The 106,666-nt window shown below is 64.6% G+C and carries 105 protein-coding genes, 3 tRNA genes and 2 riboswitches (1 of these 110 only partly in view); of the genes, 46 read left to right on the top strand and 62 right to left on the bottom strand.

What is annotated here, in order from left to right:
- Positions 1-150: 150 nt before the first annotated feature.
- Positions 151-909: a class II aldolase/adducin family protein gene (locus DV027_RS05445; protein ID WP_242621739.1), complete on the bottom strand. Its 759-nt coding sequence runs from the start codon at positions 907-909 to the stop codon at positions 151-153.
- A 542-nt stretch (positions 910-1,451) separates the two neighbouring features.
- Between DV027_RS05445 and DV027_RS05440 the strand changes: the two genes are divergently transcribed.
- The 3 genes from DV027_RS05440 to DV027_RS05430 are packed head-to-tail and all read left to right on the top strand — an operon-like array spanning position 1,452 to position 4,785.
- Positions 1,452-2,432: a LysR family transcriptional regulator gene (locus tag DV027_RS05440; RefSeq protein WP_130730885.1), complete on the top strand. Its 981-nt coding sequence runs from the start codon at positions 1,452-1,454 to the stop codon at positions 2,430-2,432.
- 36 nt (positions 2,433-2,468) lie between these two features.
- Positions 2,469-4,052, top strand: a complete 1,584-nt coding sequence (locus tag DV027_RS05435; RefSeq protein ID WP_130730884.1) for an ABC transporter substrate-binding protein/permease — start codon at positions 2,469-2,471, stop codon at positions 4,050-4,052.
- On the top strand, positions 4,042-4,785 hold the full coding sequence (locus DV027_RS05430) for an amino acid ABC transporter ATP-binding protein (protein WP_207303420.1): 744 nt from the start codon (positions 4,042-4,044) through the stop codon (positions 4,783-4,785). Before DV027_RS05435 ends, DV027_RS05430 begins: the two co-directional genes overlap by 11 nt.
- 175 nt (positions 4,786-4,960) lie before the next feature.
- On the opposite strand, the gene DV027_RS05425 is transcribed toward DV027_RS05430, so the two are convergent.
- The 9 genes from DV027_RS05425 to hpnA form a co-directional block, all read right to left on the bottom strand.
- Positions 4,961-7,330 carry a phosphoketolase family protein gene (locus DV027_RS05425; protein ID WP_130730882.1) on the bottom strand — a complete coding sequence of 790 codons (2,370 nt, stop codon included), beginning with the start codon at positions 7,328-7,330 and terminating at the stop codon, positions 4,961-4,963.
- Between the two features lie 38 nt (positions 7,331-7,368).
- Positions 7,369-8,583, bottom strand: a complete 1,215-nt coding sequence (locus DV027_RS05420) for an acetate/propionate family kinase (protein WP_130730881.1) — start codon at positions 8,581-8,583, stop codon at positions 7,369-7,371.
- Between the two features lie 92 nt (positions 8,584-8,675).
- Entirely contained in the window at positions 8,676-8,882 is a 207-nt protein-coding gene (locus DV027_RS05415) for a hypothetical protein (RefSeq protein ID WP_130730880.1), read from the bottom strand.
- A gap of 26 nt (positions 8,883-8,908) precedes the next feature.
- The gene (locus tag DV027_RS05410) at positions 8,909-9,589 is read right to left on the bottom strand and encodes a phosphorylase family protein (protein ID WP_130730879.1); all 681 of its coding nucleotides are present in this window, start codon (positions 9,587-9,589) and stop codon (positions 8,909-8,911) included.
- A 278-nt stretch (positions 9,590-9,867) separates the two neighbouring features.
- Positions 9,868-11,181, bottom strand: a complete 1,314-nt coding sequence (gene hpnE / locus DV027_RS05405; RefSeq protein ID WP_130730878.1) for a hydroxysqualene dehydroxylase HpnE — start codon at positions 11,179-11,181, stop codon at positions 9,868-9,870.
- A 4-nt stretch (positions 11,182-11,185) separates the two neighbouring features.
- Positions 11,186-12,067 carry a presqualene diphosphate synthase HpnD gene (gene hpnD / locus DV027_RS05400; RefSeq protein WP_130730877.1) on the bottom strand — a complete coding sequence of 294 codons (882 nt, stop codon included), beginning with the start codon at positions 12,065-12,067 and terminating at the stop codon, positions 11,186-11,188.
- 84 nt (positions 12,068-12,151) lie between these two features.
- Entirely contained in the window at positions 12,152-13,015 is an 864-nt protein-coding gene (gene hpnC / locus DV027_RS05395; RefSeq protein WP_130730876.1) for a squalene synthase HpnC, read from the bottom strand.
- On the bottom strand, positions 13,012-14,244 hold the full coding sequence (locus DV027_RS05390; RefSeq protein WP_130730875.1) for a glycosyltransferase: 1,233 nt from the start codon (positions 14,242-14,244) through the stop codon (positions 13,012-13,014). Before DV027_RS05390 ends, hpnC begins: the two co-directional genes overlap by 4 nt.
- Before the next feature lie 10 nt (positions 14,245-14,254).
- The gene (gene hpnA / locus DV027_RS05385; RefSeq protein ID WP_061273926.1) at positions 14,255-15,250 is read right to left on the bottom strand and encodes a hopanoid-associated sugar epimerase; all 996 of its coding nucleotides are present in this window, start codon (positions 15,248-15,250) and stop codon (positions 14,255-14,257) included.
- A gap of 193 nt (positions 15,251-15,443) precedes the next feature.
- On the opposite strand from hpnA, the gene DV027_RS05380 reads away from it, so the two are divergent.
- Entirely contained in the window at positions 15,444-16,511 is a 1,068-nt protein-coding gene (locus DV027_RS05380; protein ID WP_130730874.1) for a lysylphosphatidylglycerol synthase domain-containing protein, read from the top strand.
- 47 nt (positions 16,512-16,558) lie between these two features.
- Entirely contained in the window at positions 16,559-17,461 is a 903-nt protein-coding gene (locus DV027_RS05375; protein WP_130730873.1) for a prephenate dehydrogenase/arogenate dehydrogenase family protein, read from the top strand.
- A 119-nt stretch (positions 17,462-17,580) separates the two neighbouring features.
- Here the strand turns inward: DV027_RS05375 and pyk are convergent, their stop codons facing one another.
- From pyk to DV027_RS05355, 4 genes are read right to left on the bottom strand one after another with little or no spacing between them, the layout of a single operon-like run.
- Positions 17,581-19,020: a pyruvate kinase gene (gene pyk, locus DV027_RS05370; protein WP_130730872.1), complete on the bottom strand. Its 1,440-nt coding sequence runs from the start codon at positions 19,018-19,020 to the stop codon at positions 17,581-17,583.
- A gap of 27 nt (positions 19,021-19,047) precedes the next feature.
- A complete protein-coding gene (locus tag DV027_RS05365; protein WP_130730871.1) occupies positions 19,048-20,046 on the bottom strand; it encodes an SH3 domain-containing protein in 999 nt (332 codons plus the stop codon).
- Positions 20,047-20,061: 15 nt separating this feature from the next.
- The gene (locus DV027_RS05360; RefSeq protein WP_130730870.1) at positions 20,062-20,448 is read right to left on the bottom strand and encodes a DsrE family protein; all 387 of its coding nucleotides are present in this window, start codon (positions 20,446-20,448) and stop codon (positions 20,062-20,064) included.
- A complete protein-coding gene (locus tag DV027_RS05355; RefSeq protein WP_130730869.1) occupies positions 20,445-21,269 on the bottom strand; it encodes a HesA/MoeB/ThiF family protein in 825 nt (274 codons plus the stop codon). The genes DV027_RS05360 and DV027_RS05355 overlap by 4 nt, the downstream gene beginning before the upstream one ends.
- 197 nt (positions 21,270-21,466) lie before the next feature.
- Here DV027_RS05355 and DV027_RS05350 point away from each other — a divergent pair, with 197 nt between their 5' ends.
- On the top strand, positions 21,467-22,093 hold the full coding sequence (locus tag DV027_RS05350; RefSeq protein WP_130730868.1) for a DUF2939 domain-containing protein: 627 nt from the start codon (positions 21,467-21,469) through the stop codon (positions 22,091-22,093).
- Positions 22,094-22,190: 97 nt separating this feature from the next.
- Here the strand turns inward: DV027_RS05350 and DV027_RS05345 are convergent, their stop codons facing one another.
- Entirely contained in the window at positions 22,191-22,418 is a 228-nt protein-coding gene (locus DV027_RS05345) for a DUF3126 family protein (protein ID WP_110568538.1), read from the bottom strand.
- A 268-nt stretch (positions 22,419-22,686) separates the two neighbouring features.
- On the opposite strand from DV027_RS05345, the gene DV027_RS05340 reads away from it, so the two are divergent.
- On the top strand, positions 22,687-23,244 hold the full coding sequence (locus DV027_RS05340) for a hypothetical protein (RefSeq protein ID WP_242621738.1): 558 nt from the start codon (positions 22,687-22,689) through the stop codon (positions 23,242-23,244).
- On the opposite strand, the gene DV027_RS05335 is transcribed toward DV027_RS05340, so the two are convergent.
- Positions 23,216-25,003 (bottom strand): hypothetical protein, encoded by a 1,788-nt coding sequence (locus DV027_RS05335; RefSeq protein ID WP_242621737.1) that lies wholly within the window; start codon positions 25,001-25,003, stop codon positions 23,216-23,218. The two genes, DV027_RS05340 and DV027_RS05335, sit on opposite strands and share 29 nt — an antisense overlap.
- A gap of 346 nt (positions 25,004-25,349) precedes the next feature.
- Between DV027_RS05335 and DV027_RS05330 the strand changes: the two genes are divergently transcribed.
- From DV027_RS05330 to DV027_RS05300, 7 genes are all read left to right on the top strand, one after another.
- Positions 25,350-26,246, top strand: coding sequence for an MIP/aquaporin family protein (locus DV027_RS05330; RefSeq protein WP_130730866.1), 897 nt, complete (start codon positions 25,350-25,352; stop codon positions 26,244-26,246).
- A gap of 90 nt (positions 26,247-26,336) precedes the next feature.
- Positions 26,337-26,496: riboswitch (FMN riboswitch) on the top strand.
- A 135-nt stretch (positions 26,497-26,631) separates the two neighbouring features.
- Positions 26,632-27,630, top strand: coding sequence for a bifunctional diaminohydroxyphosphoribosylaminopyrimidine deaminase/5-amino-6-(5-phosphoribosylamino)uracil reductase RibD (gene ribD, locus DV027_RS05325; protein WP_130730899.1), 999 nt, complete (start codon positions 26,632-26,634; stop codon positions 27,628-27,630).
- 9 nt (positions 27,631-27,639) lie between these two features.
- Positions 27,640-28,257: a riboflavin synthase gene (locus tag DV027_RS05320; protein WP_130730865.1), complete on the top strand. Its 618-nt coding sequence runs from the start codon at positions 27,640-27,642 to the stop codon at positions 28,255-28,257.
- Positions 28,257-29,507: a 3,4-dihydroxy-2-butanone-4-phosphate synthase gene (ribB, locus tag DV027_RS05315; RefSeq protein ID WP_130730898.1), complete on the top strand. Its 1,251-nt coding sequence runs from the start codon at positions 28,257-28,259 to the stop codon at positions 29,505-29,507. Before DV027_RS05320 ends, ribB begins: the two co-directional genes overlap by 1 nt.
- A gap of 99 nt (positions 29,508-29,606) precedes the next feature.
- Positions 29,607-30,092: a 6,7-dimethyl-8-ribityllumazine synthase gene (ribH, locus tag DV027_RS05310; RefSeq protein WP_061275522.1), complete on the top strand. Its 486-nt coding sequence runs from the start codon at positions 29,607-29,609 to the stop codon at positions 30,090-30,092.
- A 72-nt stretch (positions 30,093-30,164) separates the two neighbouring features.
- Positions 30,165-31,169, top strand: coding sequence for a lysylphosphatidylglycerol synthase domain-containing protein (locus tag DV027_RS05305; protein ID WP_130730864.1), 1,005 nt, complete (start codon positions 30,165-30,167; stop codon positions 31,167-31,169).
- Positions 31,170-31,509: 340 nt separating this feature from the next.
- Positions 31,510-34,104 (top strand): MMPL family transporter, encoded by a 2,595-nt coding sequence (locus DV027_RS05300; protein ID WP_130730863.1) that lies wholly within the window; start codon positions 31,510-31,512, stop codon positions 34,102-34,104.
- A 143-nt stretch (positions 34,105-34,247) separates the two neighbouring features.
- On the opposite strand, the gene DV027_RS05295 is transcribed toward DV027_RS05300, so the two are convergent.
- The 7 genes from DV027_RS05295 to gmk all read right to left on the bottom strand — a co-directional run bounded on the left by DV027_RS05295 (position 34,248) and on the right by gmk (position 40,563).
- Entirely contained in the window at positions 34,248-34,484 is a 237-nt protein-coding gene (locus DV027_RS05295) for a DUF3297 family protein (protein WP_061275528.1), read from the bottom strand.
- Between the two features lie 59 nt (positions 34,485-34,543).
- Positions 34,544-35,170, bottom strand: coding sequence for an IMPACT family protein (locus DV027_RS05290; protein WP_130730862.1), 627 nt, complete (start codon positions 35,168-35,170; stop codon positions 34,544-34,546).
- Entirely contained in the window at positions 35,167-36,573 is a 1,407-nt protein-coding gene (gene radA, locus DV027_RS05285; RefSeq protein ID WP_130730861.1) for a DNA repair protein RadA, read from the bottom strand. Before radA ends, DV027_RS05290 begins: the two co-directional genes overlap by 4 nt.
- A 162-nt stretch (positions 36,574-36,735) precedes the next feature.
- On the bottom strand, positions 36,736-37,530 hold the full coding sequence (locus DV027_RS05280; protein WP_130730860.1) for an ABC transporter ATP-binding protein: 795 nt from the start codon (positions 37,528-37,530) through the stop codon (positions 36,736-36,738).
- The gene (locus DV027_RS05275) at positions 37,527-38,312 is read right to left on the bottom strand and encodes an MlaE family ABC transporter permease (protein WP_061275567.1); all 786 of its coding nucleotides are present in this window, start codon (positions 38,310-38,312) and stop codon (positions 37,527-37,529) included. Before DV027_RS05275 ends, DV027_RS05280 begins: the two co-directional genes overlap by 4 nt.
- Positions 38,313-38,433: 121 nt before the next feature.
- Complete coding sequence (locus DV027_RS05270; RefSeq protein ID WP_130730859.1) at positions 38,434-39,672, bottom strand: multidrug effflux MFS transporter; 1,239 nt, start codon at positions 39,670-39,672, stop codon at positions 38,434-38,436.
- A 228-nt stretch (positions 39,673-39,900) separates the two neighbouring features.
- The gene (gene gmk, locus DV027_RS05265) at positions 39,901-40,563 is read right to left on the bottom strand and encodes a guanylate kinase (protein ID WP_130730858.1); all 663 of its coding nucleotides are present in this window, start codon (positions 40,561-40,563) and stop codon (positions 39,901-39,903) included.
- A gap of 93 nt (positions 40,564-40,656) precedes the next feature.
- On the opposite strand from gmk, the gene DV027_RS05260 reads away from it, so the two are divergent.
- From DV027_RS05260 to DV027_RS05235, 6 genes are all read left to right on the top strand, one after another.
- Positions 40,657-41,487 (top strand): SDR family NAD(P)-dependent oxidoreductase, encoded by an 831-nt coding sequence (locus DV027_RS05260; RefSeq protein WP_165399111.1) that lies wholly within the window; start codon positions 40,657-40,659, stop codon positions 41,485-41,487.
- A 58-nt stretch (positions 41,488-41,545) separates the two neighbouring features.
- Positions 41,546-44,839: an efflux RND transporter permease subunit gene (locus tag DV027_RS05255; RefSeq protein WP_130730856.1), complete on the top strand. Its 3,294-nt coding sequence runs from the start codon at positions 41,546-41,548 to the stop codon at positions 44,837-44,839.
- A gap of 153 nt (positions 44,840-44,992) precedes the next feature.
- Positions 44,993-45,069, top strand: a tRNA-Arg gene (locus DV027_RS05250).
- A 184-nt stretch (positions 45,070-45,253) separates the two neighbouring features.
- Positions 45,254-45,640: a hypothetical protein gene (locus tag DV027_RS05245; RefSeq protein WP_242621736.1), complete on the top strand. Its 387-nt coding sequence runs from the start codon at positions 45,254-45,256 to the stop codon at positions 45,638-45,640.
- A gap of 124 nt (positions 45,641-45,764) precedes the next feature.
- Positions 45,765-46,976: a cytochrome b gene (locus tag DV027_RS05240; RefSeq protein WP_130730854.1), complete on the top strand. Its 1,212-nt coding sequence runs from the start codon at positions 45,765-45,767 to the stop codon at positions 46,974-46,976.
- 59 nt (positions 46,977-47,035) lie between these two features.
- Positions 47,036-47,133: riboswitch (TPP riboswitch) on the top strand.
- Between the two features lie 74 nt (positions 47,134-47,207).
- Positions 47,208-48,173, top strand: coding sequence for an ABC transporter substrate-binding protein (locus DV027_RS05235; RefSeq protein ID WP_207303419.1), 966 nt, complete (start codon positions 47,208-47,210; stop codon positions 48,171-48,173).
- A gap of 62 nt (positions 48,174-48,235) precedes the next feature.
- Here the strand turns inward: DV027_RS05235 and DV027_RS05230 are convergent, their stop codons facing one another.
- Complete coding sequence (locus DV027_RS05230) at positions 48,236-48,745, bottom strand: DUF2721 domain-containing protein (protein ID WP_165399110.1); 510 nt, start codon at positions 48,743-48,745, stop codon at positions 48,236-48,238.
- Positions 48,746-48,915: 170 nt separating this feature from the next.
- Here DV027_RS05230 and DV027_RS05225 point away from each other — a divergent pair, with 170 nt between their 5' ends.
- A complete protein-coding gene (locus tag DV027_RS05225; protein ID WP_130730852.1) occupies positions 48,916-49,155 on the top strand; it encodes a hypothetical protein in 240 nt (79 codons plus the stop codon).
- Positions 49,156-49,635: 480 nt separating this feature from the next.
- On the top strand, positions 49,636-51,405 hold the full coding sequence (locus DV027_RS05220) for a porin family protein (protein ID WP_207303418.1): 1,770 nt from the start codon (positions 49,636-49,638) through the stop codon (positions 51,403-51,405).
- A 150-nt stretch (positions 51,406-51,555) separates the two neighbouring features.
- Here the strand turns inward: DV027_RS05220 and DV027_RS05215 are convergent, their stop codons facing one another.
- The 17 genes from DV027_RS05215 to DV027_RS05140 form a co-directional block, all read right to left on the bottom strand.
- Positions 51,556-53,226: an ArnT family glycosyltransferase gene (locus DV027_RS05215; RefSeq protein WP_130730851.1), complete on the bottom strand. Its 1,671-nt coding sequence runs from the start codon at positions 53,224-53,226 to the stop codon at positions 51,556-51,558.
- 12 nt (positions 53,227-53,238) lie between these two features.
- Positions 53,239-53,994, bottom strand: a complete 756-nt coding sequence (locus DV027_RS05210; protein WP_130730895.1) for a glycosyltransferase family 2 protein — start codon at positions 53,992-53,994, stop codon at positions 53,239-53,241.
- Between the two features lie 21 nt (positions 53,995-54,015).
- A complete protein-coding gene (locus DV027_RS05205; protein WP_130730850.1) occupies positions 54,016-54,510 on the bottom strand; it encodes a F0F1 ATP synthase subunit B family protein in 495 nt (164 codons plus the stop codon).
- Positions 54,511-54,540: 30 nt separating this feature from the next.
- Entirely contained in the window at positions 54,541-55,155 is a 615-nt protein-coding gene (locus DV027_RS05200; RefSeq protein ID WP_061275558.1) for a F0F1 ATP synthase subunit B family protein, read from the bottom strand.
- 16 nt (positions 55,156-55,171) lie between these two features.
- Positions 55,172-55,396, bottom strand: a complete 225-nt coding sequence (locus tag DV027_RS05195; protein ID WP_003616715.1) for an ATP synthase subunit C family protein — start codon at positions 55,394-55,396, stop codon at positions 55,172-55,174.
- Positions 55,397-55,456: 60 nt separating this feature from the next.
- On the bottom strand, positions 55,457-56,206 hold the full coding sequence (locus tag DV027_RS05190) for a F0F1 ATP synthase subunit A (protein WP_130730849.1): 750 nt from the start codon (positions 56,204-56,206) through the stop codon (positions 55,457-55,459).
- A gap of 12 nt (positions 56,207-56,218) precedes the next feature.
- Complete coding sequence (locus tag DV027_RS05185) at positions 56,219-56,560, bottom strand: AtpZ/AtpI family protein (RefSeq protein ID WP_130730848.1); 342 nt, start codon at positions 56,558-56,560, stop codon at positions 56,219-56,221.
- 123 nt (positions 56,561-56,683) lie between these two features.
- Positions 56,684-57,454 carry a hypothetical protein gene (locus tag DV027_RS05180; RefSeq protein WP_130730847.1) on the bottom strand — a complete coding sequence of 257 codons (771 nt, stop codon included), beginning with the start codon at positions 57,452-57,454 and terminating at the stop codon, positions 56,684-56,686.
- 96 nt (positions 57,455-57,550) lie between these two features.
- Complete coding sequence (purH, locus tag DV027_RS05175; protein ID WP_130730846.1) at positions 57,551-59,131, bottom strand: bifunctional phosphoribosylaminoimidazolecarboxamide formyltransferase/IMP cyclohydrolase; 1,581 nt, start codon at positions 59,129-59,131, stop codon at positions 57,551-57,553.
- 14 nt (positions 59,132-59,145) lie between these two features.
- Complete coding sequence (locus tag DV027_RS17405) at positions 59,146-59,316, bottom strand: hypothetical protein (protein WP_165399109.1); 171 nt, start codon at positions 59,314-59,316, stop codon at positions 59,146-59,148.
- Between the two features lie 64 nt (positions 59,317-59,380).
- Positions 59,381-60,190 carry an aminotransferase class IV gene (locus DV027_RS05170; RefSeq protein ID WP_130730845.1) on the bottom strand — a complete coding sequence of 270 codons (810 nt, stop codon included), beginning with the start codon at positions 60,188-60,190 and terminating at the stop codon, positions 59,381-59,383.
- Complete coding sequence (locus DV027_RS05165) at positions 60,187-61,563, bottom strand: anthranilate synthase component I family protein (protein WP_130730844.1); 1,377 nt, start codon at positions 61,561-61,563, stop codon at positions 60,187-60,189. Before DV027_RS05165 ends, DV027_RS05170 begins: the two co-directional genes overlap by 4 nt.
- On the bottom strand, positions 61,556-63,394 hold the full coding sequence (gene ptsP / locus DV027_RS05160) for a phosphoenolpyruvate--protein phosphotransferase (RefSeq protein WP_130730843.1): 1,839 nt from the start codon (positions 63,392-63,394) through the stop codon (positions 61,556-61,558). Before ptsP ends, DV027_RS05165 begins: the two co-directional genes overlap by 8 nt.
- Positions 63,381-63,680, bottom strand: a complete 300-nt coding sequence (locus tag DV027_RS05155) for an HPr family phosphocarrier protein (RefSeq protein ID WP_130730842.1) — start codon at positions 63,678-63,680, stop codon at positions 63,381-63,383. The genes ptsP and DV027_RS05155 overlap by 14 nt, the downstream gene beginning before the upstream one ends.
- The gene (locus tag DV027_RS05150; RefSeq protein ID WP_130730841.1) at positions 63,670-64,131 is read right to left on the bottom strand and encodes a PTS sugar transporter subunit IIA; all 462 of its coding nucleotides are present in this window, start codon (positions 64,129-64,131) and stop codon (positions 63,670-63,672) included. Before DV027_RS05150 ends, DV027_RS05155 begins: the two co-directional genes overlap by 11 nt.
- Complete coding sequence (gene rapZ / locus DV027_RS05145) at positions 64,128-65,099, bottom strand: RNase adapter RapZ (RefSeq protein WP_130730894.1); 972 nt, start codon at positions 65,097-65,099, stop codon at positions 64,128-64,130. The genes DV027_RS05150 and rapZ overlap by 4 nt, the downstream gene beginning before the upstream one ends.
- A gap of 134 nt (positions 65,100-65,233) precedes the next feature.
- Positions 65,234-65,677, bottom strand: coding sequence for an HPr kinase/phosphorylase (locus DV027_RS05140; protein ID WP_130730840.1), 444 nt, complete (start codon positions 65,675-65,677; stop codon positions 65,234-65,236).
- A 98-nt stretch (positions 65,678-65,775) separates the two neighbouring features.
- On the opposite strand from DV027_RS05140, the gene DV027_RS05135 reads away from it, so the two are divergent.
- Positions 65,776-66,120, top strand: a complete 345-nt coding sequence (locus DV027_RS05135; RefSeq protein ID WP_242621735.1) for a RidA family protein — start codon at positions 65,776-65,778, stop codon at positions 66,118-66,120.
- Between the two features lie 51 nt (positions 66,121-66,171).
- Here DV027_RS05135 and DV027_RS05130 read toward each other — a convergent pair.
- Positions 66,172-66,247: transfer RNA gene (locus DV027_RS05130), tRNA-Ala, on the bottom strand.
- 155 nt (positions 66,248-66,402) lie between these two features.
- Here DV027_RS05130 and DV027_RS05125 point away from each other — a divergent pair.
- Entirely contained in the window at positions 66,403-66,732 is a 330-nt protein-coding gene (locus DV027_RS05125) for a YggT family protein (protein WP_061276723.1), read from the top strand.
- A gap of 90 nt (positions 66,733-66,822) precedes the next feature.
- Positions 66,823-67,260, top strand: coding sequence for a YjjA family protein (locus DV027_RS05120; RefSeq protein WP_130730838.1), 438 nt, complete (start codon positions 66,823-66,825; stop codon positions 67,258-67,260).
- 30 nt (positions 67,261-67,290) lie between these two features.
- Here the strand turns inward: DV027_RS05120 and hemJ are convergent, their stop codons facing one another.
- Genes hemJ through hemE form a run of 3 tightly spaced genes read right to left on the bottom strand, consistent with a single transcriptional unit; the run spans position 67,291 to position 69,511 of the window.
- Complete coding sequence (gene hemJ / locus DV027_RS05115; protein ID WP_130730837.1) at positions 67,291-67,740, bottom strand: protoporphyrinogen oxidase HemJ; 450 nt, start codon at positions 67,738-67,740, stop codon at positions 67,291-67,293.
- Positions 67,733-68,446, bottom strand: a complete 714-nt coding sequence (locus tag DV027_RS05110; protein ID WP_130730836.1) for an HAD family hydrolase — start codon at positions 68,444-68,446, stop codon at positions 67,733-67,735. The genes hemJ and DV027_RS05110 overlap by 8 nt, the downstream gene beginning before the upstream one ends.
- A 3-nt stretch (positions 68,447-68,449) precedes the next feature.
- On the bottom strand, positions 68,450-69,511 hold the full coding sequence (hemE, locus tag DV027_RS05105) for a uroporphyrinogen decarboxylase (protein WP_130730835.1): 1,062 nt from the start codon (positions 69,509-69,511) through the stop codon (positions 68,450-68,452).
- A 407-nt stretch (positions 69,512-69,918) separates the two neighbouring features.
- On the opposite strand from hemE, the gene DV027_RS05100 reads away from it, so the two are divergent.
- Both DV027_RS05100 and DV027_RS05095 read left to right on the top strand, forming a co-directional pair.
- Complete coding sequence (locus DV027_RS05100) at positions 69,919-70,563, top strand: Maf family protein (protein WP_242621734.1); 645 nt, start codon at positions 69,919-69,921, stop codon at positions 70,561-70,563.
- Positions 70,564-70,660: 97 nt separating this feature from the next.
- A tRNA-Ala gene (locus DV027_RS05095) sits at positions 70,661-70,736 on the top strand.
- A gap of 214 nt (positions 70,737-70,950) precedes the next feature.
- Here the strand turns inward: DV027_RS05095 and DV027_RS05090 are convergent.
- Positions 70,951-72,384, bottom strand: coding sequence for an MATE family efflux transporter (locus tag DV027_RS05090; protein ID WP_130730833.1), 1,434 nt, complete (start codon positions 72,382-72,384; stop codon positions 70,951-70,953).
- Positions 72,385-72,948: 564 nt separating this feature from the next.
- Here DV027_RS05090 and DV027_RS05085 point away from each other — a divergent pair.
- Together DV027_RS05085 and DV027_RS05080 are read left to right on the top strand one after the other, a co-directional pair.
- The gene (locus tag DV027_RS05085) at positions 72,949-73,584 is read left to right on the top strand and encodes a hypothetical protein (protein ID WP_130730832.1); all 636 of its coding nucleotides are present in this window, start codon (positions 72,949-72,951) and stop codon (positions 73,582-73,584) included.
- A gap of 210 nt (positions 73,585-73,794) precedes the next feature.
- Positions 73,795-73,998, top strand: a complete 204-nt coding sequence (locus DV027_RS05080; protein WP_061275262.1) for a hypothetical protein — start codon at positions 73,795-73,797, stop codon at positions 73,996-73,998.
- 73 nt (positions 73,999-74,071) lie between these two features.
- Here the strand turns inward: DV027_RS05080 and DV027_RS05075 are convergent, their stop codons facing one another.
- The 7 genes from DV027_RS05075 to DV027_RS05045 form a co-directional block, all read right to left on the bottom strand.
- Positions 74,072-75,010: an electron transfer flavoprotein subunit alpha/FixB family protein gene (locus DV027_RS05075; protein WP_130730831.1), complete on the bottom strand. Its 939-nt coding sequence runs from the start codon at positions 75,008-75,010 to the stop codon at positions 74,072-74,074.
- A gap of 2 nt (positions 75,011-75,012) precedes the next feature.
- Positions 75,013-75,762 carry an electron transfer flavoprotein subunit beta/FixA family protein gene (locus tag DV027_RS05070; RefSeq protein ID WP_130730830.1) on the bottom strand — a complete coding sequence of 250 codons (750 nt, stop codon included), beginning with the start codon at positions 75,760-75,762 and terminating at the stop codon, positions 75,013-75,015.
- A gap of 72 nt (positions 75,763-75,834) precedes the next feature.
- Entirely contained in the window at positions 75,835-77,475 is a 1,641-nt protein-coding gene (locus tag DV027_RS05065) for an electron transfer flavoprotein-ubiquinone oxidoreductase (protein ID WP_130730829.1), read from the bottom strand.
- Positions 77,476-77,622: 147 nt separating this feature from the next.
- The gene (locus DV027_RS05060) at positions 77,623-78,264 is read right to left on the bottom strand and encodes a 2OG-Fe(II) oxygenase family protein (RefSeq protein ID WP_130730828.1); all 642 of its coding nucleotides are present in this window, start codon (positions 78,262-78,264) and stop codon (positions 77,623-77,625) included.
- 67 nt (positions 78,265-78,331) lie between these two features.
- Entirely contained in the window at positions 78,332-79,696 is a 1,365-nt protein-coding gene (hemN, locus tag DV027_RS05055; protein ID WP_130730827.1) for an oxygen-independent coproporphyrinogen III oxidase, read from the bottom strand.
- Between the two features lie 4 nt (positions 79,697-79,700).
- Complete coding sequence (locus DV027_RS05050) at positions 79,701-80,501, bottom strand: OmpW/AlkL family protein (protein ID WP_130730826.1); 801 nt, start codon at positions 80,499-80,501, stop codon at positions 79,701-79,703.
- A gap of 121 nt (positions 80,502-80,622) precedes the next feature.
- Positions 80,623-81,108, bottom strand: a complete 486-nt coding sequence (locus DV027_RS05045) for a hypothetical protein (RefSeq protein WP_242621733.1) — start codon at positions 81,106-81,108, stop codon at positions 80,623-80,625.
- A gap of 209 nt (positions 81,109-81,317) precedes the next feature.
- On the opposite strand from DV027_RS05045, the gene DV027_RS05040 reads away from it, so the two are divergent.
- A complete protein-coding gene (locus DV027_RS05040) occupies positions 81,318-82,088 on the top strand; it encodes a Crp/Fnr family transcriptional regulator (RefSeq protein WP_130730825.1) in 771 nt (256 codons plus the stop codon).
- Here the strand turns inward: DV027_RS05040 and DV027_RS05035 are convergent.
- A complete protein-coding gene (locus DV027_RS05035; protein WP_130730892.1) occupies positions 82,085-83,287 on the bottom strand; it encodes an AI-2E family transporter in 1,203 nt (400 codons plus the stop codon). The genes DV027_RS05040 and DV027_RS05035 overlap by 4 nt on opposite strands.
- Positions 83,288-83,644: 357 nt before the next feature.
- On the opposite strand from DV027_RS05035, the gene pqqA reads away from it, so the two are divergent.
- From pqqA to pqqE, 5 genes are read left to right on the top strand one after another with little or no spacing between them, the layout of a single operon-like run.
- Positions 83,645-83,725 (top strand): pyrroloquinoline quinone precursor peptide PqqA, encoded by an 81-nt coding sequence (gene pqqA / locus DV027_RS05030; RefSeq protein ID WP_010508617.1) that lies wholly within the window; start codon positions 83,645-83,647, stop codon positions 83,723-83,725.
- 59 nt (positions 83,726-83,784) lie between these two features.
- A complete protein-coding gene (gene pqqB / locus DV027_RS05025) occupies positions 83,785-84,708 on the top strand; it encodes a pyrroloquinoline quinone biosynthesis protein PqqB (protein ID WP_130730824.1) in 924 nt (307 codons plus the stop codon).
- Positions 84,705-85,442: a pyrroloquinoline-quinone synthase PqqC gene (pqqC, locus tag DV027_RS05020; protein WP_130730823.1), complete on the top strand. Its 738-nt coding sequence runs from the start codon at positions 84,705-84,707 to the stop codon at positions 85,440-85,442. The genes pqqB and pqqC overlap by 4 nt, the downstream gene beginning before the upstream one ends.
- On the top strand, positions 85,439-85,720 hold the full coding sequence (gene pqqD / locus DV027_RS05015; RefSeq protein ID WP_130730822.1) for a pyrroloquinoline quinone biosynthesis peptide chaperone PqqD: 282 nt from the start codon (positions 85,439-85,441) through the stop codon (positions 85,718-85,720). Before pqqC ends, pqqD begins: the two co-directional genes overlap by 4 nt.
- Positions 85,717-86,823 carry a pyrroloquinoline quinone biosynthesis protein PqqE gene (gene pqqE, locus DV027_RS05010; protein ID WP_130730821.1) on the top strand — a complete coding sequence of 369 codons (1,107 nt, stop codon included), beginning with the start codon at positions 85,717-85,719 and terminating at the stop codon, positions 86,821-86,823. The genes pqqD and pqqE overlap by 4 nt, the downstream gene beginning before the upstream one ends.
- Here the strand turns inward: pqqE and DV027_RS05005 are convergent.
- Both DV027_RS05005 and DV027_RS05000 read right to left on the bottom strand, forming a co-directional pair.
- A complete protein-coding gene (locus DV027_RS05005; RefSeq protein ID WP_242621741.1) occupies positions 86,804-88,474 on the bottom strand; it encodes a stimulus-sensing domain-containing protein in 1,671 nt (556 codons plus the stop codon). The genes pqqE and DV027_RS05005 overlap by 20 nt on opposite strands.
- A 110-nt stretch (positions 88,475-88,584) precedes the next feature.
- Entirely contained in the window at positions 88,585-89,295 is a 711-nt protein-coding gene (locus tag DV027_RS05000; protein WP_061275238.1) for a response regulator transcription factor, read from the bottom strand.
- Positions 89,296-89,539: 244 nt separating this feature from the next.
- Between DV027_RS05000 and DV027_RS04995 the strand changes: the two genes are divergently transcribed.
- From DV027_RS04995 to metK, 5 genes are all read left to right on the top strand, one after another.
- Positions 89,540-90,160 (top strand): nucleotide exchange factor GrpE, encoded by a 621-nt coding sequence (locus DV027_RS04995; protein ID WP_130730819.1) that lies wholly within the window; start codon positions 89,540-89,542, stop codon positions 90,158-90,160.
- A gap of 186 nt (positions 90,161-90,346) precedes the next feature.
- Complete coding sequence (gene dnaK, locus DV027_RS04990) at positions 90,347-92,251, top strand: molecular chaperone DnaK (RefSeq protein WP_130730818.1); 1,905 nt, start codon at positions 90,347-90,349, stop codon at positions 92,249-92,251.
- Positions 92,252-92,440: 189 nt separating this feature from the next.
- Complete coding sequence (gene dnaJ / locus DV027_RS04985) at positions 92,441-93,565, top strand: molecular chaperone DnaJ (protein WP_130730817.1); 1,125 nt, start codon at positions 92,441-92,443, stop codon at positions 93,563-93,565.
- Positions 93,566-93,749: 184 nt separating this feature from the next.
- On the top strand, positions 93,750-94,538 hold the full coding sequence (gene dapB, locus DV027_RS04980; RefSeq protein ID WP_130730816.1) for a 4-hydroxy-tetrahydrodipicolinate reductase: 789 nt from the start codon (positions 93,750-93,752) through the stop codon (positions 94,536-94,538).
- A gap of 265 nt (positions 94,539-94,803) precedes the next feature.
- Entirely contained in the window at positions 94,804-95,991 is a 1,188-nt protein-coding gene (metK, locus tag DV027_RS04975) for a methionine adenosyltransferase (protein ID WP_130730815.1), read from the top strand.
- Here the strand turns inward: metK and DV027_RS17400 are convergent.
- On the bottom strand, positions 95,981-96,121 hold the full coding sequence (locus DV027_RS17400; protein WP_165399108.1) for a hypothetical protein: 141 nt from the start codon (positions 96,119-96,121) through the stop codon (positions 95,981-95,983). The two genes, metK and DV027_RS17400, sit on opposite strands and share 11 nt — an antisense overlap.
- Positions 96,122-96,160: 39 nt before the next feature.
- Between DV027_RS17400 and trmB the strand changes: the two genes are divergently transcribed.
- Positions 96,161-96,865, top strand: a complete 705-nt coding sequence (trmB, locus tag DV027_RS04970) for a tRNA (guanine(46)-N(7))-methyltransferase TrmB (protein ID WP_130730814.1) — start codon at positions 96,161-96,163, stop codon at positions 96,863-96,865.
- Here the strand turns inward: trmB and DV027_RS04965 are convergent, their stop codons facing one another.
- Together DV027_RS04965 and DV027_RS04960 are read right to left on the bottom strand one after the other, a co-directional pair.
- Positions 96,866-97,807 carry an SDR family oxidoreductase gene (locus DV027_RS04965; protein WP_130730813.1) on the bottom strand — a complete coding sequence of 314 codons (942 nt, stop codon included), beginning with the start codon at positions 97,805-97,807 and terminating at the stop codon, positions 96,866-96,868.
- A complete protein-coding gene (locus tag DV027_RS04960; protein WP_242621732.1) occupies positions 97,804-98,472 on the bottom strand; it encodes a DedA family protein in 669 nt (222 codons plus the stop codon). Before DV027_RS04960 ends, DV027_RS04965 begins: the two co-directional genes overlap by 4 nt.
- Before the next feature lie 96 nt (positions 98,473-98,568).
- Here DV027_RS04960 and DV027_RS04955 point away from each other — a divergent pair, with 96 nt between their 5' ends.
- Positions 98,569-100,545: a S9 family peptidase gene (locus DV027_RS04955; RefSeq protein WP_130730812.1), complete on the top strand. Its 1,977-nt coding sequence runs from the start codon at positions 98,569-98,571 to the stop codon at positions 100,543-100,545.
- Positions 100,546-100,593: 48 nt separating this feature from the next.
- On the opposite strand, the gene DV027_RS04950 is transcribed toward DV027_RS04955, so the two are convergent.
- From DV027_RS04950 to DV027_RS04940, 3 genes are all read right to left on the bottom strand, one after another.
- On the bottom strand, positions 100,594-102,072 hold the full coding sequence (locus DV027_RS04950) for a sugar porter family MFS transporter (RefSeq protein WP_130730811.1): 1,479 nt from the start codon (positions 102,070-102,072) through the stop codon (positions 100,594-100,596).
- A 64-nt stretch (positions 102,073-102,136) separates the two neighbouring features.
- The gene (locus tag DV027_RS04945; RefSeq protein WP_130730891.1) at positions 102,137-103,570 is read right to left on the bottom strand and encodes a protein adenylyltransferase SelO family protein; all 1,434 of its coding nucleotides are present in this window, start codon (positions 103,568-103,570) and stop codon (positions 102,137-102,139) included.
- A gap of 25 nt (positions 103,571-103,595) precedes the next feature.
- A complete protein-coding gene (locus DV027_RS04940; protein ID WP_130730810.1) occupies positions 103,596-104,657 on the bottom strand; it encodes an enoyl-CoA hydratase/isomerase family protein in 1,062 nt (353 codons plus the stop codon).
- A gap of 126 nt (positions 104,658-104,783) precedes the next feature.
- Here DV027_RS04940 and DV027_RS04935 point away from each other — a divergent pair, with 126 nt between their 5' ends.
- The 4 genes from DV027_RS04935 to DV027_RS04925 form a co-directional block, all read left to right on the top strand.
- On the top strand, positions 104,784-105,278 hold the full coding sequence (locus DV027_RS04935) for a flavin reductase (RefSeq protein ID WP_130730809.1): 495 nt from the start codon (positions 104,784-104,786) through the stop codon (positions 105,276-105,278).
- 195 nt (positions 105,279-105,473) lie between these two features.
- Positions 105,474-105,605 carry a hypothetical protein gene (locus DV027_RS18040; protein ID WP_275100972.1) on the top strand — a complete coding sequence of 44 codons (132 nt, stop codon included), beginning with the start codon at positions 105,474-105,476 and terminating at the stop codon, positions 105,603-105,605.
- Positions 105,606-105,680: 75 nt separating this feature from the next.
- Complete coding sequence (locus DV027_RS04930; RefSeq protein WP_130730808.1) at positions 105,681-106,169, top strand: transcriptional repressor; 489 nt, start codon at positions 105,681-105,683, stop codon at positions 106,167-106,169.
- Between the two features lie 88 nt (positions 106,170-106,257).
- Positions 106,258-106,666: the 5' portion of a hypothetical protein gene (locus DV027_RS04925; RefSeq protein ID WP_242621731.1), read on the top strand. The gene runs 113 nt beyond the window's last position; only the first 409 of its 522 coding nucleotides appear in the window; the start codon lies at positions 106,258-106,260; the stop codon falls past the right edge of the window.

Raw genomic sequence — 106,666 nt, 5'->3', positions numbered from 1 at the left:
TGTCGTCCCGCCATCGTTCTGCTCCCGTCAGTGCGACAGGAATATCATATAATGATGCTTATTTCAGTTCCAGGTGAATAGAGAGGTTTGGGTGAAGCTTTTTTCAGAAAACTTCAGATAAACGCCATCCCATGCCTGCCCTTACGGGGTTCAGTCGCGGTAATCAGGCTGTTCGCGATCAAGCTTGCGCCGCAGCGCCTGCCAGATCAGGCGGCCTTCATCGGGGTCATCCTCAAACTGCCCGCGCGCGCGCAGGATCTGCGCCTCGGAGGGGATATGCAAAGGCACGCCCGTGGACTGCGCCGCAATCTGGATGCGGCAGGACTGCTCAAGGTAATACATGCGATAGAAGGCCTGCGCGATGGTGGCGCCCACGGTGAGCAATCCATGATTTTGCAGGATCAGCGCGTTATGCGTGCCAAGATCGCGCACGAGGCGCTCGCGTTCGCTCAGATTGTCATCAGCCGCAATCCCCTCATAGGGGTGGAAGCCAACGCGGCCATAAAATTCCATGTTGATCTGGTTCAGCGGCAGGATGCCATGCTCCTGCGACGCCACCACCATGCCCGCGAGCGTGTGCGTGTGCATGACGCAGGCGGCATCGGGCCTGCTGCGGTGAATGGCGGAATGGATGACAAACCCCGCCGGGTTGATCGGCCATGATGTTTCCTGCCGGGGCAGGCCATCGGCATCGACCACCACCAGGGAGCTTGCGGTAACCTCCTCGAACAGGAAGCCGAAGGGATTGACCAGATAGGCATGCTCGCGCCCCGGCAGCCTGACCGAAAGGTGGGTATAGACCAGGTCGGTCATGCCAAAAAGCGCCATGAGCCGGTAAGCGGCGGCGAGATCCTCACGCACGGCCTTTTCGGTCGGGGCCATTGCGGGCGCAGGCGAAAGGGAAGACATGATTCGTGAATATTCCTTCCTGTGGCAGGCCTGTCGCTCCTTTGTGGAGCATGGTCAGCCCCCTGACATACGACACGGCGCGACGATTACCCACCACGTGCCGCGCGTAAACAGGAATTTTTCAAAAAGGTGATGTCTTCTGAAGCGTTTTGAAAAAAGCTTCACCAAAACTTTTATGAGTTCAGGGTATTTTATTGGAGCCAACTTTTCAGCCAGGCTCCAGCCAGACGCCCGAAAACATGTTTTGAAATAATACGCCACCGGGAAACAATGAAATTTCCCGGGCATCCTTCTTTTGAAAAACCTGGCGTTTTTATGAATATTACTGAAATATATATTAAAAACTTTCTTATTGTTTCCAGTATTATATAGATATACTACTTTATTCACATCACCCCCATGGCAGGCGGAAACGCTTTCCTCCCCTATCATTACGGTTTATGGATAATGGCGACAACGAACCAGACAGGACCGACAGAGCAGTAACGCCCCCCACGGGAAAGCAGTGCATTCATGCCCTATATTTGGTGGATCGGTTTTGCATGACACGACAACCTGCCCCATCACCCCGCAAGGCCGCTGCCCCGCGCGGCACAGCCACGCGCCGCAAGGCGGATGGTTTTTACGGACAGGTTGCCGAAGTGGACCTGCGGCAGCTGCGCGTGTTCAGCACCGTGGCCGAACATGGCGGTTTTGCCGCAGCCGAAGTGGCGCTGGGCAAGAGCAAGTCCTCCATCAGCATCGACATCGCGGCCCTTGAAAACCGGCTTGGCCTGCGGTTGTGCACACGCGGGCGCAGCGGTTTTGCCCTGACGGCGGAAGGGCGCCTGGTGCTGGAGGCAACCGAGGCCCTGTTTTCGGATATCGCGCACTTCCAGCAGCGCATCAACGAGGCCAGCGGCACGTTGGCGGGGCGCTTCTGCCTGTACGTGCCCGACAATATCCAGATTCATGGTGACACCGTGCTGGTGCGCGCCATTGAAACCTTTACCACCCGCTACCCGGCGGTGTTCATGGATATCCGCTCCACCTCCGCGCGTGAGGTGGAGTTTGCCGTACTTAACGGGCAGGCCTGCGCGGGCATTACCCTGAACCCGCGCCATGCGGGCGATATACAGGCCACGGCCCTGTTTCATGAGGAACTGCACCTGTTCTGTGGCAGGCGCCACCCCCTGTTCAGCCTGCCCGAAAGCGAGATCACGCCCGCCATCCTGGCCGAGCAGCGCATGATTACGGTCTCCGGTGCCGCCACCTCGCCCATGTGGGACAGGCTGCGCCCGCACCTGAACTTCGCCGCGGCGGCGGAAAATGTCGATTCACGCGCCCTGCTGATCCTGTCAGGCAATTACCTGGGCTTTCTGCCCGAACCCTTTGCAGCCCCCCTGGTGCATGACGGGCTGCTGCGCCGCATCGTGCTCGACGGCCTGCAACTTGAAACCAGCTTTTATTTCCTCGCCCGCCCCAACCCCGAGACGGGCCTCATGCATGATACGTTTCGCGCCATCCTGGAGGCAGCCTGCTGAATCCGCTCCCCCATGCGCGCCCGTAAAGACCACCGCATGACCTCTGTGATGGCCCGGCTCAGATGCCTGTGCGCCGCCCCCTTTGTGGTGGCCACCCTTGTCATCGTACTGGCCGCCGTGCTGGCAGACAGTTGCATGGCACGGGCGGACATGCCCCCGCCGCTGCCCGGCTTCATCCATGATGGCACGCTGAGGGTCTGCACCAACCCCACCCTGCCCCCCATGACATTCATAAACGGCACCGACATGAAGGCGGTGGACGGCATCGACATGGACATCGCCCATGCGCTGGCGGCCTACTGGCATGTCACGCTGGATGTCACGACCATGGATTTTACCGGCCTGTTCCCAAGCCTTGCGGCAGGGCACTGCGGGCTGGTGGCGAGTGGCCTCGTCAGGCTGCCGCAGCGTGAACGCAACTTTGATGCCGTGGCCTATCAGGATACGGCCCTGGTCATCGTGGCACGCGCGGGCACGCAGTCCCTCGGCAGCATGGCGGACCTGTCGGGCCGCAAGGTGGCCGTGCAGGCCGGCACCAGCTACAGCACGCGCCTGACGCAGGAAAACGCGGCGCTGGTGGCGGCAGGCCACGCGCCGATGATCATCGCGCAATACCCCACCGAGGAACAGGTGGTGCAGCAGGTGCTGATCGGGCGCGCCTTTGCACTGGCCAGCCAGGATGTGGAACTGGCCTACCGGCGCGAACAGCTGCACGGCAGGCTGGGCGTGATCTTTACGCCCCCGTACCCGGAATACCGGAATTTCGCGCTCTATATCCGCAAGGATACCCCTGACAGGGCGCTGCTCGAACACGCCATTGCCACCCTGCGCGATAACGGGCAGATGGCCGCGATTGCGCAGAAATGGGCCATAACGCCCGAAGCCACGCAGGCGCCGGGCGCGCACGCACCGGCGCCAGCCTTTCGCTGGGGTACTTTTTTTGGCGCCCTGACCTCCGCCGCCTTCCTGCGCGGGGCCTTCATCACGCTGGCCGTGGCCGTTGTGTCGCATCTGACCGCCATCGTCATCTCGATCCCCATGGCGCTGGTGCTGAATGGGCGGGACTCCATGCTCAGGGCAGGGATCAAGGCCTATGTCGCCCTCTTCCGTGGCGCGCCGACCCTGCTGCAGCTCCTGTTCATCTGGAACGCGCTGCCCCAGTTCCTGCCATTTTTCCGCGAGGCATGGTTCACCCCCTTCCTGGCCACGTGGCTGGCGCTTTCGATCAATGAATCCGCCTATCAGGTCGAGATCAACCGCGCGGCCCTGAGCGCAATCGACCCCGGCCAGGCGGTGGCGGGCCATGCGCTGGGCCTGTCGCGCGGGCAGGTCTACCGCCATGTCATCTTTCCGCAGGCGCTGCGCATCGCCCTGCCGCCCACCATCAACGCGTTCATCAGCCTGCTCAAGACCACCTCGCTGGCCTCGGTCATCTCCGTGCAGGAACTGCTGGCGGTCACCCAGATCCAGGTCGCGCGCACATTTGAGTTTACCGAGTATTATGCCGCGGCGCTGGTTTACTACCTGGCCATGGTCTTCTTTTTCCTGCTGGTGCAAAAGCGCGTCGAACGCCGTTTTGCATGGGCCGGGCATGACACGGCGGGCGCGCATGCAGCCTGACCCCGGCGCCGTGCTGTCGATACGCAACCTGAGCAGGCTGTACAAGGGGTTCGTAGCCCTTGACCGCATCAGCCTTGACGTGCGGCGCGGCGAAAAGGTCGTGGTGCTCGGGCCATCTGGCGCGGGCAAGTCAACGCTGATCCGCTGCCTCAACCGTATCGAACCCCATGACAGAGGCTCGCTGCACATCAATGGCCAGCCCATTACCGCACGGACCGACCTGATCCGGCTGCACGCGCTCGTGGGGCTGGTGTTTCAGAACTACAATCTGTTCCCGCATCTCAGCGTGCTCGACAACTGCACGCTGGCGCCGCGCATGGTGCGCAAGATGCCGCGCGCGCAGGCCGAGGCACTGGCCATGCGCCTTTTGCAGCAGGTCAATATTGCCGGGCAGGCGCGCAAATACCCCATCCAGCTTTCTGGCGGCCAGCAGCAGCGCGTGGCCATTGCGCGCGCGCTGTGCATGCAGCCCGAGATCATGCTGTTTGATGAACCCACCGCCGCCCTCGACCCCGAGGCCGTGTCCGGCGTAGCCACGATCATGAACGACCTTGCGGCCCAAGGCATCACCATGCTGTGCGTCACGCATGAAATGCGCTTTGCGCGCCATATTGCCGATCGCATCGTGTTCATGGACCAGGGGCGCATCATGGAAATCACGCCCTCCGAGCAGTTCTTCACCAACCCACAGACCAAGCGGGCACGGGAGTTCCTGAACCAGATGATTGGCTAGGATCATAAACGTTTCCGGGTGCCGCCTTTTTTCAAAAAGGCGGTGTTCCTTGAAGCTTTTTGAAAAAAGCTTCACCAAAAACTTTGATCGTTAACGGGTTTTTTAAAACGCGCTTTTGATACCCCATGAAAAAAGGAGCCTTGCGGCTCCCTTTCCCATAACGATTGGACAGGTCTTATGACCAGCGCCAGTTCCTGATTTCGGGCAGGTCCTGACCGTACTGCGCCACATAGCGCGTGTGCTCGACCAGCTTGTCGCTGATCGCCTCGTTGGCATAGGCCGCCTTTTCGGCCAGGCCCGGCACGCGACGGATCACGTTCTGCACCAGATGGAAGCGGTCGAGGCTGTTGCGCACCGTCATGTCGAACGGCGTGGTGGTGGACCCTTCCTCGCGGTAGCCATGCACATGGAAGTTGCGGCAGTTGGTACGCTTGTAGATCAGCTTGTGGATCAGCGCCGGATAACCGTGGAAGGCGAAGATGACCGGCTTGTCGGTGGTGAACAGGCTGTCAAATACATAATCCTCCAGCCCATCCGGGTGCTGGCTGCGTGATTCAAGCGTGAGCAGGTCCACCACGTTGATGACGCGTATCTTGAGGTCCGGCAGGTGCTTGTTGAGCAACTGCACGGCCGCCAGCGTCTCGATGGTGGGCACGTCACCCGCACAGGCCATGACCACATCAGGCTCGCCGCCCTTGTCGTTGCTCGCCCATTCCCAGATGCCGATGCCCTTGGCGCAGTGGGCGATGGCGGAGTCCATGTCCAGCCATTGCGGCTCGGGCTGCTTGCCCGCCACGATCACGTTCACCCGGTCGCGGCTTTCAAGGCAGGTTTTGGCCGTGCACAGCAGGGTGTTGGCATCGGGCGGCAGGAACACCCGCACCGTCTTGGCCTTCTTGTTGAGCACATGGTCAATGAAGCCGGGGTCCTGGTGGCTGAAGCCGTTATGGTCCTGCCGCCACACATGCGAGGTGAGCAGGTAGTTCAGCGATGCGATCGGCGCGCGCCACGACACCTCATCCGCCTGCTTGATCCACTTGGCATGCTGGTTGACCATCGAGTCCACAATGTGGATGAACGCCTCATAACACGACAGGAAGCCGTGCCGCCCGGTCAGCAGGTAGCCTTCCAGCCAGCCCTGGCAGGTATGCTCGCTCAGGATTTCCATCACGTGGCCATCAACGGCCAGATGGTCATCGTAATCGAAGGTCTCGGCGTTCCAGGCGCGGTTGGTCACGTCCAGCACGGCGTTGAGGCGGTTGGAGTTGTTTTCATCCGGCGCCAGCACGCGGAAGTTACGCGCGGGCAGGTTTTCCTTCATCACATCGCGCAGCCACGTGCCCAGCACGCGCGTGCCCTCGCCAAGTGCGTGGCCAGGTGATTCCACGCTCACGGCATAATCCGTCACATCCGGCAGGCGCAGGTCACGGCGCAGCAGGCCGCCATTGGCATGCGGGTTTGCACTCATGCGGCGGTCGCCTTTGGGGGCAAGGGCCGCGATTTCGGGCATCAGGGTGCCGTTTTCGTCAAACAGTTCCTCGGGCCTGTAGCTGTGCAGCCATTCATCAAGCAGCTTGAGGTGGGCGGGGTTGGTCATGTCGGTAATGGGCACCTGGTGGGCGCGCCAGTACCCTTCCGTGCGCAGGCCGTCCACCGTCTTGGGGCAGGTCCAGCCCTTGGGCGTGCGCATGATGATCATGGGCCAGGCCGGGCGCGTGGTGTCGTTCTTCTCACGCGCGGCTTTCTGGATCTGGGCAATCTTCGCAAAGGCCGTGTCCATCGCCACGGCCATCTTCTGGTGCATGATGTCCGGGTCATGGCCTTCCACCACGATCGGGTCATAGCCGTAGCCCTTGAACAGGCTCACCAGTTCATCGGGCGAGATGCGGGCCAGCACCGTGGGGTTGGCGATCTTGTAGCCATTGAGGTGCAGGATCGGCAGCACCGCGCCATCGGTCCTGGGGTCGAGGAACTTGTTGCTGTGCCATGACGTGGCCATCGGCCCGGTCTCGGCCTCGCCATCGCCCACAACGCAGGCCACGACCAGGTCGGGGTTGTCGAACGCCGCACCATAGGCGTGCGAGAGCGAGTAGCCCAGTTCACCGCCTTCGTTGATCGAACCCGGCGTGGTGGGGGCAGCATGGCTGGGAATGCCACCGGGGAAGGAGAACTGCTTGACCAGCCTGGCCAGCCCGTCCGCATCCTGCGTCACTTCGGGGAAGTATTCGGTGTACGTGCCTTCAAGGTAGGTGCTGGCCACCACGCCCGGCGCCCCGTGGCCGGGGCCTGCCACGAACAGGATGCTGCGATCCTGTTCGCGGATGATGCGGTTGAGGTGCAGGTACAGGAAGTTCAGCCCCGGCGTGGTGCCCCAGTGCCCCAGCAGGCGCGGCTTGGTGTGTTCGAGCTTGAGCGGCTCGCGCAGCAGCGGATTGGCCAGCAGGTAGATCTGGGCAATCGACAGGTAGTTGGCTGCGTGCCACCATTTGTTGAACAGCGCGACATCCGCTGTGGACAGCGGTGTTGCGGATGCGGTTTCACTCATTTCCGTTCCTTCCAGAATGGTCCATTCCTGCCCGGCGCTCAGCCCAGACATATCAGCACGTGGCGGCGGATTGTCGTTTCCTCGTCGGTGGGGATCACCCGCACCTCCACGGCGCTATCGGCCGTGCTGATGATTTCGTGGTGCGCGGCATTCGCCGCCGCATCGAGGCGGATGCCCGCCCAGCCCATCCGCGCGCACACGGCGGCGCGGATGATGGCGTCATGCTCGCCAATGCCTGCGGTAAACACCAGCCCGTCCAGCCCCTGCAGGGCCGCCATCATGCCCCCCGCCTGCTGGGCGAAGCGGTAGACAAACAGGTCCAGCGCCTGTGTCACCTCGGCGCTGGTGCCTGCCTTGGCGTGCAGGTCGCGCATATCGGCCGAAACGCCGGACACGCCCAGCAGGCCGGAGCGGTGATAGAGGATGTTCTCGATCTCGGCCGCCCCCAGCCCCTCTTCCTTGAGCATGTACAGGATCACGCCGGGGTCGAGATGCCCGCACCTTGTGCCCATGACCAGCCCGTCCAGCACCGAAAAACCCATGGTGGTGTCAATGCTGCGCCCGGCCTGAAGCGCGCACAGGCTGCCACCGCTGCCGATATGGGCGACAAGCGTGCGCCCATTGGCCAGGTGCGGTGCGCGCTCGCGCAGGGCGGAGGCGATGTATTCATATGACAGGCCATGAAACCCGTAGCGCCGCACGCCACGCGCCGCATAGTCACGCGGCAGGGCCTGCGCCTGCGCCACGGCAGGCAGGGTGTGATGAAAGCCGGTATCGAAACACGCCACCTGCGGCAGGTCGGGATATTGCGCCAGTAGCGCGCGGATGGGGGCAAGGCTGCCAGGCTGGTGCAGGGGCGCAAACGGCGTCAGCGCCGCAAGCCGCGCCAGCACATCGGGCGTAATGCGCACGGGGGCGATGAACTCAGGCCCGCCATGCACCACCCGGTGCCCCACGGCCATGAGGTCCACGCTACCAAGCTGTTTGCCCACCCATTCCATGAGGGTGGCCATGGGGCCGAGATGCGCCTTGTCGAGATTCGCGCCATCGGCGGTGGGGGCCCATGTCTCGTCCACCAGCACGCGGCCACCCGCGTCATGGGCGACAAAATGGGGGTGGCTGCCGATTCCCTCAAGCTCGCCCGAGGCGATGCGATGGCTCGGGGAGGCCGCCGTCTCGCCTTTTTCAATGGCGAAGAGGGCAAATTTCAGGCTGGATGAACCTGCGTTGAGTGCGAGCACCGCCCGTGTCATGCCTCTCTCCCTGCTGCGTGCCTAGAACCGGCAGCATGTCACGCCCATCTGCCGGACCTGACATTGATGCGAATCAATTGGCCGCACCCAGCCTAACCCAAAGCGGGCAGGAGAACAGCCATCACGCCACATGGCGCCTCCGCACCACGCAGGTGGCCCAATGGCCGGGAAGGAGAAAAGTTTTTTCTAACCGACGCAGAATCAGGGAAAGACGCCGGATAAAAGGCCATAAAAGTTTCCGGATGCAGCCTGTTTTCAAAAAGGCTGCATTCTTCAAAGCTTTTTGAAAAAAGCTTCACCAAAAACTTTTTCCTGATGCGGCATGTCAGCCAAAACGCCGGGCCAGAACGGCCCTGGCCGCCGTGCGCGCATGCCCCGCATCACGCCCCACCTGGATCAGGGCGGGAATCTGGAACGGATTGCACACGATGCTACGGGCCAGTGCACCCACCGCAAGGCTGCCATCAGGCCGCAGCGCCACCACTGCGGCAGGCGGCAGGGTGCGGTCCGCGGGGTCGCACACCACGCGCAGCACGGCGAAGGGCACCTTGCGGGCAGCGGCCATTTCCGCCACCACGCCGCTTTCCATGTCCAGCGCCACGCATCCCGTCTCGCGGTACAGCGCCATCTTGCGGCTGGCGGCGGTTACGATCACATCGCTATGCAGCAGGTCGCCGCCTACCACATCCGCCCGGTCAGCTCCCAGCCATGACAGCAGCGTGGGGGCAGCGGGCAGGCGCTCGCCATTGACCAGCACATTATGCGGCACGACCACGGCACCGGGCTGCAGCGCCGGGTCAAGCCCTGCCGCCAGCCCGAAGGAGAGCAGCGCATCCACCCCGCCTTCAAGCAGGTCAAGCACCGCCTGCCGCGCGCCAGACAGGGTCGCGCCACTCAGGCCAAAGCGGGCATGGGGCAGGAAGGGGCGGATAAGGGCGGCTTCCGCCTCCATGCCCACCACGATGCCCAACCGGGAAAACGGAGAGACTGCTGTGCTACCGGACATATTGATGAATCCCCCTGCCATTATCACAAGCCATGACCGAGGTGGCCGGACAGTGCGCAACACGGCCATCAGCCCTGATCTCACCCGCCCGACACCCGGCTAAAGCCAGTTGTGCCATACGGTGGCCGCCGCCCTTTCCCGCGCTCCGTGCGGGCGGAAGGGACAGCGCCACCCTGTCGGCGCGACACATACGCAACGCGGCGCCTGCCCCGGTCGCCATGGCCATCATATATTATCGCCCGCGTGCAGGCGCAGGCCGACAGCCCGCCTGTCGTGCCTCATCCCGGTCGGCCCGGCGCGCCCTTGCGGTCATGCACCGCGCGCGCGGCCGCAGCCCCGGAGCGGATCGCGCCCTCGATGGTGGCGGGCAGGCCCGTGGCCGTCCAGTCGCCTGCCAGCAAAAGGTTGGGCACCATGGTGTGCGTGCCGGGGCGCAGGCGGTCCTGCGCGGGCGTTGCGGCAAAGGTGGCGCGCTTTTCACGCACGATGCGCAGCGGCGGCATGGCCACCGGCAGCGGTGTCGTGGCCGCAGGGTCGATGGCGGCGCGCACCTCGTTCCAGATCAGGGGGGCCAGTTCATCCAGGTCACGGCCGGCATAGCGGTTGGCGGCGCTGACCGTGACCGACAGGATGCGGTCCTTGGCGAACACCCATTCACTGATGCCACCCACAACCCCGATAAAATGCGCCTGCGCCAGCCCGCCGGTCAGCACCGGGGCCTGCGGCAGCAGGAAATGCACGTTCAGGATCGCCTCGAACGCATCAGGCGCGCCAAACCCGGGCAGGTCCGCCAGCAGGCCGGAGGCCACCGGGGCGGGCACGGCCATGATGACCGTATCATCGGGGCTGATTTCAATGCGTTCCGCACCCAGCAGCAACGCCGTGACCGGGCCGCCACGGGTGAACTCCACCGCGCTGACCCGGCTGCCCGTGCGCACCCGCGCCCTGAGCACGGCCAGATGGGCAAGGGCAGGGTCCACAAAACTTTCCGAAAGGCCAATGGCGGGGAAGCGCGGCAGGCAGTTGCGCCCGCCACGGGCCAGGCTTTCCTTCACCACGGCGCCCAGCAGGGCGGCGCTGCCGGTATCGGGCATGGTGTTGAGCACCGATATGGCGAATGGCTCGAGCAGGCGGCGCGAGAGGCTGCCCGCAGGCAGGCAGTCCGCCACCACCATGTCGGGCGTGGCCTCCATCAGCGCCAGCAGGCCACGCAGCTCGGCCAGCCGCATGCCCGGCACACGCCTGCGCTTTGAAAGCACCCATAGCGGCACCCGCCCGCGCGAGAGGTCGAGCGTCCAGCGCAGCCGGTCGGCCAGGTCAATGAACGGAAAGACCGGGCGCTTCGGCCCCACCAGCGTATCCTGCGCCCCGATCAGGCCCAGATAGCGGTACACCGCCGGGTTGCCCGACAGCAGCAGGTGGTTGCCATTGTCGATGCGGCAGTCAAGATGCCGGTCATGATAGGAGCGCGCGCGGCCACCACAGGCGGGCCCGGCCTCGTACACCGTAACCTGCTCGCTGCCACCCGCCAGCTCGACCGCGGCGGACAGGCCCGCAAGCCCACCGCCAATGATATGGACATGACCCGCCATGGCCTCAGCCCGCCAGCGCGCGCAGCGCGATCAGCACCTTGCGCGGGCGTGAGAGCGACACGCGCTTTTCTGGCGTGCCCCAGCCCTGCCGCTCCTGCGCGCCGAGAATGGCGGCATAGGTTGCCCCCATCAGGCGCGCGGGCCGCATGGCCGTGCGGTCGCACCGCGCCATGGCAGCGGCCGCCGCGCGGAAATGGTCATGCGCGCGGGCCGCCAGGATGCGCCCCACCTGCTCCAGCCGCCCGGCATGCACCACCGCCGACGGCTTTGGGGTGATGTCAAAGCGCTCGAGCAGGTCGCGCGGCAGGTAGAGGCGGCCAAGGCGGGCATCCTCGGCCACGTCGCGCAGGATGTTGGTGATCTGCAGCGCACGGCCCAGATGGTAGGCCACCTGGTCGGCCGCAGGCGAGGAATCGCCAAACACCCGCACCGAAAGCCGCCCCACGGCGGAGGCCACGCGGTCGCAATACAGGTCGAACGTCGCCTCGTCGGGGGCGACGATGGGGCCGCGCGCATCCATCTCCATGCCGTCGATCACGTCATTGAAATCCTGCTGGCGCAGGTCGAAGCGGCGGATGGTGGCCATGAGCACGCGGTCAATGCCATCACGCGCCTCACCGCCGTAGAGCCGGGCTATGCGGGCGCGCCATTCCTCGAGCCTGCGGCTCTTGTCCTCCGCCTCGCCCTCGTCATCAGCCACGTCATCGACAAGGCGGCAGAAGGCATAGACGGCATACATGCCATATCGCCGGTCAGGCGGCAGGATACGCATGCCCTTGCCAAAGGACGTGCCCGACCGCACCACGACCTGCTCGACCTCGGCGAGGTCGGCAGCATCACAGCCCAGTACCGGCGCCTCATCATGCCGCGCGCGCAAAAAACCCATTCCCGCGTGTTCCGTTCACTTTACGAATTAACAGTTGCGCCTGTTCTTAGCGGCAATCACCCCCAAGGACAAAATCACGCCTGATCAGACCAGCGTGCGCACCGCCCCCGCAAGGGCTGCGAGCACATCCCCGCGTGACAGCTTGACCCGGCCCGCCACCGGGTCTTCCCCGCGCAGCCGGGCCGCCAGCCGCTTTGACAGCCCCACGATCACGGCCGCCTCCATGCGCATGCGCCTGTCACGGATCAGGCCGGGCAGCAGGGAGGCGCGGCGGTTGAGTTCATCAACCCGGTCAAGCATCTGGTTGAACACCCGGCGCAGGCCGGGGCTGGCATGGCGGCCACGCAGGTCATCAATGCTGGCCCCCGCCTGCGCAAGCCACGGGCGCGGCAGGTAGCAGCGGTCAAGATTGCGCAGGTCATCGGCGCAGTCCTGCAGGTGGTTGAGCACCTGCAATGCCGTGCACAGCGCATCCGACGGGCCGAACGTGCCGGGATCCTCATCATGCAGCTCAAGCAGGAAGCGGCCCACGGGGTTGGCGGAATAGCGGCAGTATTCCTCCAGTTCCTCCCACGAATCGTAGCGGTTCTTCACCGCATCCTGCCGGAACGCCACGATCAGGTCGGTGGCCGTGGTGGCGGGCACGCCTGTCTCGCGCAGCGTCTGGCCCATGCGCACCGCCGTCTGGGCATCAGCGCGGTGGGGGGCGAGGCGCGTGCCGAGCACCACCTCCTCCATCGCGTCGAGGCGGGCGATCTTGGCAGGTGGATCAAGCTGGTCGGTATCGACGATATCATCGATCACGCGGGCGAAATCATAATAGGCATGCACATGCGGGCGCAGCCTGCGGCTGATCAGCAGGGAGCCTACGGGAAAGTTTTCATCCCCGGCATCCTTGCCCGACGAGACATCCGCGCTGCCCCATACATCCTGCTCATCCGTGTTCACCCTACGTCATCCCCCATGGTGCGGTTCATTACCGTTGCAGTACCCTCGCCGCGCATATGTGTCGAGATCGCGCCATCGGGTTCGGTATAGGCGCGGCTTTTCCAGACCACGCCCCGCCCACGATGGTGGTCGAGCGCCGAGCCGATGGTGGCCAGCGTATAGAACCCCGCAATGACCGGCAGCAACACCGCCCAGGCGGGCGACTGGCCAAACCGGCGCAGCGTGGGCGTGTAGGATGCCATGGACAGCACCCATGCCCCCGCGCCAAGCCCGCAGGGCAGCCCGTGGGTGAACAGCGCAAGCTGCATCGGCAGCATCCATACCAGCACCATGCCGATCACCGTGCCCGCCAGCAGGAGCGGTGAATAGCCAAGCTGCACATAGGCCGTGCGCGCCACCATGCGCCAGATGTCGGACGGGTGCGGATAGGGCCGGATGGAGCGCGCCAGGCAGCTATGACCCAGATAGATCCGCCCCCCGCTATGCTTGACGTGGGCCGCCAGCGTGCAGTCATCGATCAGCGCGCCGCGCAGGCTCTCGATGCCGCCAATGCGCGCCAGCGCACTCCAGCGCACCAGCACCGTGCCGCCAGCCGCCCCCGCCACCCTGCTGCGCGGGTTGTTCACGCTGGCAAACGGGTAGAGCAGCGCGAAAAAGAAAACGAAAGCCGGCACCAGCATGCGCTCGGCAGGGCTGGCGCAGTTCAGCTCCACCATCTCCGATACCTGGTCGAGCCCGTCTGCCTGCGCCTTGGCCACCAGGGTCGAGACATGGCGCGGGTCGTGGGTGATGTCGGCATCGGTCAGCAGCACGAAACCGCTGGAATCGGGGGCGAGTTCACGTGCGCGCGCCACACCCTGCGCCACGGCCCACAGCTTGCCGCTCCACCCCGCAGGCCGCGCCTTTCCGGTCACCACGGTCAGCCGCCGGTACGGGTCGGGCACGGCGCGCGCCAGCCGCCCGGTGCCATCGGTGCTGTTGTCATCAACCAGCACGACATGCAGCGCACCGGGATAATCCTGTGCCAGCAGCGAGCCGATGCACGCCGCGACCGACGGCGCCTCATCGCGCGCGGGCACCACTACGCACACATCGGGGCAGGTGGCCGCATCAAGCTGCGGGCCTGAAACGGGGGCCAGCACCGGCCCCGCCTGCCAGAAGCGGCCATGACAGAAAATAAGCCCGAGCCAGATGACCGCTGTCAGAATGGAAAGGGGAAGCACAAGCATGGCAGATGGCTCAATCCAGCATGCCGTGCTGGCGGAACCAGTCGATCGCGTCCGTCACCGCCTCACGCGCGGGGCGCGGGGCGTAGCCGAGTTCACGGATCGCCTTGTCTGACGAGAAGAACATCTTCTTGTGCGACATGGCCAGCATCTCGCGCGTGACGCGGGGCGCAATGCCAAAAGCGCGGGACAGCCATTCGCTCGCCACCGCCACCGGCCAGATCACCGCCTGCGGCAGGCTGATGCGCGGCGGCGCCACCCCCGCGATCTCGGCAGTCATGGCGAACAGGTCGCGCAGCAGGTAGTTCTGCCCGCCCAGGATGTATTTCTCGCCAATGCGCCCGCGTTCCAGCGCCAGGGCATGGCCCTCGGCCACGTCATCCACATGCACGATGTTCACGCCGGTATCGACATAGGCGGGCATGCGGCCCGCCGCGCAGTCGAGAATCATCTGGCCGGTAGGTGTGGGCTTGATGTCGCGCGGGCCTACGGGCGTGGAAGGGTTCACGATCACGGCAGGCAGCGCGCGCTCATGCACCAGGCGCAGCACTTCCTGCTCGGCGCGGTATTTGGAGCGCTTGTAGATGCCGATCACGCCATGTTCATGCACCGGCGTTTCCTCATCGGAGATGGTGCCATCGCCAATCAGCCCCAGCGCCGCGACCGAGGAGCAGTACACGATCCGCTCGACCCCCGCCTTCTGCGCCGCCAGCATCAGGCCACGCGTGCCCTCCACGTTGGCCACCATCATCGGCACCGGGTCGGGCACCCACAGCCGGTAATCCGCCGCGACATGGAACACGTAGCGGCAGCCCTTCACGGCCGCATCAAAGCTTTCGGGGGTGGAGAGATCGCCTTCCACCAGCTCGGCGGGCAGATCGCGCAGGTTGGTCAGGTCGCTGCCTTTGCGCACCATGAGCCTGAGCGTATGGCCACGCTCCACCAGATTGCGGGCAACGGCCGAGCCGACAAAACCGGTCGCACCGGTTACAAGGGTTGGGGCAGTCATGGTCTGAACGATCACTCCGTCAGGGGACAGAATTCACGATTGCGATACGGACTCGCAACCGGCGGGCGTTCCATTTATCCCGACACCTCCCGGTGGCGCCAGACCCTGCTGTAGTGTAAGTCAGGCAAAACCAGCCACGGCGGCATCAATTTTCCCCGGTGTCCTGACGCCAACAGACCAAGACGGATCTTTTTTGAGAAAGCTCACAATCCTGCTGGCCCTCCTCGGCCTGGCCCTGCTGACTGGCTGCACCGCCTGGTTCGGGGCCGGATCGGTGATGAAGGCCATCGTCTCCATCGGGGCAGTCGGGTTCATGGCGACCGTGGTGGCACAGCTTGCAGTCGACGCAATACTGGGTCTTGCCTGGCACGCGGCTTGCCGGGACATTCCCTTCGTGCAACTGGTGGTGTCGCGCATGATCCGTGATGCCGCCGCGTCGTGCCTGCCCTTCTCGCAGCTTGGCGGCATGGTGCTGGGCATCCGCGCCACCTGCTCGAGCGACCTGTTCGCCCCGCGCGGCAAGGGCCGCCCGGTCGATGGCAGCGAGGCGGCCTGCGCCAACCTTGTCGACATCACCACCGAGGTGATGGGCCAGATCCTGTTCATCCTGACCGCCGTGCTGTGCCTCGTGGCCCACCAGCAGTCCAGCCCGTTCGCGCGCCCGGTCATCATCGGCCTCGTGCTGCTGACCATGGGCATTGCGGGCTTTGTCTATACCCAGCGCCGGGGCGGCGACCTGCTCAAGCGCGCGGGCAAAATGCTCGGCCACAACATGGCCGCCCAGTGGCAGGACGCGATGCTGAGCAGCGCTGACAGCATACAGGAGCGTTTCGACGCCATCTGGTCGCATCCGCGCCGCATCATGGAGGGCGCGCTGCTGCACTACGTGGGCTGGCTGGGCAGTGCCGCCACGATCTGGGTGGCCTACTACTTCCTCGGCGCGCATCTGAGCTTTGGCGGGGCGGTTGCGATCGAGGGCGTTGCATGTGGCATCATGTCCGTCTCGTTCCTCGTGCCCGCGGGCCTTGGCGTGCAGGAGGCGGCCTACATCACCCTTGGCTCGGCCTTTGGCATCGCACCTTCCATCTCGCTGGGGCTGTCGCTGCTGCGGCGCGGGCGGGAACTGGTCATCGGCATTCCCATGCTGCTGTTGTGGCAGGCGATGGAAATGCGCGCCCTGCGCCACAAGAGCCCCGCGCAGCCGGAAGAGGCGCCCGCCCCCATGCCGGCAGCCGAGCCCGCCAAGCCGCCGCAGGACTGAGCGCGCAGCCCTTTCGTGTCACACCCAACAGCCAGACAAACCGCCCCATGACGGACACGCCCGCCCCCCTGTTCGAGACGCTGGTCATTATCGGCCCCGGCCTGATCGGCTCCTCCATCCTGCGCCGCGCGCATGAGGACCGGCGCATCGCGCGCAGGCTGGTCGCGTGCGACATCAGCCCCGAAGTGCGCGCCCGCGTGGTGGAGCTGGGCATTGCCGATGACGTCGAGGCCGACCCGGCAGCAGCCGTGCGCGATGCGGATTGCGTCATCATCTGCGTGCCGGTGGGGGCCATTGCCATGGTGGCGGCCCAGGTGCTGCCCGCCATGAAACAGGGCGCGATCCTGAGCGAGGTCGGCTCGGTCAAGGTGACGGTGATGGAGGCCATGGCCCCGCTGCTGGCGGCCTACCCCGATATTGCCTTCGTGCCCGCGCACCCCATGGCGGGCACCGAGTTCTCCGGCCCCGATGCAGGTTTCGCCACCCTGTTCGAGGACCGGTGGTGCCTGCTCACGCCGCCTGCGGGCACGCCCGCCCCGGCCCTCAGGCGCATAACGACCCTGTGGGAGATGATGGGCGCGCGCGTGCGCGACATGACGGTGGAGCACCATGACCGGGTCTGCGCCATTGTCAGCCACCTGCCGCACCTGCTGGCCTTTACCATATGCGGCACGGCGGATGACCTGGCGGATGAAACACGCTCGGAAGTGCTGGATTTCGCGGCCTCGGGCTTCCGTGACTTCACGCGCATCGCGGCGTCCGACCCCACGATGTGGCGCGACATCTTCCTGAACAACCGCGAGGCGCTGCTCGACATGCTCGACCGCTTCATTGCCGATGCGCAGGCCATGGGCCACGCCATCCGCACCGGCAACGAGGATGTGATTGTCAGCCGCATCCAGCGCGGGCGCGCCATCCGCCGCAGCCTGATCGAGAACCGGCAGGCCTGAAAGACGCTTTGATAATAAAAAGATAAAAGTTTTTGGTGAAGCTTTTTCCCAAAAAGCTTCTAAAGAACGCCGCCTTTTTTTGAAAAAAGGCGGCACCCAAAAACTTTCACCATTTTTCTTCAGGTCAGCGTGGCGACCCGCAACGTATTGGTACTGCCCGCCACCCCGAAAGGCAGCCCCGCCACGATCACCACCGCATCGCCCGCAACGCCATAGCCATCGCCCTTGGCCACGGCCAGCGCCTGGTCCACCACGCTCTCCACGGTATGGACCGGGGTTTCCTGCCCGACCGAGATCGCCTGCACCCCCCAGGCCACCGCCAGCCTGCGGGCGATCTCGTCAGTCGGGGTCAGGCCAAGAATGGGGCAGGAAGGCCGCTCGCGCGCAATGCGCAGCGCGGTCCGCCCCGACAGGGTAAAGGCCACGATGGCGGCGGCATCGACCGTGGCCGCCACCTGCCGGGTGGCGGCGGCAATCGCGCCCGCAATGGCGTGGTCCGGCTCAGGGCTGGAGGTTTCCATCTGGCGGCGCCAGACTTCATCCTCCTCAACACGGCGCACGATGCGGTCCATGATCGACACCGCCTCGCGCGGGTATGACCCCACCGCCGTCTCGGCCGAGAGCATGACCGCATCCGCGCCGTCGAACACCGCCGTCGCCACGTCGGAGGCCTCGGCGCGGGTGGGGGTGGGCGCGTTGATCATGCTCTCGAGCATCTGGGTCGCCACCACCACCGGGCGGCCAAGCTGGCGGGCGATGCGGATGATGCGCTTTTGCGCCAGCGGCACGCGCTCGGGTGGCAGTTCCACGCCCAGATCGCCCCGCGCCACCATGACCGCATCCGACAGGGCGATGATCTCGTGCAGGTTGTCCATCGCCTGCGGTTTCTCGAGCTTGGTCATGATCCAGGCCCGGTCACCAGCCAGCGCGCGGGCCTCGCGCACATCCTCGGGCCGCTGCACAAACGACAGGCCGACATATTCAATGCCCAGGTCAAGCGCAAAGGCCATGTCCACCCGGTCCTTGTCGGTCAGGGCGGGAATGGGCAGCACCACATCGGGCACGTTCACGCCCTTGTGGTCCGATAGCGGCCCACCCACCACCACCTCGGTCAGCAGGAAGTCGGGGCCGCGCTCGCACACGCGCAGGGCCAGCTTGCCATCATCAAGCAGCAGCGTGCTGCCCACCTGCGCTGCCGCGATGATTTCGGGATGGGGCAGGTTCACGCGCTTTTCATTGCCGGGTTCGGCGTCAAGATCGAGCCGGAAGGGCGCGCCCGGTGTCAGCTGCACCCTTGCATTGGCAAAATTGCCCACCCGCAGCTTGGGACCCTGCACATCGGCCAGGATGCCGATGGGGCGGCCAAGCTCGGCCTCCACATCCCGAATGACCGCGTGGCGGGCGGCGTGGTCTTCATGGGCGCCGTGGGAGAAATTGAGCCGGAAAACATCCACCCCCGCCACGGCCAGGGCGCGGATGGTGGCATGGTCGGTCGTGGCCGGGCCGAGGGTCGAGACGATCTTGGTCCGGCGCATGGCACGGTAGGGTGTATCCGGCATTTCTTTCTCCGCCTGTTCACGTCATTTTCAGGAGGGCGCTATGACCTCCTGCGGCAACAGCCCCCACATGGCGCTGCGCTCGATCCAGCCACTGTACTGCTTGACCGAGACCTTGCACCACGGCGTGCCCGCCTGGCACTGGCGCAGCGTACCCACCACGCCGGGGCGCAGCACGGCCACCACGGCGGATGAGGTGTTGGCATCCGCATGCAGCATGACCGCGCCCTTGATGTCCGCCGCATCGGCCACATCCGCCACATGGCCCACGATGCGGGTATCGGCCCGGCCAATCACGTCGGTCTCCTTGGCGGTGGGCTGGCCCGCCTGCCGGGCATCACCCTGGGGGGGCAGGCCCGGTATGACAAACGTGCGGGTTCCCACCAGGGTTGCCTGATGGACCCAGCCCTTCTGCCCGTCCGAATCCTCGACAAGGCGCCACACATCGAACTCGCGCTCGATTTTTACCGGCAGGCCCCGGCGGTGGTACACCCAGTCAATGGGGTAGCGCTGGCCCGGCCCGGTGCGCAGGTTGACCTCATCGGCGCGGAAGGAGGCAAAGCGCGGCAGGGGCAGGCCGGTCACGCTGCCCTTGGTGTTATCGACGGGCGCGAGTGCTGCGGCATCGGGCGGGGCGGCGGGCGGCGTGGCGGGGGCCGGGTGGGCAGCGCTGGCCGCAACCCCCGCGCCTGCCACGGCACCTGCGCCCACACCGGCGGCCACGGCTGCCGCATGGTGATGGTGACCCGCCGCATGCGCGGTTTTCCCGGCTTTTTTTTCCGCCTCTTTTTCCGCCTTTTTTGCAGCCTTGCCAGCCCCATGCACATGGGCATGGCCAAGGCTGGTGGCCGCCTTGTCCGCAGCCGCATGGGCGTGATGGTGGGCCGTGGCCGTTGCGGCCCGCACCGGCCCCGCCTCCATGCCCAGCACCGCCACGCAGGCCGCCAGATACCCCCACCGCCGGGTGCCACGCACCAGCGGCCTGCTGGCCACCCGCGCAAGGAATTCATGCCGCACGCACTGCGCCATCGTGTTCTTCAATCCTTAAAGGGTTATGATCTGCCGCCCCCGGGCGGCTTCGAGAAAGGTGGGAATACCAGCCACCTGCACGCCATCGAGCATCTGCCCGGGCGCAAGGTCGCACAGCTTCAGCGCGGCCTCGCACACCATGAGCGTTGCATCAAGTTCAATCACGGCTTCGCGCAGCGTATCCATGCCCGCAACACCGCGCGCACGCACGCCCGCGTCATCCGCCGCATCATGCAGGCCACGCCAGTCGCGCGCCAGCGCATGCACGCCCCGCCCCGCCGCGAACACGATGACCGGGCGGCCAATGGCCAGCGCGCCCGCCGCCACCACAAAGGCATAATGCGCGCGGGCATAGGCGCCATCATACAACAGGATGGCCAGCGCCCCGTCATCGCGCATCATGGCGCAGCCCCCTCGGGCACGCCGCACTGGACGGGTGCGGGGTTGTGATGGGCCGAGAGGTCATGGATGGCGGGGTGCGCGCCACACAGGGCGCAGTCAGGGTCGGGCGGCAGGGTAATGGTGTGAAAGCGCATGGCCAGCGCATCCCATACCAGCAGGCGACCGGACAGGCTCTCGCCAATACCGAGGATTTCCTTCAGCGCCTCGGTGGCCTGGAGCGTGCCCATGACCCCGGTCACGGCGCCAAACACACCCGCCTCCGCGCAGGACGGCACGGTGCCCGCGGGCGGGGCCTCGGGGTAGAGGCAGCGATAGCACGGCCCGCCGGGGCGGAAGGTGGAAAGCTGGCCCTCAAAACGCAGCACGGCGGCGGAGATGAGGGTGCGCCCCTCCAGCGCGCAGGCATCGGCCACGAGGTAGCGGGTGGCGAAATTGTCGCTGCCATCGCATACGAGGTCATATTCCCGCACCAGCGCGCGGGCATTGTCAGCCGCAAGCCGCACGTTATGACAATCGACCCGTGTTCCCGGATTGATCGCGCGCATGGCGGTTGCTGCCGACTCGACCTTGGGCTGGCCGACCCGGTCGGTTACATGCGCGATCTGGCGTTGCAGGTTCGACAGGTCCACCACGTCATCATCAACCAGCCCGATGCGGCCCACGCCTGCGGCGGCCAGGTAAAGGGCCACGGGCGAGCCCAGCCCACCCGCGCCAATGACCAGAACACTGGCATTTTTCAACGCTTCCTGCCCTGTGCCACCCACCTCGGGCAGGAGAATGTGGCGCGCGTAGCGCTGGATCTCTTCGTCGGAAAAATTCATTCCTCTCTCCTGCCCCGCCCGTTGCCGCACCCATGGCGGATACACCCTGCCCCACCCCGGCGCAGCCGGGAGAGACAGGCTTTCGATCACGATTACGTGAAAATTATGTCACGCAATCATGAAACCAATGCATGCCCGATATGTTTGCAGTATAAGCTCAAGGGCAAGGTGAAACCATTTTGGGGGAGTATAAATCAATGTCTTATCTTTCCCGCATGGAAATTCCCGCCAACCTGTCCACCCTGCGCCGCCAGCAGGCGCGGTGGGTATGCGCGGGCACGCTGGCTGCCGCTACCACGCTGTACGCGGCGTCACCCTTTTTTACATTATGGTCCATCACGTCGGCCATCCGCAGCCATGACATGGGCAGCCTCAACACCTGCCTCAAATGGGAATCGGTGCGCAACGGGCTCAAGACGCAGGTGGTCGATGACCTGATCGGGCCGCCCGTGGCCGATGATGAGCTGCCTGCCTTCGGGTCATCCTTCGCTTCATCCGCTGCATCCAACGCGATTGACGAGGAAGTGCGCCCCGACAAGCTGGGCATGCTGGTCGATCACCTGATGCCACATGAACAGCAGCCCGCCACGGCGGGCACGATGCTGGGCATGCTGTGGCGGCTGCATGCGCATTTCACCCACCCCGGCGTGTTCGAGGCGAGCGTGCTCATGCCCGGCCATGAAAACGAGACCCCGCTGCGGCTGCAGATGCGCATTCATGCCTTCCAGTGGAAGATCCACCGAATCGACCTGCCCGCGCGCCCTCCGCAGCCTCTTGTCGAGGCATCGGCAGGCCCCGTGCCCCAGCCGCTGACGCAGCCCTAGGCTGGCCAGGCCGCTCGACGGGGCCGGAACGCCGGGCCACGGTTCCTGAAGCTTCCTGAAAAAAGCTTCACCAAAAACTTCTTCCTGTTTCCGGGCCTTACTTCGCGGGGGGGAGGTCTTCTTCCAGCACGGTCATGTGGATGGCGTAGGACACTTCGCCCTCGTCTTCATCACGATGGACAGTGCCCACCACTTCACCATTGACCGCGAGTTCAACCGACAGCCCGGCGCGCGGCGGCGCATTGACGGTAAGCCCCGGCGAGCCCAGCAGACGGCGCAGGCAGACCTGAAGACGCGAAAGTTCGGAAGAGGACATGGCACCCATGAAACGTCTGTTCTCCACAATGGCGAGACCCGCCAGAAACAACAATTCAGGGCCTTGTCCGCCCCTTTGGTCAACGCGCGTGGCAGGTCCGGTCAGGATCGCGCGGCTGCCCCGTGACACAGGCGGGCATGGCCGCAGGCTATAAGCACATGTGCCCACCCCTGCAACCGGCGTGCCCATGATTTTCCCCATCCATGCCCCGCCCGCGCCACGATTGCGGTGTTTCCTCACCATAACGCAACACCAGTAAGAAGGGAGAACAAAGACAATGCGCCCCAGCACTTTTCCCCGGCTGATGCTGTTTGCTGCCCTGCTTGCCCCCACCATCGGGCTGACAGCACTTGCCGCCAGCCTGCCTCCCGCGGGCGCCCCCACCGAGGCCGGAATGGGCCTGAGCGCACGCGCCCTTGCCCGCCAGCTGCATGAAGACGGGGCGGACGCGACCATCAAGGCGCTTGACGAGCACAAGGCCTGGCCGCAGCTGCGCCGCGCCGTGGCGGCTGGCTGGTCGGGCTGGATCGAGCTGGTGCCCGAGCTGATCACCCATACCGATGACCAGACGACGGCACGCCTGCGCACGGCCCTGCGCCTGGCCCTGCCACGCAACCCGCGTGCCGTGCTGGCGGTGGTTGATCCGGGTAACGGGCCGCTGCTCGGCGCGGGCGCGCTGTGCACGCCCCACGGCATGACCGCGCATTGGCGCACGACCACCATCCGCGCCGTAAGCGAGGTGCATGACATTCACCTCGCCCATCAGGCCGCCGATTGCCAGGCCGCCCTGGCAGCCAGCAGCGCGGCTACTGGAACGGCAAATAGCGGAACGTGACGTAGATGGTGTTACCCCCCGTGGTGGGGCTGGCGCCATCGCCGCCCCTGTAGGCGAATTTGCGCAGGTAGGTGTACTGCACGCCCGTCATCACCGCGCCATAGCCGCCCTGCAGCACATGCCACCAGCCGCCCACGGTCAGGTCGGCAATGGTGTGGGTCTGGGCATCACAGCTGCCGCCGGTAATCAGCTCCACGTTGCAGCTGCTTAGCGACAGGTCATTCACGCCATAGCCATATTCAAAGCCATCGCTGCCGGTATAGGTCCGCCTGCCCGCGCTCTCCACGCCGCCATACAGATAGACCAGCAGGTTTGAGGTCGGGTGGCCGATCAGCCCCATGCTGCCGATGATCTCGGGGATGGGGGCGGGCGAGCCATTGGCCTTGAAGGTGGCGTCGGGCAGCATGGCGGGGCCATAACGGCCAATCCCCTCGCCTGCCAGCACGTTGCCGGTAAACTGCAGGTAGCGCGGGATGACATGCACCGTCACGTCGCCGCCCACGCCACCGGCGAAGGAAACATGCTCGCGGATCGGGCCGCCCGGGGCCTGCCCCATCGCCTTGAACCAGCGCGCGAGGCCATAGACCTCGTAATGGGCGGGCTTGGTGTCGAGCGCGCCCTTGAGCACGATGTCAGGCGCCACGTCCATGCTGTATTTGGCATTGGGGTTGAGCATGCCCGAACCGGCGTTGTTGTAGAGCAGCGTGGTGCCCGATGAGGCGAGGGTGTCATCATCCGTGCCGGTCATCATCGGGTGGTCGCCCGCGCTGCCCGAGGCCGCATAGGCCACCTGCGGCGCCTCGAGCGAAAGCCCGAGCCACCACTTGCGCCCGAAATCCTTGATGAAGCGGATCTGCGGCACGCGGGTGAACACGATGCCGGGGATCTGGTTGTTATCCACGACCGGCGGCAGCTGCTCATGGCGCGACAGCAGGCCCTGCGTATAGCCCGTGGTCAGGCTCCATGCCTGCCCAGCCAGCACATGGAAGCCCCATTTGGTGTTGCTGTAGGTCATGTACGCCTGGCGGATGCGCGGCGTGTAGCTGTTGGTCTGGTAACTGTTGGCGGTGCCGGCCGCGCCGCCAAAATCGGTCTCGATATAGCCTGACAGCGTCTCGTCCTTGGTGGGCGAGCCCTGCAGCAGCACGCTCAGGCGGGTGAGCTGGGCGGAGGGGCGGTACTCGCCGGTATGGGCGTTGGGGCTGTTGGCGTAGGGAAACGCGCCCCAGCTTGTGGCGGGGCCGCTGGTCAGGTTCTTGCTGCGATAGATGTTCGAGAAATCGATAAAGCCACCCAGCCTGACCGAAACCCCGCCAATGCGGAAGATGGGCGGCAGGCTGTCCACCCCGGTCTGGGTAATGGCCAGCGGGCTGGAGGAATCAAGGTCGAGCTTGGGCTGGGTGGGCACGATGGATTCGGTCATGGTGTTCTCGGCCGCCGCCGCCGCCTGCGCGTCATCCGACAGGGCGGGGCCGCCGATGGTCAGCCGTGACAGGTCGGGCATGGCCGTGATCTGGCCCGACGGGTTGGTGACCGACGTGCTGCTGGCACCCGGGCGCGGACCCGAGCGCAGCGTGCGCCCCGCCAGCACATGCGCGTTGCCCGCTGCCATGCCATGACGGGCCTCGAGCTGCTGCACCTTGGCCTCCAGCCGCTGCATCTCGGCATGGAGGGCGCGGATCTCGGCCATGTCATCGGCCCAGGCCGCCACAGGCGCCGCCATGCCCCCCAGCACGACCATCAGCCCGCCCAGCACCATGCGGGGCCTGCCCGCCCTGTCGGCCCGACATGAACAGCGGCCTTCTTTCCAACAGCAATCCATCAGCCTGGCGCGTCTGCCCCTGAATACATGATTGATAAAAACCCCGCCCGCCAGCCTGCCTGCAGCAACAGGCACCGACGGGGGGAAGAAACCTGCCACTACCCGCACCCCATGCCTGACGGGATACAGGATGGGTGGCGCATCCTATTATAGAAAAAACATTCAGCTGCTATGCATTAACTATTCTCATGCACGGCTTATATTCGCATGATTTCCTTTATTCCACACCATTCCCTGCTTTAATTCAAGGCCTCTACATGTGCCACGAAGGGAGTAACACGACATGACCGCACCCCGGCAGACCGGCTCCCCACCCCAGGAGGACCGGCCCCTTGCCGGCGCACCCCACCCCGACCATCCGCTGCACTGGAAGCTGTATGCATGCGAGATGGTGGCGACAACGGTGCTCATGCTCTGCGGGATCGTGTCGGTTACGGTGCTGACCACGCCCTATACCCCCATTGGCCGTGCGCTCGCCCCCCACCCGCTGGTGCAGACCGCGCTGTGCGGGCTGTTCTTTGGCCTGTCGGGCACGGTGGCGGCGTTCACGCCGTTCGGGCGGGTCAGCGGGGCACATGTCAGCCCCTCGGTCTCGCTGGCGTTCAGCCTTGCGGGCAGGCTGGGGGTGATCGACCTGTGCGGCTACATCGCAGCCCAGATGACCGGCGCCTGCCTGGCCACGGCACTGCTCGCGGGGCTGGGCCATGTCCTGCCGGTATGGGGGCAGATGGCGCAGGCCTCGGCCTATGCCGCCACCATCCCGTTCCCGCATGTATCGGTGCTGTGGCCACTGGTGACGGAACTGGTGCTGACCGTGCTGCTGGTGCTGATGATCTGTGCCCTTGCCGCCCATCCCACGCTGAAATGGCTTACGCCGTGGGCGGGCGGGCTGTTTTTCCTGGCGTGCAACCCCATCTCGGCCTGGCTGTCGGGCAACAGTTCCAACCTTGCGCGCAGCTTTGGCCCGGCGCTGGTTGCAGGGCAGTGGCAGTCTTTCTGGATCTATGCGCTCGGGCCCTTCATGGGGGCGGCGCTGGCCATCGCCATCATCCGCTCGCGCCTGCTCGGCCGCATCGAGGTGGAGGAGGCACGGCTGGTCAATTTCGGCCATCATGGCCGCATCCCCTCGCTGCTCCATCCCGGCCGCCACAGCCAGGCGCGCGAACGGGACACATTATAGTTCCCCGCATGGGGGGTGGGTTGCAATCGGCGCGAATTGTTCCCACTATCAGTGTCATTGAACACGAATCGGGGTTCTTTCCCGGTTTACAGACGTTCTCAGGGCGGGGCGAAATTCCCCACCGGCGGTAATTGGTCCTGCATGCGGGGCCATAAGTCCGCGAGCGCCCGGCCGCGAAAGCGGACGGGGTCAAGCAGATCCGGTGAGATTCCGGAACCGACGGTTACAGTCCGGATGAGAGAGAACGGAAACTATGGCCCTGCTTTCCCGCGTGGAAGGCAGGCATGTGGTTTTACGCGCCCTGGGTCCGTCCAGATGGATGGAGTACTGTGTTTTGGACGCGTTGCCACAGGGTTCCCACGCCAGCACCGCGCAGGCCGCCGCCCTGCCACGCGCCATCGCCCACGCCTTTCGCGCGGCGGTGGACGAGGCGGCGCGCCATGTGGGCGCGACCGCGCCCAACCCGCCCGTGGGCTGCACCATCCTTGACAGCGAAGGCACCATCCTCGCCACGGGCGGCCACCACCGCGCGGGCACGCCCCATGCCGAGATCCAGGCCATAAACCAGTGCCGCGAACGCGGCCTGCTGGCACGCGCGCATACGGCGGTGGTTACCCTCGAGCCATGCAACCACACCGGGCGCACCGGCCCGTGCTCGCTCGCCATCCTCGCAACGCCCATCCGCACCGTATGGATTGGCGTGCGCGACCCCAACCCGCATGTGCAAGGCGGCGGGGCCGACACGCTGCGCCAGCGCGGCTGCACGGTGCATGTGCTCCAGCCAACCGGCGCGCAGGCCGCCATGCAGGCCCTGTGCCGCAGCCTGCTGGCCCCCTTCACGCATTTCACGCGCACCGGCCAGCCATGGATCACGGTCAAGCAGGCGCTTGATGTCAATAGTGCCATGGTGCCACCCGCGGGCCGGACCACCTTCACCACCACGGCCTCGCTCGATCTTGCGCACCGCCTGCGCCGGGCGACCGATGCCGTGATTACCGCCACCGGCACCATCCGTGCCGACCGCCCCGGCCTGGACGTGCGCCGCGTGCCCGACCACCCGGATCGTGCGCCGCGCATCCTCGCCATCTGCACCCGCGCGGGCGAGGTGGATGAAGCCTACCTCACCGCCGCGCGCAACCGGGGCTTTGAAATACGGGTCTGCACCGACATCGCCGCCCTGCCCGACATGCTCGGCCAGGCGGGTGTTACGTGGGCGATGGTGGAGGCGGGCCCAAAACTGCTGGCCGAAATCGAGGCCCGCGGGCTGTGGCATGACTGGCTGAGCATAACCCACGGCCCCGATGGCACGGACCGGTACGCCGTGCGGGTGCGCGAGGGCTGTGTAACCCCGCTGCGCCTCTTCCCCGAACTTGCCGCCGCATAAGGAGTAAGCATGTTTTCTGGCATTATCGAGCACCAGGGACAGGTCAGCGCCGCGCGGCGGCTTGACCGGGATCTGGACATCACGGTGGAAACGGGCATCACCGACCTTGCCCTTGGCGAGAGCATCGCCGTCAATGGTGTGTGCCTGACCGTGACTTCCTTTGATGCGAAGGGCACGGCCACCTTCTTCATCAGTTCCGAGACGCTGGACCGCACGGCGCTTGGCCGCATCGAGGCCGGGCACACCGTCAACCTCGAACGCGCGGTCACGCCCGCCACGCGGCTTTCGGGCCATATCGTGCAGGGCCATGTCGATGGCACGGGCCGCCTGCTCGCCGTGCGCGCGGAAGGCGAGGGGCGGCACATCACCTTCATTATTCCCGCCCGGCTGCGCCGCTACCTGGTCGAGAAAGGCTCCATCACCATCGATGGCATCAGCCTCACCCTGAACGAAGTGGGCGCACCGGGCGAGGATGGCTGCGATGCGGATTCATTCCGCATCGCCCTGATGATCATCCCCCACACATGGGAACACACCACCCTTGGCAGCCTGAAGCCAGGCGACGCCGTGAACATCGAAGTCGATGTCATTGCTAAATATGTGGAGAGCGTATGTCAGTATCGTTGATGCCCCCGGCACTGGCGCAGGCCGTGGAAACCATCCGCCGGGGCGGGATGATCATCCTTGTGGATGACGAGGACCGCGAGAACGAGGGCGACCTGGTCATGGCCGCCGAACTCATGACGCCAGAAGCCATGAACTTCATGGTCACCCACGCGCGCGGGCTGGTGTGCATGCCCATGTCGCCCGAGCGGATCACGCAGCTCAACCTGCCCATGATGACACAGGTGAACACCTGCCCGCGTGGCACGGCGTTCACCGTCTCCATCGAGGCGCGCGAGGGGGTGACCACCGGCATTTCCGCCGCCGACCGCGCCGAGACCGTGCTGGTGGCGGCAGCGCCGGATGCGAAGCCCGCGGATCTGGTCTCCCCGGGCCACATCTTCCCGCTGCGCGCGGTGCCCGGCGGCACGGTGGCACGCCCCGGCCACACCGAGGCCTCGGTGGACCTTGCCCGCATGGCGGGGCTGATCCCGGCTGCCGTGATCTGCGAGATCATGAACGAGGACGGCACCATGGCCCGCATGGACGACCTGCGCCCCTACGCAAAGCGCCACGGGTTGCAGATCCTGTCCATCGCCGAACTGGCGAAATGGCTGAAAGACAACCCGATCGCGGCAGAAACGGAAGAAAAGCCCGCCATCGAGCAGGTCGCCCGCGCCCGCCTGCCCAGCCGCTTTGGCGGGCCTGACATGATGATCCATGCCTTTCGCGCGCCCGATGGCACGGAGCATGTGGCCATGGTCAAGGGCGAACCCGGCAGGCCGGGCAGCGTGCCGCTGGTGCGCCTGCATTCGGAATGCGTGACGGGCGATGCGCTGGGCTCGCTGCGCTGCGATTGCGGCGCGCAGCTACAGGGCGCGCTCGAGCAGATTGGCGCAGCCGAGTCCGGCGTGCTGGTCTATGTGCGCGGGCATGAGGGGCGCGGCATTGGCCTGGCCAACAAGATCCGTGCCTATGCGCTGCAGGATGACGGGCTGGACACGGTGGACGCCAACCACCGCCTTGGCTTCGAGACCGACGCGCGCGACTGGCAGGCCGCCTCGGACATCCTGCGCGCGCTGGGTGTTGACCGGCTCGACCTGCTGACCAACAACCCCGACAAGGTCCATGCCCTGCAACGCCACGGCTTTGACGTGCGCAGGCGCATTGCGCTGGCCATTGCGCCCAACCCCTTCAACCGCGCCTATCTGGAAGCCAAGCGCACCCGGATGGGCCACGCCCTGTGCGAACCCGCCACGGCGGATGCCGACTGACAAAAATTTCTGGGCGTCGCCTTTTTTCAAAAAGGCGGCGTTCTTCAAAGCTTTTTGAAAAAAGCTTCACCTCACCATAAAAACGGACAACGCCGGATAATGAGCACCAACATCCCCTCCACCACGGTCGAACTCAGCTTCGCCCACCCGCCGCGCCTTGCCATCGTGGTCAGCCGCTTCAATGAAGAGGTGACCCATGGCCTGCGTGACGGCGCGCTGGCGTGGCTGAAGGAACACGCCATTTCCATGCGTGATGAAGATGTGATGTATGCACCCGGCGCATATGAACTGCCGCTCATCGCGCAGACGCTGGCAAAGACCGGCCGCTATGATGGCGTGGTGTGCCTTGGCTGCGTGGTGAAGGGGGATACCGCCCATTTCGAGTTCATCAGCCTCGGGGCGGCGGTTGGCCTGCAACAGGCGGCGCTGAACACGGATGTGCCGATCGCCTTTGGCGTGCTGACCACCTACACCGATGAGCAGGCCATCGTCCGCTCGCGCGATGACGTGCACAACAAGGGCCGCGAAGCCGTGGCGGCCTGTGTTGAAAGTCTCGCATTGCTTCAGAAAATCAGAGGCTGTTAAAGTAAGGCCGGGCCACATGAATGGCTAAAAACAGCCTTTCTGCGGTCCTGTTTTGGGTGACAGGGATGGCGGATGCGGCTGCTTACCTTCCTCGCCGGGGCATTCGGTGTCGGTCTTACGATCTGGATGCTGGGGCGTTTCGGCCTGCATGACATCCTCGGGCTGATCGCAGCCGGGGGGTGGAGCATTCCTGCCATCATCATTTTCCATGCAACCCAGGTCTGCGCCTCGGCGCAGGCATGGCGCCTTCTGGCCCAGACCGGGCGGCCAAAGCTGGCCTTTGCCGATTTCTTTGCCCTGCGCTGCGCGCGCGAGGGCATCAACAACCTGCTGCCCGTAGCCCAGGTGGGCGGCGAGGTCATCACCACCCGCCTGCTGGCCCGGCGTGATGACACGGGCATAAAGCAGGCCGCCGCCGCGACCATATGCGACCTGACCATCGAACTGCTCAGCCAGGTCACCTTCACCCTCATCGGGCTCGGGGTGCTGTTCTGCCTCGTCAACCGCTCGCCCGTGACCGATGAACTGATGGAAAGCGCGGGTGCGGCCCTGCTGCTGGGTGCTGTGTTCTTTGGCAGCCAGTACCTGGGCGCCATTGCACTGGTGGAAAAGCTGCTGGTGCGCATCGCCGCCCATCTGGGGTGGGACGGGGTGGACGACATCCGTGGCCTGCATGCGCAGATCCTGACCCTGTACCGCACCCGCGAGAACTCACTGCGCGCGGGTGCGCTGCAACTGCTGGGGTGGTCGCTTGGCACGTTCGAGGTTTTTGTGGTGCTCGCGGCGATGGGGCACCCGCTTTCGCTTGCTGACAGTTTCGTGATCGAAAGCGTGGGGCAGGCCGCGAAATCGGCCGGGTTTGCCGTGCCGGGGGCGCTTGGCGTCTCGGAGGGCGGTTATATCCTGATTGGCGGGCTGTTTGGCCTTTCCCCGCAGGAGGGGATCGCGCTGTCGCTCATCAAGCGCCTGCGCGAGATTGCCTGGGGCCTGCCCTCGCTTGTGGCGTGGCAGGTGATGGAAATGCGCTGGGTCCGCCCCGATCCCGCCAAGGACATGCGCCTGCCCCACCAGTCCTGACCGGAGCGGATCGGCTTTTTGTAAAAGAGTGTTACCCATCAAATAACTGGCAAGAAAAAATAACAGTTTCCGAGTATCGCCTTTTTTCAGCAAGACAGCATTTTTCAAAGCTTTTTGAAAAATGCTGTCCCAAAAACTTCTTTATGATTTGCCAGTTTTTCCCTGGGCAGGCTTTTCAGGCACGATGAGCCGCGCGGGCCCGCGCAACACAGGGGCCGTGCCCGCAGCGGTAAAGAACCACCTTGCATCGGCACCGCATCATGGGCCAAACCGTACCTCTTCACCGGATGCCGCGTTCATGCGGCACGGGATCAGGTTTCTGAAGGGCTGAATACTCGTCATGCTATCGGTACCGCTTGGGCGTCTTGTCGCTTTGTGTTCCCGCCATGCCATTGCTGTCGTGCTGGCGTTTGCCGTGCTGATTGCTGGGGCGACCTATGCCAGCTACGCGCTGCTTGGCGTCACCACCGATACGGACCAGATGTTCTCGTCCTCGCTGGACTGGAAGAAGCGCTCGGACGAAATGGGCCGCCTGTTCCCGCAAAAGCAGGACCAGCTCGTGGCCGTGATCGACGCGGCCCTGCCCGAGGAGGCTCAGCAGACAGCGCTCGGCCTTGCAGCCAGGCTGCGCGGCGACCATGAGCACTTCAATTACGTCACCACCCCCCAGACCGATCCGTACCTGGTGCGCAACGGGCTGATGTTCCTTGACCCCAAGGCACTCGAGCGCGTGCTCAACACCACCATCACCGCCCAGCCCTTCCTCAGCGAGCTTGCGGCTGATCCTTCGGGGCGCGGGCTGTTCAGCGCGCTCAACCTGATCGCGCTCGGCGTGGCGCAGGGGCAGGCCAACCTTGGCAACTTCCATGCTGCCCTCGATGGCTTCGCCACCACGTTGCAGCATTCGGTCGATGGCACGCCCGAGCCCCTTTCATGGGAGCGGCTGCTGGCGGGTGACCTGGCCGACCTTGGCGGCAAGTTCCAGTTTGTCGTGACCCAGCCCAAGCTGGATTATGATTCCTTCCAGCCCGGCGGCGCGGCATCGGACGCCATCCGCGCTGCCGCCAATGACCTGCCTTTCGTTAAAAGCGGGCGGGCGCATGTGCATATCACGGGCGATACCCAGATCGCGGATGAGGAATTCGCCACCGTGGCCGAAGGCATGGTGGCGGGCCTGCTCGGCTCGCTGGTGCTGGTTACGCTGTGGCTGATTCTGGCGGTGCATACGTGGCGCATCATCGTGCCCATCATCATCACGCTGGTGTCGGGGCTGCTGCTGACCACCGGGTTTGCCGCCATCGTGGTGGGCAAGCTCAACCTGATCTCGGTGGCGTTCGCCATCCTGTTCGTGGGCATCGCGGTGGATTTCGCCATCCAGTTCTCGGTCCGCTTCCGCGCGCAGGCCAACCCTGATGGCACGGCACTCAGCCTGCCCGCAGCCCTCGAGCAGACCGGCAACGAGACCGGCCACCAGATCCTTGTTGCCGCCATGGCCACCTCGGCAGGGTTCCTGGCCTTTACGCCCACCGCCTTCGTGGGGGTTGCGCAGTTGGGGCTGATTGCCGGTTTCGGCATGGTGTTCGCCTTTGTCTGCACGCTCACGCTGCTGCCCGCGCTGCTGCGGCTGTTCCGCCCCACGGCGGGGCATGGCACGATCGGCTTTGCCTTCGCGCGGCCCATCGACACCGCCATCCGCCACCATCGCAAGCCCATCCTTGCGGGCTTCGTGGTGGTGGCGCTGGTGGGGCTGGCGCTGGTGCCGCGCCTGACCTTCGATGCCGACCCGCTGCATACCAAGAACCCCAAATCCGAGGGCATGGTCACGCTGGGCATGCTCATGTCCGAGCCGCAATATTCGCCCTATACGGTCGATGTGCTGATGCCTGACCTCAAGCTGGCCGCCGCCATGTCGGACCGGCTCTCGGGCCTGCCGCTGGTGCATGACGCGCTGTGGCTCGGCTCGATGGTGCCTGCCGACCAGAAGACCAAGCTGCCGCTGATTCAGGATGCGGCCAACATCCTGCTGCCCACCCTGATCGTGCCCGACCCCAAGCCCGCGCCCGATGCCGATGCCCTGCGTGCTGCCGCCGCCAAGACGGCGGGCGACCTGGGTGGCGTGCTGGACAAGCTGCCCGCCAACGACCCGCTGCGCCGCATCCAGTCAGCACTGGCCCAACTGGCGAAGGCTGATGATGCCCGCGTGCTGGCCACCAACGAGGCGCTGGTGCGCTTTTTGCCCATGCAGTTGAACATGCTGCGCGACATGCTGCAGGTGAAGGAAGTGGGCATCAGCGACGTGCCGCAGCAGCTTGCGCGTGACTACCTGCTGCCTGATGGCCGTGCGCTGGTCGAGGTACACCCCAGCCATGACATGCAGGGCAACCGCGCGCTGCACCAGTATGTGGGCGAGATACAGAAGATCGCCCCCACGGCGGCGGGTTCGGCCATCGACATCGTGCAGAGTGCCGCGACCATGGTGCATGCCTTTGTGACCGCGGCCGGGGCGGCCATTGTCATGATCGCGATCATCCTGGCCGTAGCCCTGCGCAAGCTGCTTGATACGGCGCTGGTGCTGGCCCCGCTGCTACTCTCCGCACTGATGACGGTCATCCTGATCATCGTGGTGCCCGAGCAGCTCAACTTCGCCAACATCATTGCCCTCCCCCTGTTGCTTGGCGTGGGCGTGTCGTTCAACATCTATTTCGTCATGAACTGGCGGGCGGGCATCAAATCGCCGCTGTCCAGCCCCACGGCGCGCGCGGTGCTGTTCTCGGCGCTGACCACGGGCACGGCGTTCGGCTCGCTTGCGGCCTCGCACCATCCGGGCACGGCCAGCATGGGCCGGCTGCTGCTGCTCTCGCTGGCCTGCACGCTGGTTGCGACCCTGATCTTCGTGCCCGCCCTGCTGCCCAAGCGCGCGATTGACAAGGAATGACCCTGTAGGGGAAACAGCAAAAAGGCCGCATCCCTCGGGGTGCAGCCTTTTTTAGTTATAAAAGTTTTTGGGTGCCGCCTTTTTTCAAAAAGGCGGCGTCTTTTGAAGCTTTTTGAAAAAAGCTTCACCAAAAACTTTTATCTTCAGGACTTGAACCAGACCTCGACCGGCCCCGTCACCTTCATGGTCATGGGGTTGCCAAAACGGTCGGTGCCACGCCCCACAGCCAGGCGCACCCAGCCTTCGCTGATGCAGTATTCCTCGACATTGTTCTTCTCGATGCCCTTGAAGCGCACGCCAATGCCGCGCTCGAGCAGGGCTTCGTCATAAAAAGGGCTGGTCGGATTGACGGACAGGCGATCGGGAGGGGTATCGGTCATGGCTGGTCTTTTTTCCGTATGCTGAACGTGAAACGCTGTCTGACATAGCGCCAATGCCGTTACGCTCCAACACCCTCCGCTTCATCTTCCTCCACCACACGGATGGTGGCCTGCCCGCGGGTTATGTCGGTAATGCGCGTGCGCACCTCCGCCTCATGCACCACGGGCACGGTTATGTGCAGGCCCACGCCCTCGGCGTCAAATTCCTCGGCCACGATCTGGCAGTCCATCGCCTCAAGCCGCGCGCGCAGCAACGCGTGCTCGGAAAAGCCGCAGCCAAAGGTCAGATCCACCATCTCCACAATCGGCACGCGGGGGGCCGTGCGCAGGCATTCCGCCGCCGTGCCGCCATAGGCGCGCACAAGCCCGCCCGCACCCAGCTTGGTGCCGCCAAACCAGCGCGTGACCACGACTACCGTGCGGTCAAAGCCCTGCCCCTCGATCACCTGCAATATGGGGCGCCCCGCCGTGCCGCCCGGCTCGCCCGCGTCATCGCTGCGATAGGTCTGGCCAATCAGGTAGGCCCAGCAGTTATGCGTGGCATCGGGGTCGCTGACGGACGCGATGAACTCCATGGCCTCGGCCGGGGTGGCGACGGGGGCCGCCTGCGCCAGGAAGATGCTTTTTTTCACCTCCCGCTCCAGCATGGCGGGGGCGCTGAGCATGAAGCGTTCCGGCGTGCTCACGCCTCCGCCTCCTCCATCGCCCCCGTAAACAGGCTGACCAGATCGCCCAGATGCCCGATTTCATGCAGGCCCAGCCCATCGGGCGCGGAAGGCTTGCGGTTGCCGCGTGCGATCCGGCGCGGCAGGAACGCCTGCTCAAAGCCCAGCTTGTGCGCCTCCTTGAGCCGTGTATCGGGCTGCGAGACCTGACGCACCTCGCCTGAAAGCCCGACCTCGCCAAAATAGACCGAGCCCGCGCTGGTGGGCTGGCCGGTCGCGGCAGAAACCAGGGCGGCGGCCACCGCCATGTCGGCCGCAGGCTCGCCCACGCGCAGCCCGCCCGCGATGTTGAGATGCACGTCCATGGCGTTGAGCTTGATGCCGCAACGCGCTTCGAGCACGGCCAGCAGCATGTTCAGCCGCCCCGTCTCCCACCCCACCACGGCACGGCGCGCGCCGCCATCGCCCGCCTTGGGGGAAAGCAGGGCCTGCACCTCGAGCAGCACGGGGCGCGTGCCCTCCATGCCCGCGAATACGGCGGAACCCGCAATGTGGCCCCGCCGCTCGGCCAGGAACAGGGCGGAGGGGTTGGGCACTTCCTCCAGCCCCTGATCGGTCATGGCGAATACGCCAATCTCGTCAGTCGCGCCAAAGCGGTTCTTGGCGGCACGCAGGATGCGGAACTGGTGGCCGCGATCGCCCTCGAAATACATCACCGCATCGACCATGTGCTCGAGCACGCGCGGGCCGGCCAGCGCCCCTTCCTTGGTCACATGCCCCACGAGGATGAGGCTGAAGCCGCGCTGCTTGGCCAGCCGGATGAGCTCAAACGCACATGCCCGCACCTGGCTGACGGTGCCCGGCGCGCTCTCCACCGTTTCCATCCACATGGTCTGGATCGAGTCGATCACGACCAGCGCCAGATCCTTCTCCGCCTCGAGCGTTGCCACGATGTCGGCCACGTTGATGGCGGCGGCAAGTTCCAGCGTGGGTGCTTCCAGCCCCAGCCTGCGCGCGCGCATGCGGATCTGGTCCACCGCTTCCTCGCCCGAGATGTACATTACCTTGCGCCCGGCCCGCGCCAGCGCGCACGCGCCCTGCAGCAGGAGCGTGGACTTGCCGATGCCGGGATCACCGCCCACCAGCACCACCGAGGCCGGCACCAGCCCGCCGCCGAGCACGCGGTCAAGCTCGCCGATATGCGTTTCAATGCGTGGGGGTGGCGGCGTATCGCCCGCAAGGCCGACCAGATTGATGCGCGCGCCGGTGCGCCTGCGCGCATTGGTGCCGCCGGTGGCGGTAGGCTCGACCGTCTCCTCGACAATGCTGTTCCACGCGCCACAGGCATCGCACCGGCCTGACCATTTGGGAAAGACCGCCCCGCAGGACTGGCAGACAAAACGGTTAGCGGGCCGACGCGCCATGATGGCTCCTTGGGCAAGAACAGATCGTGTATATCATATATGGAACGACCGGCCGCCTAGCCAAACGGGGAAAAGTTTTTGGTGAAGCTTTTTTCAAAAAGCTTCAAAAAGAACGCTGCCTTTTTGAAAAAAGGCGGCACCAAAAAACTTCTGTCTTTTCAATTATTTCCCTACATCCACCTTGATCGGCCCCTCGCGGCGGCCGTGGGTGAACTGGTCCACCACCGGGTTGCCGCTGTCGAACAGGGTGGAAGGCAGGCCCTGCCAGATCAGCCTGCCTTCGTAGAGCATGCCCACCCTGTCGCCGATACGCTGGGCGGAGGCCATGTCGTGCGTGATGGCGATGGCGGTGGAGCCGAGCTTGCGCACGCAATCGGCAATCAGCCCGTCAATTACCGCCCCCATGATGGGGTCAAGGCCGGTGGTGGGTTCATCAAAGAACAGGATCTCGGGCCGTGCGGCAATGGCGCGGGCCAGCCCCACGCGCTTTTGCATGCCGCCTGACAGTTCGGCGGGCGAAAGCGCGCCCACGGCAGGGTCCATGCCCACCTGCTCGAGCAGTTCGCCCGCCCGCGCGCGCGACTGCGCGCGGGTCAGGCGCGGGCCGTGGCCCATGCGGGCGGCGGCGGTCAGGCCGAAGGTCACGTTCTCCCACACGCTCAGGCTGTCGAACAGCGCGCCATTCTGGAACAGCATGCCGATCCGCGCCATGTAGGGCTCGCGCTGGCGGGGCGTAAGCGTGGTCACGTCCACGCCATCAATCTCGATGGAACCGGCATCGGGCGTGATCAGGCCGAGGATGCAGCGCAGCAGCACCGACTTGCCGGTGCCCGAGCCGCCAATGACCACGAACGACGTGCCACCCATCACATCAAGGTCCACCCCATCGAGCACCACCTTGGGGCCAAACGCCTTTTTCAGGCCGCGAATGCGGATCTTGGGGGTCGGGTCGGTCATTGCGAGAAGAACACATCCGTCAGCAGGTAATCGAAGGTCAGCAGCAGGATCGACGCCGCCACCACGGCCGCCGTGGTCGCCGCTCCCACGCCCTCGGCCCCGCCACGGCTATGATAGCCGTGGTAGCAGCCCATGAGCGTGATCAGGAAGCCGAAGATGGCTGCCTTGACCAGCCCCACCGTCACATCCATCACCTTGAGCGAGGCGATGGTGGCCGCGATATAGGCGGATGCCGAGAAATCCAGCTTCATCACGCATACGGTAAACCCGCCCAGCACGCCCAGTATGTCGGCGATCAGCACCAGGAAGGGCAGCGCCAGCGTGCCGGCCACCAGCCTTGGCGTGACAAGGTATTTCATGGGGTTGGTGGAAAGCGTGGTCAGCGCGTCGATCTGGTCGGTCACGCGCATGGTGCCGATCTCGGCTGACATGGCCGCCCCCACGCGGCCTGCCACCATCAGCCCCGCCAGCACCGGCCCGAGTTCACGCGTGACCGCAAGGATCACGATGCCCGCAATGGCGTTCTGGGCATGGTACTGGGCAAAGCCGGTATAGGATTGCAGCGCGATCACCCCGCCCGAGAACAGGGCGGTCAACGCCACCACGGGCAGCGAGAAATACCCGATCTCGACCAGCGACCCCCACAGCGTGCGCCAGTAAAACGGCGGGCGGACAACATGCGACAGCGCCACGGCCCCGAACAGCGCCACCTTGCCGGCCATGCGCACCATGTCCAGAACGGCCCTACCCAGCCCGGCAACAAAATCGAGAATGCCGTTCACCCTGCCTCCCGCGCATAAGGATAACGGCCCGACCACGCAGCAGGCGCGGCCAAGCCTGTCCCTGCCGTAGCGCGGCAGGCCACCCACGTCAAAGCGAAAGCGCATGACCCTGATAGCCGCCTCAGGCCGCGGGAGTTTCCTTCGCCCGGCGCGCGCTGGCATGGCGCCAGATATTGCACGCCACCGTGCAGCACACGCCCGCCATCACCACTACCGCCAGCGGCGTGGGGCTGCGAAAGGTGACATGGCCCAGAATGAAGCCGCTGCCCGCGGCGAGCGAGAACTGGATCGTGCCCATCAGCGCCGAGGCGCTGCCCGCCTGATGCCCGTGGTGGGTAAAGGCCAGCACCGTGGCGTTCGGCCCGATAAAGCCGAGGCTGCCGGTAATGCAGCCCACCAGCACGCACACCAGCAGCGGGTGCGCTGGCCCCGCAACGCCTGCCAGCGACAGGGCAAGGCAGGCGGAAGCCGCGATGACGATGGCCAGAATGCCATAATCAAGCAGGCGGGAAAGCGCGACATGATGCACCAGCCGCCCATTGACCTGCGCACAGGCGATGAACACCCCCGCATTGAGCCCGAAGAACAGACCAAACTGCCCCGGCGTAAAACCCAGCAGGTGCTCGAACACCATGGGGGCCGAGGTGATGTAGGCGAACATGACAAAGGAGGAGAAACTGTTGATCAGCGCGCTCGACATGAACACCGGCTCGCGCACCAGCCCTGCGTAGCGGCTGATCATGCCGGTGGGCGAGAACGCGATGCGCCGCTCGGGCGGCATGGTGTCGGGCAGGCTTGCAATGACCGTGACCAGACCCAGCACGCCATAGCCCACCGCAATCCAGAAAATCCAGCGCCAGTGCCCGAACGAGAGCACGAGGCTGCCCAGCGAGGGCGCCAGGATGGGCATGACGCCAAACACCAGCATGAGCTGCGACATGATACGCGCGCCTGCAGCCCCCGTAGCCACGTCGCGCACGATGGCGCGCGGAATGACCGCGCAGGCCGCCCCGCCCAGGGCTGCGATGAACCGGCACAGGCAGAACAGCCCGAAGCCCCCGGCCAGCGCACACCCCACCGAGCCGATGATGAAGAACGCAAGCCCGCCCAGCAGCGGCGCCCTGCGGCCCAGCCGGTCGGAGATGGGGCCCATGCTGAACTGCCCCACCGCCAGCCCCGCAAACCACGCGGCCAGCGTGACCTGGCTGCTGCCCGCATGCCCGCCCACGAGTTCACGATCCATGACAGGGAAGGCAGGCAGGTACATATCCGTGGCCAGCGGCCCGATGGCCGTAAGCAGCCCGAGCAGGGCAATCATCCAGAACGGCATGACGGGGGCGGGGCGGCTACGGGCAGGCATGGGAATCCACGGTGGAAGAAACACAACGGCGCGCGACGGCGGCGCCGGTGCATATCCCCGTATTTCAGGCGGGTTGTCCATGCGGTGCGGCTGCATGCAACACATGCATTGCGGGCTGAAAAAGTTTTTGGTGAAGTTTTTTTCAAAAAAGCTTCGATAACGCCGCCTTCCCTGAAAAAGACGGCGCACCGAAACTTTATCCCTTACGCCCCGCGATGAAGCGCGTGCTCACACGCCAAAACTGGCCACGAGGTCGATCAGCCCCACCTGGCGGTGGCGCTCGAGGCGGGCGGCGACCAGCACGGCGCGGGCCTCGGCAATGGCCTGATCGAGGTCGGAATTGATGATAACGTGATCGAATTCGTTCCAGTGCGAAATCTCGTCCCGCGCGGCCTGCATGCGGCGCGCGATCTCATCGGCCTCATCTGAAGCGCGGCCGTTGAGCCGGCGCTCGAGTTCCTCGATCGAGGGCGGCAGCACGAACAGGCTGATCACGTCATCGGGCAGCGCTTCACGGATCTGGCGGTGGCCCTGCCAGTCAATGTCGAACACCATGTCGCGCCCATCGGCCAGCGCCTGCTCGACCGGCGCGCGCGGCGTGCCGTAGCCACGGCCGAACACGGTGGCCCATTCCAGCATCTCGCCTGCGGCAGCCATGCGGTTGAATTCGTCCATGCTGCGAAAATGGTAATGCACGCCATCACTCTCGCCGGGGCGGGGCTGGCGCGTGGTGACCGAGACCGAGTGCAGCAGTTGCGGCTCGGAGGCGCGCAGGGCATTGGCAATGGTGGACTTGCCAGCACCCGACGGGGCGGAAATGACCAGGCAGACCCCCCTGCGCCTGACCGGCGCCACGGGGGTTGGGCGGGAGGGGGTGGCGGGCTGGCTCATGCGGCTCTCCTTGGTCGGCGGTCCTGTGCAAATGCAGGCCGGGTAGGCAAACGGGGTAGCGCAGTTCTAACAGGGTGTATGTATTCTGCGAATATGAAACAGGATTCGATACTCATCACAGGCGCCTCGTCCGGAATCGGGCGCGGTCTTGCCCTTGCCCTCGCACGCCCTGGCCGCACGCTGCACCTTGGCGGGCGCAATGCCCGCAACCTCGAGGCCGTGGCCACCGCCTGCATCGCGCGCGGGGCGGATGCCCGCATGAAGGTGCAGGACGTGCGCGACGCGGGCGGCATGGAAGAGTGGATCACGAAGGCAGGCACGCTCGACCTCGTGTTCGCGGGTGCCGGCATTACCGCCTCGACCCGGGGCAGGGCGGATGCGCCCCATGAGCCCGATGCCCAGATCCGCCGCATGTTCGACACCAATGTCGATGGCGTGCTGAACACCGTGCTGCCCGCGCTGCACGTCATGCGCGGCCAGCCACGCGGGGTGGACGGGGTGCGCGGGCGCATCTGCGCCATGGCCTCGGTAGCGGGGCTGGTGTCATTTCCGGGCACGCCGTCATATTGTGCCTCCAAGGCGGCGGTGGACCGCTTCATGGTGGCGACGGGGGCGAACATGAAGCGCGCGGGCATTGTCATGACCAGTGTGAGCTGCGGGTTTGTTGCCACCCCCATGACCGCTCAGAACAATTTCCACATGCCCGGCCTGACCCAGACAAATGATGCCGTGCGCGCCATCCTGTCCGGCATCGCACGGGGCAAGCGGCGCATCGCCTTCCCGTGGTGGCTGGCGGCGGGCTCGCGCTTCATGGACCTGCTGCCCATCTCGATTGCCGAGCATTACTACTTCCGCCAGCCCGCGGGTCAGGCAGGCACCATGCCCGAAACCGGGCTGACCCCGGACGCCGCCCCTTCTTCATGACCATCAATACCCGCGAGACAGGAACCGGCAGCATGGCCACGGGCACCGGGCGGCAGAAGTGAACCTGTGCCGCGTTTTCATCCTGCGCCCGGTGGCGACCACGCTCATGGCGCTGGCCATCCTGCTTTCAGGCATGTTTGCCTACAGGCTGCTGCCGGTGGGCGACCTGCCCAACATCGCGGTGCCGGTCATCTATGTCATGGCAACGCAGCCCGGCGCCTCGCCGCAGCAGATGGCCACATCCGTCACCACCCCGCTCGAGCGCAGGCTGGGGCAGGTGGCGGGGGTGAGTTCGATTGAATCGGATTCAAGCCAGGACAGCGCCTTCATCCTGCTCATATTCGATGAATCGACCAATATCGATGCCGCCGCCAATGACGTGGAGGCCGCCCTGCGCGCCGCCCGCGCCGACATGCCCGCCACCCTGCAGTCCCAGCCGCAATACTGGAAGGCCAACCCCTCCGACAACCCGATCCTGATCCTGGCCCTCACATCGGACACGCAGCCGGTATCGGAGCTGTACGACATTGCCAAGACCCGCCTGCAACCCCTGCTTGCGCAGGTGCAGGGCGTGGGGTGGGTCGAGATCGCGGGCAGTTCCGCGCCCGCCGTGCGGGTGGACATCAACCCCTGGCCCCTGTTCAAATACGGGCTGGGGTTCGAGGATATCCGCTCGGCGCTGGCCTCGGCCAATGCCAACACGCCCAAGGGCATCATCGAAAACGACACGACGCGCGCCATGCTGGCCACCAATGACCAGGCCCGCACCGCCGCCCAGTACCGCGAGCTCGTGATCGGCTACCGCGACACCCGCCCCGTGCGGCTGAGCGATGTCGCCACCGTGCGCAACGGCGTGGAGAACGAACGCCAGATCGGCTACCTCAACGGGCACCAGGCGGTCATGGCCATCATCCGCCCGCGCGCGGGTGCGAATGTCATCCGCGTGACCGATGACATCAAGGCCCGCATTCCCGCCCTGCGCACGGCGCTGCCGCGCGGGGTGACACTGAGCCCGGTGATGGACCGCTCGATCACCATCCGCGCCTCCCTTGCCGATACCAAATGGACGCTGCTGGCCTCGGTCGTACTGGTGGTGGGCGTGGTGCTGGCCTTCCTGCGCACGCCGCGCTCGACGCTGATCCCGGCCATTACCGTGCCCATCTCGCTGGCGGGCACGCTGGCGCTGATGGCGGTGTTCGGCTTCTCGCTCGATATTCTCTCGCTCATGGCGCTGACCATCGCCACGGGCTTTGTCGTAGATGACGCCATCGTGGTGCTGGAAAACATCGCCCGCCACATGGAGGCCGGGCTGAACCGGCGCGAGGCGGCGCTGAAGGGCTCGCGCGAGATCGGGTTCACGGTGCTCTCCATCACCATCTCGCTCGTGGCCGTGTTCCTGCCGCTGCTTTTGCTGGCGGGCACGCCGGGCAAGGTGTTCTTCGAGTTTTCGATGACGCTGGCCATCACGGTCACGGTGTCGCTGCTGCTGGCGCTGAGCCTCACCCCCATGATGTGCAGCCTGTTCCTTGAAGTGGGCGAGATCGCCCCCCTGCCCCCCACCGCCCCGTGGTGGCGCCGGTGGCCGCGCCAGGCAGGCGACTGGCTGGAGGCGGGATACCAGCACCTGCTGCGTGCCTACGAACGCACGCTTGACGTGGCACTGCGCCACCATGTGCTCACCGCCCTGACCCTGCCCGCAAGCCTTGCGGTGATGATCGGCGTGATCGTGCTCATGCCCAAGGGCATCTTGCCCAAGGAGGACGTGGCCATGGTCATGAGCTTCTTCCGCGCCGACCAAACCACCTCGTTCCCCGCCATGAAGGAAAAGATACGCGCCATCAGCAACGCGCTCTCGACCGACCCGGACACGGAGGAGGTCGTGGCCTTTTCAGGCGATACCAACATCGAGGGGCAGGCCTTCGCGCAGTTGCACGACCGCACGCGCCGCCGCGACAGCATCGATGACATGATCGCGCGCGTGCATGAGCGCCTCGCCGCGATACCGGGGCTGGACATATCGCTGTTCTCGGCCGGTGACATCAGCGGCGGCGGCGGGCGGCAGAAGGAGGGCGCCTACCGCTACCAGCTCACCAGCGACAATGCCGATGACCTGTACAAATGGGCCCCGATCCTGACGGCTGCGCTGCGCACGAACCCGGTGATGCGCGATGTCACGACCGATGTCATGAACAATGGCGCCGCCATCCATGCCGACATCATACGCGACCTCGCCGCGCGTTACCTGATCACGCCGCAACTGGTCAGCAACACGCTGTATGATGCCTTTGGCCAGCGCACGGCGTCCAACATCTCCACCCCGCTCACCACCTATCATGTGGTGATGGAGGTGGCGGATGCGTACCGCACCAGCCCCGAGATCCTCAATTCCATGCGCATTTCCACCTCCGGCGGGAGTGCGGGCGGTGGCACGGTGTCGAACACGGTGCGCGCGCGCACGACCACCACCACGCAGGCCAGCCGCAGCACGCAGCTCAGCCAGCAATCCTTTCGCAACCAGATCGCCAACCGGCTGGCAGGCGGGGCCGGGGCCTCGAACGGGTCGGCTGTCTCGTCAAGCACCGAGACCATGATCCCGCTCTCCGATGTGGCGCGCCTTGAGCCGCGTGTCACGCCCATCACCGTCTCGCACCAGGACGGGTTTGTCTCGGCGGCCATTTCCTTTGACCTCGCACCCGGCATGGCGCTGAGCGATGCCTCCGCCGCCATTGCGGACACCATGATCCGGCTGCATGTGCCGCCCTCCATCCATGGCGGCTTCAGCGGGCAGGCGGCGCAGTTCAAATCCGCCATCATCAACGAGGTGCTGATCTTCATCGCGGCCCTTGTCACGATCTACGTGACCCTGGGCATATTGTATGAAAGCTACATCCACCCGCTGACCATCATGTCCACCCTGCCCTCGGCGGGGGTGGGGGCGGTGCTTGCCCTGTGGGCGCTGGGGCAGGAGTTCTCGCTCATCACCATGATCGGGATGATCCTGCTCGTCGGCATCGTGAAGAAAAACGCCATCCTGATCGTGGATTTCGCGCTGCATGCCGAGCGTGACCGGGGCATGGACCCCGCTCCCGCCATACGCGAGGCGTGCATCCAGCGCTTCCGCCCCATTCTCATGACCTCGCTTGCGGCAGCCCTTGGCGCCGTGCCGCTGATTACCAATAGCGGCTACGGCATGGAAATGCGCCGCCCGCTGGGCATTACGGTGGTGGGCGGGCTGATGATGAGCCAGTTGCTGACACTCTACACCACGCCGGTCATCTATCTGTACATGGAGTGCATCCGTGTCGGCACGCGACGGCTGGGCCAGCGCCTGCGCGCGCGGATGCGGCGATAAGCATTTATTTAAACATTAAAAGCTTCACCAGAAACTCTTTCCTGATTGCAGGTCATTCCTGGGATGGCATTTCAGGCCGCCAAAAAAATTTTCCCAAAGCGAAAAAAGGGGCTTGCGGGGTGCAAGCACCTCGGCTAGAAACCGCCTCACAGCGCACCCGTAGCTCAACTGGATAGAGCACCAGACTACGAATCTGGGGGTTAGAGGTTCGAGTCCTTTCGGGTGCGCCACTTTCCTTAAAAAATCTGGTCAGGCTGAACGTGGCATCTCAGGCAGATGCCTGTTGCGTTTTCGCGGTCGTGACCGGATGCGCCACCATCCATCCTCCCCTATGCAACTTCACCCGCCACGCGCGGTTCTACGGCGTGGCGCAGGGCGGGTCATGCCTGCGTTCTGGCATGAAGGATGAAGGCAATGGGCTACCGTTCACTCATGATGGGCGCACTCGCCGGCTTTGGCCTGATGGGGGGCCTGCCCCTGGCCATGGCGCAGACCCCCGCAGCACCCAACCCGCAGGCGATCCTGGCGGCGGCACCCGGCGCGCGGCTGGCGGGGTACCTCAATTTCTGCATCGGCAACGGGCTTGCCCGGCATGATGAGGCAACGCCGCTGCTGGTCGCGCTGATTGAAAAGACCCATGCCGTGCCGCCCGATGAAAAAGGCAACATGGATTACGCCTACGGCACGGCAGGCGTGCTGCACCCCGGCACGCCCGAGCGGGCACGACTGACGGATCTCGACATACCCCAGCGCCGCGACCTGTGCGCGCAGGCCGTGCAAAAAGCCGGTATGGGCGCGTAATGACCTGCGGGCCGTAAAATCATGCGCCCCGCCCGCCACCTGATGAAAAAGAGAGCGTGCCCAGCCCCCGCCGGGCTGCTACACTACGGGCTGATTTTTCCGTCGTCTGATTCAGGAACCGAGAATGAGCGGGCCCAGCCTCCCCGAACATAGCACCACGCCTGCGCAGCCTGCCTCGGGTGGCGTCCTTTCATGGATTGACCGCAGGCTTCCCGTCATCAGCGGGTTTCGCAAGGAATATATCGATTTCCTCATGCCCGCGAACCTCAACGCGCTGTGGAATTTCGGGGCGATCCTGACCGCGGTGCTGGTGCTCATGCTGGCCACCGGCATCTTCCTGGCCATGAACTACACGCCCACGGCCAGCGGGGCGTTCGCCTCGGTCGAGATGATCGAGCGCCAGCTGCCCGGCGGGTGGATGCTGCGCGCGCTGCATGTAACAGGCGCCAGCCTGTTCATGGCGGCCCTTTATATCCATCTCTTCCGGGGGCTGTATTACGGCTCGTACAAGCAGCCGCGCGAGATCCTGTGGCTCAGCGGGCTGGGCCTGCTGCTCATGGTCATGGTCACGGCGTTTGCGGGCTACGTGCTGCCGTGGGGGCAGATGTCGTACTGGGGCGCCGACGTGGCGGGCAAGGCCGTAGGCGCCGTGCCGGGCATCGGCCCCATGCTTGAACACATCATGGAAGGCAGCGACACGCTGGGCGATATCTTCATCCACCGCTTCTTCGTGCTGCACTTCCTCATGGCGTTCGCGATCGTGGCGGTGGTGGGGCTGCATGTGGCGGCACTGCATGTGAGCGGGCCGAACAACCCCAGCGGCAGGCCGGTGCCCGCAAAGGAGAGCGTGCCCTTTCACCCCTATTACACCACCAAGGACCTGACCGGGCTCGTGCTGTTCGCGCTGGTGTTCGCAGCCCTTGCCTTCCTGTGGCCCGACCTGTTGAGCGAGCCGGAAAACTACCGCCCCGCCAACCCCATGCACACGCCTGCCGATATCGAGCCGGAATGGTATTTCCTGCCGTTTTACGGGCTGCTGCAATCCGTGCCTTCCAAATTCGGCGGGCTGGTGGCGGCTGCGGGTTCCATCCTCATCCTGTTCGTGGTGCCGTGGCTTGACCGCTCGCCCATCCGCTCGGCACGCGAGCGCCCGGCCTGCCGCCTTGGCATGGCGGGGCTGGTCATCGCCTTCGTGATGATGGGGCTGGTCGGCCGCCACCATGCCGAAGGGGGCTGGATGATCGCGGGACGGATCGCAGCGCTTTACTACTTCAGCTACTTCCTCGTGCTGCTGCCGCTCTGTGCGCGGCGTGAAATGAACCGGGCTGCCACATAAGTCCTGCCCGCGCGGTCCTGCATCCGTGACTTGACGCAGCTTGCGCCTGCCCACACTGTGCCGCCTGACCGGGGTGCCCCTCCATTGATGGGCTGAGATCATACCCGTTGAACCTGATCTGGGTCATGCCAGCGAAGGGAGACAGCACGGCCCCGCCACGGGGGCCATGATACCGCTCCCTGCCTGCCGCGCATGCCCCATGTCCATGCTGGCCAGGGGGCCTTTGATACCATGCACATCTTCAGGCACGCGCTGGGCATGATGGCCATTGTGGCCTGCACGCTCATGGCCCGGCCCGCCATGGCAGCAGGGCAGCCGGTCACGGTCGTGCTGGACTGGTTCCTCAATGCCGACCATGCCAGCCTGCTGGCCGCGCAGTACAGCGGGGCGTTTGCCCGCCACGGGCTGGATGTCAAACTCATCGCCCCCGCCGATCCCGGCTCACCGCCGCGCCTGGTGGCCGCCGGGCAGGCCGATCTTGCCGTGTCCTATCAGGCGCAGCTTGGCATGCTGGCCGACCAGAACATTCCGCTGGTGCGCGTGGGCACGCTGATCGATACGCCGCTGAACGTGCTCATCACCGGCGCGGATATTCACGACCTTGCGGCACTCAAGGGCAGGACCATCGGCATTTCCATGCCCGGCGTGGATGATGCCTCTCTTGACGCCATGCTGCATTCGGTGGGGCTGGGCCTGGGCGATGTCAGGCAGGTGAATGTCAATTTCCAGCTTGAGCAGGCCCTGATCAGCCATGCGGTGGATGGCGTGATCGGCGCGGTGCGCACCTATGAACTGCTCGACCTGCAGCAGAAGGGCATCAAGGTTTCCGCCTTCTACCCCGAGGAACATGGCGTGCCGATCGCCGATGAACTGATTTTCCTCGCCGCCCGCTCTCATGGGCATGATGCGTGGGTGAAAGCCTTCATGGAGGCGCTGGCCGAGGGCACGAACACGCTGATCAACCACCCCGACGCCATTCTGGCCCAGGCCATTCATGACCACCCGGAACTCGATACGCCACTCAACCGCGCGGCCTGGCAGGCCACGCTGCCGCGCCTGTGCAAGCAGCCCGCCCTGCTCAACCGGCCGCGCTATGAGGCCTTTGCCGCCTTCCTGCACGCGCACGGGCTGATGACGCATGACATTGCGCTGGAACAGTACGCGCTGGATCCCTTCAGCAGTCCCGCATCACCCTGAATGGTAAAGCTTCAAGGAACACCGCCTTTTTGAAAAAAGGCGGCATCCAAAAACTTTTATTTTCAATCGACCTGGTTCTCGAGCATTTCCTGCTTGTGCGGCAGGAAGGTGGTCACGCGCAGGCCATGCCACGCGACGATGCTGTCACCCAGGAACATGGCCAGCGCAATGACCGTGCACACCAGCGCATTGCCAAACATGAGCACCAGCCACCAGGCAATGGCGGAATCACGCACGCTGCCCAGAAAGAGCGCGAAGGCCGACCCGCAGGCCGAAGCCCCGCCCACGCCGCCAAACAGGATGGCGGCATCAAGCAGCAGGGTGCGATAATGCAGGTGGGTCAGGCGGCGCAGCAGCACGGCGCTGCTTTCACTGCCCTTCTTGTCATCGGCATTTTCCAGCTTGTCGCGCACGGTCTCGATATGGTCGCTGACGCGCGCAAGCCGCGTGTTGAACATGTTGAGCAGCGTGCCGATGCCTGACAGCATGAATACCGGCGTCAACGCCGTCTGGATCAGGTGGGCAACGCCATCAACAGATTCATCAGGCACAAGGCCGGGAAAAGGGGACACGGGCAGGCATATCCTTGGCTGCGGGCAACCGTGCGTTTTTTGGGGTTATCCGCCGCCCCGTCAAGGGGCAGACTTGCGCCCTGAAGGTGGTTGAAAAGCGCGTTCCCCAAACATCAAGCACTCATAAGGACGTTTGTGGGGAACGCTTTTTGGAAAAAACGGAGGCACCCATGTCCCATAACTACGCAACGCCGCTTACACCCGAGAAAAGGCAGGCCCGCGTGCTGGCGCGCATTCCCGCCCCCTGGGGCATCACTATCGAACGCCTGCCCGAAGCGCCTGATGCCGCATGCTGGCGCGCGCGCCTCGACGTGCCCGGACACCCCCCGCAGGACTGGACCGCGCCCGCGCCCACCATGGTCGATGCGCTGGAGCAGGCCTGGCGGCAGGCCCGCACCCTGCTGGCCTGAACCGGCGGGCACGGAAGATACGGTCAAGAATTAAGTTAATAAAATACAAACACAGCTTTGTGAGGATATGCTGTGTATTTCTATGGCGGCAACCGACCTGCCCATGCCGTTTTATTGAACAGAAACCATGAACGGGACCGAACACGATTGTTTGATGGATCTTTGCACTCCTTGCGAAACCGGACTGTTCCAGTCCACCTGGCACCCTGACGTACTGCTCAGTCGCACACCACAAGACCGAAAACGCACATGTGTTCCGTTATGACCATTTTTTGAACATTGCATAAAAAAAAAGGAAGATTAACCAACGAATCCATAACAGAACCGGCCCTGAGCACCCTGTTCCTCCCACCATTGGGGGAGGAGTCCCTGCACGCTCCCGCGCCCTGCGGCCCCTGCGCTACCCCCTTTCATGGCTGGCGGGGGCCATTGACCCGCCGGGTTTTATACAACAGGAATGCGCATAGGGAGTTTAATACTATGTCGGCAGGAAAATTGGCGCGTATTGGCGCGGTGGTTGTTATGGCAAGCGGGGGGGCGTCGCTTGCCTATGTCGATGAGGCATGGGCTGACGATTATAGTGAACTTCTCGATATCCTGAAGGCCAAGGGCAGCCTGACGCAGGGTGAATATCGCGGCCTGCTCGCCCATCACCTGCAACATGTGCATGAGGCTGCGGCCAGCGCGGCCCGCACGCAGCAATACGTGCCTGCCGCCCGCCACATGGGCACGACAGCCGGCCATGCCCCCATGCGCACCGCCATGGGGCAGGCGGTCCAGCCCCCCGGCCAGATCGAGATTGGCGGCAACGGCATGGACCCCGACTATGTGCTGGCCCAGGCGCAGCAGGCAGCGGCCAACGCGCAGGCCAGCGCGGCCTCGGCTGAGTCCACCTGGCTTGCCGCCCAGCATTCCATGGGGCTTGGCGGCGGCAACTCGCTGGTGCGGATGGAGAAATACGTACCCGGCAAGGGCCTGACCTTCAAGGCCGGGCCGATCGACATCAACCTCTCGGGCTTCATCAACGGGTTCTATACCTATAACAGCCCCGCTGGCGGCATGCCGGTGGCGGGCGGCGTCTCGTCAGGATCGAGCGGGTTCGATTCCTCGGCGCTGCGTAACGGCCTGCTGCCCGCGGGCCTGATCCTCAAGCTTTCAACCACGCAGAACGGCATCGACCTTGCGGCCGTGATGGGCATGTATCCCGGTATCGACAATGCCAAGAACGGCGCCTTCAACGCCAATACCGGCGGCAGCCCGGTGGGCCTTGGCACCGCCGGCATCGATTTTCGTCAGGTTTACGTGACGGCGGGCAACAAGAAATGGGGCACGTTCAAGATCGGTCGTGACCTTGGCATCTTTGGTGGCGACGCCATCCTTGATGACGCGACGCTGCTCAGCGTGGGCTCGACCGGCAGCAACTCGGCGCCGGGCAATACCTCGCTTGGCCGTATTGGCGTCGGTTACGTGTATGCCGACTGGATTCCGCAGATTTCCTACCAGTCGCCCACCATCAAGGGCTTCCAGGGCACGATCGGCATCCTGCAGCCGCTTGATGAGTTCGATTTCTCGGGCACGGATGGCAGCGGCAACGACTACTCGGCCTCCTCCACGCAGCACAGTTCGCCCATGATCCAGGGCAAGGTGACGTACGACTTCAAGGTCGGTGGCCTTACGGCGCGCATCTGGGCCAGTTTCCTGACACAGCACCAGCAGGATCTGACCCGCAACGAGATGACAATGGGGGCGGCTTCCTCCGTCCTGATCGATGGGGCTGCCCATACGCTGTCTACCGAGGCCAGCACGGCAGTGCCGGTTGTTCCCGGCCAGAAGCGTGGCGTTACGGCGGAAGCGGGCGAAATCGGCACCAAGCTGACCTACGGCCCGGCGCAGTTCGTGGGCTACTACTATCGCGGCAGCGGCCTTGGCACGACCGGCCTGTTCTTCGATGGCGTGGCCAGCAATGGCCGCAAGCGCGCATCGGAAGGCTACTATGTCCAGATGATGTATAACTTCACCAAGAAGTTCAAACTCGTGGGCAGCTATGGTGTCAGTAACCTGTATCTGGCACCGGGCGAGAAAGACCCCGACCTCGTGCGCCGCAATGAATCCGAAGTGGGTGCCGCCTACTACAAGATGACCGACTGGCTGAACCTTGTGGCCGAATACGCCCATACCAGTTCCGCAGCCCACGGCCCCTACAAGGAAAGCGACAACAGTGCCTCGGGCGGTATGATCCTGCTGTTCTGAGCCCCTCCCCCAAAAAACAAAAAAGGCGCTGCCGGGCAGAACCCGCGCAGCGCCTTTTGTTTAAGAAGTTCTTGGTAAAGCCTTTTTCAAAAAGCTTTACCAAGAACGCCACCTTCTTGAAGAAAGGGGGCACCCGAAAACTTTTATCCTTTACGGCGCCACGGGCGGCATCACCACATACAGCCCGATTTCCAGATGCTTGCCGGTTGAATAGTTCAGCCCCGTCTGCTGACCGAGTTCATGCAGGTCCAGGCCATCTTGCAGCGCGCGGGTGCTGAACGCCGCAAGCTCGCGCGCGCCCACCAGCACCATGCCGCATTTCTGGTTCTGCTGCAGGAAATCAGCCGCCGCCGTGGGCGTGATCAACCGGGTGTTTTCGCCAAGCAGAAAGACAAGGCTGGGTTCGGAATCCGATGTCGAGGCCACAATGCTCCCGCTTCCGCAGCGGCGATGGTCATCCACCATGGCGGCCAGCCGCGGGCTGAGCCATATGGTCTGCAGGCGCGGGATGACGGTTGTAAACAGCCCGACATGGATGATGACCGCTGCAGCAACCGCCGCCATGACCGCCCGCAACACCTCGCGGTGCAAAATGAGATAGGCCGACAGCCCCAGCACCGGCAGCGCCCCCACCGGGATCAGCATGGCAGCGGGCGACACCGTGCCTTCCATGCGCCACAGCAGCACAGGCCCTGCAAAGGCCAACACGGAACCGACCGTAAACCAGATCAGCGCATAGGCCGCGAGCAGGCCGCGTGCCCACAAGGCGCGGGGCCATGCCCACTCCGTGGGAAAAGAGACCACGGCCGCAGCCGTGAGGATGGCAATGGCCGGATAGGTCGGCAGCACATAATGCGGCAGTTTGGTCGCGATGGCCTCGAACACCAGCCAGTGCGGCACGATCCAGCACAGCAGGTAGCGCACATGCGGCTGAAAACGCTGCGCCCACACAAAGGGCAGGCTCATGGCGGCAAAAAGCGAGCCGGGCCAGAAGGCAAGCGCAAACACGGCCAGATGATAGCCCGGCGGCAGGCCATGCGTTTCCTGCCCGCTCGCCACCTTGCCCAGAAAATTGCGCCCCACCGCGCGCGAGAAGAAATCACCATGGCTGATGACCCCGATGGCAATGCACCACGGCAGCACGATGGCCAGCATGAGCAGCCAGCCCCAGGCCGGGCGCAGGCGGCGCCACCAGTAAATGCGCCGCTCCACCAGCGCCAGCGCCAGCGGCGTGCCAAAGCCAGGAATCAGCACCACCGGCCCCTTGAGCATGAGGCCACAGCCCAGCGCGATCCAGTATAACAGGGCTGCAGCCAGCGGCGTGGCTAGATCGCGCTCGCGGTCAAGATAGGCACGCAGCAGCCCGCATTGCGCCAGCAGCACGAACAACAGCAGGGTGGTGTCAATCGTGGCCATGCGGCCTTCGGCGGTCATCAGCACCGACACCGCCAGCAGGGCTGCCGCCAGCAGGCCACATTGCGGGCCGAACAGGGCCGCGCCAATCCATGCCGTGAGCACGGCAGCGGCCGTTACGGCCAGCAGCGACGGAATCCGGTAGGGCCACGTGGCGTGGCGGTCCTGCATGCCGGTCAGGCTTACGGCAGCCGCCTCCAGCCAGTAAATGCCAGCGGGCTGAAGGTAGCGAGGCTGATCAAGAAACCGCACATCGACATAATTGCCGCTGTGCAGCATCTGGGCCGTGGCTTCCATGTAGCGGGGTTCATCCCGGTCCAGCGGCGGCAGCGAGGCCCGCCCGGGCAGGAACAGGACAAACACGGACAGCGCCACAAAAACATAGTGGCGCAGTGTCAGGCGCGTCATGGCACGGTCCCTTCAGCGTTCGGTAACGCGTTTCGGTATCCTGGCGCGGTTATTGAGCCACATGACACCCAGTATATCGCGGATGCCAACAATCGCCCGGTTGAGATTGGTGTATTTGGAGGAACCATGCAGCCGGTTACGGTGATGAACCGGCATGCACACCAGCGGCACGCCGCGCTGCCCCATCAGGGCAGGCAGGAAACGGTGCAGTCCCTCGAATTGTGGCAGCGGCAGGAAATCTTCCCGCCGGAACGCCTTGAGCGAGGCCCCCGTATCGGGGCAGCCATCATCAAGCAGGCGGCGGCGCAGGCCATTGGCAAAACGCGAGGCCAGCCTGCGCGACAGGGTATCGCGCCGCTTGGTGCGCACACCCACCACCAGGGGCGCGCGCCCGCTGGCCTCCTGGCACAGCGCCATCATGTTGATGAAGTCGATGGGGTTATCCTGCCCATCGCCATCAAGCAGAATGACCCATTCCCCCCGCGCGGCTTCAACACCCGTACGCAGCCCGGCGGATTTGCCGTAGGCGGCCTCATGGCCGAGAATGCGCAGATGCGGCAGGATGCCATCACGCCTGACCGCTTCAAGCTCCGCCCCCGTACCATCCGTGCTGCCATCATCCACAAAGATGATTTCAGCAGGGGGCAGGCGGTCGAGCACGGCCGCGATTTCCTCGCAGAGCGGGCGGATGTTGCCGCTCTCGTTCAGTACGGCGGCGATAATGGACAAAACGGGGCGTGAAGACGCCCCGTTATTGCTGTCCTGCATGGCGGGCGGCTGCAAAGGCAATCAGGCAGCGCGCTGGGAAAGGGCTGACGGCAGGTCGCCGATCGCCTTGTCGATGATCTTGGCATCAGCATCTGCGGGCAGGCTTGCAGCCAGCGTCTCGCGGGCAGCCTGGATGGCGATGTCAACAGCCGTCTCACGCACTTCGCGCAGGGCGGAACGCTCGGCCGATGTAATCCGGTCCTTGGCCATCTGCTCACGCCGCGCGGCAATATCCTCGGCGTCCTTGCGGGCTTTTTCCGCAATGTTCGCAGCTTCGCGCAGGGAGTGCTCGACCAGTTCCTTGGCTTCGGCGAGTGCCGCCTCGCGGTCGCGCGTTGCGTCCTCCAGCATCTGCTCGGCCTCGCGGCGCAGGCGGGCTGCCTCATCAAGCTCGGCACGGATGCGCTCTGCCCGCCCGTCGAGCGCGCTCACCAGGGGTTTCCACAGTGAACGCCCGAACAGGACGAAAAACAGGACAAAGGCAACAGCCGACCAGAAACGGGGATCATGAAACATGATTATGACCTGTCTGTCTTGGGCAGCGGGTCAGAGACCACGTGCTGCCGCAGCAGAACCGACCTTTGCCGTCACGAAATCGGCCGGGGCGGCAATGCCAGATAACTGATTGATCAGCGTTTCCGCCGTGTTTGTGGAAATCTCGCGAACGGATGCCAGTGCCTGTGTCCGGGCCTGCGCGATGCGGGTCTCGGCATCACTGATCTCGGCGGCAAGGCGTGCGTTCATTTCCTCGGTCTGCCGGGCGGCGGCCAGGCGGGCCTCCTCGACAACCTTGTCCACATTGGCCTGTGCGTCGGCCAGCGCCTTGCGGCGTGCGGCATGCAGGTCGGCCACGGCTTCATCAGCGCGGGTCTTGGCCTTGTGCGCGATGCCAAGGTCGGTCTCGATGGTCTGACGACGCAGCGAGAGAACCTTCTCCACCTTGGGCAGGGCCGAACGGCTCAGCAGCAGGTAGAGAACCAGAAAAATGCCAGCGCCCCATATCACCTGACCGATGACATAAGGATTGCCAAAATCAAGCTGGGGCATGCCCTCGGCGCGCGCGCCAGGGGCTGCCATGGCCATCAGCGGCAGAGCCAGCGCGGACGAAGCCAGGAAAGACTTCGCCCTTCGGATGTTGTTATACATCACGGCGCGCGCCATGTTCGCCTCCAGCGTATCAGACGAACAGGATCAGGAACGCGATCAGCAGCGCATACAGGGCCACGGCTTCCGTCAGGGCGAAGCCCAGCATGCCAAGGCCGAACACGTGCGGGCGTGCGGACGGGTTGCGCGCGATGCTGCTGACCAGCGTAGAGAAGATGTTACCCAGGCCAATGCCAACGCCAGCGAGGGCGATAACGGCGATACCGGCACCAATTTCACGGGCTGCTGCGATATCCATGTCTTGTTTTCCTTGTTTCAGACGTTCTGGATTGAAATAGATGGAAGCGGGTGCGGCCTGTTAGTGGGCCACCGCCTCCCTCAGATAGATGCAGGTCAGGATTGCAAACACATAGGCCTGCAAGGCACCAACCAGCAATTCGAGTGCCATCAGCGCGATATTGATGACCACGGGACCAACGGCGATGATATCACCGAAGAAGCCCAGGCCGGCCAGCATGATCGTGAAGGCGGCAAACATATCGAACATCACGTGACCCGCCACCATGTTGGCGAACAGACGGATCGACAGGCTCACGGGACGCGAAAGAAAAGAAAGGATCTCGATCGGGATCAGCAGCGGGGCCAGCGCCTTGGGCGCGCCCGCGGGCATGAAGTGGGCAAAGAACTTCGCCCCCTGCACCTTGAGCGATACGATGATCGAGAGACAGAACACCATCAGCGCCAGCGCCAGGGTCACGGCGATATGGCTGGTGAAGGCGAAGGAGAAAGGCAGCAGGCCAAGGTAGTTACCGGCCAGGATGAAGAAGAACAGCGTGAACACGAACGGGAAGAAGGCCTTGCCCTCCACGCCGATGGTGTCGACCGCCATGTTGTAGATGAAGTCGTAGCACATCTCGGCTGCGGCCTGAAGGCGACCCGGCACCACTGCAGCAGGGCGCATGCCCATGTACAGGAACGCCAGAACCAGCAAGGCGGCCACAATCATCATCATGGGGGACTGGCTGAACCGCAGGGATTCGCCCAATGCACCCAGAACTGGATGGAGCTCGAACTGACCGAGCGCGTCGATAGATGATCCGGCCGCCAACTTCGTTCTTCCCTATAACCGTCCGGGGCCGCCATCCGGCCCGTCTGCCTTAGTGCTTATGGCATCGGGCCTGACAAGACGCCAGACATTAAGTACACCTGCCACACCGCCAAGAAGCGAGAAGACGATGAGGAACCAGGGCTTTGTGCCCAGCCAGTGGTCAAGACCCCAGCCAATGCCAACCCCGACCACAAGAGCCGACACCAGTTCCGTTCCCGACCTGATGACCAGGCCCAGATCGGACATTGTCCCCCCCGTGTCGCGTTCAGCGGCCTTGCGGGGCTTCATGCGCTCGCGGGCCGCTTCCAGTCGCCGGTTGAAGGACTCGCCGGAAGGATCGTTATCCTTATCCACTTCTCGCACCTCCTTGAGGGTGCAGGCGGTAGCTAACGGGGCTGCAATAACCTGTCAAGCAAAGGGGGGCAAACAAAGCGGTTCCCCCGCATCTTTTTTACCGGTCGTGCGTTTGGCGCACCTTTATTGCGCCGTGGCACTGCCCGGAATCACGTCATAACCCGCGCTGCCGGGAAAGGCGCCCGGCGGCGGCGCATCGGCGGGCTCGATGTGAATGGCCTGGTTCACGTCCGGCCCGATTTCACGCGCGTTGATGGCGGTGCCACGCTCGCCGCTCACGCCAATGCCGATGGCATGCAGGTTCGCACCCGGCCTGAGCCAGGCGGCAAGACGGGCGGCGTTGGCCTCACCCACATACACCACGCTGTGGTCGCGCATGATCGCACCCTGCACCTTGCCCTGCATGTCATAGAGCGGGGCGAGCACGGTGCCATCAACCGGCACGTCGGGGCCGATGGAGGGCGAATCATAGGGTGCAGGGGCCGTTGCGGGGCGCACATCGGCAATCCGCTGCCCGCGCGGGCCGGTTACGGCATAGGCCCGCACGATGGGGTGGCCAATGCCCTTGAGCCCGCTGATCGAGACCTGCTCACCGGGGCGGGCGATGGCGGGCATGTTCTCGCCCAGGTCCTGCGGGCAGAAAACCTGCGTGCCATCGGCCAGCAGCAGCCCTGCCACCTGCCCTGCCGGGCTGAGGATGTACTGCACGAGCTGCCCGCTGGTTACGGGCAGCGGGGCGAGGTCGAACACGGGGGCTATCTGCGTTGCGGCAGGGGGGGCGGCAGCAGGCTGCGCGCCCGTCTTGCCAGCCGCATGGGCACTACCCGCCGCCAGGCTGCCAGCAACAAGCACGCCCGCGAGCAGGCGGCAGGAGGAACGTCGATGAATGTCCATGCGGGTACCCGTCTTTCGTCTGTCTTGACCGGCACGCTGCCGGGCGTGCCATCTCATTCCATCCCCGCCCCGCAGACAAGGGGGCTTGACGACGGATCAGTGCCGGAAATGGCGCATACCTGTGAAGACCATGGCGATGCCTGCCCTGTCGGCGGCGGCGATCACCTCGTCATCACGGATCGAGCCGCCGGGCTGGATCACGGCGGTGGCCCCTGCTGCAATCGCGGCCTCAAGCCCGTCGGCAAACGGGAAGAACGCATCGGATGCCACGACGCTGCCCTGGGTCAGCGGGTGGTCGATCCCAGCTTCCTTCGCCGCATCGGCGCTCTTGGTGGCGGCGATGCGTGCGGAATCAACCCGGCTCATCTGCCCCGCGCCAATGCCCACCGTGCTCTGGTCCTTCACGTACACGATGGCGTTCGACTTGACGTGCTTGGCCACGCGGAAGGCGAAGATGAGGTCCGCCATCTCGGCGGGAGTGGGCGCGCGTTTGGTCACCACCTTCAGCGCATCAGGCGTGATGCGGCCGCTGTCACGCGTCTGGGCCAGGAAGCCGCCAGCTACCGAGCGCACCACCACGCCCCCGGCTGCGGGGTCCGGCAGGGCGCCGGTCAGCAGCAGGCGCAGGTTCTTCTTGCGCGACAGGATCTCGCGCGCTTCGGCCGTGGCGTCGGGGGCCACAATCACCTCGGTAAAGATGCCAGCGATGCGCGCCGCCGCTTCGGCTTCCAGCGTGCGGTTGAGTGCGACGATGCCGCCAAAGGCCGAGACCGGGTCGCAGCGCAGGGCGCGGTCCCAGGCTTCGGCCTGGGTGGGGGCGACAGCCACACCACACGGGTTGGCATGCTTGACGATGACAACGGCGGGCGCGTCAAATTCCGCCACCGCCTCAAACGCCGCATCGGTGTCGTTGATGTTGTTGTAGGACAGCGCCTTGCCCTGAATCTGCGTGGCCGTGGCCACACCGGGGCGGGTCGAGCCATCGGTGTAGAAGGCCGCCTTCTGGTGCGGGTTCTCGCCATAGCGCAGGCTTTCACGCTTTTCGCCCGCGATGACCATGCGCGGGGGCAGCACCTCGCCTTCCTGGCCTGCAAACCATGCGGCGATGGCGGCATCGTAAGCGGCGGTGCGGGCATAGGCTGCCCCTGCCAGCTTCGTGCGCTGGGCCAAATCCGTGCCGCCATTTTCCAGCGCGGTGATGATCTCGCCATACTGGGCGGGGTCGGTCACGATGGCCACGTGGGCATGGTTCTTGGCGGCCGCGCGGATCAGGGCGGGACCGCCGATATCGATGTTCTCGATGCAGTCCTCCGGCCCCGCGCCAGAGGCCACGGTGGCCTCGAACGGGTAGAGGTTGACGGCCACGAGATCGATCGGGGCGATCTTGTGCTCTTCCATCTGCTGCACATGGGCAGGCAGGTCGCGCCGGCCAAGGATGCCCCCATGTACCTGCGGCACCAGCGTCTTGACGCGGCCATCAAGAATTTCCGGGAAGCCGGTATGCTCGGACACGTCGCGCACGGCAATGCCGGCCTCGCGCAGGACGCGGGCGGAGCCGCCGGTGGAAAGGATCTCGGCCCCGTGGGCGACAAGCGCGCGGGCCAGATCAAGCAGCCCCTTCTTGTCAGACACGGAAATCAGGGCACGCCGGACCGGCACGGTGGTGGGGGGGGTCATCTGCAAGTGACCTTTCACGCAAGCTGGAAATGAGCCAATGCGGGTTGGATTAGTCCAACCGCGCCGGAATGGGCAATAAGTGAAATGTTATGGCTGGCTTTCCCCGGCGCGGTTTGAAAAGCCCGCTTTTGAAACACCAGAAAGTTTTTGGTGACGCTTTTTTCAAAAAGCTTCGTAACGAACATCGCCTTTTTGAAAGTAAGGCGACACCTGGAAACTTTTATCACTTTCCTTCAGACGGGCGCAAAATCAGTCCTCAAGATGCGCCGCCAGCCCGGCCAGCATGGCAGGCTGGCGCGGCAGTTCGTGGCCGTCAATTGCCACCACTTCCCGCGCGGAGAGGCTGTTCAGGGCAAAAACCGCCCCGGCGCCGCGCAGCATGGCAGGGCTGAGGCGACCTTCGCGCAGCAGGCCTGCCGCCAGCAGCACGCCACGGGCAATGCCGGGCAAGGCGCCATCATGCACCGGGGGCGTCAGCGCTTCCCCCTCAATGATGGCGACAAGGGTGCTGGCGCTCGTCTCGGCCACATGCCCCGCCCGGTTGAGCAGCAGCGCATCATCCGCCCCCCGGCCTGCCGCCTCCATCCGTGCCAGGATGGAGGGCAGATAGTTCAGGCTCTTGATGCGCGAAAGCACGCTCTCCTCATCGCGCCGGTGGCTGGCTGTCACCAGCCGCACGGGGGTTGCGGATGGCAGGCTGGCGGTTGCAGTCAGCAGCACGGTGGGGCGCACCTCGGGCGGCGGCAGCAGCCCGCGCGGGCCGGGGCCACGGGTAAGCGTGAGCCGCAGCGCGCCATTCTGCACCCCGCAGGCGGCCAGCAGGTCGGCCGCCGCCTGCGCAATCAGGCCCCTGTCGGGTGGCGGCAGCATGAGCACGCCAGCCCCATGCGCCAAGCGGTCCATATGAAGCGGGAAATGCCGGACCACGCCACCCGCCACGCGCATGGTCTCGAACAGGCCATCACCCAGCAGCAGCCCCCGGTCCGCGGGGTCGATGCGGGCCTCGGCCTGATCGATGATGCGGCCATTGAGCCAGACGGGCAGGCCAGCAGGGGTCATGGCGTGTTTCCTTCACTTGGCTGCGGCCCGAACAGGGCCAGCAGGGCCGCGATTTTCAGCTGCATCTCACGGTATTCGCGCGCCGGGTCGGACTCCACGGTAATTCCGCCCCCTGCCGCCGCCGTAACGTGGTCGCGCGTGAACACCAGCGTGCGAATGATGACGGCGCTGTCCATCGCGCCATCGCAGCCGATCCGCACCACCGCGCCGCAATACGCCCCACGGGGCGAGGCCTCGAGCGCATCGATCACCTGCATGGCGCGGTGCTTGGGCGCGCCGGTTACCGAGCCGGGCGGCACGGTGGCGGCCAGCAGGTCACAGGCATCGCGCCCCGGCTCCAGCCGCCCGGTTATTTCGGATACCAGATGGTGCACATGCGCAAACTGCTCGACCGTAAAAAGTTCCGGCACCGCAATGCTGCCAAGCTGCGCCACGCGCCCGATATCGTTGCGCATGAGGTCAACGATCATCAGGTTCTCGGCCTGCTCCTTGGGGTCACGCCGCAGGGCATGGGCCAGGCGGGCGTCATCCTGCGCGGTGGCGCCACGCGGGGCCGTGCCCTTTATGGGCCGGGTGCTGACCCTGCCCGCGCCATCAAGGCTTAAAAAACGCTCGGGCGAGGCGCCGAGCAGCGCAAACCCGCCCTCACCCACCACAAACGCCCCGAACGGCGCGGGCGATGTGGCGCGCAGCGTGCGATAGGCATCAACCGCCGAAAGCCCGGGCGGGCGGCTAGCCTGCATGCGCCCGGTAATGTTGACCTGAAACACTTCCCCCGCCGCGATCCGGGCCACGGCCTGCGCCACGGCGGCGCGATACGCCTCCTCCTCCTGGTCGGGCCGGAAACACAGCACGGGCAGGGGGGTGGGTTTGGCAGCCGGACCAATCGCCGCCCACTGCGCAGCCAGATGCGCCGCGCGCGCGGCATCAAGCCCCGTGCCCGCCAGCCAGGCGCGGCCCGTCTCGCGATCAAGCACGAAGGCATGGTCATACAGGCCGAAAGCGGCCTCGGGCCCATCATCCCCTGCCTCATGGCGCGTGCCGATGCCTTCCATGCGCTGGCCCGCGCCATAGCCGATAAAGCCGACAGCCCCCCCGGCAAAAGGCACCTCGGGCGGGCAGCCGCCACCCGGCACGCACTGCCGCAGCAGGTGGGGCAGGTCATGCGCCACCTGCGTGCCATCCAGCCAGCACGCGCCATCGCGCTGCTCGATCCAGTGGGTGGGATCGCGGCAGATGATGGTCCAGCGCGCACGGGGGCCGACGGGGCCGCCACTGTCAAGGCAGGCAAAACCCGGGCGCTCGCCCCATGCGGCCAGCACGTCATCCACATGCCGCCAGGCCACGGGCAGGCAGGGGGTGGGGCTAGCCATCTCCGGGGTGTCGCAGGGTGGCGGCATAGGCCATCAGCATGGCGCTGACTTCCGGCCCGTCGGCCGCTTCAAGCGCGCGGCAGGCCATGCGGCGGCAGTCATCCATCGCTGCCGCCCGCACCGCGCGCTTGACGCGTGGCACGGCGGAAGCATGCATGGAAAACGACCGCACCCCGAGCCCCACCAGCAGCGGCACGGCCAGCGGGTCGGATGCCATCTCGCCACACAGCGAGACCGGCCTGCGCTGGCGCAGCCCCGCATCGGCGGCAAGGCGCACAAGCCGCAGCACGGCGGGGTGCAGCGGGTCATACAGCCCTGCCGCATCCGTTGCTGCCCGGTCCGCCGCCAGGGTGTACATGGTCAGGTCATTGGTGCCGATGGCGAGGAACTCGGCCTCCTGCGCCAGCACATCGGCCATGAGGGCGGCGGCTGGCGTTTCGATCATGATGCCAAGCGGCGGCAGCGGGTCGGGTATGTCCACCCCCCTGCGCCGCAGCCTGCGCCCCACGCGGATATAGGTTTCACGTGCCTCATGCAGTTCCGCCAGGCTCGACACCATGGGCAGCAGCACCCGCACTGGACCCGCGGTGGCCGCGCGCAAAATGGCGGCGAACTGCGTTTCAAGCAAGGCGCGGTGGCGCAAAAGCAGCCTGATACCGCGCAGGCCCAAAGCCGGATTGACATCGCTGCCCGCGCCAATGCCCGCCTGCGTCAGGGCATCGCTGTTCTTCTCGCTGCCCCAGTCCACCACGCGGATCGTGACCGGATCGCCCGCCATGGCCTCGACAAGGGGGCGGTAAAGCGCTTCCTGCCGGGCTTCATCGGGCAGGGTCTCGGCATTCATGAACAGGAACTCGCTGCGCAGCAGCCCGATGCCGGCGGCACCTGACTGTGCGATCATGGGCAGTTCGGCCGGAATTTCCAGATTGGCCTGCAATGTCAGCACCTCCCCGCTCGACAGGCGGGCAGGCAGGCGGCGCAGGCGGCCAAGCGCCTGGCGTTCACGCGCATAGGCCGCCACCTCCACCCGGGCTGCCGCCGCCGTGCGGGTGGAAGGTCGGATGATGACATGCCCGGTCGTGCCATCCACCACCAGCCGCGTGCGCCGCCCTATCTGCGCCAGCAGGCCGTGGGTGGCCAGCACGGCGGGGATGCCAAGGGCACGCAGCAGGATGGCGGTATGCCCGGTGCTGCCGCCTTCCTCCGTTACCACGGCGGCAATGCGCGAGGGGTCGATCAGGGCGGCATCGGCAGGGCGCAACTGCTCGGCCACAAGGATCGCGCCATCGGGAATGGTGGAAAACGACCGGTAGGGCGTGCCGCTGAGGTTGCGCACCAGCCTACGCCCGATCTCACGGAACTCGCCCGCCCGCCGCCTTGCCGCCACCGCATCCTCGCCCTCGGGCGCGGGGCGGCCGGGCGGGTTGAGCATGAAGGCGGCCAGGGCCTCGGTCTCGAGCTGCACCGCGGCCTCGGCCAGCATGCCATGGCCAAGCCGCGCCTCGATGCCGCGCCGCAGGCGCGAGGGGCCGAGCATGCGGCGATAGACTTCAAGCAGGGAGCCGATTTCCACCTGCCCATCCTCAGGCAGCAGGGCCAGGCGATCATGCAGCCGGCGCAGCTGGGCGGTGGAGCGGGTGATGGCCTCATGCAGGCGGGCGCGCTCATGGGCGGGATCACAGTCGCGCCGCGTGGTGTCGATGGGCGGCAGAGCGGGATCATGCGCGATGGCGGCATAACCAATGGCCACGCCTGATGAAACGGGCTGACCTTCAAGCCGCACCTCACCGGGGCGGGGGCGACGGGAGGTGCTGCGTTCAGTCGTCTTCATCAAAACCGGCCCCGACCAGCCGCACGAGGGCCGCGAGTGCCGGTTCCGCCTGCGGGCCGTGGGCCGTGATGTCGATTGTCTCGCCTTTTCCGGCCCCCAGCATCATGAGCCCCATGATGGAGTGGCCTGAAACCGTCATGCCCGCATGGGTCACGTCGATGGTGGCATCGAATTTTTCCGCCATCGTGACGAATTTGGCCGCCGCCCGCGCATGCAGCCCGCGCTGGTTGACAATGCCCACATCCGCCCGCCGGGGTGGCTCCTGCGCCACGGGTTCAGCCCCCATGGCCCGCAACGCTGTCCGTCGCCTCGCCCACGCAGGTCCCCACGCCCGACAGGCAGGCAGGCGGCAGGTGCGAGGCAACCGAAATATAGCGCCTGCCCGCCTCTTCCGCGCCACGCAGGCAGTCCTGCAGGCTCACCTGGCCGCGCATTTGCGCCAGCTTGACCAGCATGGGCATGTTGACGCCGGCCAGCACCTCCACGCGGTTGTTCTCCAGCACGGAAATCGCGACATTGGACGGCGTGCTGCCGAACATGTCGGTCAGCAGGATCACGCCCTGCCCGCTATCGACCGAGTCGATGGCCTGGCGCAGCGCCGCGTGGCAGGTGCCGGGCAGCGAGGCCGCCGTGACATTGAACACCGTGGCCTGCGCCTGCGGGCCCACCACATGTTCGAGTTCCGCCTTCAGGGTCTCGCCCAGAACGCCATGCATCACGAATACAAGACCGATCATTGCGGGTCCGTGTGCTCCGTTGGTTCAGCCAGCCCGCGCGGGCGGTTGGCCCAGCGCCAGCTGCTGCGACCCTGGCGGGCCAGTTCACGGTGCATGATCACGACGGGCCATGCATCCTGGGGGTGGGCACTGTCGGCACGCTGCGCCAGCCGCCGCGCAAGTGCCTCGACAAGGGTAACCGAGCGGTGCCGACCGCCCGAGCAGCCAATGGCGATGGTGGCGTATTTCTTGCCCTCGCGCACGAAGCGCGGCAGCACGAGCTCGAGCAGGCTGGCCATGCGGTCGAGGAATTCGGCGTAATCGGGGTCATTGGCCACGTAATCCGCCACGGCCGCATCAAGCCCGGTCATGGCCGACAGGGCGGGATCGTAATACGGATTGGTGAGGAAGCGGGCATCGAACACCATATCCGCCTCGCGCGGGAGGCCGGCGGGAAAGGCAAACGACATCAGTGCAACGGTCAGCCCGTCGAGGCCGCCTGCCGACCATTCGCCAAACCGGGCCTCGACAAGCTGCCGCAGCTCGGGCGGGGGCAGGTCGGAGGTGTCGATCACCACATCGGCAGCCTCGCGCAGGGGGGAGGTGAGGCGGATCTCGGCCTCGATCCCTTCCTTGACCGTGCCGTGCACGGCCTGCGGGTGGCGCCTGCGGGTGGCGGTATAGCGGCGGAGCAGCACGCTTTCCTCCGCCGTGGCATAGATCAGTTCGGCATTGAGGGCGGGGTTGACGCGCAGGCGGGCCAGGGCCGCCAGCACGGCGGAGGCATCGAAGCCGCGCGTGCGCGAATCCACGCCAATGGCCACCGGGCGCTCGGCACGGGCCACGATTTCATCGAGCATGCCCAGCGGCGGATTGTCGATCACCTCATGCCCCAGATCCTCCAGAATGCGCAGAATCGAGGATTTGCCTGCCCCGGACAGGCCGGTCACAAGCAGGATGCGACGGGGGAGAGGTGTGTCTTCATGCATGGTGTCAGTCACGCAAAACCCTGACTTCTCTCAGCCATTTGCCGGATGACAGATCGCTGTATCATGGCGGGATCGAAACCTTTTCCTGAACCCATTCTCCCCCGAAAGGGCAATCATGGAAAGTGGCAGCCGCATCACATCTGTCTTTCATCCAGCAATTGGCTGCGTCCGGCAACACAGTCAAGGATCAGCCCCACGCGCGCCACGGCCGAGGGCCGGGCCGGGTCGAGGCGGAACGCGGGCACGCCGGTCAGCGCATCGGGTTCGGGGGCCGGTGGCAGGCGGGGGGCATGATCGGGCGGCGTCACCAGCCTTGCAAGGGCTGCCACCCGCACCCGCTCCTGCCACGCCATGCGGATGATGCCGATGCCGCGTACCTCAAGCAACCCCGCAAGGGCAGCGGGCGGGCTGGCCCACCCGGCGCGCAGGCAGACCTGGTCATCGGCCACGAGGGCATAGCCCGCATCGATCAGGCGCAGCAGCAGGTCCGACTTGCCCGCCCCCGATGGCCCCATGAGCAGAATGCCCTGCGCACCGCGCGCGGCACAGGAGGCATGGATGTGGAGCGGCGCATTCATGACCGTGCTTTACCGGACAGGGCGTTGTTTCGGGAAAGGAAAAATTTTTATGGACAAAACATGGCGACTTCATGATTCTTTTACAGATGGAAGAAAACATGTCGTTGCGCCCGCAGCCTGAACTTCACCTCCGGCACCTGACCGGGATCAACGCACAGACCGGTGACTTCTCCCCTGAACTGTTCGGCCAGATCCGACAGGCGCTCATGACAGGCATGGACCAGCTGGCCAGCCAGGGCCTGGGGGCGGAGAACGTCACGCGCATCATCTTCATGCTGCACGACACGGCAGGATTTGCCGCCTGTTTCCCGCTCCTCAATGACCTGTTTGGCCGCACCTGCCCGGCCACCACGCTGCGGCTGGTCAAGGCGTTTGAACAGCCGGGCCAGCTTGCCGAGATCGAACTGGTGGCCGCAACCGCGCCGGGCGACACGGAAGGCTGAAAGGCACCGGCCCGAAGGGCGTGCCGTCATTTTCATGAAAGAGGGGGATCGTGGTGGAGCTGAGGGGAATCGAACCCCTGACCTCCTCATTGCGAACGAGGCGCTCTCCCATCTGAGCTACAGCCCCACAATCCTCGCGCGATAGATAACCTGCAACCGGCGCAAGTCAAGACTCTTTTTTCTGATTGTCCCCCCTTTTTAGCCGTAACCGGCAGTTGAGGGTGGTTGTATACGTTAACAGCTAACATTAGATTCTGCGCCACGCTCTCTGTTAAAGCTCCTGTGAAAGTTGGCACGTTGATCCACGTTGTTTTCAAGCTGTTTGAACTGTTGGCTGAACTGATACAGCTTTACACCTATGTGGTGCTGGTCTCCTGCCTGTTCAGCTTCCTGCTGGCATTCGGCATTCTCGACCAGCGCAACCCGATCGTATGGAAAATCGGCAATTTCCTGTATCGCATGACCGAACCGGTGCTGCGCCCCATCCGCAGCGTGCTGCCTAATTTTGGCAACATGGATTTCAGCCCGCTCGTGTTAATCTTGCTGATCCAGTATTTAGGCATGCCTATTCTGGGTCTTATCGAGAACATGATTATAACAACATTAAGGTAAAGTGGTCTATTCCCGGCCTATCCCACGGGGATATAACAGCCTTACGGGCCTGATTTTCCCCGTACTGCATTTTTAGGAGTTGTTCTTCACATGAAAAAATCAAACCGTTTCCTGGCACTTCTTGCCGCCCTGCCCGTAGCAGCTGCTCTTTACACCGCGCCTGCGCATGCAGAAGGCTTTGGCGGGCTTGGTGGCCTGGGCGGCGACGCATCGAGCCTGCTGTCGGGCAGTGGCATGAGCGTGCCTTCCGTGTCCTCGCTGGCCCCTTCCAATGTCACGGGCCTGCTGGGCTACTGCGTGCAGAACAACTACCTGCAGGGCAACAGCCCCTCCACCCTGTTGTCCTCGCTCAAGCAGAAGGCCGGGCTTGATACCTCGGGCAGCCAGTATTCCAACGGCCAGAACGGCATTCTGGATACCGGCAACGGCAACACCTTCTCGCTGGCCTCGCTGAAGGGCAACCTCAAGCAGAAAGTGACCACCAAGGTCTGCAACGCCGTGCTCAAGCAGGGCAAGTCGCTGCTCTGATCCACGACTGACAGGGTCCGCCCGACCGGTTCAGAACGGGCGGACCACCACCATGATGACGATGACCATCATCAGCACGGTCGGCACTTCATTGGCCATGCGATAGAAGCGTTCGGGCCGCGTATTGCGGTCATGGGCGAAGTCACGCCGCCACCGCCCGCACGCCCCCTGAAAGCCCGCCATGGCGAGCACGCAGGCCAGCTTGACCACCCACCACCCGGAATGCCAGTCGATCAGCCCCGGTATGGCGGCCAGCAGCCCGCCAAACACGAACGTGCTGATCATGGCAGGCGCCATGATGAAGCGCAGCAGTTTGTATTCCATCACCTTGAAGCGCGCTGATTCCGGTGAGCCGGCCACCACCTGGCAGTGATAGACAAACAGGCGCGGCAGGTAGAACAGCCCCGCCATCCACGCAATGAATGACATGATGTGGAACGCCTTGAGCCACAGCATGAAGGGAATGAGGAAGCTACCCATTCACGCGGCCCGCCTGCTTCTGGCTGGCCAGGATGCGGCCGAGCAGCGGCACGAATTCATCCAGATGCGCGATCCGCAGCAGTCCCGGCCATGCGGGCGCAGGCAGGTCGGGCGCGCGCAGCAGCACGCAGCCCATGCCGGCAGCCTGGGCCGCACGGGCGCCGGTATCGGTATCTTCCAGAACGATGCAGCATTCCGGCGGCACGCCCTGCGCCTTTGCCGCCGCCAGATAGACCGCCGGGTCCGGCTTGGGCTGGCCCATGTCGCGCGCGGAATGGATGTTGGCCGGCGCAATCAGTGCATCGAGCCCGGTGCGGCCGAATTTGGCCTCCATTTCCTCTACCGATGAGTTGGAGCCAATACGGTAGGGCAGCCCCAGCTTTGTCACGCCACGCAGCATGGCGGGCGCGCCCTCGATGGTTTCCGCCTCATCGCGCATGAGGGTGACGAGGTTGCGCTGCATCCGGGCGGGCCAGTCAGCAGGCAGGCTGATGCCCTCCGCATCCTCGATCTCGTGCTTGAGCGCGGTCAGGGCGTGGCCTGCAAAGCGGTGCACGGCCTCTTCATCGCTGATCTCGGGGCCATAATCGCGCAGGGTGCGGGCGATCATGCGGCATGACGGGCCTTCGCTATCGATCAGCACGCCATCACAATCAAAAATGACCAGCCTGAGCGCGCCATCAGGACGCAGGGCGGAGGGCAGCATGGCTCAGACCTCCCTGATGGTCTTGATCAGGTCGCCCACATGCTCGGGTGGCGTGGTGGGAATAACACCGTGGCCAAGGTTGAACACATGCGGGCGGCCCTTCATGGCATCGCGGATGGCCCGCGCCTCGGTGCGCATGCCTTCGCCGCCAGCGAGGACGCGGATCGGGTCGAGATTGCCCTGCAGCACCAGTGTGCCGGGCACCCTGTCGGCCACGGCCTTCATGTCCGCCCCGGTATCGAGCGCCATCGCGTTCACGCCGGTTTCACGGCCATATTCAATCGCCATCAGCCCCGCCAGGCGGGGGAAGCCAATGACCGGCACGCCAGGGTGGCGGGCATTGATGATGGCGGTGATGCGCTTTGCCGGTTCAATCACATGCTTGCGGAACTGCGAGGGCGGCAGCAGGCCCGACCAGCTGTCGAACAGCATGACCGCTTCGGCCCCGGCCTCGATCTGGGCGCACAGCATATCCGCCGTTGAGGTGGTGAGCAGGTCGATCAGCCGGTCAAAGAACGCGGGATCGGTATAGGCAAGCTTGCGGGTTTCCTCGAACTCACGCGAGCCATGGCCTTCCACCATGTAGCACGCCACCGTAAACGGTGCGCCCGCGAAGCCGATCAGTGTCACCTGCCCCGGTCGTGCAGGGCCAATCGCCTCCGGACCATCGACAATGGCCCGCAGCCTGCGCAGTGCCTGCATGACCGGTTCGACCGCCTGCGCCACCCTGCCCGGGTCAAGCCGGTCGAGATCGGCCTGCGAGCGCACGGCACCCAGGACGGGGCCACGGCCTTGCACAAATTCCAGCGACTGCCCCATGGCCCAGGGCAGGATCAGGATATCGGAAAACAGGATGGCCCCATCCATGCCGAAACGGCGGATGGGCTGGAGTGTGATCTCGACCGCCATGTCGGGGGTCATGCAGCGTGTTATGAAATCAGCCTTTTCACGCAGGGCCCGGAATTCCGGCAGGAACCGGCCCGCCTGCCGCATCAGCCATACCGGAGGGGGCCAGGTCGCCTCTCCCATCAGGGTGGCGAGCAGGGGTTTGCGTGTATCTGTCATCGATCCGTCGTTCTGTTTCGTTGTGGCCGGACTATCTCGTACTTTCGAGCCGACGGATAGCGGGCAGGACGCACCGCGCGCGCCCCTTTCAAAACAATAAAAGAAAAGAGAAAGAAATTTGTTGATGTGCTTTTAGTGCTGTGGATCACGGGGTACCCATGTTTCCGAAAATGTACCCCGTTTTCCCCACAGTGTGTACCGTTTCCGACTCCAAGGATTCCCACGGAGTCGGAAAGTTATCCCGGATGTACCGACATAAGGCTGTGTACAACTCACCGAAATGGGGCGGGTACACGTTGTCCACGGTACTCGGTACGGCACAGAATTGTTTGGAGTACTGTCCCCATGTACCCCAGTACTCCAGAGCCCCGAATTAAATGTTTCACTTCCGCAGTACGGAGAGCGCGATGCCAGACGACTCCAGTTTAGTACTAAAGCCCGCCCCATTACAGGTGGAGTCGCCACCGATAGTACTGGCCAGCGGCTCCAGCGCGCGGCGCGCATTGGTGGAATCGGCGGGGCTTGCGGCCGGGTTCATGGCGGCGGATGTGGATGAACACGCCATTCGCGCGGCCATGCGTACTGCTGGGCACGACGCCAGCGCGGCAGCCCTTGCGCTGGCGCGCGCCAAGGCCCGCGCGGTCAAGGTTGCACCCGGCACGGTGGTGATCGGCGCGGACCAGATCCTGTCGTGCGGGGAGGAATGGTTCGACAAGCCTGCTGACCGCGGCACGGCCCGCGCGCAGTTGCGGCACCTGCGCGGCCGCGCGCATGTGCTGCATACGGCGGTGAGCCTGCTGCACGATGGCCGCGAGCTCTGGCACCATGTCAGCTGCCCGGTGCTGCATATGCGTGCCTTCAGCGAGTCCTTTCTTGAATGGTATCTGGCCACCGAGGGCGAGGCGATTCTGTCCTGCGTGGGGTGCTATCGGCTTGAAGGGCGTGGAATCCAGCTTTTCTCCCGCATCGAGGGGGAACAGTCGGCCATCATGGGCCTGCCGTTGCTGCCCCTTCTCGCCGCCCTGCGCACGCATGGCATTATCTTGCCCTGAATCGGTTCAAGGGGGGTTGCATCGGTCTGCGCTTGCGGTTATACCCCCGTCACCGGACCACGGTGGCCATGAAGATGGCCTGCACCGTCGGAACAGTGGGGCCATAGCTCAGTTGGGAGAGCGCCTGAATGGCATTCAGGAGGTCAGGGGTTCGACTCCCCTTGGCTCCACCAGATTCCTTGATCTGGTACCCCCACCCTTTCTCGTTAAGGCCTTCATGTGCTGCATGAGGGCATTATGCGTTCTGGAATCCAGAAAAAGTTTTGGGTGAAGCTTTTCTCAAAAAGCTTCCAAGAATGCCGCCTTTTGGAAAAAAAGGCAGCGCTAAAAAATTTTATCATTTTATATCAAATGGTTATTTTCATGCCATGCGGCATCGCGCTTTGATCAGGCCGAGTGGTCGAGTTCGTCGAGTTCGATCAGGCCCGCTTCGCCGGTCTGGGGCGGGGGAATGACCGGCATGGCCTGCTGCGTGGCCTGGTCGCCCGGGTGCAGGCGCCGCACCACGGAAAAGGCGGTAAGCACCGCGCAGGAGCCAAACAGCACGCTGCCCAGCACCTGCCCCACCTGCACGCCGCCCGGCCCGTAACGCATGCCAATCCACACGAACGGAATGGTGCCCAGTGTCGCCCGCCCCCAGTTGAACAGCGTGGAATACAGCGGGTGGCCCAGATTGTTGAAGGCGGAATTCGCCACGAACAGCATGCCGATGAACACGTAGCCCGCAATGGTCCAGTTACAGAACAGGTGGATCAGCATCGCCGCCGTGCCCTGCGCTGAAAACACCCGCACCACCAGGTCCTGGGTCAGGAACAGGATGACCCATGTGAGCGCCACGCAGCCTGCCACCAGCCACAGCGAGGCCACGAGTGTTGCCCGCACGCGCTCGAGTTTACCTGCGCCAAGGTTCTGCGACATGATCGGTCCTACCGATCCCGTCAGGGCAAACACAAAGGCGAAGGCCACCGGCACGATCCGCTCGATGGTCGCCTGCCCTGCCACTGCCGCCAGCCCGAACCCCGCCATGGCATGCGTTACGAACACGCTGCCCACCGGCGTTGCCAGGTTGGTCAGGATGGCGGGCATGGCCACCTGACCAACCAGCCTTGTGTCCGCCACGACATGGGTGCGCACGGGCCAGGCCAGCAGGCCATGACGGCGCGCGCAGCGAAAGCCCATCAGCGCCACGATCCCGCGCGAGAGAATGGTGCTGATCGCCGCCCCCTTCAGCCCCAGCCCGAGGATCAAGATCAGCACGGGGTCGGCGATGGCCGAGATCATGGCGCCGATCAGTGTCACGTTCATGGAAATGCGTGCGGCCCCGATGGCGCGCAGCAGGCCCGAGCACCCCATGCCCGCTGCGATCAGCGGCAGGCCGGGCGAGATGATGCGCAGGAACGTGGCCGCCTGCCGTGCCGCATTCCCCTGTGCCCCGAGCAGGGCCAGCAGCAGCGGTGCGAGCCATGCGGTGAACACCCCGATGAGCAGGCAGAAGGCGAGCATGACAATGCCGAACGATGACGCGACCCGCTGCGCCTGCTCCATCTTGCCCGCGCCGATCAGCCTGCCGGTAATGGCGCCGATGCCAATCGACAGCCCGATGGAAACCGCGATCTGCACGAAGCTGATCACGCCGGAAAAGCCGATGGCCGCCGTCAGCGCGGGGTCACCAAGCCATGAAATGTAGAAAAGGTTCAGCAGGTCAACCAGGAACACCGCCATCAGGCCAATGGCACCCGTACCGGCCATGACCACCACATGGCGGACAATGCTGCCTGTGCAGAATGCGGCTTTGGGTCGGGTCGCGGGTTGTCCCCCCATTCGGGTGTCCTGTCTGCTGCAGTGGGGGCGGCCTGGCCGGTGCCGCCATGGTCACGCCCCATGATGCGGGGCATTGAAACCGGGCACAAGACCCCCCGCCCGGCCTGTCCTGGCTGCCGGGGAGAAAATGACCGTGTTATTGCTGTATATAATAAAATTTGATTGTGCAGTGCAAAATAACCATATCGATTGTGCAGTGCAAAAAAAGTAAAATCGAATTTTTATTTATATTTATTGTTGACGTTTAAATAGGAGAATGGCATAAGGGGTTACACGAAGCCGCTGGCTTCCATAAAAACCAATAAAATCCGGTCATGATACCGGGCTGGACGTGTTACCCTCCGGTATCGACGTTCCACTGACAGGGTCGCCCTATGGGAGGCCCTGTCTTTTTTTGTTCCCTGCCCTTCTCGTATAATGTCCTGCAGGCCGCAATGGTTGCAGGCTGCGCTGGTGCCACGATGGGAGGCGTCAAGCCGGGTTACAAATTGGACTGTACCAGTCTATTTAAAAAATCGCAGCCTTGGCTGCCGTGTAACCCGATCTGTCAGAGTGCCGCCCCCCATGAACAGACTGTCCTTGCTGCAAAAACACCCCTACCTGCTGGCTGGCGGCATGGGCATGCTGTCTGGCGCGGTGGATGTGCTGCTTGAGCCGGAAAACCCCTTTATCAAAGCCTTCGGCAGCCCGCAGATGCAGCATACCCTGCACCACCTGTCGGGCATCCTTGGGGCCGAGGGGTTCATGGTCCTTGTGTTGCTTATAGGGATTATCGCCGTGGTGCTGGTCAATCTTGTGGGCAATGCCGCATGCATGAGCCTGCCGTACTGGCTGATCGGGCGCCTGTCCCGGCTGCAGGCATGGCAGAAAAATGGGGTGTTTTTCATCGTTGCCATGGGCCTGCAGGGGGTGTTGACCTACTGGCAATGGGGTTACAGCAATGCGACCCATCTTGGCCTCGAGGTGCTGGAAATGCTGTGCATGACAGCCGCCTATCTCATGCCCGTCAGGCACAGGCTGCTGCTGAGCGTGTATTGTGGCATGATGTCCTGCGTTGTGCTTTTTGGTTTTTATTGCATCGAAGCCATGCCGACCCTGCGCGCGCAGATGCACCCCGTGGAGACCGCGCAGCCCCTGCCCGGTGGCCTTGCGCCTGACGGGCGGCATCACGTGGCCCATGAGGTCGAGCAGGATCTGTAAGTTTTCTGCTACAAGAAGTTTCTGGTGCAGCTTTTTTCAAAAAGGCGGCACGCAGAAACTTTTATCATTTTTCATCAATGATCGGGGCAAGGGGTGATGGCAGCACGGGAGACCAGCGCTTTTACCGCTGGTCGCGAATGGGGCGCCTCCATTACGCTAAAGCCGGTTCCCGCCCGTGGCAGGAACCCCTGCATTAAGGGAGGAATACCGATGTCCAGACTGACGGCGGCCGAACGCGATGCCCTGCCCGATTCAGCCTTTGCCCTGCCGGGCCGACGCTACCCCATACCTGACGTGACCCATGCGCGTGATGCGCTGGCCCGGGCAAGCGAGATGCTGCACCGGGGCGACCTGAGCCAGCAGGAATATGACACGGTGGTCGCCCGCGCCCATGCCGTGCTGGAAAATGAATAGGCCTGCATGACAAAAAAGGGGTGCCGGACAACCGCCCGGCACCCCTTTTGTGTTGTGATTTACCCGCAGGGGATCAGCCTGCCTTGTCGAGTTCCGCCTCAAGCTGCGGCAGGATGGTGAACAGGTCGCCCACGATCCCGTAATCCGCCACCTGGAAGATCGGGGCCTCCGGGTCCTTGTTGATGGCAACAATGACCTTGCTGTCCTTCATGCCGGCCAGATGCTGGATCTGCCCGGAAATGCCCATGGCGATATACAGTTCCGGCGCCACGATCTTGCCGGTCTGGCCCACCTGGTACTCGTTCGAGACAAAGCCCTTGTCCACTGCCGCGCGGGAGGCGCCAATGGCGGCGCCCAGCCGGTCGGCCAGCGGCTCGAGCAGCTTGAAGTTCTCTTCATTGAGCATGCCGTTACCACCCGAAACCACCACGCGGGCGGATTCCAGTTCCGGCCGCTCGGATTTCGAGAGCTCGGTGGCGACAAAGGTGGAGCCACCCGGGCCTGCGGGCAGGGCGATCTCCTCGATGGTGGCGCTGCCACCTTCCGCCGGGGCGGGATCGAAGGCGGATGCGCGCACCGTGATCACCTTTTTCGCATCAGCCGACTTCACGGTCGCCAGCGCGCTGCCCGCATAGATGGGGCGCACGAAGGTTTCGGCATCGTTGATGGCGACGATATCGGGGATCGGCTGCACATCGAGCAGGGCCGCCGCACGCGGCAGCACGTTCTTGGCCGTGGCGGAAGACGCAGCCAGGATGTGCGTGTAACCGCCCGCAAGCTGTGCCAGCAGGGCGGCTACCGGCTCGGCCAGTTCGCTGTTGCCCGTGGTGTCGGTTACGGCAAACACCTTCTTCACGCCGGGAATGGCGGCAGCCGACTTGGCTGCTGCTGCGGCATCGGGGCCGGTGACCAGCACATCGACATCACCGAGCCTTGTGGCAGCCGTGATGGCGGAGCGCGAAGCCTGGCGGATCACGCCGCCTTCATGATCGAGGTAAACGAGAACGGTCATGATCAGATCACCTTTGCTTCGTTACGCAGGCGCGAAACCAGTTCGGCTGCCGAGTCGAGCTTTACGCCCGCCTTGCGCTCGGCCGGTTCTGACACCGAGATCACGCTCAGGCGCGGGGTCATGTCCACGCCCAGGTCGGCGGGCGTGATCTTTTCCATCGGCTTCTTGCGTGCCTTCATGATGTTGGGCAGCGAGGCGTAGCGCGGCTCGTTGAGGCGCAGGTCGGCGGTGATGATGGCGGGCAGCGCCAGCTTCACGGTCTGCGATCCCCCATCGATCTCGCGTGTCACCGTCACCGCGCCGTCAGCCACTTCCACCTTCGAGGCGAAGGTGGCCTGCGGGCGGTCGAGCAGGCCGGCCAGCATCTGGCCGGTGGCGTTCATGTCATCATCAATGGCCTGCTTGCCCAGGATGATGAGCTCCGGCTTTTCCTTTTCCACCAGCGCCTTGAGCACCTTGGCCACGGCCAGCGGCTCGGTCACCACATCGGTCTCGACCAGGATGGAGCGGTCAGCGCCCATGGCCATGGCGGTGCGCAGCGTGTCCTGCGCCTTGGCCTCGCCAATGGAGACGGCGATGATCTCGCTCACCACGCCTTTTTCCTTCAGGCGCACGGCTTCCTCGACCGCGATCTCGTCAAACGGATTCATGGACATCTTGACGCCAGCGGTCTCCACGCCGGAACCGTCGGCCTTCACGCGGGGTTTGATATTGTAGTCAATCACGCGCTTAACGGGTACAAGAACCTTCATTGCATATTTGCCTGTCTGTCTTCGGATAAGGGCAATCGGTGTGGCGGATACATTACCGTACCCGCCGGGCAATTACATCCCGCCCGGATAGTTCGGGCCGCCCGCCCCCTCCGGCGTGGCCCAGTCGATGTTCTGCGCCGGGTCCTTGATGTCGCATGTCTTGCAGTGCACGCAGTTCTGCGCGTTGATCTGCAGGTGCGGGTCGGTCGCCTCATCGGCCACTTCATACACGCCCGCCGGGCAGTAGCGGCTTTCGGGCGCGCGGAACACATCCCAGTTCACCGTCTTCCACAGCGACATGTTGCGCACCTTGAGGTGGACGGGCTGGTCCTCCTCATGGTTGGTGGCCGACAGGAACACCGAGGAGAGGCGGTCGAAGGTGATCTTGCCGTCGGGCTTGGGGTAGTCGATTTTTGGCGAGATCGAGGCCGGTTCCAGCACTTCGTTATCGGCGTGGCGGGTGTGCAGCGTCCATGGCGCGCGGCCACGCAGCAGCATGGCGTCGATGCCCGCGTACAGCGCGCCGCCCTTCATGCCGAATTTGGCGAAGGCGGGGCGGATGTTGCGCACCGTGCGCAGTTCATCCCACAGCCAGGAATCCTTGATGCGGCGGGTATAGGAGCCCGGTTCAACGCGGCTGGTGGCCAGCGCCTCGCCCACCGCCTCGGCGGCCAGCATGCCCGACTTCATGGCCGTGTGCGTGCCCTTGATCTTGGGCACGTTGAGGAAGCCCGCCGTATCGCCAATCAGCGCCCCCCCGGGGAAGGTCAGGCGCGGGATGGACTGGATCCCCCCTTCCGACAGCGCGCGCGCGCCATAGGCGATGCGCCGCCCACCCTCGAAATACGGGCGGAAGGACGGGTGCAGCTTCACGCGCTGCATCTCGTCAAACGGCGAGAGCCATGTGTTGGGGTAGTCCAGCCCCACCACGAAGCCGTAGGAGACGAGGTTGTCGCCAAAATGGTACATCCACGCCCCGCCATAGGTCCGGTCATCAAGCGGCCAGCCAAAGCTGTGCTGGATCAGGCCGGGGCGATGCATCTCCTTGGGAATTTCCCACAGTTCCTTGATGCCCAGCCCGTAGGTCTGCGGGTCCACGCCCTGGCGCAGGTTGTACATCGCCATGACCTGCTTGGTCAGCGAGCCACGGCAGCCTTCGGCAAACAGGGTGTATTTCGCGCGCAGTTCCATGCCCGGCGCGTAATTGCCGGTGGGCTCCCCGTCGCGGCCCACGCCCATGTCGCCCGTGGCGACACCGGCCACGCGCCCGCTGTCATCAACCAGCACTTCCGCACCCGCAAATCCGGGATAGATCTCCACGCCAAGTTCTTCCGCGCGGCCCGCCAGCCAGCGGCACAGGTCGCCAAGGCTCACGATGTAGTTGCCGTGGTTGCGCATGTGCGGCATCACGCGGTCAAGAAACGGGATTTCAAGCCCGCTGTCGCGTGTCAGGTAGAGCATCTGCTCCTCTGTCACGGGGGTGTTCAGCGGTGCGCCTTCCTCGTGCCAGTGCGGCAGGAGTTCCGCCAGCGCGCGTGGCTCGATCACCGCGCCGGACAGGATATGGGCGCCAATCTCGCTGCCTTTTTCAATCAGGCACACGGTGGCATCAGGGGCAACCTGGCGCAGCCGGATGGCCGCGGCCAGGCCAGACGGGCCGCCACCAACAATGACGACATCGAATTCCATAGTCTCGCGCGGGGTCTCGCTCATACCTCTGTTGTCCTCTTGCGTCATGACCGGATGACATGGGATGAAAGGGGTTACACCTGTATAGTGTGTGTTTCCTAGAACCGATTGATGCGCGAATAAAGCCTTGCGCGCGCATTCTGTTGCGTCCAGCCGCATGGCGGGCCGTATTCAGGCGGAGTGTGGCCTGTGGGCCAGTTCCTCTGTCGCCCGCCATTCGGGGCTGACGTAATTGACGATCAGCGTGCGCCGCACGCCGTGCAGTGGCCTGCGCACGAAGCCATGCCATGATTGCGCGGACGGAATGAACAGCAGCCCGGAATTGAATACCCCCGAGGCACGCGCCACCGGCGTGCCCTCCGCTGTCATGATATCGGTGCCCCAGTCCATCGCCTCGGCGCCCATGGAGAGCGAGACCAGAAGCGTCAGCCGCTTGGCGCCGATATCGGTATGTGGCTCAAGCCAGAAGCCATCGGTATCGAGGCACAGTTCAAGGCGCAGGGCGGCATCGTCCAGCCGGGCATTGCACTGGCGGGTGAAGTCCGCACGCGTGGCGGCATCATCGAACAGGCAGGCAAGCTGGTCGAGTGCGGGGTGGGCCGCGCGCTGGGCCGGGGTTACGAACAGCCGGTGCCCGTTGCGGCCCGCGCGCTGGCCACCGCTGTCGCCGCCGATGAACCGCGCACCGGGCACCCACTGCACCAGGGCGGCGGCAATGGAGGCGGGCAGCACGTCATGCAGTTGCCAGTGGGGATAGGGCCACGGCAGGACCGGGCTTGCGGCAAGGGCGGCGGTGACGCAGTTGGTTTGCATGAAGGTCTGCTGCTGGCTTTGGGTTTGGGCCGTGCCGGGGAGCTCCCCCGAAAAACGCCAGGCGGCGCTAGAGGGCGCTGGCGTGGCGGGTGCGGCTCTGGGCCGTGAGATAACGGTCAAAGATTGCGGCGACGTGCCGCACGAAAGGCCGCCCCTTTTCGGTCAGATGCACCGTCCGGCCCGTGAGGGTGAGCAGTCCGTCAGCCACCATTGGCGCAAGGCGGTCACGTTCGGAGTCGAAATGACTGGCGGGCAGGCCGTGGCGGGCACAAAGTGCTCCAAGATCGACCTGCATGGCGCACATGAGCTGTTCAATAATGTCGGCACGGGCCCGGTCATCTTCGTGCAGGCGCACGCCACGCGCCACGGGCAGGCTGTCGGGGCGGGCCATGAGGCGGGCATAGGCTGCGGCCGAGACGGCGTTCTGCGTCATGCCGCCGGGCAGCGAGGAGATGGCCGAGGCCCCGATGCCGATCAGCACCGGCGCGCTGTCAGTGGTATAGCCCTGGAAATTGCGGTGCAGCCTGCCCGCCTGCAGGGCATGGGCCATGCTGTCATCGGGGCTGACGTAATGGTCCAGCCCCACGGGCAGGAAACCGGCCGCGCGCAGCACGGTGTCCATCGCCGCGCGCTGGCTGATACGCTCCTGTGCGCCCGGCAGCTCGCCCACGGGCATGAGGGCCTGGCGCTTCTGCTTCCACGGCACATGGGCGTAGCCGAACACGGCCAGCCGGTCGGGCCTGAGGCTGGCCACGGCCTGCGCCGTGCGGGCCACGCCCTCGGTATCCTGCCGGGGCAGGCCATAGATCAGGTCGATGTTGATGGAGGCGACACCCGCGCCGCGCAGCGCCTCGAGGCAGTCACGCGTCTGCTCCCAGCTCTGGATGCGGCCACAGGCCTGCTGCACGCTGGCATCAAGATCCTGCACGCCCATGCTGGCGCGGTTGAAGCCGAGTTCATGCAGCAGGGCCGGGTATTCGGGGGGGAGATGGCGGGGATCGACCTCGATGCTGATTTCCGCATCGGGGGCGATGTCAAAGTCGCGGCGGATGGCTTCCATCACGCGGCGCATTGCACTGGCCGGGAGCGTGGTGGGCGTGCCGCCACCCCATTGCAGGTGGGTTACACGGCGGCCGGGGCCGATCAGGGCAATGATGCGGCGCAGTTCCTCATGCAGCAGGGCGGCATAGGCAGCCCGCGCATCCGCATTGCGCAGCACGGCGGTATTGCACCCGCAGAACCGGCATAGCGTGTCACAGAAGGGAACATGCAGGTAAAGGGAGACCGGCTGGTCCGCCGGGAGGGAGGACAGCCAGTTGCGGCTGTCATCCGGACCCACCGCATCCGTGAACTGGGCTGCGGTGGGGTAGCTGGTATAACGCGGCAGGTTGCCCCCGTAGCGCGAAAGCAGGGTGCTGTCCGCCGCGTTCATGCCATTAGAACCGGTAGGCGATACCGGCGGAAATGACGGTCGGGTCCAGAGAGTCGTGGGCCTTGACCTTCAGGCTTTCGTCGCTGTTTTCAGCCCAGGCGTGCATGCGCACGAACATCTGCTTCACGTCGAAGTTGAAGAACCAGTTGCCAACCAGCTGGTAATCCACACCGGCATTGATGGACGGGCCACCGGTAAAGCCGGAGTTCAGCTTGCTCAGACCCAATGCACCGCTGGCATTCATGTTGTGGAACCACATGAAGGTGCCACCAATGCCCACATACGGGTTCAGGCGCTTGTGGGGGCGGAAATGCCAGGCCACCGTGACCGTGGGGGGCAGAACCCAGGCGCTGCCGACATCGGTCTTGCTGGCGCCGGTCAGCCCGGACAGGGCACCGCCATTGGCCTGCACTTCATGACGGGTGCTGGTCGCGATCAGGTCCAGCGAGATGTTGTCGGTCACGAAGTATTCGAACGTCAGCTCCGGCATGACCTGGTTGGTGGTCTTGACGCGGGTACCAGTCAGTGCCGCGCCGTTCGCCCATACCTTGCTGTCACGATCTTCGGGCAGCACGCCCACGGCGGACAGACGGATCATGAAGTCGCCGCGGCCCAGGCCGATCTTGGTCGACGCACAGGTCTCGAAGATGCCGCAGTGGCCCTTGGGCCGTGCGGGTGCGACGGGTGCCACCAGCGGGGCATTGACGTAGGTGGAGGGCGCCGTCGTCTGTGCATGGCCTGCTACCGGTGCCAGCGCGGAGGCGCCGAGCACTGCCGACAGGGCGAGTTTGCGGATGTTCTTCATGGTAAGCAGACCCCAGTTTCTTTCCCGGCTGGCAGGCAGGCGAGAGGATTAAGAATATTCAAGTTCATTTGATGTGTGCAGAAATCACGGCCACCTAGCACTCGGCCTTGATATGAATCAATCAACCACGCGGAACTATTTGCGTGTTATGGTCCAGCCTGACTGTTCTTTCGGTAATGTTGCCGGATGAACACAGTTTCAGAACCGGGCTGTATGGTTTTGCAACGGGTTTACTGTGGGTAATGGTGCGCATGGCGTCACATCCCCACTCGCGTGCCAGTGTCTCCATGGCCGGGAGCAGCGCGTCGATAATGGTCTGCGCGCGGGTGTAGGACAGGGTGATGATGTAGTCCGATGTCAGGGTATCGCCTGAACACAGGTCAAACCCCCGGCGGAAGGTGGCCATGCCGCAGGGCGGCCTGTCATCGCCATAGCGGGCGACAAGGATGCCCTGCCGCGCCCGCGCGCCGGGGCGGGCCAGCCTGCGGCCGATCCGCATCCATTCGCGCAGCGTCAGGTGTGGAAAGGACAGGCGCACAAGCGGATAGAGGAGCGGGACATCGGCGGGGTCCAGTCGTCTGACCATGGGCGGGGGGACGGCCTGCACGCGTCGGGAGTTCCTCGGGTTAAGAATTTTTTGTTATGATCGGTCGTGTTTACCTTATATTTCCGGGTTGACCGCATTGATTTACATCAACCCATCAGCCATAGTCGGTGCTCTTGGCGAATGCATTTATTGTATTTCTAGGGAGCCAGGGCATGTCCGGTTACTTCGGCGCCGGAACGCGGGCGCCTGAAAGTGAATTGGAAATTATCATGTCGGATATGCCTTCGTGTCAGTTTGAATCGAGGCCACGGCGTATCGTGATCGGGTCGGGTGGCGTGCAGGCGGATTTCTGCACCAATTGCAGCGTTCGCCCCACCAGCGTCTGCAGCGTGATTGAACCTTCCGATATCTCGCGCCTGGCCGAGGTCGCGGTGGAGACCATCGTTTCCCCCGGTCGCGGCTTCATCGAGGAAGGCGCGCCCGCAACCGACTTCTTCAACGTGACATCGGGCACCGTGAAACTGTTCAAGGCCCTGCCCGACGGGCGGCGCCAGATCACCGGTTTCGCGGCGCCGGGGCATTTCCTTGGCCTTGCCGTGTCGGACAGCTACGCCTTTGGCGCGGAGGCGATCGATACGGTGCGCGTATGCCGCTTCTCGCGTGAGAAGATGGGCGAACTGCTCGATGATTTTCCCAAGCTCGAGCGCCGCCTGCTCGAGGAAGCCTCCAACGAACTCGTGGCCGCCCAGAACCAGATGCTCCTGCTTGGCCGCAAGACCGCGCGCGAGCGCGTGGCGAGCTTCCTGCTTGACCAGATGCAGGCAGGCCTCCTGCCCGGCCAGCCACCGCCATCGGGGGGCCGGCTGCACCTGCCCATGACCCGTGGCGACATTGCCGACTATCTCGGCCTGACCATCGAGACCGTCAGCCGCACGCTGAGCTGGATGCGCGGGCAGGGCATGATCGAGGTGGGCAAGGGCTACGCCATTACCATCGTGTCAACGGCCAAGCTTGAGGTGCTGGCCGCAGGCAACAGCTAGTCTTCCAGCCGGTCGGGGTCTTCATCCGGCGTGGCGCTGTCGGGCGTTTCGCTAAACAGCGGTTTTTGTGGCGCGGGATGGGCCGGGCCACCGACGATGTGACCCAGCGGGGTCAGGATTTCCACATGGTCGCAGATGATCTTGAATACTGCCAGCAGGGGCACTGACAGGAACGCCCCGAAAATGCCCCACAGCCAGTCCCAGAACATGAGTGACGCCATGACCAGCACCGGGTTGAGCGTAAAGCGCCGCGCCAGCACCATGGGGGTTATGGTCTCGCCTTCCGTCAGGTGAATGCACAGGTAGATGGCCGGGGGCAGCAGCGCCTGCCACACCGACGGATAGACGAACAGCCCCACCAGGAAATAGATGATGATGCCCATCATCGGCCCGATGATGGGAATGTAGTTGAGCAGGAACGCCACAACCCCCCACAGCAGCGGGTTGGGCATGCCCAGCAGCCAGCACTGCACCATGTTCACCATGCCCACGAGGCTGTTGATGATGGTGATGGTGGCCAGGTATTCCGACACGTTGCGCTCGATCTGATAGGCGATCTGCACCGTGCGGCGCTTGTCGGCGAAGGTGGGCATGATCTCGACAAAGCGCCTGAGCAGGCTGTCCCCCTGCGCGAGCAGGAAAAACAGCATCAGGATCATGGTGAAGAACTGGCCCATGAAGGCCTGCGTGCCCAGCAGGATGGAGGAGGAAAAGCGGTCCAGCCCCGCCACCCCGCCACCGCCTGCGGGCGTGGAGACGATGATGACATGCCCGTCCGGCGTCTGCTGTTCTGTGCTGGCGGCGGCATGGCCGCCTGCGATGGTGAGGAAATTGTGGATCCGGTCCGAAGCCCCGGTCAGGAGCTGGAACGGCCCGCGCAGGAAGGCCAGGCGCTCCTGCAATGTATTGATGGCATCGGGCGCGCGCTCCAGCCAGCCCGTGGCGGGCACGGAAATGGCGGTGCCCACCGCCCCCACCACGCCAAATACGCACAGGATCAGGCACAGCGCCGCCAGTGGCTTGGGCAGGTGCAGCCGCGTGTGCAGGAAGCGCAGCGGCGAGGACAGCAGGAGGTTGACCACCAGCGCCAGGATCATGGGCAGGATGATGGCCGAGGCGAAATATAGCGTATAGAACACCGCCAGCACGCTGAGCAGCAGCAGGCAGGCCGTGCGGGTGTCGATGCGGCTGTGGCGCATGACCTCGATGGCGCGCTGCTGCTGGACCTGCTCGTAGGATGGTGGCGGCGGTGGCGGTGTCTCGGGCGGCATCGGTTCAGGTCCTGGCTTGTGCTGGCTTGGCCCGTATGGCCGGGGGGCTTGTCGTCCGCGTTTCCGTGCCAACCCGCTTCTTATGGCGGTATCGGGCAGGCAGGACCAAGGATTTTGGCACATTCCCGCTACGCAGCCATTGCAGGGGGCGGCATGGTACACGCTAACGTGAATTTTCAGGCCCCATATGCCCCCACACACGACTTGAAAGTGGCGGGAGACCGGGCTCAAATACACCTTAGACGAAGGTTCCTGCCTTTCGCATACAATCAGATGGAGAGTCCCATGGCCTGGAATACCCCCAAGATCGTTGAAGTCCCCCTGGGCGCCGAGATCAACAGCTACGTCTGCGGCGAAAAGAAGTAAGATGGAAACATCGCCGCCTGTCTCGCACAGGCGGCGATTTTCTTTTACACTCTGCGTCCATGATCGACATTATCGTTCTCGGCGCGGCGGCGGGCGGCGGATTTCCCCAATGGAACTCCAACGCTCCCGGTTGCAGGCGGGCCAGGGCCGGCGATCCGGCAGCCCTGCCCCGCACACAGGCTTCCATCGCCATCAGCGGAGATGGAAAGAACTGGTTCGTGGTCAACGCATCACCTGACCTGCGCACCCAGATCAACCAGACCCCTGCCCTCCACCCCAGCGAGGGCCTGCGCTCCACGCCCATCGCTGGCGTGATCCTGACAGGCGGCGAGGTGGATACCATCACCGGCCTGCTCACCCTGCGCGAGCGACAGCCCTTTACCCTTCTGGCTACGCCCGAAGTGCTGTCCATGCTGGATGCCAACCCCATTTTTGAGGCCCTGAACCGCGCGGTCGTGACCCGTGAACCGATGGGACTGGACCAGCCCGTGGCGCTGAAGCTGACCGATGGCGCGCCCGCGGGCCTGACCATCGTGCCCTTTGCCGTGCCCGGCAAGGTGCCGCTTTATGCCGAGTCCGGCCCTGACCCTGCGGCCATCTGTGAAAATGGCGAGACGATCGGCCTCGAAATTTCCGATGGCAGCCACCGCGTGTGCTTCGTGCCCGGCTGCGCGCGCATGACCGATAACCTGCGCGTGCGCCTGCGCGGGGCGGATGCCGTGTTCTTTGACGGCACGCTGTGGGTGGATGACGAGATGGTGCGCGCGGGCCTGGGCGAGAAGACCGGCCGCCGCATGGGCCACATGTCCATGGACGGGATGGACGGCACCATCGCCGCCCTGCGTGACCTGGGCATCAAGCGCAGGATTTTCATACACATCAACAATTCCAACCCTGTGCTGCTGGCGGATACGCCCGAGCGCGCCGCCGTCGAGGCCGCAGGGTGGGAAATCTCCCATGACGGGATGAGGATTACGGCATGAGCGCACCCCTGCTTTCCCCCGATGAACTTGAAGCCGCACTCCGCGCCATCGGGGCGGAACGCTACCACAACCTGCACCCCTTCCACCGTGCGCTGCATGATGGCAGGCTCAACCGTGCGCAGGTGCAGGCCTGGGCGCTGAACCGCTATTATTACCAGGCCAGCATTCCCGCCAAGGACGCAACGCTGCTCGCCCGCCTGCCCACGGCGGAGCTGCGGCGCGAATGGCGCCGGCGGCTGGTTGACCATGATGGCGATGCACCGGGCACCGGTGGTGTCGCGCGCTGGCTCAAGCTGACCGACGGGCTGGGGCTGGACCGCGCCTATGTGGAGTCGCTCGAAGGGCTGCTGCCCGCCACCCGCTTTGCGGTGGATGCGTATGTGGCCTTCGTGCGCGACCGCTCCATCCTCGAGGCCATCGCCTCCTCGCTGACCGAGCTGTTCTCGCCCACCATCATCAGCGAGCGTGTGGCGGGCATGCTGCGCCATTACGACTTCATCACGCCTGAAACACTCGCCTACTTCCAGCCGCGCCTGACACAGGCCCCGCGTGATTCCGATTTCGCGCTGGGTTACGTGAAGGAACATGCCCGCACGCCCGAGCAGCAGCAGGCCGTGCTCGGCGCGCTCAAGTTCAAGTGTGGCGTGCTGTGGGCCATGCTGGATGAGCTGGAATATGCCTACGTCAATCCCGGCCGCATCCCCCCTGGTGCGTTCCGCCCGGATGCGGCATGAGCGCAGCCCTTACCGACGAGACGGTCATCCGCTTCGCGCGCGGAGTGCGGCTGCAGCATGACCGCGTGCGCGAGCGCTGGATCATCCAGGCGCCGGAGCGGGCCTTCATTCCCGACCCCATCGCAGCCGAAGTGCTCAGACTGGTCGATGGCACGCGCACGCTGGGCCAGATCATTGCCGATCTGGCCAGCCGCTTTGCCGCCCCGGTTGATGTGATCGGGCGCGATGTCCATGTCATGGTCAGTGACCTCATGACCCGACAGGTGCTGGTGGCATGACCGAAACCATTCTCTCGCCCATGAGCCTGCTGGCGGAACTCACGCATCGCTGCCCGTTGCAGTGCCCGTACTGTTCCAACCCGCTGGCGCTGGAGCCACGTAAAAACGAGCTTTCCACCGCCGAGTGGATCAGCGTGCTCGACCAGGCTGCCGAGATGGGGGTGCTGCAGGTGCATTTTTCGGGCGGCGAGCCGATGAGCCGCCCCGACCTGCCCGAACTCATCCGCCATGCCGTGGGGTTGGGGCTGTACACCAACCTCATCACCTCCGGCGTACTGCTCAACGAGAAGACTTTTCCCGCGCTGGTGGCGGCGGGACTCGATCACGTCCAGCTTTCGTTTCAGGATATCGATACGGCGAATGCCGAGCTTGTCGGCGGCATGAAGGGCGCGCAGGCCCGCAAGATCGAGGCGGCGCGGCTGGTTGCAGCCGACGGCATGCCGCTGACGCTGAACTTCGTCATCTACCGCGAAAATGCAGATCGCGTGCCGCAGATGCTTGAAGCGGCGCTGCAGATGGGCGCGCGCCGGGTCGAGATCGCCCATACGCAGTATTATGGCTGGGGGCTGGCCAACCGCGAGGCCCTCATGCCCACCGCCGCCCAGCTTGAGCAGACCACCGAGGCGGTGGAAGCCGCGCGGAAAAAATACGAAGGCCGCCTGACCATCGATTACGTCACCCCCGATTACTATGCCGATCGGCCCAAGCCGTGCATGGGCGGCTGGGGGCGGCGGTTCATCAACATCTCGCCCTCGGGCCGGGTGCTGCCGTGCCATGCGGCGGAGACCATCCCCAACGTCGCCTTCCCTGACGTAAGGCATGACACGCTGGACCATATCTGGCGTGAGGCCCCGCTTTTTACCATGTTCCGCGGCACGGACTGGATGCCCCAGCCCTGCCGGAGCTGCGACCAGCGTGAGAAGGACTGGGGCGGCTGCCGCTGCCAGGCCCTGGCGCTGGCGGGCAATGCCGCCGCGACCGACCCGGTGTGTTCGCGCGCACCCGACCATGAGCGGGTCAAGGCCGTGCTCGACACCCTGCCTGCCGAGCCGCCGCCCTTTCGCTACCGGCGTTACGCGCGCGCTACGGATGAGGTCGGCTGACCTCGCCCTTCACGTCCACGCGTGGCAGGCAGATCACGAAGCGCGCACCCTGCACGTGGCCATCGGCATCCACGCGGTTTTCGGCGCTGATGGTGCCGCGCAGGGCCTCGATGATCTGCTTGCTGATGGACAGGCCCAGGCCGGAATGCTGGCCAAAATTCTCGCTGCTCGGCCGCTCGGAATAAAAGCGGTCGAAAATGTTGTCGAGCTTGGCCTGCGGAATGCCGGGCCCTTCATCGCTGACCGCAATCTCCACCATGCCGCCCGCGGGCACCGCGCTGAGCAGGATCTTGCCATCAGGCGGCGAGAACGAGATGGCGTTGCCGATCAGGTTGCGCAGCACCTGCACCAGCCGGTCCTCCACCGCCAGCACCACCAGCCTGCGCTCCGGGCTGTCGCCGCTGCTGGCCACCGCCATGAAGGGCTGGCCCGGCTGGCGCGTGGCCTGATGGATTTCGGCCAGCACGGACAGCAGCGGCACGATGGCCACCGGCTCGGCGCGGGTGCGCGAGAGTTCGGCATCCACGCGGCTGGCGTCGGAAATATCGGTAATCAGCCGGTCGAGCCTGCGCACGTCGTCATTGATGATGGACATCAGGCGGCGCTGGCGCTCGGGGTCATCGATGCGCAGCAGGCTTTCAATGGCCGAGCGGATGGAGGAGAGCGGGTTCTTGATCTCGTGGCTGACATCGGCGGCAAAGCGCTCGATGGCGTCCATGCGGGCCCACAGCGCGCTCGCACTGTCCTGCAATGCGCGGGCGACCTCGCCAATCTCGTCGCGCCGGGCCAGCAGGCGCTCGGGCACCATGTCGGTGCGGTCTGAGGATTCGCGCATGGTATGGGCCGAGGCGGCCAGCCGCAGCAGCGGGCGCGCAATGGTGAGCGACAGATACCACGAGAGCAGGATGGTCAGCGCCAGCGCCATGAGGAACAGCGACAGGATGGACGAGCGCACCGCAAACAGCGAGCGATCGACATCCCTCGCCTCGCGCGTAAGCTGGATGATGCCCACCGTGGTCTGCCCCGCATGCATGACCGGCTCGGCCACGGTCACCATGAGCTGGTGGTCGGCGTTGCGGCGGATATAGGGCGGGATCTCCATCACCCGCGTGCCATCGGGCTGGGTCACGGGCTGGATCGACGGGTCTGAATCCGGCGTGTCCAGCGTCATGATCCGCTCGCCCGAGAGGGTGGGCAACTGCGCCAGAAGCCAGTTATACAGCCGTTCGCCCATATTGATCGATGTGCCGTGGGGCGGGCTTGCGTGCTCGTCTTCCTCCGCCGGTGGCAAAGGCGTGGCCTTGATGCCGAAGCCAGCCTGTTCCACGCGGCTGTCGGCCACGACCTGGCCATCGGGGGCAAACAGGCGGGCATGGGCGCTCGGGCTGGGCTCGGTCAGGCGTAGCAGCAGCGGGCCCGCGAGGTCAGGCGCCAGGGTCACGTCGCGGCGCGACACGATCACGGCACTCTGCCCCAGCGCGCCGGCATAGATGCGCGCCTGCTCGCGCAGGGCCGAGACCTCGGCCTCGAGCAGGCTGTTCTGGAACTGGGTCAGGTAGAGCAGCGTCAGCGCCAGCAGGCCAAGCGGCAGCGTATTGACCAGAAGGATGCGCCGCATGAGCGGCGAGACCAGCCGGGTGCGGTATTCCATGAATTCCGCGACCGCGTTCTGCCGCTCCCCGCTCCACCGCCGGGGCAGCAGGCGGCGCAGCGGGCGGGGAAGCGGCAGGGAAGACAGGAGGAGACGGGACACCGGCGTGGTCATTCCTCCTTGTAGCGGTAGCCGATGCCGTACAGCGTCTCGATCTGGTTGAACTCGTCATCCACCTGCCGGAACTTCTTGCGCACGCGCTTGATGTGGCTGTCGATGGTGCGGTCATCCACATAGATGTTCTCGCCATAGGCCGCATCGATCAGCTGGTCACGTGACTTGACCAGGCCGGGGCGCGCGGCAAGCGCCTTGACGAGCAGGAACTCGGTGACCGTAAGCTGGATGTCGCGCCCGTGCCACAGGCACTGGTGGCGGGTTTCATCCAGCGACAGGCCGCCGCGCACCATGGTGCCGGTGGGGCTGATGCCCGCCGCCTCGCTGCGGCTGACCTCGTTGCGGCGCAGCAGCGCGCGGATGCGCTCGAGCAGCAGGCGCTGCGAGAACGGCTTGGTGATGTAGTCATCCGCCCCCAGGCGCAGGCCCATGAGCTGGTCCACCTCCTCATCCTTGGAAGACAGGAAGATCACCGGCAGCTGCGAGCGCGCGCGCAGGCGCTGGAGCAGTTCCATCCCGTCCATGCGCGGCATCTTGATATCAAGTACCGCCAGGTCGGCCGGGCGCGATGACAGACCATGCAGCGCGCTCTCCCCATCGGTATAGGTGCGGACGATGAAGCCTTCCGCCTCCAGTGTCATCTGCACGGAGGTCAGGATGTTCCTGTCATCATCAACCAGCACGATCGTCTGTTTCGTTGGCTCCATGGGGGCTCTCTTTTTGCTCCTTCGCCGATCCGGGCATGACCGCCAGCACCTTGCCTGGCAGGCGCGCGCAGCATAGCGTCATAACCGCCCGCATGTCATGAGGGGATGCGGGTGCCGGGATCCACTGGAATGATAACGTCATTCCGGCTGCTCCGTTCACGGCAGGGACGTTGCGCAAAATCGGCATGCCTGCCGGGAGCGCAGTGCCTTGTCCATCGGTCAGTCGTTACCTACTTGTAAGAGCATGAGCGAGAACACAGACCCCAACCCCTTTGCCGACGCCCCCCACGGCGACGGCACGCCCTCCGATGCGCATGAAGCGCAGGCCCATGATGAAGCGCAGGCTCATGAAGCGGCAGCGCCCGAGGCGGAAGCCACGGTCGACCCGCGCATAGCCGAGCTTGAAGCCGAAGTCGCTTCCCTGCGCGACAAGTGGATGCGCGCGGAAGCCGATATGCAGAATCTCCGCGTTCGCACAAAGCGCGAAGTGGAAGAGGCCCGGCAGTATGCCGTGCAGAAATTCGCCAAGGACGTGGTCGAGGCGGCCGAGAACCTCAAGCGCGCGCTCGCCAGCCTGCCCAAGCCCGTCGAGGGCGAGGACAGGCTGATCACCAGCATGCGCGAAGGGATCGAGGGCACCGAGCGTTCGTTCATGGGCATTCTCGAGCGCAACGGCATCAAGGCGGAAGACGCGAAGGGCAAGCCCTTTGACGCCAACCTGCATCAGGCCATGAGCCAGCAGCACAGCGACGAACACCCCGAGGATACCGTGCTGGACGCCTGGACCCCGTCATGGACCCTGCACGGGCGGTTGCTCAAGCCGGCCATGGTGGTCGTGTCAAAGGGGCCGGCGCAGGAAGGGTGAAATCCCGCCCGTGCATGGCTGGATCCTCTTGAAAGCGACGCACGGGCTGCCTACATCGGATAATGATAACGACGTGCGGGTGGATGTGAAAAAAGACAGTCCACGCCACGCGCCGGAATACTGAAAAAAGAAGGGTCTGTCCCGATGCTTCGGGTCCGGACAGGCCGCTGAAAAGGAGAAGATTACATGAGCAAGGTTATCGGTATCGACCTTGGTACGACCAATTCCTGCGTTGCCGTGCGTGAAGGCGACGAGACGCGGGTTATCGAGAACAGCGAAGGCGCACGCACGACCCCGTCGATGGTCGCCTTTACCGCCAGCGGCGAGATGCTCGTGGGTCAGGCCGCCAAGCGCCAGGCCGTCACCAACCCGGCCAACACGCTGTATGCCGTCAAGCGTCTGATCGGTCGCCGTTATGACGACCCGACCGTGGAGAAGGACAAGACCCTTGTTCCCTACGCGATCGTCAAGGGCGACAACGGTGATGCATGGGTCGAGGCACAGGGCAAGAAATACGCACCCTCGCAGATCGCCGCCTTTATCCTGGGCAAGATGAAGGAAACCGCCGAGTCCTATCTGGGCGAGCCGGTCAAGCAGGCCGTCATCACCGTTCCGGCCTACTTCAATGACTCCCAGCGTCAGGCCACGAAGGATGCAGGCCGCATCGCGGGCCTTGAAGTGCTGCGCATCATCAACGAGCCGACCGCTGCTGCCCTGGCCTATGGCCTGGAGAAGAAGAAGCAGGGCACTGTCGCGGTCTATGACCTTGGTGGCGGCACGTTCGACGTGTCCATCCTTGAGATTTCCGAAGATGTGGTCGAGGTGAAGTCCTCCAAGGGTGATACCTTCCTTGGCGGTGAAGACTTCGATGCCCGCATCATCGGCTTCCTGGCCGACGAGTTCAAGCGCGAGCAGGGCATCGACCTGCGTAAGGACGAGATGGCCCTCCAGCGCCTGAAGGAAGCGGCGGAAAAGGCCAAGATCGAGCTCTCCTCCGCCAAGGAGACCGAGATCAACCTGCCGTTCATCACCGCTGACGCGTCGGGTCCCAAGCACATCCAGGTCAAGCTGACCCGTGCGAAGCTGGAAAGCCTGGTCGATGACCTGATCCAGCGCACGCTCGAGCCCTGCCGCGAGGCGATGAAGGATGTGTCCCTCTCGGCGGGCCAGATCGATGAAGTCATCCTCGTGGGCGGCATGACCCGCATGCCCAAGGTGATCGAGACGGTGAAGGAGTTCTTCGGCAAGGATCCCGCCCGCAACGTGAACCCCGACGAAGTGGTCGCCATTGGCGCCGCCGTGCAGGGTGCGGTGCTGCAGGGTGACGTGAAGGACGTGCTGCTGCTCGACGTGACCCCGCTCTCGCTGGGTATCGAGACGCTTGGCGGCGTGTTTACCCGCCTGATCGACCGCAACACGGTCATCCCGGCCAAGAAGAGCCAGACCTTCTCGACCGCGGCGGACAATCAGGACGCCGTGAACATCAAGGTCTATCAGGGCGAGCGTGAAATGGCGGCTGACAACAAGCTGCTGGGCAACTTCGACCTGACCGGCATCGCACCCGCACCGCGTGGCGTGCCGCAGATCGAGGTGACGTTCGACATCGACGCCAACGGCATCGTGTCCGTCTCGGCCAAGGACAAGGCGACCGGCAAGGAACAGCAGATCAAGATCCAGGCTTCTGGTGGTCTGTCCGAGTCCGACATCGAAAAGATGGTGAAGGATGCCGAAGCCAATGCCGAGTCCGACAAGGCCAAGAAGGAGCAGGTCGAGGCCCGTAACCAGGCCGAAGGCATGACCCATCAGGTCGAGAAGTCACTGGCTGAAGGTGGCGACAAGATCCCGGCTGCTGAAAAGGCCGAAGCCGAAGCCGCGATCGCCGCCGTGCGCAAGGCACTTGAAGGCACGGACGCCGAGGCGCTCAAGACCGCGACCGATCACCTGACGCAGGTTGGCATGAAGATTGGTGAAGCCATCCACAAGGCAGGTCAGGCCGCGGGTGCCGCAGGGGCCGCTGGTGAGGCCGCGCCGAAGGACGAAAAGGTTGTCGACGCCGACTTCGAGGACGTGGACGACTCCAAGAAGTCCTGATTGCCGCAAGGCGTCATACAGGCTCCGGAAAGCGGGGCGCGGGCCTGAGGGTCCGCGCCCCCTTCCACCAAGGTGGCGCCCGTGCTTCTTTGAAGACGGGCGCTTTTCATATGCTGCCCAACAACGACAGATGGAACGCGAGGATCGTGCCGCGACAAGCCGGGCGGCCGCGTTTGCTAGAGGACCGACATGGCCACCAATATAGATTATTACGCAACCCTTGAGGTTGCGCGCGATGCCAACGGCGACGAGATCAAGCGGGCATATCGCAAGCTGGCCATGAAATACCATCCCGACCGCAATCCGGGCGATGCGGAAGCGGAAGACACCTTCAAGAAAATCAATGAAGCCTACAACGTGCTGAAGGATGACCAGAAGCGCGCCGCCTATGACCGCTTTGGCCATGCCGCGTTCGAGGGCGGTGGCGCGGGAGCAGGTGGCTTCGATTTCGGTGGCGACGGGTTTGGCGACATCTTCGAGCAAATGTTCAACGCAATGGGCGGCAGGCGTGGTGGCCGCCGCTCGGGTGCCGATATCCAGGTGCAGGTCAGCATCACCTTTACCGAGGCCTTTGTGGGGGTGAAAAAGGAAATCACCATTCCCACCCGCGTCATCTGCAAAAGCTGTGATGGCTCCGGCTCCGCCGACAAGGACCAGGCGCCCGAAATATGCCCCTCGTGCCACGGCGCGGGCAAGGTGCGTGCGCAGCAGGGCTTTTTCTCCATGCTGGTTCCCTGCCCGACCTGCCACGGCACCGGTCGCCTGATCCGCAACCCGTGCAAGAAATGCCATGGCGCGGGTACGGTGGAAAAGAACCGCACCATTGAGGTGGCGATCCCCGCAGGCGTCGAAGATGGCATGCGCATCCGTGTCAGTGGTGAGGGCGAGGCCGGCGGCAAGGGCGTGCCTGCAGGCGACCTGTATGTGAATGTGTCGGTGGAGGCGCACGGCATTTTCCAGCGTGATGGCGCCAATATCTATTGCCGCGTGCCGGTGCGTATGGGGCAGGCCGCCCTTGGCACCGAGATCGAGGTGCCGGTGGTTGATGGCTCGCGCGCCAAGGTCAAGATCCCGGCAGGCACCCAGACGGGCGAGCACTTCCGCCTGCGTGGCAAGGGCTTCTCGGTGCTGCGGTCTTCCGCAAGGGGCGACATGTATATCCAGGTCGTGGTCGAGACCCCGCGCCACCTGAGCAAGCGCCAGCGTGAACTGCTGGAGGAATTCGAGGCCGATGCCGTAGGCCACGCCAAGGGCAGCCCCGAAAGCACCGGCTTCTTCAGCAAGGTGAAGGACTTTTTTGAAGGCAAGCCATAAGCCTGTCCTCACGCCATGGCGACCATGGCCTGCAGGTGGTTGAAATTGCTTATGGGTCAGGTGTAGGGTCGATCCACTATTCATGGTGAATCCCCCCCAACCTGCACCATGGATAGAGTTCAGGCGGCGCGATCCCCCGGTCGCGCCGCCATTTGCATATCTGGGTACTGGTGGAGAAGACAGCATGAACGCGCAGCCCCTGCGGATCGGGATTACGGGCCTTAATGGCCGTGTCGGTCGCCTTCTGGCGCAGGAAGTGCCAGCGGCGGGGGCCGTGCTGGCTGGTGGCACGACGCGCGATGGCTGCCCTGTCGAGGGGATCGACTGCCCCGTGCATGCCAATATTGCTGATCTGGCGCGGGAATGTGATGTGGTGATCGACTTCACCCATGCCAGCACGGTGGTGGGCCATGCCCAGGCCCTGGCAACGGCAGGCACGGCCTGGGTGCTGGGCACGACCGGCCTGTCAGTGGCCGACCAGCAGGCGGTCGATCAGGCCGCGACCCGCATTGCCGTGGTGCAGGCGGCCAATTTCTCGCCCGGGGTGACGCTGGTCACCCGCCTTGCCCGCCAGATGGGTGCCGTCCTGCCCGGCAGCGAGTATGATGCCGAAATCCTTGAAATGCATCATCGGCAGAAAGTGGATGCCCCCTCGGGCACTGCGTTGGCCATGGGCCGCGCGGTGGCGCAGGGGCGGGGAATCAGGCTTGAGGACCATATTGAAAGCGGGCGCGATGGCCATACCGGCCCGCGTGCCGATGGCGCGATCGGTTTCGCGGCCCTGCGCGGCGGGCAGATCGTGGGCGAGCATTCGGTCATTTTTACCTCCAGCCATGAACAGATCAGCCTGACCCATCGTTCCTTTGACCGCAGGGTGTATGCCACGGGCGCGGTCCGCGCCGCGCACTGGCTGCGCGGGCATGAGGTGGGGCTTTATGACATGGAAGATGTGCTGGGCCTGCCGCGCGATTGATGTCAGATTATTGATAATAAAAGATAAAAGTTTTTGGGTGCCGCCTTTTTCCAAAAGGGCGGCGTCTTTTGAAGCTTTTTGAAAAAAGCTTCACCAAAAACTTTTTCATGACAGTGCTTCGACCATCCGCGTGCCGCAGGCCATCCGGGAGGGTGGTATTCAGGGAAATGGCTTGACGCTTGGGCGGGTTTCGGCCAAACGCATGCGATCGTACGCCCGGTTTCGCAGGCGTTATTCTACTCCATACGAGGCAGACAGGACCATCATGCGCAATAAAGGCGATTTTCTGTTTACATCGGAATCAGTATCCGAAGGGCATCCCGACAAGGTCGCTGACCGGATCAGTGATACCGTTCTCGATGCATTCCTGACAGCAGACGGTGAATCCCGCGTTGCGTGTGAAACGATGGTCACCACAAACCGCATCATCCTTGCCGGTGAAGTGCGTGGTCCGTCTTCCGTAACCCCTGACCTGCTGATTCAGGGCGCGCGCGATGCGGTGAAGGACATCGGCTACGACCAGGCCGGTTTCTCATGGCGCAATGCCGAGGTGGAATACTACCTGCATGCCCAGTCCGCCGATATCGCCGTGGGCGTTGACAGCGCGGGCGAGAAGGACGAAGGCGCAGGCGACCAGGGCATCATGTTCGGCTTCGCCACGCGCGAGACCGAAAGCCTCATGCCCGCGCCGCTGTTCTACGCGCATGACATCCTCCACCGCGTGCGCGACCTGCGCAAGGCGGGTGACCCGCGCGCCGCAGCCCTGCAGCCCGATGCCAAGAGCCAGGTCACGCTGCGCTATGTCGATGGCAAGCCCGTGGGCGCCACCTCGGTCGTGATCTCGACCCAGCACGTGGAAGGCGCCAGCCAGGCCACCATCCGCGAGGAACTCGGCAGCATCGTGCGCGATGTGCTGCCCGAGGGCTGGATGCCGCCGGAAGATGAATTCTACGTCAACCCCACCGGCGTGTTCGTGATCGGCGGCCCCGATGGCGATTGCGGCCTGACCGGGCGCAAGATCATTGTCGACACCTATGGCGGTGCGGCCCCGCATGGCGGCGGCGCGTTCTCGGGCAAGGACCCCACGAAGGTGGATCGTTCGGCAGCCTATGCCTGCCGCTACCTGGCCAAGAACGTCGTGGCCGCAGGCCTTGCCGATCGCTGCACGCTGCAGATCTCCTACGCCATTGGCGTCTCGCACCCGCTTTCGGTCTATGTGGACCTTGATGGCACGGGCAAGGACATCGATGAGGCAAAGCTGGGCCGCGTCCTGCGCGAGGTCATGGACCTCAGCCCGCGCGGCATCCGCAAGCACCTGCGCCTCAACCGCCCCATCTACACCCAGACCTCCGCCTACGGCCATTTCGGCCGCACGCCGGATGCGGCGAAGGACGACTTCACCTGGGAGCAGACCGATCTGGTCGATGCCCTGCGTGGCGCGTTCAACCGCTAAAAGACAATAAAAGTTTTTGGGTGCGGCTTTTTTTCAAAAAGGCTGCACCAGAAACTTCTGTATCAAGGGGGCTTGCCATGGCTGCTTGCAAAAGCGGGTCGTGGCGGCCCCCGATGCGTTTTTCAATCATGCCGTGCATTACGGCAGCAGGAGCAGGATTTTCGGATAGATGACGGCCTCCGTGGATGTAAAGCCATCGCCAGACCGACTGTACGGACGCCCGCGCGGCCATACGCTGCGCCCCCGCCAGCAGCGTCTGCTCGACCAGACGCTGCCGCGCATGCGTTTTCCCGAGGCTGCCATTGCTGATCCGGCCACGGACTTTGGCCATAAGCCCGCGCAGATCTGGCTTGAGGTGGGTTTTGGCGGGGGCGAGCATTCGCTGGCCCAGCATGCCGCTCACCCCGACATAGGCTATATTGCCTGCGAGGTGTTCGAGAACGGCCTGTGTTCCCTGCTTTCGCGCGTCGTGCCCGATGGCGGCGAGGACACCGCCCCCGTCCCCGACATGCTGCGGATATGGGATGAGGATGCGCGCATCCTGCTGCGTGGCCTGCCTGACCAGTCGATCGACCGCATGTTCCTCATGTTCCCCGATCCGTGGCCCAAGTCGCGCCATGCCAAGCGTCGCTTTGTCCACCCCGAGACAGTGAAGCTGGTCGCCCGCGTGCTGCGTCCTGGCGCCCTATGGCGCGTGGCCAGCGATGACCCGACCTATCAGGCCTGGGTGGAGGAAGTGATGGGCGCGCAGGACCTGTTTGATACCGCACCTCCCGCCACCGTGCGGCCCGAGGGCTGGGCTCCCACCCGGTACGAGGCCAAGGCAATCAGGGCAGGTCGCCAGCCGCTGTACTGGACCTTCACCCGCCGCTGATCACGACAGCGACGTGCCGGTCAGCCGTTCGGCCGCCTGCCACAGCCGCCTGGCAATGGTCAGGTCGCGGGCGGCGGGCGGCACGAAGGCCTCGGTCACTGGCCCCCGGCGCTCGCCCCAGCCACCGGGGCCGTAGTAACCGCCATCACGCGCCTCGGGCGCCATGGCGGCGAATTCGATGGGCAGCGCCCCATCGGCAGCGGACTGCCCCATGAGCCGGAACGCCCATACCGCGCCAAAGCGGGTCATGCGTTCATGCAGGCCCTGTTCGGTATTGAGGCGGCTGGTGGCGATATCGGTCATGGACCAGCCGGGATGGGCTGCGATGGAATGCAGGTTCCAGCCATGCGTGCGGGCCTGCCGGTCAAGCTCCAGCGCCAGAATGAGATCGGCCAGCTTGCTCTGGCGGTAGGCACGGAACGGCGCGTAGCGGCGGCGGCCCTGCAGGTCGTCAAACACGATCTGGCCGGTCAGCGCCGCAAGGCTTGCCACCGTCACCACGCGGCCGCCATGGCGGGGCGCGCACAGCAGTGGCCGCAGCCGCGCGGTGAGCGCGAAGGGGCCAAGGAAATTGGTGCCGAACTGCAGTTCGAACCCGTCGCGCGTTTCCAGCCGGTGGGGCGTGCCCATCACGCCCGCATTGTTGACCAGCACATCGAGCGTATCGGTCTCGGCGGCGAGGTCGTGGGCAAAGGTTGCGATGGATTCAAGCGAGGCGACATCAAGCAGGCGGAAGGAGGCGCTGGCCCCCGGTGCGTCCTGTTGCAGGCGCGTGAGTGCCGCCAGCCCCTTGTCGGGGTTGCGGCCCGCCAGCATGACCCGCGCGCCGCGCCGTGCCAGGCCAAGGGCGGTCTGGTAGCCCAGGCCACCGGTCGCACCCGTGACCAGGGCCAGGCGCCCGTCCATGCGGGGGGCCTGTTTTATGGTCCAGTGTCTGCTCATGGTTCAGCCTGTTCTCCGGGTTGGTTCATTTCTTTCTCGGCAGTGGCTTCCGCCTCGGCCGTCAGCCGTGCTTCGTTGCGGCGCAGGAAGATGATGGCACACACCAGCACGATCCCGCCACAGATGGCGACCGTCATGCCCACCGGGCCGGACAGCCGCGTGATGCGGTTGCCCAGGTAATAGGCCGCGTAGGCATAGCCCCCCGCCCATAATATGCCCCCCATGGCATTGAACAGCAGGAATTTGGGCCATGACATATGGTTGGCGCCCGCCAGCAGGGCAACAAACACCCGCAGGATGGCGATAAAGCGCCCCACGAACACGATGATGCCTCCATGCCGGTGGAACAGGAAGCGCCCCAGTTGCAGCCGCCGCGCGGTCAGCCCGATCCGCGCGCCCTTGCGTTCGAGCAGCGGGTAGCCCAGCCATTTGCCAATCAGGTAGCCGCAGTTGTCGCCCATGATCGCGCCTATGATGGCAGCCGTCGCCACCCATCTTATGTCCAGTCTGTGGGTGGTGGCGCAGTAAAGGGCTGCGGAGATGACCAGTGTTTCCGCCGGGAGGGGGATGCCCATGCTCTCGAGCATGACAATGACGCCGATTACGCCATAGCCGTAATGCTGGAAAAGGGATTCAAGATGGTGAAGCAGCGGACTACCTGTCACAGATAAGAAGATTATGTAGGGTACGGGCACAGGCCGTGAAACACGGTTTGGGCAATCCCGATACCATTGTCACGCACAAATGGCAGGAGCTAAAGCATGACCCAGTCCGGCACCAGCAGCAAGGCGGACATCGCCATACGACCTTACGGCACATGGCCCTCACCCGTCAGTGCGGCGCTGGTGGCGGGGCAGACGGTGTCGCTGTCTGATGTGCGGGTCGATGGGCGGGATATCTACTGGATCGAGGGCCGCCCGGCCGAAGGCGGCCGCCGGGTGCTGGTGCGTGCCCGCGCGGGTGTTGTGGCGGACATGACCCCTGCCCCGTTTGATGTCGGCACGCGCGTGCATGAATATGGCGGCGGGGCATATGCGGTCTGCCAGGGCCGGATTGCACTGAGCAACCGGCGTGATGGCAGCGTGTGGCTGATGGAAGGCGGGCAGTCGCGCTGCCTTGCCGCAGGTGCGGGCCTGCGCTTTGCCGACCTGACCTTCAGTGCCGATGGCCGCTTCCTGTTCTGCGTGCGTGAGGATCATGGCGTGGAAGAGGGCGAGCCCGCCGCCGCCATCGTGGTGTTCGACTGCATGGCGGTGGTGGAAGACCCTGCCTTCAATGGTGGCACCCCGCTGGTGATGGGGCCGGATTTCCTGTCCTCGCCCCGGCCCTCGCCCGATGGGCGGTACCTGGCCTGGATCGAGTGGGACCACCCCGCCATGCCGTGGGACGCCACCCGCCTGCGGGTCGCCACCCTGCTGCAGGAAGGCTGTGACCCCCCTCGCCTCGCCGCCCCGTGGACGCTGGCGGGCGAGGATGGGCAGGCGGAATCGGTCATTGAACCAAGCTGGGATGCGGCAGGTCGCCTGCTTGCCCTGTCGGACCGCAGCGGGTGGTGGAACCTCTACCGTTTCGACACCACATCCTCCGCCCCGGTGGCGGTGGCCCCCATGCAGGCCGAAATTGGCCAGCCGCACTGGATCTTTGGCCTGCGCAGCTACGCGCTGCTGGCCGATGGCGCGATTTTGGCCATGATCGTAAGCGGTGGTGAAGCCCACATGGCCTGCCTGCGTGATGGCGTGGCGACACCCGTGGCCCTTGGCCACCCCGCCGGCTGCCCCGTGCCGGTGGAAGGCGGCGGCTTCGCGTGGCTTGACGCGCCGCCTGACAACGCGGCGGCGGTGGTGACAGGCAGCCCGGGGCAGACGCATGTGCTGCGCCGTGCAACCGACCTGCCGCTTGCACCCGCTGATATTGCCCTGCCGCGCGCCATCACCTTTCCCCTGCCTGCGGGCGAGGGCACGGGCCAGGCCTTTTTCTATGCGCCTGCCAGCAGCCGCTGCGGCGGGCCTGCGGGTGAAAAGCCGCCGCTGGTGGTCATGGCCCATGGCGGGCCGACCGGGCGGGCAAGTGCCGCCTTCTCGTTCAAGGTGCAGTGGTGGACCAGTCGGGGCTTTGCGGTCGTTGATGTCAATTATGGCGGCTCGACCGGCTTTGGCCGTGCCTACCGCCAGCGGCTTGAGGGCCAGTGGGGCGTGGTGGATGTGGATGACTGCATCGCCGCCTGCCATTATCTGGCGGCGCAGGGGCTGGTCGACCCCACCCGCATCGTCATACGCGGCAGCAGTGCTGGCGGGTTGACGGTGCTGCTGGCGCTGGCGCGCTCCGACCTGTTTGCCGCGGGCACCAGCCTGTATGGCGTGACCGACCTGCGGGCGCTGGCAACCGATACCCACAAGTTCGAGTCACGCTATCTTGATACGCTGGTTGGCCCCTACCCTGCCGATGAAGCGACCTATCTGGCCCGCTCCCCCATTACGCAGGTCGCGCACATCAAGGCGCCGGTGCTGTTTTTGCAGGGGCTGGATGACAAGGTGGTGCCGCCCTCGCAGGCGCGCTCCATGGTTACTGCGCTGCGGGGGCAGGGCGTGCCGTGTGCCTTGTATGAATTTGCAGGCGAGGGCCACGGTTTCCGGCAGGAGGCGACCATACGGCAGGCCTGGGAGCTGGAACTGGCCTTCTACCAGCAGGTGCTGCGCCTGCCCGTGACCCCTGCCCTGTCAGTTGAACTGAAGGCGTAAGGCAGAATGCCGCCTTTTTGAAAAAAGGCGGCACCCAGAAACAAACTTTTATTCTTCTTCCTCCACGATCGCGGTGTTGCCGCGCGTGGGGCGGAAGCGCCCTTCACGCAGGGCCTCCTCGATATCCTCAAGCGAGGCGCCGCGTGTTTCAGGCACCATGAAATACACGAACAGCACCGAAAGCAGGTTCACCCCGGCATAGAACCACATGGTGCCCCCCAGCGTGATCTTGGTGACCAGCGTGAGTGCCGTGCTGGTGACCAGCAGGTCACTGCCCCACAGCATGGCCGAATGCAGGCTGGTGGCGTTGCCGCGCATGGAGAGCGGGAACATCTCGGCACCGAGCAGCCAGCCCACCACCTGAATGCCACCGGCGTTGAACACCATGAACAGCAGCATGAACACAATGATCAGCCAGCTGCCCATGCTGCCCGGCTGCGGGTGGGCGAGGAACATGATGCCCAGCCCGATCAGGCTCAGCACGCTGCCCGGCCCCATGACCAGCACAAGGCGGCGGCGGCCGATGCGGTCGACAATGTTCGAGCCCAGCACGGTCATGACCAGGTAGATGATGGAAATGCCGATGCTGGCCATCAGCGCCGATGAGCTGCCAAACCCCGCATCCGACAGGAAGGTCGGCGCGTAGTAGATCATCATCTCCAGCCCGCCTGCCTGCGTGAAGAACGCGACGCCAAGGGCGGCCACGAGTGCGGGGCGCACCCAGGGCTGGCGGATGCCGCGCCAGCCGATGTCGCGCGGGTCGGTCTCTTCATTGGCGTTGGCGTGGATGCGGCGCATCTCGCGGCGGATCTCGCGCTCGGAGGTGCGGATGCGCTGGAGCTGCTCAAGGGCGGAATCCAGGCTTTCATGCTCCGCCGCCCAGCGCGGGCTCTTGGGCAGGAAGAACATGGAGATGAACACGCCCGCCGCCGGAATGGCCGCAATGGCCACCATCGGCCGCCAGCCCCACGCATCACGCGCGGCAAAGCCTATGATGTTGGCGGCAAAGATGCCGATGCCGATGGCGATGTTGAACATCGTGACCATGTGGCCGCGCTTGTGCGCGGGGGCGAGTTCCGAGATGTACATCGGCACCACCTGCGTGGAGCCGCCGACTGCAAGCCCGAGGAACACGCGCGCCGCGATGAGCGTATAGACATCGGGTGAAAACGCGCAGGCCAGCGCGCCAAGCACGAACACCGCCGTGACGATCATGACCGATTTGCGCCGGCCATAATGCTCCGACAGCCAGCCGGTGAGCAGCGAGCCGAGCACGGCACCCGCGAGAATGGCGGAGGCCACCATCTCCTGCAGGAAGCTGCTGAGATGGAAGTCCTTGGTAATGAGCAAGAGCGCGCCCGACACGATGCCGGTATCGTAACCATAGAGGCCGCCACAGATTGCGGCCACGATGGCTGCGAGCCACAGGGTCTTGCGCGCGTTGGGTGAAATCTCGATCTGGGACAGATCGGGTAGCGGTTCGGTTGGTTGCTGGGTGTTCTGGGGTGGGGGGGACTGGGTGTTCATGCGGGTGCCTTTTCCTTTCCTTGTTGTTATAATTCATCCGTATCGGCCCGGTTCCCCCGCAGGGTCAGCCTGCCCCTTGGTGGGGCATGGCGTTCAGGGCGGCTTTCATGCGGGCAATGTGCCCCATGGTGGCGTGCAGGCCGCTCCAGTCATCGGCCGTGGCGATGGGCTGCCACAGGGCTTCCACTGTTTCGACCGGCATCAGGCATGGCGCCCCGTCGCTGAAATAGGGGTGCGACAGGTCACAGCCCGCCACGGGCTCATGCTGCATGAGCGCGCCCTGCACGGGACGGAAACTATCCTGTGCATAAAAGGATGCATGTGGCCCCGATATAGCCCGTTTCTGGCTCTTGGGGCCACCATACCAGTCAAAAAACGGAAATTCAAACCCAATCTGGCTTTCTTCCATGAATGAGAACAGGCATTCACGTAGATGTTGCGATGATTTTCTTGAAATTTCGTTGATACCAAGCCGGTTTAATACAGAAATATCAAGGAATCTTTCATATCTGATCCAGAAGTCATCAAAAATACTTTGAATTTTCTCAAGTGACGAAAGCGCGATCAGGCACTCGCCCAGCCGGGCCACGTTCCACATCATCGCCTCGGGCTGGCGGCCATAGGCATACAGGCCCGAATGGTCGAAATAGGCGGCGGTGAAACGGGGGTCGAAGCTGGGCAGGAACCGCCACGGGCCGTAATCAAAGCTCTCGCCGGTCAGGTTTATGTTATCGGTATTGAGCACCCCGTGTACGAAGCCCGCCGTCATCCATTGCGCCGTCATCTCGGCCATGCGGGTGGTGGCGGCATCGTACAGCGCCGCCGCCGGGTCGGGTTCATTGGCAAGGTGGGGGTAGTAGGTCTCGAGCACATAGGCCACGAGATGTTTCAGGCTGGCCTTGTCATCATTGGCGACAAGGCGCTGGAACGTGCCGATGCGGATGTGCGAATGGCTGAGCCGCGCCAGCACGCATGACCGCGTGGGCGATGGCTCGTCGCCCCGGTGCAGGGCCTCGCCGGTTTCGATCACGCTCAGTGTGCGCGAGGTGCGCACGCCCATCGCGTCAAGCCGCTCGCTGGCCAGGATTTCGCGCACGCCGCCCTTGAGCGTCAGCCGTCCGTCCCCCCCGCGTGACCAGGGCGTGGTGCCGCTGCCCTTGGTGCCGATATCGAGCAGGCGGCCATCCACGCTGTCCATGAGCTGCGCGAACAGGAAGCCCCGCCCATCGCCAAGGTCGGGGTTGTACGACCGGAACTGGTGGCCGTGATAGCGCAGGGCGAGTGGCTGGGGCAGCGAGCCGGGCAGGGGGTCGAAATGACCGAAATGGCGGACCCATTCCGCATCCGTCAGCCCGTCAAGGCCGATGCGGGGCGAAACATCATGATTGCGGTAGCGCAGGATGTGGGCGGGGAAGGTGGCGGCTTGCACCACGTCATAGAATTCATCGCCGAGGCGGCTGTGATGGGTGGCGGGGGCGTAGCAGTCGGAGAAGGGCATTTTCATCTACTTTACGGGTGATAACTTATTGTTCCTGATCTGTATCGAGCACGGGCAGGTCGAGGGAAAAGGATGCATGGTTTTGCAGGCAGGAGGCAATTTCCCGCCCCGATACAGCACCCAGCGTGGCCGGTGACCAGCGCGGCGCGTTGTCCTTGTCGATCAGGCGGGCGCGCACGCCCTCGGCAAAATCGGGGCGGCGGAGCAACTGGCTGATGAGCTGGAATTCCTGCTCCAGCACATGGTCCAGGTCAGGCAGGGCGCGGGCGGCATGATAGGCGGCAAAGGTGATGCACAGCGAGAACGGGCACGCCCCCTGCAGGGCGGCAATGTCGGCCTGCGCCCAGGGGGCCGGATGGGTTTGCAGCCGCGCCATGATCGTTGCCACGTCCGGCGCGTCATAGACCGGGGCGATGGTGGCGGTGTCCGGGCCGCCGTCAAGGGCAGGGCAGGGCGGCAGGCTGTCCATCACCAGCCCCGCGGGCGTGTGGGTGAGTGCGCGCCTTATGTTTTCAAGCTGGCCGGAAGGGGCCTGCCGGTCGGCAAAGCCTGCGGCTATGGCCATGGTGGCGTTCATGCGCCCGCCGGTCAGGCCAAGGCGCAGCCCGCTCAGCCCTGGCGCGCGCGCGAGCAGGTAGGACCCGCCTGCATCCGGTGTCAGCGCAATGGCGTTCTCGGGCATGGCCACGCAGGCGCGCTCGGTCACGATGCGGTGGCGCACATGCCCGCCAAGCCCCACGCCGCCGCCCATGCAGATCCCGTCAAGGAACGAGACAACCGGCTTGGGGTAGCCCGCCAGCATCGAGGCCAGCCGGTAGCTGTGGCGGAAGGGTTGTGTTGCCGCCTCCACCCCGCGCTCGCGCAGCAGGGCGCGGATGGCGCGGATATCACCGCCCGCGCAGAAGGCGCGCGGGCTGGTGCTGTCAAGCAGCACGGTTTCAACGCCCGGGTCATGGCGCCATGCGCGCAGGGTGGCGGCAAGGTGGTTGATCATGTCCAGGTTAAGGGCATTGAGCGCCTCGGGGCGGCCGAGCGTGATGCGGCCGAGCGCGCCCTGCACGGTGGTCTGGATGGGTTCGGGGGGCACGGGTTGCGTCCTTTCATGTGGTTTTGCGGTATTCAACGAGGGTAGAATGCGCTACCTCCGCTGCTGTCCGGCGTCACGGCTGCGTGCGGACCACAGGCATGCACAGTTACCGAAGGCAGAAGCACCATGGGGATTGACGCCCTCACCTTTCGCAACGCCATGGCCCGCCTGGGCGCGGCCGTGAATGTTGTCACGACGGGAACACTTGATGACCCGGCGGGTTTTACCGCCTCCGCCGTGTGCTCGGTGACCGATACGCCGCCCACGGTTCTTGTCTGCCTCAACCGCAACTCTCGCGTGCGCGACCGCTTTCGGGTGGATGCGGCCATGTGCATCAATGTGCTCGCCGCCGACCAGCAGGACATATCGGGCGTGTTCGCAAGCCCGCTCGAGCAGGCCGAGCGCTTCCGCTCCGGGCACTGGGATACGCTGACCACGGGTGCGCCCGTGCTGAACGAGGCGGTGCTGTCGCTTGACTGCCGCATCGAGCGGATTGTGGAAGTCGGCACCCACAGCGTCATGTTCGGCGCGGTGGAAAGCCTGCGCAATTCCAGCCCCCGTGGCGGGCTGGTCTATTTCAACCGCAGCTACCACATGCTGCCTCACGCGCCGGGCGAGTAAGGCACTGTTTGAAAACAGTTCATTGATAAAAAATAATAAAAGTTTTTGGGTGCTGCCTTTTTTCAAAAAGGCAGCGTTCTTCTAAGTTTTTTGAAAAAAGCTTCACCAGAAATTTTTACACTTCTTCATATTAAGAAAAAATCCAGCCTTTTGCCGCATGCACAGCGCAGTAATGCGATGGAAGGAGCAGATGCCATGGCACAGACCCCGCGCGCCCGCCCCCCGCAGGTTCCTGTCTTGACGCTGCGCGGGCTGATCTGGATACATGCGGGACTTGCCCTTTTCGTGGCCCTGATGGCCATGTGGGTGGATCACCTGCCGGACTGACCGCCTGCCGGGACGCAGGGCAGGGTGGTTGGAGCCCTCCGGCAAACCGCACAGGAGCACAGCATAGTGGCCCGCATGACACAGACGGCCGGAACCGGCCTGCCCGCGGGGACCGAGTCCCTGCTTGAGCAGGCTGCCAGCCTGTGCACCGCGCGCGCGGTCAGGCTGACGGACATGCGCCGCCTGGTGCTCGGGCTGGTGCTGGCTGCCGAGCGGCCGCTGGGTGCTTATGAGCTGCTTGAGCAGATCCGTGCCAGCCGGGGCAGGCCGGTGGCGCCGCCCACGGTATACCGCGCGCTGGATTTTCTGATGGAGCAGGGGCTGATCCACAAGATCGAGCGGCTCTCGGCTTTTGTGGGGTGCAGGCACATGCTGGAATCGGGGCATGCCTGCCACGGGCATGTCCATGCGGCGCAGTTCCTGATCTGCAGTGCGTGCGGGCGTGTGACCGAGCTCGATGATCCCCATATCCTCAAGGCCCTGCTGGAGGTGACGAAGGCACGGGGCTTTACGGTGCGGCAGACCACCATCGAGGCCGAAGGCCTGTGCGCCGCGTGTGGCTGAGGGTGGTTGAACGGAGCAGGCGCGACCCTGAGGGGGCGTGAGCCGGGATTGATGGGGCGGATGCATGGGGCAGGGGCGCAAGGGCAGGATGACAGGGCTGCCGCTCATACCGACCGCGCCCCGGCACCCGCGGCGCAGGCGGCCTGCGGCCCCACCCGCGCCGCCGCCGCCACCCGGCGCCAGGGCGCAGCCCGACCTGTTTGCCGCGGCTGCGGCGGACCGCCCGCATGCGCTGACCTATCTTGATATCGCGGGCCTCGGGCTGGCCGTGGTGCCGGCCCGCACCCTGCGCCCTGATGACGGGCCGGATGGCTATCTCTACCACATCACCACCACCACCGGGATGGACACGCTGCGCGCGCGTGGCACGCTCCTGTTCTCGCCCCGCGCGCCGCTTGTGCTGACAGAACGCCCGGGCATACTGCCATGGCTTGCAAATATGATGGAAGTCATGGAATCGGACTGTGAAGCAGGGCATAGAGCGGATAGCCCTGTTG

Origin of the sequence: Komagataeibacter xylinus, from assembly GCF_004302915.1 — a bacterium.
Lineage (GTDB): Bacteria > Pseudomonadota > Alphaproteobacteria > Acetobacterales > Acetobacteraceae > Komagataeibacter > Komagataeibacter xylinus_C.
The sequence above is the reverse complement of the archived record's forward strand: the minus strand, read 5'-3'. Positions and strand labels throughout refer to the sequence as shown.

Bases quoted from the DNA above. Each gene is read 5' to 3' on its own strand.
- DV027_RS05445 (WP_242621739.1), bottom strand. From the start codon at position 909: ATGTCTTCCCTTTCGCCTGCGCCCGCAATGGCCCCGACCGAAAAGGCC.
- DV027_RS05440 (WP_130730885.1), top strand. From the start codon at position 1,452: ATGACACGACAACCTGCCCCATCACCCCGCAAGGCCGCTGCCCCGCGC.
- DV027_RS05435 (WP_130730884.1), top strand. From the start codon at position 2,469: ATGACCTCTGTGATGGCCCGGCTCAGATGCCTGTGCGCCGCCCCCTTT.
- DV027_RS05430 (WP_207303420.1), top strand. From the start codon at position 4,042: ATGCAGCCTGACCCCGGCGCCGTGCTGTCGATACGCAACCTGAGCAGG.
- DV027_RS05425 (WP_130730882.1), bottom strand. From the start codon at position 7,330: ATGAGTGAAACCGCATCCGCAACACCGCTGTCCACAGCGGATGTCGCG.
- DV027_RS05420 (WP_130730881.1), bottom strand. From the start codon at position 8,583: ATGACACGGGCGGTGCTCGCACTCAACGCAGGTTCATCCAGCCTGAAA.
- DV027_RS05410 (WP_130730879.1), bottom strand. From the start codon at position 9,589: ATGTCCGGTAGCACAGCAGTCTCTCCGTTTTCCCGGTTGGGCATCGTG.
- hpnE (WP_130730878.1), bottom strand. From the start codon at position 11,181: ATGGCGGGTCATGTCCATATCATTGGCGGTGGGCTTGCGGGCCTGTCC.
- hpnD (WP_130730877.1), bottom strand. From the start codon at position 12,067: ATGGGTTTTTTGCGCGCGCGGCATGATGAGGCGCCGGTACTGGGCTGT.
- DV027_RS05390 (WP_130730875.1), bottom strand. From the start codon at position 14,244: ATGCTTGTGCTTCCCCTTTCCATTCTGACAGCGGTCATCTGGCTCGGG.
- hpnA (WP_061273926.1), bottom strand. From the start codon at position 15,250: ATGACTGCCCCAACCCTTGTAACCGGTGCGACCGGTTTTGTCGGCTCG.
- DV027_RS05375 (WP_130730873.1), top strand. From the start codon at position 16,559: ATGACGGACACGCCCGCCCCCCTGTTCGAGACGCTGGTCATTATCGGC.
- pyk (WP_130730872.1), bottom strand. From the start codon at position 19,020: ATGCCGGATACACCCTACCGTGCCATGCGCCGGACCAAGATCGTCTCG.
- DV027_RS05365 (WP_130730871.1), bottom strand. From the start codon at position 20,046: ATGGCGCAGTGCGTGCGGCATGAATTCCTTGCGCGGGTGGCCAGCAGG.
- DV027_RS05360 (WP_130730870.1), bottom strand. From the start codon at position 20,448: ATGATGCGCGATGACGGGGCGCTGGCCATCCTGTTGTATGATGGCGCC.
- DV027_RS05355 (WP_130730869.1), bottom strand. From the start codon at position 21,269: ATGAATTTTTCCGACGAAGAGATCCAGCGCTACGCGCGCCACATTCTC.
- DV027_RS05350 (WP_130730868.1), top strand. From the start codon at position 21,467: ATGTCTTATCTTTCCCGCATGGAAATTCCCGCCAACCTGTCCACCCTG.
- DV027_RS05345 (WP_110568538.1), bottom strand. From the start codon at position 22,418: ATGGGTGCCATGTCCTCTTCCGAACTTTCGCGTCTTCAGGTCTGCCTG.
- DV027_RS05340 (WP_242621738.1), top strand. From the start codon at position 22,687: ATGCGCCCCAGCACTTTTCCCCGGCTGATGCTGTTTGCTGCCCTGCTT.
- DV027_RS05335 (WP_242621737.1), bottom strand. From the start codon at position 25,003: ATGGTGCTGGGCGGGCTGATGGTCGTGCTGGGGGGCATGGCGGCGCCT.
- DV027_RS05330 (WP_130730866.1), top strand. From the start codon at position 25,350: ATGACCGCACCCCGGCAGACCGGCTCCCCACCCCAGGAGGACCGGCCC.
- DV027_RS05320 (WP_130730865.1), top strand. From the start codon at position 27,640: ATGTTTTCTGGCATTATCGAGCACCAGGGACAGGTCAGCGCCGCGCGG.
- ribB (WP_130730898.1), top strand. From the start codon at position 28,257: ATGCCCCCGGCACTGGCGCAGGCCGTGGAAACCATCCGCCGGGGCGGG.
- ribH (WP_061275522.1), top strand. From the start codon at position 29,607: ATGAGCACCAACATCCCCTCCACCACGGTCGAACTCAGCTTCGCCCAC.
- DV027_RS05305 (WP_130730864.1), top strand. From the start codon at position 30,165: ATGCGGCTGCTTACCTTCCTCGCCGGGGCATTCGGTGTCGGTCTTACG.
- DV027_RS05300 (WP_130730863.1), top strand. From the start codon at position 31,510: ATGCTATCGGTACCGCTTGGGCGTCTTGTCGCTTTGTGTTCCCGCCAT.
- DV027_RS05295 (WP_061275528.1), bottom strand. From the start codon at position 34,484: ATGACCGATACCCCTCCCGATCGCCTGTCCGTCAATCCGACCAGCCCT.
- radA (WP_130730861.1), bottom strand. From the start codon at position 36,573: ATGGCGCGTCGGCCCGCTAACCGTTTTGTCTGCCAGTCCTGCGGGGCG.
- DV027_RS05280 (WP_130730860.1), bottom strand. From the start codon at position 37,530: ATGACCGACCCGACCCCCAAGATCCGCATTCGCGGCCTGAAAAAGGCG.
- DV027_RS05270 (WP_130730859.1), bottom strand. From the start codon at position 39,672: ATGCCTGCCCGTAGCCGCCCCGCCCCCGTCATGCCGTTCTGGATGATT.
- gmk (WP_130730858.1), bottom strand. From the start codon at position 40,563: ATGAGCCAGCCCGCCACCCCCTCCCGCCCAACCCCCGTGGCGCCGGTC.
- DV027_RS05260 (WP_165399111.1), top strand. From the start codon at position 40,657: ATGAAACAGGATTCGATACTCATCACAGGCGCCTCGTCCGGAATCGGG.
- DV027_RS05245 (WP_242621736.1), top strand. From the start codon at position 45,254: ATGGGCTACCGTTCACTCATGATGGGCGCACTCGCCGGCTTTGGCCTG.
- DV027_RS05240 (WP_130730854.1), top strand. From the start codon at position 45,765: ATGAGCGGGCCCAGCCTCCCCGAACATAGCACCACGCCTGCGCAGCCT.
- DV027_RS05235 (WP_207303419.1), top strand. From the start codon at position 47,208: ATGCACATCTTCAGGCACGCGCTGGGCATGATGGCCATTGTGGCCTGC.
- DV027_RS05225 (WP_130730852.1), top strand. From the start codon at position 48,916: ATGTCCCATAACTACGCAACGCCGCTTACACCCGAGAAAAGGCAGGCC.
- DV027_RS05220 (WP_207303418.1), top strand. From the start codon at position 49,636: ATGTCGGCAGGAAAATTGGCGCGTATTGGCGCGGTGGTTGTTATGGCA.
- DV027_RS05215 (WP_130730851.1), bottom strand. From the start codon at position 53,226: ATGACGCGCCTGACACTGCGCCACTATGTTTTTGTGGCGCTGTCCGTG.
- DV027_RS05210 (WP_130730895.1), bottom strand. From the start codon at position 53,994: ATGCAGGACAGCAATAACGGGGCGTCTTCACGCCCCGTTTTGTCCATT.
- DV027_RS05205 (WP_130730850.1), bottom strand. From the start codon at position 54,510: ATGTTTCATGATCCCCGTTTCTGGTCGGCTGTTGCCTTTGTCCTGTTT.
- DV027_RS05200 (WP_061275558.1), bottom strand. From the start codon at position 55,155: ATGGCGCGCGCCGTGATGTATAACAACATCCGAAGGGCGAAGTCTTTC.
- DV027_RS05195 (WP_003616715.1), bottom strand. From the start codon at position 55,396: ATGGATATCGCAGCAGCCCGTGAAATTGGTGCCGGTATCGCCGTTATC.
- DV027_RS05180 (WP_130730847.1), bottom strand. From the start codon at position 57,454: ATGGACATTCATCGACGTTCCTCCTGCCGCCTGCTCGCGGGCGTGCTT.
- purH (WP_130730846.1), bottom strand. From the start codon at position 59,131: ATGACCCCCCCCACCACCGTGCCGGTCCGGCGTGCCCTGATTTCCGTG.
- DV027_RS17405 (WP_165399109.1), bottom strand. From the start codon at position 59,316: ATGTTCGTTACGAAGCTTTTTGAAAAAAGCGTCACCAAAAACTTTCTG.
- DV027_RS05170 (WP_130730845.1), bottom strand. From the start codon at position 60,190: ATGACCCCTGCTGGCCTGCCCGTCTGGCTCAATGGCCGCATCATCGAT.
- DV027_RS05165 (WP_130730844.1), bottom strand. From the start codon at position 61,563: ATGGCTAGCCCCACCCCCTGCCTGCCCGTGGCCTGGCGGCATGTGGAT.
- ptsP (WP_130730843.1), bottom strand. From the start codon at position 63,394: ATGAAGACGACTGAACGCAGCACCTCCCGTCGCCCCCGCCCCGGTGAG.
- DV027_RS05155 (WP_130730842.1), bottom strand. From the start codon at position 63,680: ATGGGGGCTGAACCCGTGGCGCAGGAGCCACCCCGGCGGGCGGATGTG.
- DV027_RS05150 (WP_130730841.1), bottom strand. From the start codon at position 64,131: ATGATCGGTCTTGTATTCGTGATGCATGGCGTTCTGGGCGAGACCCTG.
- rapZ (WP_130730894.1), bottom strand. From the start codon at position 65,099: ATGCATGAAGACACACCTCTCCCCCGTCGCATCCTGCTTGTGACCGGC.
- DV027_RS05140 (WP_130730840.1), bottom strand. From the start codon at position 65,677: ATGAATGCGCCGCTCCACATCCATGCCTCCTGTGCCGCGCGCGGTGCG.
- DV027_RS05135 (WP_242621735.1), top strand. From the start codon at position 65,776: ATGTCGTTGCGCCCGCAGCCTGAACTTCACCTCCGGCACCTGACCGGG.
- DV027_RS05120 (WP_130730838.1), top strand. From the start codon at position 66,823: ATGAAAAAATCAAACCGTTTCCTGGCACTTCTTGCCGCCCTGCCCGTA.
- hemJ (WP_130730837.1), bottom strand. From the start codon at position 67,740: ATGGGTAGCTTCCTCATTCCCTTCATGCTGTGGCTCAAGGCGTTCCAC.
- DV027_RS05110 (WP_130730836.1), bottom strand. From the start codon at position 68,446: ATGCTGCCCTCCGCCCTGCGTCCTGATGGCGCGCTCAGGCTGGTCATT.
- hemE (WP_130730835.1), bottom strand. From the start codon at position 69,511: ATGACAGATACACGCAAACCCCTGCTCGCCACCCTGATGGGAGAGGCG.
- DV027_RS05100 (WP_242621734.1), top strand. From the start codon at position 69,919: ATGCCAGACGACTCCAGTTTAGTACTAAAGCCCGCCCCATTACAGGTG.
- DV027_RS05090 (WP_130730833.1), bottom strand. From the start codon at position 72,384: ATGGGGGGACAACCCGCGACCCGACCCAAAGCCGCATTCTGCACAGGC.
- DV027_RS05085 (WP_130730832.1), top strand. From the start codon at position 72,949: ATGAACAGACTGTCCTTGCTGCAAAAACACCCCTACCTGCTGGCTGGC.
- DV027_RS05080 (WP_061275262.1), top strand. From the start codon at position 73,795: ATGTCCAGACTGACGGCGGCCGAACGCGATGCCCTGCCCGATTCAGCC.
- DV027_RS05075 (WP_130730831.1), bottom strand. From the start codon at position 75,010: ATGACCGTTCTCGTTTACCTCGATCATGAAGGCGGCGTGATCCGCCAG.
- DV027_RS05070 (WP_130730830.1), bottom strand. From the start codon at position 75,762: ATGAAGGTTCTTGTACCCGTTAAGCGCGTGATTGACTACAATATCAAA.
- DV027_RS05065 (WP_130730829.1), bottom strand. From the start codon at position 77,475: ATGAGCGAGACCCCGCGCGAGACTATGGAATTCGATGTCGTCATTGTT.
- DV027_RS05060 (WP_130730828.1), bottom strand. From the start codon at position 78,264: ATGCAAACCAACTGCGTCACCGCCGCCCTTGCCGCAAGCCCGGTCCTG.
- hemN (WP_130730827.1), bottom strand. From the start codon at position 79,696: ATGAACGCGGCGGACAGCACCCTGCTTTCGCGCTACGGGGGCAACCTG.
- DV027_RS05050 (WP_130730826.1), bottom strand. From the start codon at position 80,501: ATGAAGAACATCCGCAAACTCGCCCTGTCGGCAGTGCTCGGCGCCTCC.
- DV027_RS05040 (WP_130730825.1), top strand. From the start codon at position 81,318: ATGTCGGATATGCCTTCGTGTCAGTTTGAATCGAGGCCACGGCGTATC.
- DV027_RS05035 (WP_130730892.1), bottom strand. From the start codon at position 83,287: ATGCGCCACAGCCGCATCGACACCCGCACGGCCTGCCTGCTGCTGCTC.
- pqqA (WP_010508617.1), top strand. From the start codon at position 83,645: ATGGCCTGGAATACCCCCAAGATCGTTGAAGTCCCCCTGGGCGCCGAG.
- pqqB (WP_130730824.1), top strand. From the start codon at position 83,785: ATGATCGACATTATCGTTCTCGGCGCGGCGGCGGGCGGCGGATTTCCC.
- pqqC (WP_130730823.1), top strand. From the start codon at position 84,705: ATGAGCGCACCCCTGCTTTCCCCCGATGAACTTGAAGCCGCACTCCGC.
- pqqD (WP_130730822.1), top strand. From the start codon at position 85,439: ATGAGCGCAGCCCTTACCGACGAGACGGTCATCCGCTTCGCGCGCGGA.
- pqqE (WP_130730821.1), top strand. From the start codon at position 85,717: ATGACCGAAACCATTCTCTCGCCCATGAGCCTGCTGGCGGAACTCACG.
- DV027_RS05005 (WP_242621741.1), bottom strand. From the start codon at position 88,474: ATGGAATACCGCACCCGGCTGGTCTCGCCGCTCATGCGGCGCATCCTT.
- DV027_RS05000 (WP_061275238.1), bottom strand. From the start codon at position 89,295: ATGGAGCCAACGAAACAGACGATCGTGCTGGTTGATGATGACAGGAAC.
- DV027_RS04995 (WP_130730819.1), top strand. From the start codon at position 89,540: ATGAGCGAGAACACAGACCCCAACCCCTTTGCCGACGCCCCCCACGGC.
- dnaK (WP_130730818.1), top strand. From the start codon at position 90,347: ATGAGCAAGGTTATCGGTATCGACCTTGGTACGACCAATTCCTGCGTT.
- dnaJ (WP_130730817.1), top strand. From the start codon at position 92,441: ATGGCCACCAATATAGATTATTACGCAACCCTTGAGGTTGCGCGCGAT.
- dapB (WP_130730816.1), top strand. From the start codon at position 93,750: ATGAACGCGCAGCCCCTGCGGATCGGGATTACGGGCCTTAATGGCCGT.
- metK (WP_130730815.1), top strand. From the start codon at position 94,804: ATGCGCAATAAAGGCGATTTTCTGTTTACATCGGAATCAGTATCCGAA.
- DV027_RS17400 (WP_165399108.1), bottom strand. From the start codon at position 96,121: ATGATTGAAAAACGCATCGGGGGCCGCCACGACCCGCTTTTGCAAGCA.
- trmB (WP_130730814.1), top strand. From the start codon at position 96,161: ATGACGGCCTCCGTGGATGTAAAGCCATCGCCAGACCGACTGTACGGA.
- DV027_RS04965 (WP_130730813.1), bottom strand. From the start codon at position 97,807: ATGAGCAGACACTGGACCATAAAACAGGCCCCCCGCATGGACGGGCGC.
- DV027_RS04955 (WP_130730812.1), top strand. From the start codon at position 98,569: ATGACCCAGTCCGGCACCAGCAGCAAGGCGGACATCGCCATACGACCT.
- DV027_RS04950 (WP_130730811.1), bottom strand. From the start codon at position 102,072: ATGAACACCCAGTCCCCCCCACCCCAGAACACCCAGCAACCAACCGAA.
- DV027_RS04945 (WP_130730891.1), bottom strand. From the start codon at position 103,570: ATGCCCTTCTCCGACTGCTACGCCCCCGCCACCCATCACAGCCGCCTC.
- DV027_RS04935 (WP_130730809.1), top strand. From the start codon at position 104,784: ATGGGGATTGACGCCCTCACCTTTCGCAACGCCATGGCCCGCCTGGGC.
- DV027_RS18040 (WP_275100972.1), top strand. From the start codon at position 105,474: ATGGCACAGACCCCGCGCGCCCGCCCCCCGCAGGTTCCTGTCTTGACG.
- DV027_RS04930 (WP_130730808.1), top strand. From the start codon at position 105,681: ATGACACAGACGGCCGGAACCGGCCTGCCCGCGGGGACCGAGTCCCTG.